Source organism: Streptomyces sp. ST2-7A (genome assembly GCF_021390475.1).
Taxonomy (GTDB): domain Bacteria; phylum Actinomycetota; class Actinomycetes; order Streptomycetales; family Streptomycetaceae; genus Streptomyces.
In genome coordinates this window covers 1-91,607 of the sequence record NZ_JAJUWS010000028.1, presented here as the reverse complement: position 1 = coordinate 91,607, position 91,607 = coordinate 1, and the positions used below count along the sequence as shown (strand labels likewise).

General features: G+C 72.8%; 75 protein-coding genes, 3 tRNA genes, 1 pseudogene, 1 CRISPR repeat array and 1 riboswitch. Of the genes and pseudogenes, 48 read left to right on the top strand and 31 right to left on the bottom strand.

All coding sequences use genetic code 11. The annotated features are described in order from the left end of the window. Positions 1-293: 293 nt before the first annotated feature. On the bottom strand, positions 294-2,507 hold the full coding sequence (locus tag LZF96_RS17670) for a transglycosylase domain-containing protein (protein ID WP_233873168.1): 2,214 nt from the start codon (positions 2,505-2,507) through the stop codon (positions 294-296). Between the two features lie 1,184 nt (positions 2,508-3,691). Between LZF96_RS17670 and LZF96_RS17665 the strand changes: the two genes are divergently transcribed. The 3 genes from LZF96_RS17665 to LZF96_RS17655 all read left to right on the top strand — a co-directional run bounded on the left by LZF96_RS17665 (position 3,692) and on the right by LZF96_RS17655 (position 6,403). Next, positions 3,692-5,104, top strand: coding sequence for a DUF445 domain-containing protein (locus LZF96_RS17665; RefSeq protein ID WP_374203265.1), 1,413 nt, complete (start codon positions 3,692-3,694; stop codon positions 5,102-5,104). Positions 5,105-5,603: 499 nt separating this feature from the next. Further along, positions 5,604-5,687 (top strand) — tRNA-Leu (locus tag LZF96_RS17660). Between the two features lie 287 nt (positions 5,688-5,974). Beyond that, the gene (locus LZF96_RS17655) at positions 5,975-6,403 is read left to right on the top strand and encodes an OsmC family protein (protein ID WP_233873162.1); all 429 of its coding nucleotides are present in this window, start codon (positions 5,975-5,977) and stop codon (positions 6,401-6,403) included. 184 nt (positions 6,404-6,587) lie between these two features. Here LZF96_RS17655 and LZF96_RS17650 read toward each other — a convergent pair whose 3' ends face one another. Further along, positions 6,588-7,733: a methyltransferase domain-containing protein gene (locus tag LZF96_RS17650; protein ID WP_233873159.1), complete on the bottom strand. Its 1,146-nt coding sequence runs from the start codon at positions 7,731-7,733 to the stop codon at positions 6,588-6,590. Between the two features lie 345 nt (positions 7,734-8,078). Between LZF96_RS17650 and LZF96_RS17645 the strand changes: the two genes are divergently transcribed. Continuing rightward, positions 8,079-8,480: an antibiotic biosynthesis monooxygenase gene (locus tag LZF96_RS17645; RefSeq protein ID WP_233873156.1), complete on the top strand. Its 402-nt coding sequence runs from the start codon at positions 8,079-8,081 to the stop codon at positions 8,478-8,480. Between the two features lie 140 nt (positions 8,481-8,620). On the opposite strand, the gene LZF96_RS17640 is transcribed toward LZF96_RS17645, so the two are convergent. From LZF96_RS17640 to ehuB, 6 genes are all read right to left on the bottom strand, one after another. Next, positions 8,621-8,694, bottom strand: a tRNA-Lys gene (locus tag LZF96_RS17640). 152 nt (positions 8,695-8,846) lie between these two features. Continuing rightward, complete coding sequence (locus LZF96_RS17635) at positions 8,847-9,605, bottom strand: IclR family transcriptional regulator C-terminal domain-containing protein (RefSeq protein WP_233873153.1); 759 nt, start codon at positions 9,603-9,605, stop codon at positions 8,847-8,849. Positions 9,606-9,819: 214 nt separating this feature from the next. After that, entirely contained in the window at positions 9,820-10,575 is a 756-nt protein-coding gene (ehuA, locus tag LZF96_RS17630) for an ectoine/hydroxyectoine ABC transporter ATP-binding protein EhuA (RefSeq protein ID WP_233873197.1), read from the bottom strand. 217 nt (positions 10,576-10,792) lie between these two features. After that, positions 10,793-11,443: an ectoine/hydroxyectoine ABC transporter permease subunit EhuD gene (gene ehuD / locus LZF96_RS17625; protein WP_233873150.1), complete on the bottom strand. Its 651-nt coding sequence runs from the start codon at positions 11,441-11,443 to the stop codon at positions 10,793-10,795. Beyond that, positions 11,440-12,180, bottom strand: coding sequence for an ectoine/hydroxyectoine ABC transporter permease subunit EhuC (gene ehuC / locus LZF96_RS17620; RefSeq protein WP_233873147.1), 741 nt, complete (start codon positions 12,178-12,180; stop codon positions 11,440-11,442). Before ehuC ends, ehuD begins: the two co-directional genes overlap by 4 nt. Next, positions 12,177-13,064: an ectoine/hydroxyectoine ABC transporter substrate-binding protein EhuB gene (gene ehuB / locus LZF96_RS17615; RefSeq protein ID WP_233873145.1), complete on the bottom strand. Its 888-nt coding sequence runs from the start codon at positions 13,062-13,064 to the stop codon at positions 12,177-12,179. Before ehuB ends, ehuC begins: the two co-directional genes overlap by 4 nt. Before the next feature lie 306 nt (positions 13,065-13,370). Here ehuB and LZF96_RS17610 point away from each other — a divergent pair, with 306 nt between their 5' ends. Next, positions 13,371-13,919 carry a DUF3830 family protein gene (locus LZF96_RS17610; protein WP_233873142.1) on the top strand — a complete coding sequence of 183 codons (549 nt, stop codon included), beginning with the start codon at positions 13,371-13,373 and terminating at the stop codon, positions 13,917-13,919. Positions 13,920-14,245: 326 nt separating this feature from the next. On the opposite strand, the gene LZF96_RS17605 is transcribed toward LZF96_RS17610, so the two are convergent. Together LZF96_RS17605 and LZF96_RS17600 are read right to left on the bottom strand one after the other, a co-directional pair. Further along, the gene (locus LZF96_RS17605) at positions 14,246-15,736 is read right to left on the bottom strand and encodes an amidase (protein ID WP_233873138.1); all 1,491 of its coding nucleotides are present in this window, start codon (positions 15,734-15,736) and stop codon (positions 14,246-14,248) included. A gap of 219 nt (positions 15,737-15,955) precedes the next feature. Beyond that, positions 15,956-16,891, bottom strand: coding sequence for a D-2-hydroxyacid dehydrogenase (locus LZF96_RS17600; protein ID WP_233873194.1), 936 nt, complete (start codon positions 16,889-16,891; stop codon positions 15,956-15,958). Positions 16,892-17,508: 617 nt separating this feature from the next. Here LZF96_RS17600 and LZF96_RS17595 point away from each other — a divergent pair. The 3 genes from LZF96_RS17595 (at position 17,509) to LZF96_RS17585 (ending at position 21,392) form a co-directional block, all read left to right on the top strand. Further along, a complete protein-coding gene (locus tag LZF96_RS17595; protein ID WP_233873135.1) occupies positions 17,509-18,450 on the top strand; it encodes a decarboxylase in 942 nt (313 codons plus the stop codon). 234 nt (positions 18,451-18,684) lie between these two features. Beyond that, complete coding sequence (locus tag LZF96_RS17590) at positions 18,685-19,407, top strand: decarboxylase (protein ID WP_374203264.1); 723 nt, start codon at positions 18,685-18,687, stop codon at positions 19,405-19,407. A gap of 752 nt (positions 19,408-20,159) precedes the next feature. Beyond that, complete coding sequence (locus LZF96_RS17585; protein WP_233873132.1) at positions 20,160-21,392, top strand: M6 family metalloprotease domain-containing protein; 1,233 nt, start codon at positions 20,160-20,162, stop codon at positions 21,390-21,392. Between the two features lie 70 nt (positions 21,393-21,462). Here the strand turns inward: LZF96_RS17585 and LZF96_RS17580 are convergent. Further along, positions 21,463-21,536, bottom strand: a tRNA-Lys gene (locus LZF96_RS17580). A gap of 163 nt (positions 21,537-21,699) precedes the next feature. Next, positions 21,700-22,137, bottom strand: a complete 438-nt coding sequence (locus LZF96_RS17575; RefSeq protein ID WP_233873129.1) for a hypothetical protein — start codon at positions 22,135-22,137, stop codon at positions 21,700-21,702. 228 nt (positions 22,138-22,365) lie between these two features. Here LZF96_RS17575 and LZF96_RS17570 point away from each other — a divergent pair, with 228 nt between their 5' ends. Then, complete coding sequence (locus LZF96_RS17570; protein ID WP_233873126.1) at positions 22,366-22,962, top strand: histidine phosphatase family protein; 597 nt, start codon at positions 22,366-22,368, stop codon at positions 22,960-22,962. A gap of 68 nt (positions 22,963-23,030) precedes the next feature. On the opposite strand, the gene LZF96_RS17565 is transcribed toward LZF96_RS17570, so the two are convergent. Next, positions 23,031-24,494, bottom strand: a complete 1,464-nt coding sequence (locus LZF96_RS17565) for a hypothetical protein (protein WP_233873124.1) — start codon at positions 24,492-24,494, stop codon at positions 23,031-23,033. Positions 24,495-24,811: 317 nt separating this feature from the next. Here LZF96_RS17565 and LZF96_RS17560 point away from each other — a divergent pair, with 317 nt between their 5' ends. Both LZF96_RS17560 and LZF96_RS17555 read left to right on the top strand, forming a co-directional pair. Beyond that, positions 24,812-25,180, top strand: coding sequence for a hypothetical protein (locus LZF96_RS17560; protein WP_233873121.1), 369 nt, complete (start codon positions 24,812-24,814; stop codon positions 25,178-25,180). Between the two features lie 268 nt (positions 25,181-25,448). Next, entirely contained in the window at positions 25,449-26,375 is a 927-nt protein-coding gene (locus LZF96_RS17555; RefSeq protein WP_233873118.1) for a spermidine synthase, read from the top strand. A 33-nt stretch (positions 26,376-26,408) separates the two neighbouring features. Here the strand turns inward: LZF96_RS17555 and LZF96_RS17550 are convergent, their stop codons facing one another. Beyond that, complete coding sequence (locus LZF96_RS17550; protein ID WP_233873115.1) at positions 26,409-27,041, bottom strand: hypothetical protein; 633 nt, start codon at positions 27,039-27,041, stop codon at positions 26,409-26,411. 32 nt (positions 27,042-27,073) lie between these two features. On the opposite strand from LZF96_RS17550, the gene LZF96_RS17545 reads away from it, so the two are divergent. Beyond that, positions 27,074-27,820: a response regulator transcription factor gene (locus LZF96_RS17545; protein WP_233873112.1), complete on the top strand. Its 747-nt coding sequence runs from the start codon at positions 27,074-27,076 to the stop codon at positions 27,818-27,820. Further along, on the top strand, positions 27,817-29,205 hold the full coding sequence (locus tag LZF96_RS17540) for a HAMP domain-containing sensor histidine kinase (protein ID WP_233873109.1): 1,389 nt from the start codon (positions 27,817-27,819) through the stop codon (positions 29,203-29,205). The genes LZF96_RS17545 and LZF96_RS17540 overlap by 4 nt, the downstream gene beginning before the upstream one ends. A 465-nt stretch (positions 29,206-29,670) precedes the next feature. Here the strand turns inward: LZF96_RS17540 and LZF96_RS17535 are convergent, their stop codons facing one another. From LZF96_RS17535 to LZF96_RS17520, 4 genes are all read right to left on the bottom strand, one after another. Beyond that, positions 29,671-31,089, bottom strand: a complete 1,419-nt coding sequence (locus LZF96_RS17535) for a GH1 family beta-glucosidase (RefSeq protein WP_233873106.1) — start codon at positions 31,087-31,089, stop codon at positions 29,671-29,673. Positions 31,090-31,296: 207 nt separating this feature from the next. Beyond that, complete coding sequence (locus tag LZF96_RS17530; protein ID WP_374203263.1) at positions 31,297-32,235, bottom strand: carbohydrate ABC transporter permease; 939 nt, start codon at positions 32,233-32,235, stop codon at positions 31,297-31,299. Between the two features lie 3 nt (positions 32,236-32,238). Then, the gene (locus LZF96_RS17525) at positions 32,239-33,261 is read right to left on the bottom strand and encodes a carbohydrate ABC transporter permease (protein ID WP_233873103.1); all 1,023 of its coding nucleotides are present in this window, start codon (positions 33,259-33,261) and stop codon (positions 32,239-32,241) included. Positions 33,262-33,283: 22 nt separating this feature from the next. Next, positions 33,284-34,639, bottom strand: coding sequence for an extracellular solute-binding protein (locus LZF96_RS17520; RefSeq protein WP_267941042.1), 1,356 nt, complete (start codon positions 34,637-34,639; stop codon positions 33,284-33,286). Between the two features lie 237 nt (positions 34,640-34,876). On the opposite strand from LZF96_RS17520, the gene LZF96_RS17515 reads away from it, so the two are divergent. The 11 genes from LZF96_RS17515 to LZF96_RS17465 all read left to right on the top strand — a co-directional run bounded on the left by LZF96_RS17515 (position 34,877) and on the right by LZF96_RS17465 (position 48,063). Next, a complete protein-coding gene (locus LZF96_RS17515; RefSeq protein ID WP_233873101.1) occupies positions 34,877-35,914 on the top strand; it encodes a LacI family DNA-binding transcriptional regulator in 1,038 nt (345 codons plus the stop codon). Between the two features lie 1,139 nt (positions 35,915-37,053). Next, a complete protein-coding gene (gene cas3 / locus LZF96_RS17510) occupies positions 37,054-40,185 on the top strand; it encodes a CRISPR-associated helicase Cas3' (protein WP_233873098.1) in 3,132 nt (1,043 codons plus the stop codon). Further along, positions 40,175-42,043, top strand: a complete 1,869-nt coding sequence (gene casA / locus LZF96_RS17505; protein WP_233873095.1) for a type I-E CRISPR-associated protein Cse1/CasA — start codon at positions 40,175-40,177, stop codon at positions 42,041-42,043. The genes cas3 and casA overlap by 11 nt, the downstream gene beginning before the upstream one ends. After that, positions 42,040-42,780: a type I-E CRISPR-associated protein Cse2/CasB gene (gene casB, locus LZF96_RS17500; RefSeq protein WP_308294226.1), complete on the top strand. Its 741-nt coding sequence runs from the start codon at positions 42,040-42,042 to the stop codon at positions 42,778-42,780. Before casA ends, casB begins: the two co-directional genes overlap by 4 nt. Before the next feature lie 121 nt (positions 42,781-42,901). Next, positions 42,902-44,104: a type I-E CRISPR-associated protein Cas7/Cse4/CasC gene (gene cas7e, locus LZF96_RS17495; protein ID WP_233873092.1), complete on the top strand. Its 1,203-nt coding sequence runs from the start codon at positions 42,902-42,904 to the stop codon at positions 44,102-44,104. Next, on the top strand, positions 44,101-44,898 hold the full coding sequence (gene cas5e, locus LZF96_RS17490; protein WP_233873089.1) for a type I-E CRISPR-associated protein Cas5/CasD: 798 nt from the start codon (positions 44,101-44,103) through the stop codon (positions 44,896-44,898). The genes cas7e and cas5e overlap by 4 nt, the downstream gene beginning before the upstream one ends. Beyond that, complete coding sequence (locus LZF96_RS17485; protein ID WP_233873086.1) at positions 44,898-45,779, top strand: type I-E CRISPR-associated protein Cas6/Cse3/CasE; 882 nt, start codon at positions 44,898-44,900, stop codon at positions 45,777-45,779. The genes cas5e and LZF96_RS17485 overlap by 1 nt, the downstream gene beginning before the upstream one ends. After that, positions 45,776-46,885, top strand: a complete 1,110-nt coding sequence (cas1e, locus tag LZF96_RS17480; RefSeq protein WP_233873083.1) for a type I-E CRISPR-associated endonuclease Cas1e — start codon at positions 45,776-45,778, stop codon at positions 46,883-46,885. Before LZF96_RS17485 ends, cas1e begins: the two co-directional genes overlap by 4 nt. Then, a complete protein-coding gene (gene cas2e / locus LZF96_RS17475) occupies positions 46,882-47,229 on the top strand; it encodes a type I-E CRISPR-associated endoribonuclease Cas2e (protein ID WP_233873080.1) in 348 nt (115 codons plus the stop codon). Before cas1e ends, cas2e begins: the two co-directional genes overlap by 4 nt. Before the next feature lie 187 nt (positions 47,230-47,416). Beyond that, positions 47,417-47,671, top strand: a complete 255-nt coding sequence (locus LZF96_RS17470; protein ID WP_233873077.1) for a hypothetical protein — start codon at positions 47,417-47,419, stop codon at positions 47,669-47,671. After that, positions 47,668-48,063 carry a type II toxin-antitoxin system VapC family toxin gene (locus LZF96_RS17465; protein ID WP_233873074.1) on the top strand — a complete coding sequence of 132 codons (396 nt, stop codon included), beginning with the start codon at positions 47,668-47,670 and terminating at the stop codon, positions 48,061-48,063. The genes LZF96_RS17470 and LZF96_RS17465 overlap by 4 nt, the downstream gene beginning before the upstream one ends. 113 nt (positions 48,064-48,176) lie before the next feature. Further along, positions 48,177-48,755: a CRISPR direct-repeat array (repeat unit 29 nt; unit sequence CTGCTCCCCGCGCACGCGGGGATGGTCCC). Positions 48,756-48,780: 25 nt separating this feature from the next. On the opposite strand, the gene LZF96_RS17460 is transcribed toward LZF96_RS17465, so the two are convergent. Next, positions 48,781-50,001, bottom strand: a complete 1,221-nt coding sequence (locus LZF96_RS17460) for a tetratricopeptide repeat protein (protein WP_233873071.1) — start codon at positions 49,999-50,001, stop codon at positions 48,781-48,783. Positions 50,002-50,153: 152 nt separating this feature from the next. On the opposite strand from LZF96_RS17460, the gene LZF96_RS17455 reads away from it, so the two are divergent. The 3 genes from LZF96_RS17455 (at position 50,154) to LZF96_RS17445 (ending at position 51,962) form a co-directional block, all read left to right on the top strand. Continuing rightward, positions 50,154-50,402, top strand: coding sequence for a hypothetical protein (locus tag LZF96_RS17455; protein ID WP_233873068.1), 249 nt, complete (start codon positions 50,154-50,156; stop codon positions 50,400-50,402). A 360-nt stretch (positions 50,403-50,762) separates the two neighbouring features. Next, positions 50,763-50,900 (top strand): hypothetical protein, encoded by a 138-nt coding sequence (locus LZF96_RS17450; RefSeq protein WP_233873065.1) that lies wholly within the window; start codon positions 50,763-50,765, stop codon positions 50,898-50,900. A 3-nt stretch (positions 50,901-50,903) separates the two neighbouring features. Continuing rightward, a complete protein-coding gene (locus LZF96_RS17445; RefSeq protein WP_308294225.1) occupies positions 50,904-51,962 on the top strand; it encodes a methyltransferase domain-containing protein in 1,059 nt (352 codons plus the stop codon). 40 nt (positions 51,963-52,002) lie between these two features. Here LZF96_RS17445 and LZF96_RS17440 read toward each other — a convergent pair whose 3' ends face one another. Then, positions 52,003-53,100 carry a hypothetical protein gene (locus LZF96_RS17440; RefSeq protein ID WP_233873062.1) on the bottom strand — a complete coding sequence of 366 codons (1,098 nt, stop codon included), beginning with the start codon at positions 53,098-53,100 and terminating at the stop codon, positions 52,003-52,005. A 110-nt stretch (positions 53,101-53,210) separates the two neighbouring features. Then, complete coding sequence (locus LZF96_RS17435) at positions 53,211-53,939, bottom strand: hypothetical protein (protein ID WP_233873059.1); 729 nt, start codon at positions 53,937-53,939, stop codon at positions 53,211-53,213. 172 nt (positions 53,940-54,111) lie between these two features. On the opposite strand from LZF96_RS17435, the gene LZF96_RS17430 reads away from it, so the two are divergent. Beyond that, positions 54,112-54,627 carry a hypothetical protein gene (locus LZF96_RS17430; protein ID WP_233873056.1) on the top strand — a complete coding sequence of 172 codons (516 nt, stop codon included), beginning with the start codon at positions 54,112-54,114 and terminating at the stop codon, positions 54,625-54,627. Between the two features lie 67 nt (positions 54,628-54,694). Here the strand turns inward: LZF96_RS17430 and LZF96_RS17425 are convergent, their stop codons facing one another. Both LZF96_RS17425 and LZF96_RS17420 read right to left on the bottom strand, forming a co-directional pair. After that, the gene (locus LZF96_RS17425; RefSeq protein WP_233873053.1) at positions 54,695-55,309 is read right to left on the bottom strand and encodes a hypothetical protein; all 615 of its coding nucleotides are present in this window, start codon (positions 55,307-55,309) and stop codon (positions 54,695-54,697) included. A 142-nt stretch (positions 55,310-55,451) separates the two neighbouring features. Next, positions 55,452-56,375: a S1 family peptidase gene (locus tag LZF96_RS17420; protein ID WP_233873050.1), complete on the bottom strand. Its 924-nt coding sequence runs from the start codon at positions 56,373-56,375 to the stop codon at positions 55,452-55,454. Positions 56,376-56,875: 500 nt separating this feature from the next. On the opposite strand from LZF96_RS17420, the gene LZF96_RS17415 reads away from it, so the two are divergent. After that, on the top strand, positions 56,876-57,151 hold the full coding sequence (locus LZF96_RS17415; RefSeq protein ID WP_233873047.1) for a hypothetical protein: 276 nt from the start codon (positions 56,876-56,878) through the stop codon (positions 57,149-57,151). 166 nt (positions 57,152-57,317) lie between these two features. After that, the gene (locus tag LZF96_RS17410; RefSeq protein ID WP_233873044.1) at positions 57,318-57,608 is read left to right on the top strand and encodes a hypothetical protein; all 291 of its coding nucleotides are present in this window, start codon (positions 57,318-57,320) and stop codon (positions 57,606-57,608) included. Positions 57,609-58,160: 552 nt separating this feature from the next. On the opposite strand, the gene helR is transcribed toward LZF96_RS17410, so the two are convergent. From helR to LZF96_RS17395, 3 genes are all read right to left on the bottom strand, one after another. Continuing rightward, on the bottom strand, positions 58,161-60,317 hold the full coding sequence (gene helR, locus LZF96_RS17405) for an RNA polymerase recycling motor ATPase HelR (protein ID WP_233873041.1): 2,157 nt from the start codon (positions 60,315-60,317) through the stop codon (positions 58,161-58,163). Between the two features lie 368 nt (positions 60,318-60,685). Further along, on the bottom strand, positions 60,686-61,618 hold the full coding sequence (locus LZF96_RS17400) for a PASTA domain-containing protein (RefSeq protein ID WP_233873037.1): 933 nt from the start codon (positions 61,616-61,618) through the stop codon (positions 60,686-60,688). A 216-nt stretch (positions 61,619-61,834) separates the two neighbouring features. Further along, a complete protein-coding gene (locus LZF96_RS17395; protein WP_233873034.1) occupies positions 61,835-62,431 on the bottom strand; it encodes a DinB family protein in 597 nt (198 codons plus the stop codon). Between the two features lie 110 nt (positions 62,432-62,541). Between LZF96_RS17395 and LZF96_RS17390 the strand changes: the two genes are divergently transcribed. The 3 genes from LZF96_RS17390 to LZF96_RS17380 all read left to right on the top strand — a co-directional run bounded on the left by LZF96_RS17390 (position 62,542) and on the right by LZF96_RS17380 (position 64,214). Beyond that, on the top strand, positions 62,542-63,549 hold the full coding sequence (locus tag LZF96_RS17390; protein WP_233873031.1) for a YafY family protein: 1,008 nt from the start codon (positions 62,542-62,544) through the stop codon (positions 63,547-63,549). 102 nt (positions 63,550-63,651) lie between these two features. Continuing rightward, positions 63,652-63,888 carry a hypothetical protein gene (locus LZF96_RS17385; RefSeq protein ID WP_233873028.1) on the top strand — a complete coding sequence of 79 codons (237 nt, stop codon included), beginning with the start codon at positions 63,652-63,654 and terminating at the stop codon, positions 63,886-63,888. Then, positions 63,882-64,214 (top strand): type II toxin-antitoxin system PemK/MazF family toxin, encoded by a 333-nt coding sequence (locus tag LZF96_RS17380; protein WP_267941031.1) that lies wholly within the window; start codon positions 63,882-63,884, stop codon positions 64,212-64,214. The genes LZF96_RS17385 and LZF96_RS17380 overlap by 7 nt, the downstream gene beginning before the upstream one ends. 187 nt (positions 64,215-64,401) lie before the next feature. Here LZF96_RS17380 and LZF96_RS17375 read toward each other — a convergent pair whose 3' ends face one another. Continuing rightward, the gene (locus LZF96_RS17375; protein WP_233873022.1) at positions 64,402-66,240 is read right to left on the bottom strand and encodes a glycoside hydrolase family 6 protein; all 1,839 of its coding nucleotides are present in this window, start codon (positions 66,238-66,240) and stop codon (positions 64,402-64,404) included. A 329-nt stretch (positions 66,241-66,569) separates the two neighbouring features. Between LZF96_RS17375 and LZF96_RS17370 the strand changes: the two genes are divergently transcribed. The 9 genes and pseudogenes from LZF96_RS17370 to LZF96_RS17330 all read left to right on the top strand — a co-directional run bounded on the left by LZF96_RS17370 (position 66,570) and on the right by LZF96_RS17330 (position 77,795). Beyond that, positions 66,570-69,263: a glycoside hydrolase family 48 protein gene (locus LZF96_RS17370; protein WP_233873019.1), complete on the top strand. Its 2,694-nt coding sequence runs from the start codon at positions 66,570-66,572 to the stop codon at positions 69,261-69,263. Positions 69,264-69,711: 448 nt separating this feature from the next. Beyond that, positions 69,712-70,557 carry an SOS response-associated peptidase gene (locus LZF96_RS17365; RefSeq protein ID WP_233873016.1) on the top strand — a complete coding sequence of 282 codons (846 nt, stop codon included), beginning with the start codon at positions 69,712-69,714 and terminating at the stop codon, positions 70,555-70,557. Further along, the gene (locus LZF96_RS17360; protein WP_233873013.1) at positions 70,557-71,348 is read left to right on the top strand and encodes an alpha/beta family hydrolase; all 792 of its coding nucleotides are present in this window, start codon (positions 70,557-70,559) and stop codon (positions 71,346-71,348) included. Before LZF96_RS17365 ends, LZF96_RS17360 begins: the two co-directional genes overlap by 1 nt. A gap of 637 nt (positions 71,349-71,985) precedes the next feature. Then, positions 71,986-72,834, top strand: a complete 849-nt coding sequence (locus LZF96_RS17355) for a sigma-70 family RNA polymerase sigma factor (protein ID WP_267941030.1) — start codon at positions 71,986-71,988, stop codon at positions 72,832-72,834. After that, a pseudogene (gene rsrA / locus LZF96_RS17350) lies at positions 72,831-73,130 on the top strand (mycothiol system anti-sigma-R factor); the annotation flags it as partial. The gene LZF96_RS17355 and the pseudogene rsrA, both read left to right, overlap by 4 nt. 676 nt (positions 73,131-73,806) lie before the next feature. Beyond that, positions 73,807-74,802, top strand: a complete 996-nt coding sequence (locus tag LZF96_RS17345; protein ID WP_233873007.1) for a hypothetical protein — start codon at positions 73,807-73,809, stop codon at positions 74,800-74,802. Between the two features lie 118 nt (positions 74,803-74,920). After that, complete coding sequence (gene def, locus LZF96_RS17340; RefSeq protein WP_233873004.1) at positions 74,921-75,550, top strand: peptide deformylase; 630 nt, start codon at positions 74,921-74,923, stop codon at positions 75,548-75,550. Positions 75,551-75,776: 226 nt separating this feature from the next. Continuing rightward, positions 75,777-76,616 carry a D-Ala-D-Ala carboxypeptidase family metallohydrolase gene (locus LZF96_RS17335; protein WP_233873001.1) on the top strand — a complete coding sequence of 280 codons (840 nt, stop codon included), beginning with the start codon at positions 75,777-75,779 and terminating at the stop codon, positions 76,614-76,616. Between the two features lie 141 nt (positions 76,617-76,757). Further along, on the top strand, positions 76,758-77,795 hold the full coding sequence (locus LZF96_RS17330) for a hypothetical protein (protein ID WP_233872998.1): 1,038 nt from the start codon (positions 76,758-76,760) through the stop codon (positions 77,793-77,795). Between the two features lie 150 nt (positions 77,796-77,945). Here LZF96_RS17330 and LZF96_RS17325 read toward each other — a convergent pair whose 3' ends face one another. The 3 genes from LZF96_RS17325 to LZF96_RS17315 form a co-directional block, all read right to left on the bottom strand. Further along, positions 77,946-78,902 carry a ribonucleotide-diphosphate reductase subunit beta gene (locus LZF96_RS17325; RefSeq protein ID WP_233872995.1) on the bottom strand — a complete coding sequence of 319 codons (957 nt, stop codon included), beginning with the start codon at positions 78,900-78,902 and terminating at the stop codon, positions 77,946-77,948. A gap of 258 nt (positions 78,903-79,160) precedes the next feature. Beyond that, positions 79,161-81,710 carry a ribonucleoside-diphosphate reductase subunit alpha gene (locus tag LZF96_RS17320; RefSeq protein WP_233872992.1) on the bottom strand — a complete coding sequence of 850 codons (2,550 nt, stop codon included), beginning with the start codon at positions 81,708-81,710 and terminating at the stop codon, positions 79,161-79,163. Between the two features lie 93 nt (positions 81,711-81,803). Then, a riboswitch (cobalamin riboswitch) is annotated at positions 81,804-81,946 on the bottom strand. Between the two features lie 418 nt (positions 81,947-82,364). Beyond that, complete coding sequence (locus tag LZF96_RS17315; protein ID WP_233872989.1) at positions 82,365-82,937, bottom strand: GNAT family N-acetyltransferase; 573 nt, start codon at positions 82,935-82,937, stop codon at positions 82,365-82,367. Between the two features lie 438 nt (positions 82,938-83,375). Between LZF96_RS17315 and LZF96_RS17310 the strand changes: the two genes are divergently transcribed. The 5 genes from LZF96_RS17310 (at position 83,376) to LZF96_RS17290 (ending at position 88,750) form a co-directional block, all read left to right on the top strand. Beyond that, a complete protein-coding gene (locus LZF96_RS17310) occupies positions 83,376-84,140 on the top strand; it encodes a DeoR/GlpR family DNA-binding transcription regulator (protein ID WP_233872986.1) in 765 nt (254 codons plus the stop codon). A gap of 302 nt (positions 84,141-84,442) precedes the next feature. Beyond that, the gene (locus LZF96_RS17305; protein WP_233873176.1) at positions 84,443-85,780 is read left to right on the top strand and encodes a sugar ABC transporter substrate-binding protein; all 1,338 of its coding nucleotides are present in this window, start codon (positions 84,443-84,445) and stop codon (positions 85,778-85,780) included. After that, on the top strand, positions 85,777-86,793 hold the full coding sequence (locus LZF96_RS17300; RefSeq protein ID WP_233872983.1) for a carbohydrate ABC transporter permease: 1,017 nt from the start codon (positions 85,777-85,779) through the stop codon (positions 86,791-86,793). Before LZF96_RS17305 ends, LZF96_RS17300 begins: the two co-directional genes overlap by 4 nt. 122 nt (positions 86,794-86,915) lie before the next feature. Then, positions 86,916-87,758 carry a carbohydrate ABC transporter permease gene (locus LZF96_RS17295; protein ID WP_233873173.1) on the top strand — a complete coding sequence of 281 codons (843 nt, stop codon included), beginning with the start codon at positions 86,916-86,918 and terminating at the stop codon, positions 87,756-87,758. After that, positions 87,755-88,750 (top strand): zinc-dependent alcohol dehydrogenase family protein, encoded by a 996-nt coding sequence (locus LZF96_RS17290; RefSeq protein WP_233872980.1) that lies wholly within the window; start codon positions 87,755-87,757, stop codon positions 88,748-88,750. Before LZF96_RS17295 ends, LZF96_RS17290 begins: the two co-directional genes overlap by 4 nt. A 486-nt stretch (positions 88,751-89,236) precedes the next feature. Here the strand turns inward: LZF96_RS17290 and LZF96_RS17285 are convergent, their stop codons facing one another. After that, the gene (locus LZF96_RS17285) at positions 89,237-90,022 is read right to left on the bottom strand and encodes a GntR family transcriptional regulator (RefSeq protein WP_233873170.1); all 786 of its coding nucleotides are present in this window, start codon (positions 90,020-90,022) and stop codon (positions 89,237-89,239) included. Positions 90,023-90,292: 270 nt separating this feature from the next. Between LZF96_RS17285 and LZF96_RS17280 the strand changes: the two genes are divergently transcribed. Beyond that, entirely contained in the window at positions 90,293-91,573 is a 1,281-nt protein-coding gene (locus tag LZF96_RS17280) for an extracellular solute-binding protein (RefSeq protein WP_233872977.1), read from the top strand. Positions 91,574-91,607 lie beyond the last annotated feature (34 nt).

Genomic DNA, 91,607 nt, shown 5'->3' with positions numbered 1-91,607 from the left:
CGGTCAAGCGGTGCCCCGAGACCCGGCGGCAACACCCCCCAGGTCATCCCTTCGACAGGGGGCAAACAGCCATACCGGGCCCGGGGGCCAGGCGCCCCGTTTCGGGGCCACGAGAAAGGTAACGGGGCGGGCGGTTCCGCGACGGCGCCACGGTAGGCGCGGAGGCATCGCCCCGGGCCGGACGGGGTCACTTCGGCGCCGCGAGGGCGGTCGGCCGGGCCCGGGCGACGGCGGCGCATCCTCGCCACCGTCGCGGCGCCGGGGCCGGGCGGGACACCCGGCGCCGTCCGGCCTCAGCCGGCGGGCTCGTCGGCGGCGGGGGAGGGGTCGGCCCTTTCCCCGCCGCCGGTCAGCGGCGGCAACAGGTCCGTGAGCCCTCCCCGGTCCGGGGCCGGCTGCGGCTCCTCCTCCGGCTCCGCCGACGGCGGCCCGGGCGGGGCCGCCGGGTCCGTGCCGGGCGGGCTCTCCCCGACCTCCTCCGGCGCGTCCTGCACGGGCTCCTCCCCGTCATCCCCGTCCGGTCCGCCGTCGGACTCCTCCTCCCGAGCCTCCTCGTCCTCCCGGGGGCCGCCGTCCGCCGGGACGGCCGGCGCGCTCTCGCGCGGGCCGACATCGGCCCGTCCGGTCTCCGGCTCGAAGTCCCGTACCGGCTGCCCGGCGAGCGCCGATTCCGTGTACCGGGCCCAGATCCGGGCCGGTACACCGCCACCGCTGATCCGTTCCTCGCCCAGCGCCCCGTACATCGGCACCTGCGCCCCGCTGACCGGGTCCTGGCCCAACACCCCGACCACCGTCGCCAATTCGGGGGTGTACCCGGCGAACCACGCCGCCTTGTCCTGTTCCGCCGTGCCGGTCTTGCCCGCCGCCGGACGCCCGGCGGCCAGCGCGGCGGTGCCGGTACCGCTCTCCACCACACCGCGCAGGATCGCCGTCGTCGAGTCCGCCGCCGCCCGGCTCACCGCCCGTTCCGACCGGGAGCGGGGCAGCCCCACCGGCCGGCCGTCCCGGGTGACCGAGTCCACCAGTACCATCGGCCGCCGCTCACCCCGGGCCGCCAACGTGGCGTAGGCGCCCGCCAGGTCCAGCGCGCTCGGTGTGGCCGTCCCCAGGGAGATCGAGCCCTCGGCCTCGGCCAGGCCGGGCGTCTCCTCCGGCAGTCCCAGCGCGATCGCGGTGTCGCGGACCAGCTCGGGACCCACGTCCACGCCCAGTTGGGCGAAGACGGAGTTCACCGAGAGGTCCATCGCCCGACCGACCGTCACCGTGCCGTGGTCGGTGTCCCGCTCGTTGGCCGGCGCCCACCCCGTGTGAACCCCGTCCCGGCCCACCACCGGACGCCCACTGGTGCCGTCGTAGGGGGTGTACGGTCCGATCGGCACGCCGGCACGGGTCACCGCGCCGTGCTCGCGGGCCGCCGCGTACACGAACGGCTTGAAGGTGGAGGCGGCCTGGTAGTCCCGCCGGGTGGCGTTGTTCAGGTACTGGACGGTGTAGTCCACGCCCCCGTACATGGCCACCACCCGACCGGTGTCCGGCTCCACCGAGGCCGCGCCCGCCCGCAGCGTCGCGTCCTGCGGGCGGTCCGGGCTCAGCCGTTCCAACAGCTCCTCGGCCACGGCCTCGACCAGCGCCTCCTGCTTGTCGGGCTCGAAGGTGGTGGTGATCCGGAAGCCACCGGCGGCCAGCCGCTGTTCGTCCAGCGTCCCGCTCGCCAGCAGGTGGGCGCGGGCCGCCTCCACCAGATAGCCGCGCTGCCCGGACAGCCCGGACGGTGCGGGCGGCACCCCCGGCTCGGGGAAGGTGATCGCGGCCCGCTCCGAGGCGGTCAGCCACCCCCGGGAGACCATGCCGTCCAGCACGTATCCCCAACGGGCCAGGGCCCGGTCCCGCCGCTCGGGGGCGACCCGCACGTCGTACAGGCTCGGGGCGTTCAACAGGGCGGCCAGGTAGGCACCCTCACCGACGCCCAACTCCTCCACGTCCTTGTCGTAGTACGCCCGCGCGGCGGCCTGGATGCCGTAGGCCCCGCGCCCGAAGTAACTGGTGTTCAGGTAACCGGCCAGGATCTCGTCCTTGGACACCTCGCGGTCCAGCTTCACCGAGATGAAGAACTCCCGGCTCTTGCGGGAGAGGGTCTGCCGCTGGTCCAGGTAGTAGTTCTTCACGTACTGCTGGGTGATCGTGGAGCCCGACTGCCGGGCCTCGCCGCGCAGCATCCGCCAACCGGCGCGGACCACGCCCTTGGGGTCGATCGCGGAGGTGGTGTAGAAGTCGCGGTCCTCGGCGGCCAGTACGGCCCACCGCACGTGCTCGGGCACCCGCTCCAGGGAGACGTTCTCCCGGTTCACCTCGCCGGTGCGGGCCAGCGGCGAACCGTCCGCGTACAACCAGACGTTGGCCTGGGCCGCCGCCGCCTCCCGGGGGCGGGGGATGTCGACCAGCAGGTAGCCGGCGACCAACACCCCGCCGACGGCGACCACCAGTGCCGCCACCGAACCCAGCAGCACCCGCCGCCATCGGCTCCGGCGGGCCGGCGGCACCCGGCCGGGGCGCGGCTCCCACCCGTCCTGTCGGCCGGGTCGCCGGCCCGCCGGCGGGGGTTCCCCACCGGCCCCGCCCCGGCCGCCGCCCCGGAGCGCGGGGAGATCGGGGGCCTTCGACCGCACGGCCGTGGCGGGGGAACGCCCCCGCCCGCCGCCGGTCGGGCCGGCCCGATCACCCCGGCCGCCTCGTTCCCGTCGCCCGACCCGCTCGTCTCGTCTCGCCATAACCGCCGCATCCCGCCGCCGGACCACACCCCGAACCGGGGTACCCCCTGCGCCGGGGGCCTCGTTACACCCCGACAACGGCCCACGGGGCGGGATGGGCACGGGGAGGGTTGTCTTTCGGCCGGCGGGGTGACGAGGACCGGCCGGCCCCGGGGCGGTCCCCGGGCGGCCGGTCGGGGACCCGGAAGGGGGCGGTCACCCGCTCCGAGCGGGATTCTCACGGGGTCGGTCCGGGTCGTGAGCCGGGCCCCGGAGCCGCCACCCCGGTGGGGCCGACCGGCCGGCGCGTCCCCACCGATACCGGTGCCCGCCGTCCCGGGGCCGGCTCCGCCGTCCGCGGGGGTGCCGGTGCCCGCTGTGCCGGTGCCCGCTGTGCCGGTGCCCGCCGGGATGTTCCGGGGGCGTGCCCGGCCGATACCGGCGGATCAGAGCGGGCCACCCACCGAGGGGCACAGGACGTCGCATACGGCGCGGTCGGCCGGACTCCCGGGGGCGTCGGCGGGGGCGGTGGCCCGGGCCGACGACTCCGGGAGGCCCGCCGAACCCACCCCGACGGTGGAGCGGAGCCCCCGGCCCCGCCCCGCCATTCTCCCCGGCGATCCACCGTCCGGCACGTCGATTCCCGCCGGAGCGGCGGTGCCCGAACGGGTGGACACGCCGTTGATGCCGCTTCCATCATGATCCGTCACTTTTCCCACCGTCGCCTCCCCCGTCCACCCGACCACATCGACCGATCCGTCCCCTTCCCACCCACATGATGCTGTGGGGACCCCTTCGCGTTGCGCACAATGCACAGGGACCAACCGAACGGGTGGGAGCGGATGAACCAGGACGCGGAACGGGCCGGACAGGCCGACGACGACGGACATCGGGCGGGACCTCCCGCCGTGACGGGTGCGGACGGCGCGGAGGGGCCGCCGCGGATGCCGTCGGAAGAACGACACGGGGGCGGGCCGCCCCCCGGCGTGGACGCGCCCCCGGGGCCGGTACCGGAGCCGGTGCCCGAACCCGCCGACGCGCCGGGCCCCGGCACCCGCCCCGCCCCGGCCGACGCCCTGCTCCCCGGCAAACTCACCGACGGCTTCACCGAGATGGACCTGGAGAAGCAGCGCGGTCTGCGCCGGATGAAGGTGGTCGCCACCGGCCTGCTGGTCTTCGTCGCGGTGGTCTACGTGCTGGCCACCTGGGCCGAGGCCCGCGGCGCCGGCCCCTGGGCCGGGTACGTGGCGGCGGCGGCCGAGGCGGGGATGGTCGGTGCGCTCGCCGACTGGTTCGCCGTCACCGCCCTGTTCCGCCACCCGCTCGGTCTGCCGATCCCGCACACCGCGATCATCCCGAGCAAGAAGGACCAGCTGGGCGAGTCGCTGGGTGACTTCGTGGGGGAGAACTTCCTCTCCGAACAGGTGGTTCGGGAGAAGATCGCCGCGGTGGACCTCGGCGGGCGGGTGGGGGCCTGGCTGGCGCAGCCGGACAACGCCGACCGGGTCACCTCCGAACTGGCCAACGCCCTGCGCGGCGGCCTGGCGGTCCTGCGGGACTCCGACGTCCAGGCGATCCTCGGGGAGGCCATCACCCGGCGCGCCGAGGCGGCCGAGGTCTCCCCGGCGCTGGGCAGGCTGCTGGGCCGCACGGTCGAGGACGGGGGACACCATCGCCTGGTGGACCTGTTCTGCGCCAAGGCGCACGACTGGCTGGTGGAGCACCGCGACGCCGTCATGACGGCGGTGGAGGGCGGCGCGCCGGGCTGGACACCCCGCTTCGTGGACCGTCGGGTCGGCGACCGCGTCTACCGCGAACTGCTGCGCTTCGTCACCGAGATGCGGGACAGTCCCGACCACCCCGCGCGCGGGGCCGTGGACCGCTTCCTGGCCGACCTCGCGGTACAGCTCCGGGAGGACCCGGCCACCCGCGAGCGGGTGGAGCGGGCGAAGTCCGAACTGCTGAACCGGCCCGAGGTGCAGGACGTCATCGCCTCCGCCTGGACGGCTGTGCGGGAGATGGTGCTCGCGGCGGCCGAGGACGAGCGCAGCGCGCTGCGGCTGCGGGCCCGCACCTCCGTGCTCTCCCTGGGGGCCCGACTGGAGGCGGATCCGCGCCTGCGCGGCAAGCTGGACACCTGGGTCACCAACGCAGCCGTGCACGTGGTCACCGGCTACCGCCACGAGATCACCTCGCTGATCAGCGACACCGTGGCGAGCTGGGACGCCCGCCACACCTCCCGCAAGATCGAGCTGCACATCGGACGCGACCTGCAGTTCATCCGGCTCAACGGGACGATCATCGGCGCGCTGGCGGGGTTGGTGATCCACACCGCGACCCGGGCCCTGGGCGGCTGACGCCCGCCCGCACGCCCGGGTGGCCGTCCCGGCCCGGGCCGGGACGGCCACCCGGCGGAGCGGGCCGGGCGGGCCCGTCGGCCTCCCCACCGTCCCGGGACGGGGCTGCCGCCCTTCCGGGCCCGTCCGGCTGCCGACCCCGGGGAACGGAGGACCGGGGGCGTTCCCGGAACCCGGTGGCGTCGTCGGAGACCCCGACGAGGGCACCGACCGCCATCCGTCCCGGCACGATGCCGACGCCGACGCCGGGTGCGCATCCGAGGGTCATCGGGGAGAGCGGTGGGTTCCGGGATGGGACCCCGTCGGCGGGGACGTGCCCGGGAGTGGGGGCCGGCCCGGGGTCGGTCCGTTCCCGTCGGTCGTGGTCCGGCCGGGTCCGCGCCCGTTCGGGCACCGGGGGTGGTGGCACGGTTCACGCACCCGTCGGTCACCCGGGTCCCGGACCGACCGGTGCCACCGGGGTGGGCGGCTCGCGGCGGCGGATAGGATGCCGGATGTCGCGGCCGTGGCGGAATGGCGAGACGCGCTGGGTTTAGGTCCCAGTGGGCGCAAGCCCGTGAGGGTTCGAATCCCTCCGGCCGCACCGTGGCGCGTCGCGGGGCCCGCCCCGGACCGGCCGGCATCGGCCGACCGGGCGGGGTGCCCGTTCACCCGGTCCGCCCGTTCCCTCTCCGGCCCTCCCACGGCCGGAGACCGCGGTTTCCGGCCGTGGTCCGGCACCGTCGCGGACACGCCGCCCGCCCGGGGACGCCCCACCCCCGCGCGGGGGTTAGCGTGGGGCTGAACGGACCGCCCCGCCACCATCCGCCCCGGCGGCCGGGGCGCGGGCGATCCGCCGTCGAAACATCCGTCACGGAGGATGGAAAGCACATGGCAACCACGCGCACGGCGACCACCCAGTGGCAGGGCCCGCTCATGGGCGGCGCGGGCACCGTCGCCCTCGAGTCGTCCGGCCTGGGCACCTACGACGTCACCTGGCCCTCCCGGGCCGAGGAGCCCAACGGCCGCACCAGCCCGGAGGAGTTGATCGCGGCGGCCCACTCCTCCTGTTACTCCATGGCGTTCTCGCACGGCCTGGCCGGTGCCGGCACGCCGCCGGAGTCGGTGGAGACCCGGGCGGACGTCACCTTCCAGCCCGGCGAGGGCATCACCGGCATCAGGCTCACCGTCAAGGCGCGGGTGCCGGGCCTCTCGGAGGACGACTTCCGTAAGGCAGCCGAGGGAGCCAAGGAGAACTGCCCGGTCAGCAAGGCCCTCGGCGGGGTGGACATCACCCTCGAGGCCGAACTGCTCTCCTGAACCGGGCGTCCCGGGCTCCCCCCGGGGCGCCCGGGCGCGGGTTCATCCGGTTCCGGGCCCCGTCCCGGTCGTCCGCCGTCGCGGCGGCGACCGGGACGGGGCCCGGACCGCGAGCCGCCCGATGCCGCTCCCACCGCGGACCCGACAGCCCGAAGGCGGCGCCGGGGTCGGCCCACGGCAGGGCTCAGCCGTGCCGTACGGCGTCCACCGGTTCGCCCAGGGTGTGGCCGGGTCCGTCCGGGGAGTCGATCCACAACCACTGCCGCCGGCCCTCCACGGTCACCCCGAACCGTTCCGGGCCCGGCCGGTCCCGCTCGTCCCACACCCGGTACAGCCGTTCCACCTCCGACCACAGCCGGCGCGGCCCGCCCTCCGTCACCCTGCCGTCCCGCCCCAGGCGCGCGGTGGAGCCGTCCGCCCCGCGCAGGGCCACCGCCCCCGGCCCGGAACCCGGTTCGGGGTCCGTCCGCCACTCCACGCCCGGCTCGCACAGGTCCGCCCAGAAGCGGAAGTCCGGGTCGGTCGCCGCCCGGGGCGTCACCTCCGCCGGCCGGCCGGGATCGTCGGCGTCGGGCTCCACGGCCGGGGCCTCCGGCCGGCCGCGGTTGGTGCGCAGTGGCATGAACCAGGCGCCGCCCCGGAAGCGACCCTCCGCCCGGTCCGGCCCGGTGCGGCGCAGTTGGATCACCGCGTACCCCAGCGGCGCGACCAGCACGCCGTCCACCATGAGCTGACGCAGCCAGGACAACGGCACCGAGTCGATCCGACAGGTCGCGATGATCCGGTCGTAGGGTGCGCCGGTCGGCCACCCCATGGAACCGTCGGCGGTGACCACCCTCGGCCGACGCCCGGCGGCGGCCAGATGGGCCCGCGCGGCGCCGGTCAGCTCCGCGTCCAGGTCCACGCTGGTCACCAGGTGATCCCCCACCCGATGCGCCATCAGAGCGGCGTTCCAGCCGGTGCCGGTGCCGATCTCCAGGATCCGGGAACCGTCGCGCACCTCCAGGTCGTGCAACATGCTCGCCATCAACGAGGGCTGGGAGCTGGAGGAGACCGGCTCGCCGCCGCGCCGGTGGGTGACCAGGGCCCGGTCCTCGTGCACGCCGCGCAGCCACAGGTCGGGATGATCGTGGCGGTCGATCCGCAGCCCCGAGGGGTCGTAGTAGCGCGGCACGAACAAGTGCCGGGGCACCTCCTCGAAGGCGGTCCGCCAGGCGGGGTCGGGGAGGGCCCCGGCCGCGACGAGGGCGTTCACCAGGTCGTGTCGGAGCCGGGTGGCCTCCCGATCGATGTCGCGCTCGCCCCGGCCCTCGCCGATGGGTCCACCCATGGTCGCCCTCACCCTTTCCCGCGGTGTCTCTCCCGGCTTTTCGGCCGGTTGTTCCGACCATCCGGCGTTCCGGGCGGCCGTTCCGTGCGGTGGGTCGCCCGGAGCCCTCCGTCGATCCGGACGTCCCGTCGGGGCGCCCGCCCTCCGACGTGCCCCGTACCGCCGACCGGAGCCCCGACTTTCCCGGGCCCCTTTTCGAACCGTCCCACGAGCCGGCCGGGAACGCCGGCGGACGCGGCGGCCGGCGGCCCCGCCGTCACGCCGGGGGGTGAACCCGGGGCCGGCCGGGAGAGACTTCCGGCCCGTCCGCCCGGTCGAACGGCCCCGGGGTGAAGAATGGGGCGCATGAGTGTCGTGAAGATCAACGTGATCGAGGTTCCGGCGGAGCGGCGCGAGGAGTTGGAGCGGCGCTTCGCCTCCCGTGCCGGGCTGGTGGAGAACTCCGACGGCTTCGAGTGGTTCGAGTTGCTGCGCCCGGTGGAGGGCACCGACCGCTACCTCGTCTACACCCGGTGGCGCAGCGAGGCGGACTTCGAGGCCTGGATGAACGGTTCGATGCGGCAGGCGCACACCGGTGGCGGCTCCGGCGGCCCCGGTGGTGGGGGAGCCGGACAGGGCGGTGGTGACGGTGCCGGCGGGCAGCGGCCGGCGGCCACGGGGGCGACCCTGTGGTCCTTCGAGGTGGTGCAGCAGGCGGCCCCGGGCGGTTCGGCCGAGGATTCGGAGGCCACGAACGGCGAGGGCTGAGCCCGATCGCGACGGTCCGGGACGGGGAGCGTCCCCGCGCCGGACCGTCGCGGCCGGCGTTCCGGGACACGCCGGCGTTCCGGGACACGAAAGAGGCGGGTCCCGTGACACCCGAGGTGTCACGGGACCCGCCTTGTCGGTGCGCCGCCAGGGACTCGAACCCCGGACCCGCTGATTAAGAGTCAGCTGCTCTAACCAACTGAGCTAGCGGCGCCGACGCGGCCGTTCGTCCGGCCGACATCCACCATCCTACCCCGGTCCGGAGGTGCTACCGACCACGACGGGCCCGCCGTCCGACCGGTGCCCGGCCCCCGCCGATCCCGTCCCGGGGTCCTCCCCGGGCCCCGGGGCACGCCGCCGGACGGGTCACAGGACCAGGCTGAGCAGGGTCGGCGCGGCCTGCCGGTTCAGGGTCTCGGCGGCCTCCCGCAACCGGTATCCCTGGCGCAGCGGGAGGGAGAGCGCCAGACAGCCCACCGAGGCCCCGGCGGTCAGCGGCACCGCCGCGCAGACGGTGCCCACCGCGTATTCCTGGAGGTCCAGCATGGGCATGCTCGCCGGATGGTGGTCCAGGGTGGTGAGCAGGGCCCGGCGGTCGGTGATGGTCCGGGAGGTGAGGCGGGCGGCCCGGTGCCGGGAGATGTGGTCCCGGCGACCGTCGTGGTCGAGCTGGCCCAGCAGGCACTTGCCGATCGCGGTGGCGTGCGCGGCGGCTCGGAACTCCACCCACTGGTTGACCGCGGGCATCTCGGGCGTGGAGCTGACGTGCGGCACGATCATCTCGCCGTCGGCGTACCGGCCGATGTAGACGGCGGCGCCGACCTCGCGGCGCAGCCGGTCCAGGGACTGCCGGAGCTTCTCCTCCCGGGCGCGCCGGCGGTCACCACCGGAGTTGAGCAGGACCATGGCCTCACCGCTGGTCCAGCTGCCGTCCCGCAGTCGGTGGACGTATCCCTCCTGCTGGAGGAGGCGCAGCAGTTCCCCCAGACGGCCCGGCGGCAGTCCCGTGCGTCGGCCCAGTTCGGCCTCCAGCGCCCCCTCGGAACTCTCCGCGATCGTCTCCAGCAGGCGCAGCGCGTACCGGACGGAATGGAAGGGGGCGGCCACCCCGGACCTGAGCGCCACAGCGTCCTCCCTGGGGACTCGCGGTTATCCGCCGTGCCGATGACTGTCCACCAGATTAGCGGGCGATCGGTGTCCGGGGCACACCATTGGCACGGCTCACCGACACACGGGCCGGCGCGTCCGCCCGCCGGGGGCCGTGGTCCCCGGCGGGCGGACGCGGGGAAATCCCGCGTCGACGGGAGGCCGGCGGGAGATCGGGGGCGTCGACGCGGCGCTACTGCACGCTGCGCAGGAAGTCCCGGGTCCGCTGGTGGCCCGGATCGCCGAACAACTGCTCGGGCGGGGCGGCCTCCACGATCTTGCCCTTGTCGAACATCATGACGCAGTCCGAGATGTCCCGGGCGAAGGACATCTCGTGCGTCACGCACAGCATGGTGATGTCGGTGGTGTGCGCGATGTCCCGCAGCACGTCCAGCACACCCGCCACCAGCTCCGGGTCCAGGGCGGAGGTCACCTCGTCCAGCAGCAGCACCTTCGGCCGCATCGCGAGCGCGCGGGCGATGGCCACCCGCTGCTGCTGCCCGCCGGAGAGCTGGGTGGGGTACTTGTCCAGGTGCTCGGTCAGGCCCACCAACTCGATCAGGTCCCGACCCCGGGCCTCCGCCTCGTCCTTGGACATCCCCAGCACGTGCACCGGCGCCTCGGTGACGTTGCGCAGCACCTTCATGTTGGGGAAGAGGTTGAACTGCTGGAAGACCATGCCGATCTTCTTGCGGACCTCACGGGTGTGCTTCTCCCCGGCGGGCACCAGCTTCCCGCCGCGCTCCTCGTGGGTGAGGTGATCGCCGTCCACCGTGATGGTGCCCTCGTCGGGCTTCACCAGCGTCATCAGCAGCCGCAGGATCGTCGTCTTGCCCGACCCGGAGGGGCCGATCAGGGTGACGTGCTTGCGCGGGTACACCGAGAAGCACAGATCGTCCAGGACGGTCAGCTCCCCGAACCGCTTGGTGACGTCCTGGAAGCGGATCAGCTCCGGCCCGTCCTCGCGTCGGCCGTCACCCGCGTCCGGCGCGGCGACGGTCTTCGAGGTGTCGGTCCTCGTGGTGTCGACCTCCGGCCGGGCGGGGTCGTCCTGTGGGGTGCTCTGCGGGGTGTCCACCGTGGTCTCCGTGGTCGATCTCGGGTCCGTGGTCGTGCTCGGCCGGCTCGGCGGCGTCGTCGGGTCGGTGGGTGGCTCGGTCGGCGGCTCAGTGGGTGGCAAGACGGCGCTCCAGGGCTCGGATCAGCAACGAGGCCGGATAGGCGACCAGGACGAAGGCGATACCGACCACCGTGTACGGCTCCATGAAACGGAAGGTCTCGGTACCGAAGGTGCGCGCCTCCCCGAGCATCTCCATCAGACCGATGGTCGCGATCAGCGGGGTCTCCTTGAGCATGGCGATCACGTAGTTGCCCAGCGCCGGCACGCTGCGTCGGAACGCCTGCGGCAGGATCACCGACTGCCAGGTGCGGCGCGGCGACATGCTCAGCGCGTGCGCCGCCTCCCACTGGCCGACCGGCACCGCCTCGATGCCGGCCCGGTAGACCTCCATCGTGTAGGTCGAGTAGTGCAGACCCAGGCCGACGGCCCCGGCCACCATGACGGGAACGGTCGGACCCCACTCGGGCAGCACGAAGAACAGGAAGAACAGCTGCACCAGCAACGGAGTGTTGCGGATGAACTCGGTGAAGGCCAGCACCGGCCAGCGCACGAACGCCGGTCCGCGCACCGCGAGGGCCCACACCAGGCCCAGCGAGAAGGCGATCAGGGTGCCCCAGACCAGTGCCTGGAGGGTGGTCAGCAGACCACTCCGGAAGTAGGGCATGAAGTCGGCGACGACTCCCCAGTCCCAGTTCACGCGTTCACACCCCCCATCGCCCGGGTGTCACCGGCGGCACCGGGCGAACCCGCCCCGCGCTTGCGGAACAGCGGTACCCGTTCGGGCTCCTGTCCCACACCCTTCTTGGCCTGCCGCTCCACCACCCGCATCCCGCGGGTGATGGCGAAAGCCAGGATGAAGTACATGACCAGTAGCAGCGTGTAGACCGGCGCGTTGTCACCGGTGGAGAGTCGGATCACATTCCCCGCGAAGGCGAGGTCGGAGACCGAGATCACGGAGACCAACGCGGTGCCCTTCATCAACTCGATGGTCAGCGCGTTGAGCGGGGCCACCATCTCCGGCCACGCCTGCGGGAACTCCACCCGGCGAAGGCGCTGCATCGGGGTGAAGCTCAACGCGATACCGGCCTCCCGCTGGGCGACCGGCACGGAGGCCAGCGCCCCGCGCACGATCTCCGAGCCGTAGGCCCCGTAGGTCAGGCCGAGCGCCAGTACACCCGCCCACATCGCCACCAACTCGTAGCCGAACATCAGGGGGAAGGCGAAGGCGAACCAGAACAGCATCACCAGGGCGGAGGTGCCCCGGAAGATCTCGAAGTAGGTACCGGACAGGAAGCGCACGATCCACAGCCGGGAGGTGCGCAGCGTGCCGATGGCCAGGGCCACGGCGAAGGCCAGGGCGGCGCTGAAGATCGTGACCTGCACGGTCACCCACAGCCCCGGCAGAATCCAGCTGGTGAACAGACCCCACGTCATTCCGAGCACAGCTCCTCTGCGGTGAGATCCGTCATGTCCTCCTCGGTGAAGCCGTAGGGCTCCACGAGCTCCAGCAGTCGACCGGTCTCCTTGAGGTCGTGCAGCTCGGCGTTGAACGCGTCGCGCAGCGCCGTCTCGTCGGGGCGGAACGCGAAGCCTCCGGCGCCGAGCTGCTCCTCGCCGTCCACCACCGGCACGAACGGCTCGGTGGCCTCCACACCGCTGTCCTCACGGACGGCGGCGGTCATGGTCGGGGCGGTGCCGAAGAAGGCGTCGATCCGGCCGTGCCGCACGGCGTTGAGGCCGGCCAGCTGGTCCGGGTAGGTGCCGATGCTGCCCGGGTCCACACCGTTGCCGATCGCGTAGTCGCGCTGGAACCAGCCGGGGCCGGTGGCGGAGGTCGCGCCGCTCTCGGCGAGCGAGGCGTAGTCGGTGATGCCCAGCGGGTTTCCCTCGGCGACGATGAAGGCGTCCTTGGCGACGTAGTCGGGGTCGGAGAAGATCACCTGTTGGCAGCGCTCGGGGCTGATCCACATCCCGGCGGCCACCACGTCGAACTGGCGGGCCCGCAGACCGGGGATGAGCGAGCCGAACTCGGTGAGGACCGGCTGGAAGCGCTCGATGCCCAGCCGGCCGAAGATCTCCCGGGCGATGGCCGGGGACTGCCCGGTGAGCGAGCCGTCCTTGGCGTCGATGTAGGAGTACGGGATCTCGCTGGCGATGCCCAGCCGCACCACGCCCTGCGCGCGCAGCCGTTCCAGCGGATCACCGCCCTCGGGGTCGATCCGGGCGCACCCGGCGGCGCCGGTGATGCCGAGGAGGCCGAGCGCGGCGGCCCCGGAGAGCAGGGTGCGGCGGCTCGGCCCGGCCGGATCGGGGGACATCGGGGACGGTGGCGGCCCGGCGGCGTCGGTCGGTGGACCCGACAGCGGACCGAAAAAGGGTCGGCGTCTGCGTCGTGAACGAACCATGGGCCGCCGGTTACCCGATTTTCGGACTGTCATGCGGATCGATTTCGGTCCGAGACCCAAGAGAACCGGAAGCGAATCATCCGGGTGGCCCGGGGACGCGCGCGGCGCTCCCGGGTCACCATGGGCGTGCCGGACGATCACGGGGGCCCCGCGCGCCCCCGACGACCGACCGGCCGACCCGGCCCGTTCAGGGCCCCATCACCCCGTCCCGGGAGGAACATGTCGAGCGCGACCCCCCACCCGACATCCCAGCACCCGACCCCCGAACCCGCCGAGCGGTTCGTCACCGTGTCCCTGGACCGCCGCGGCGTCAGCTGCACGGCCCGGCTGCTGACCGAGAAGGCGCCGCTGACCTGCGCCGCCGTATGGGAGGCGCTGCCGCTGTCGGGAGACGTCTACCACGCCAAATACGCCCGCAACGAGATCTACGCGCTGCTCTCCCCCTTCGCCGGGGAGGAGCCCCCGCTGGAGAACCCCACGGTCACCCCGATCCCCGGCGACCTGTGCTACTTCACCTTCAGCGAGACCCAACTCAACACCGGGTCCTACGGCTACGAGAGCCGTGCCGGCCACCGGGGACGGCCCACCGTGGTGGACCTCGCGCTGTTCTACGAACGGAACAACCTGCTGATCAACGGTGATCAGGGATGGGTGCCGGGCATCGTCTGGGGCGCGGTGGTGGACGGGCTGGACCGGATGGCCGACGCCTGTCAGGACCTGTGGCGTTCCGGGGCCCGGGGGGAGACCCTCTCCTTCGCCCGGGCCTGAGTCGGCTCCCGCCGGGGCGGGGGCCGGATCGGGATCGCCGGGGCGGGGGAGTCCTCTCCGGCCCCGGACCGACGCGCGGCGGTGCCGGCCCGGGCCGGGGTGACTCCGGCGGTGCGATCCGGCACCCGGCGGTGCCGGGGCCCCGGGCAAGGGGGCTCCAAGGGGGCGATCCGGTGGCCTCGATCCGGCCCCGGCCCCGGCCCGGTGGTGCCGCGTCGGTGGTGTCCACACGGCGGTGACGGCCCCGTCCCGGCGGCCCCGCCCGGGCGGGGCCGTTTCGGTGGCATCCGTCCGGGGGGCCGGTACCCGACCCCGGCCGGCTCCGATCAGGCTGTACGAATCCGACCGGCGGGGCCACCGGTGCCGTCCGCCGTCGGCGGTGCCGGCGGCGGGATCCGGGGCGTGCCGGCGAGCTCCATCGCGTGCGCGATCCGCAGCACCGACGCGTCCTCGTGTCGCGCCGCCACCAACTGCACCCCGATCGGCAACCCCTCTTCGTCGGTACCGAACGGCAGGCTCGCGGCGGGCTGTTGGGTCATGTTGAACGGATAGGTGAACGGCGTCCACTCCGTCCAGCGCCGCAGTCCCGAACCCTCCGGCACCTCCCGCCCGAGGCCGAAGGCGGTGATCGGCAGCGTCGGGCACAACAACAGGTCGTACCGCTCGTGGAAGCGGCCCATCTCCCGGCCCAGCGCCATCCGCACGTCCACCGCCGCCAGATAGTCCAGGGCCGAGTACCGGGCGCCCTCCGCGCAGATCTCGCGCAACCCCGGGTCCATCCGCTCCCGGGCCGTGCCCCGGATCGGTCCGGTGGCCCGGGCCGCCCCGCTGAACCACAGTGTCTCGAAGGCCGCCAGCACCTCGTCCACCGGTCCCAACGGCGGGTCGGCCTCCTCCACGTCGGCGCCCAACTCCGCCAGCAGGTCGGCCGCGCCGCGCACCGCCGCGGCGACCGCCGAAGCGACCGGCGGGCCGTCGCCGGGGCCGGAGAGGGTGGGGGAGACGGCGACCCGCAACCCGGCCAGCGGGTGCGAGGGGGTGGTGTCGGCGGGCGGCTCGAGGGCCGCCCGGTAGCCGGCGGGCGGCGGTCCCAGATGCGACCAGTCCCGGGTGTCCGGCCGGCCGATGACGTCCAACAACGCGGCGGCGTCGGCGGCGCTGCGGGTCATCGGGCCCACGTGCGCCAACGTCCCGAAGGCGCTCGCCGGATACAGCGGGACCCGGCCGTAGGTGGGCTTGAGGGCGAAGACGCCGCAGAAGGAGGCCGGGATGCGGACCGAGCCGCCGCCGTCGGTGCCCAGGGCCATCGGTCCGGCACCGAACGCCACCGCGGCGGCGGCCCCGCCGCTGGAACCCCCGGCGGTGCGATCGGGGGCGTACGGGTTGCCGGTGGCGCCGTGCGGTGGACAGTCGGTGACGCCCTTCCAACCGAACTCCGGGGTGGTGGTCTTGCCGAACAGCACGCAGCCGGCCTCGCGCAACCGCGCCACCGAGGGGGCGTCCTCGGCGAACGGTCCGGTGGGTTCGATGGCGGCCGAGCCGCGCAGGGTGGGATGGCCGCGCTGCAGCAGGATGTCCTTGACGCTCGCCGGCACGCCGTCCAGCGGGCCGAGCGGTGAGCCCGCCGCCCAGCGCGCGGCCGACTCCCCGGCGGCGTCCAGGGCCCCGTCGGCGTCGATCAGGACGAAGGCGTTCACCACCGCGTCGATCGCGGCGGCGCGCTCCAGGACGGCCAGGGTGACGTCCACGGGGCTGAGGTCACCGGCGGCGTAGCCGGCGGTCAGCTCGCCGGCGCCGAGAAAGGTCGGGTCGGTCACGCGGGGGTTCTCCGTTCGATGGGGACGGGGTGGAGCCGGGAGAGGGGCGGGGGATGTGGTGTCGGGGGCGGGGTCCGACGGCGATGTCGGGACCGGGACGTTCGGGGACGGTGGCGGAGGACCGGGGGAGGGCCGGAGCACCGGAGCCCCCGGGTGGGAGCCGGTCCTCGGGCCGCTGTCCCCGCCCCCGCCCCGACCGCCCGGCGGCCCGACGCCGGGTCACCCCCCGGAGGGGTACCCGAGCCGCTTGTCCACCGTGTTCGGCGGCTCCCCGCCCGCCGCCCACACTTCGAAGGCGTCCTGGAACCGGTCGGCGAGATCGTCGTGCCAACCGAGGGTGTCACCGCTCATGTGCGGGGAGACCAGCAGCCCCGGCGCGTCCCACAGCGGACTGTCGGGCGGCAGCGGCTCCTCGGCGAAGACGTCCAGCGCCGCCGCGGCCGGCCGACCCGCCCGCAACGCCTCGAGCAGGTCCTTCTCCATCACGTGTCCGCCGCGCCCGATGTTGACGAAGCAGGAATTGGGCCGCATCCGGGCGAAGGCGTCGGCGTCGAACATCCCCCGGGTGGCGTCGGTGAGCGGCGCCGCGCAGATCACCCAGTCGGCCCCGGGCAGCAACCCGGGCAGCGCTTCGGCCGGATGGATCCGGCCCACCTCCGGGTCGTCCTCGCGCCCGCGTCGCCCCACCACCTCGGCACGCACGTCGAGTGCGCCGAGGACCCGCGCGATGCGCCGCCCGATGGGCCCCGAGCCGACCACGACCGCCCGGGTACCGGCGACCTTGCGGGTCTCCCGGTGCTCCCAGCGGTGTTCGCGCTGGCGCCGCCAACTGCCGGGCAGATCCTTGGCGACCGCGAGCACGAGCCCCGCCACGTACTCGGCGATCGGCCCGTCGAAGACACCCCGGGCGTTGGTCACCACGGTGTCCGACTCGACCAATTCGGGGAAGAGCAACCGGTCCACGCCGGCGCTGGCGGTGTGCACCCAACCGGGACGGGGGCCGGGACCGGGCCAGCAACGCCGCACGGCGTCGGAGGTGAAGTCCCAGACCAGCAGCACGTCGGCGGCGGGCAGGGCGTCGGGGAGTCCGGCGGCCTCCACCCGGGTGATGGTGGCGCGATCCGCGAGGCGGTCCAGGCGGGGCGCGGCCGACATGCCGGGCCCCTCCAACACGACCAGTCGCGGGAGTCGTTCGGAGGCGGGTGCGGCGGCCGGTGCGTTCCTCACCCGGGTGGGGGAATCGGTGGAGGGGGAAAGTGGCGCGGAAGCGGGTGACGACTCGCTTGACATGGTGGGGAAACCGTTTCGCAATCGCTGGCTGTTTCACTGACGGGAACACCGGCCGGAAGATCATTCGTGATCGTCGATCCTCCGTGCCGAGCGGGTCGAATGTGCGGATCGTGCGGCGGACTCGTACCGGTGTTCCGGCTGGGCGGAAAACCGCCCGTTCGCCGGTGGATTCCGGGATTGACCACGGTAGGGACCGGAAACTACCGTCGTCAATGAAGGCATCCTTCACGGCGTTCCGGTTCGGTACTCCGGTAGTCGGCCGCGTTTTCGTATCACCCCGTACCCCTTCTCGCGGCACCGATCGTCCCGGCACGCCCCACCCCGACCCCTCACCCGGCATCGCGACACATCGTTTCGTATCGCCCCGCCGTTTCTCACCCTCGCCACACTCCGGCCTCGCCATCGCTTTTCGAATTCCCTCCGGCCGGAACGGCTCGCCCCGTTCCGAGCCACCCCTACGTTCCCAACCCGGGGGTCCCACCATGGATGTTTCCTTCGTCGGTGGTCCGTCACGACAGCGCGGGGTGGGCGTCGTCGCCCCGTTCGACTTCGCCCTGGACCGGGAGTTGTGGCGTTGGGTGCCCGACGACGTGTCCCTTCATCTGACCCGCACCCCGTTCGTGCCGGTCGAGGTGAGCCTGGACCTCGCCCGTCTGGTCAGCGAGCACCGCACGCTCTCCGACGCGGTCCAGGCCCTGAGCGCGGTCGGCCCCGAGGTCGTCGCCTACGCCTGCACCTCGGGCAGCTTCGTCGGCGGCACGTTCGGCGAGCGCGCCATGGTCGCCGCGATGGCGCAGGCCGGGGCGATGCCGGCGGTCACCACCTCGGGCGCGCTGCTGATGGCGTTGGAGGAGTTGGGGGTGCGCCGGGTCGCCGTGGTGACCCCGTACACCAAGTCGGTCACCGACTCGCTGGAGACGTATCTCGGCGAGGGCGGCATCATCGTCAGCGGACGCAGCTACCTCGGCCTGACCAGGGAGATCTGGCGGGTCGGCTACCGCTCGGTGGTGGACATGGCCCGCGAGGCGACCCTCGAGCGGCCGGACGCGCTGTTCATCAGCTGCACGAACCTGCCCACCTTCGACGTCATCCCGCAGTTGGAGGCCGAGCTGCGGATGCCGGTGCTCTCCGCCAACCAGGTGACCGTCTGGGCCGCGCTGCGCCGCATCGGCAAGGAGGCGGTGGGACCGTACCAATCGCTGCTGGATCCGGTGGCGAGACGGGCGGTGGCGGCGATGGCGGCGGCACCGCCCCCACTGCCCCCCGTGACGCGCCCCGGGGACTCCCGACCGGGCGTTCCCGGGGTCGCGGCGGCGATGGCCGGGACACCGATCCCCTCACCCGCCGAGGAGGGGGCGATCGGGGAGCAGTCGGTCGAACCCCTCTTCCCGGAGGAACCCGGCGGGGGTCCGGGGGCCCTCTGACCGGCCGGAGCCGGGGCGGCGACCTCGGGGGCGCCCCACCCCGGACGGGGCGAACGAGCGAACCACAGTGCGCCGGGGCGGACACCGTCCCGGCGCCACGTCACGAGCAGGAGGACATCACGCATGGAGTCGGTCATCCGGGACGGGACCGCGTCCACCACACCCGCCGGGGCCTCCCCGGTCGCCCCCGGGGCGGCCGTCGAGACGCCGGTGGAGGTCGTGCCGCCGGACGAGGTGGGAAGCGTCGGCTTCCTCTACCCCGGTTACTCGGCCGAGGACGACGTCCCCCGCATGGAACGGTTGCTGAACGAGGCCGGCGGCAACGTCGCCCTGCCGCTGGAGCACACCGACATCGGCACCGACGCGCACCGGGTGGACGCCCTCCTCGAGATGGGCGCCGCGCACCGGCTGCGGGACGGCGCGGAGGTGCTCCGCGAGCGCGGCGCGCGGGCGGTCATGTGGGCCTGCACCAGCGCCAGTTTCGTCTTCGGCTGGGAGGGCGCGCGGACCCAGGCCGGGGAGCTGTCGCGGATGGCCGGGCTGCCCGCCTCCAGCACCTCCTTCGCGTTCGCGCACGCCGCCCGGCACATCGGCGTGGAGCGGGTGGCGATCGCCGCCACCTACCCGGAGGACGTGGCGCTGCTGTTCGGGGAGTTCCTGAACGCGGCGGGCATCGAGGTCACCCGGGTGACGCCGGCCGGGATCATCACCGCCGCCGAGGTCGGCACCTGGGGCCGGGCACAGGTAACCGAGTTGGCGCACAAGGGCGACGATTCCGACGCGCAGGCCGTCCTGCTGCCGGACACCGCCCTGCACACCGTCTCCTGGCTGCCGCAGCTGGAGGACGAATTGGGTAAACCGGTGCTCACCGCCCACCAGGTCACGGCCTGGGAGGGACTGCGGCTGATCGGGCGGACGGTGCGCTGCCCGCGCCTGGGCGGCCTCTTCGCGGGTTGATCCGGGGACGGGCACCGACCGGGGACCGGTACGGGGCTGTCGGGCCGGGGCGTCACCGTGCGCCCCGGCCCGACGAGCCCGTACCCGCGCCGGGATGCCGGGGCGCGGTGGTCGGGGTCCGGTCCTCCCGGTCGTGCCGGCAGTGCCGGCGGGAGGGGGTGTCTCCGTCGTGTGCCGGCCGCGCCGTGCCCTCGGGGGCCGGTGTCCGGACGGCTCCCGTCGGTCGGGGTTCCCGCCGGGTGTCGGGTGCGCCGTGCTGTCGCCGTCGCCGGGGCGATGACGGCACGGCCGGGGCGGGCGGTCGTCCCCGTGCGGTGACCGCTCGGAAGGGACGGTCGTCCTTCCGGGGAGCGTGCCGTGCCGTCGGGGTGCCATCCCCGTAGCCGGTGCCGGCCGTCCCGCTCGGGGCGGGCGCCGTACCGCCGGCGGCAGGACGCCCGCCCCGGTTCGCGGCGGGCCGGGGCGTACCGGCTGTCGGCCCGCCCGGTGGGTTCGTCGGGCGGACCGTTGCGCCGAACGGGGCGGCCGGCGACCCGAGCGGACCACGCCGGCGGGGCACCGCCCCGGCTCCGGGCGCAGGGTGGGAACACCCGATCCCCGGCCCGCGGGAGGTGAACCCCGTGCGCTCCCGTGCACGCCCGGGCGTGAGCCCCGCCCGCCCGGGCCCGGCGGGACCTCCGTCCGCCACCCCGCGTTCCCCGACTCCCCGACCGGCCCGTCCCCCCGGCCGCACCCGTCGCAGGGTGGCGACGGTGGCGCTCATCACGACCGTCCTGCTCGCACTCACCGGCCTGGCGGGCCGCCCCGCCGCCGACCCCGGCGCGGCGGGTTGCGCGCTGCCCCGCCACCCCGTGCACCACTCCCTCGGCGTCTCCTCGGGCGACGGCCCCGACCGCTCCGACCATCCGGCGGCGGTGGGGGAACCGGAGGCCGCGATGGTCTTCCTGTCCTTCCCGGATTCCGAGCCCCGCTCGGCCCCCGAGCGGATCGCCGCCTCGTACTTCCCCGTCACCGCCGACTTCCTGCACCGGGCCTCACACGGCCGTTTCCGGCTCGCTCCGGAGATCGACGACGCGTGGCTGCCCATGCCGAAGCCCTCCACGGCCTACGACATCGGCCGGGACTGGACGCCCCGGGGACGGGAGGCGTACGTGGGCGACGCCCTGGACCTGGTCGCCGACCACCGCCCCCACCTGGCCGGGGCGGACATCCTCTACCTGGTCGCGGACCCGAACGCGCCGGGGGTGGACGCGGACGCCACCAAGGTGGTCAACCTGAAGCACTCCATCACCGTGGCGGGCCACGAACTGCGGCGGGTGGTCACTCTCTTCGAGAGGGATCCGCCGGATCGTCTCGTCCTGGCCCACGAGACCGGCCACGTCCTGGGGCTGCCGGACCTCTACCACCGCCCGGATCGGCCCGGCGGGAACTGGGACCGGTACGTGGGCGACTGGGACCTCATGGGCAGCCAGTTCGGCCTGGCGCCCGAACTCTTCGGCTGGCACCGCTGGAAGCTCGGCTGGTTGGACGACCACCAGGTGGACTGCCCGCCCGTCGGTGGGGTCACCCGACACGCGCTGCGCCCGCTCGCCGCCCCGCCGGAGCCCGACGGCACGGGTGGGCCCGGGGCGGGGACCGGGGCATCGGGCACGGGGGACACCCGGATGGTGGTGGTGCGGACCGGCCCCTCCGAGGCGCTGGTCGCCGAGGCCCGGCTGCCGATCGGCAACGACCGGGACCTGTGCGTGCCGGGCGTGCTGCTGTACCGGGTGCGCTCCGACGTCGCCTCCACCCGGGGGCCGATCGAGGTGATCGACGGCCGGCCCGACAGCGCGGCCTGTCACGGCCGGTCGGTGCGGCCCGAGCTGGCGGACGCACCCCTGGACACCGGGATGACCCATCGGGACCCGGTCTCGGGGGTGCGGTTCGAGGTGGGGGAGCGGGAGCCGGGCGGCGGCTGGTGGCTGCGGGTGATCCGACCGTGAGGGCCCCGGAACGCGGGGAGCGGGAACGCCCGAGGGGCCCCGCCGTACGGCGGGGCCCCTCGATGTCGCGTGCGCCGCCAGGGACTCGAACCCCGGACCCGCTGATTAAGAGTCAGCTGCTCTAACCAACTGAGCTAGCGGCGCCTGGTGACAGGGAAGACTGTAGCACCCGGGGCGCGCGGGGCGAAAATCGATTCCGCCGCACAGGGCTGTGACCTGCGTCGCGACCCGGCCGCCGCCGCATGGCGCGGCGGTACGGGGGTGCGGGACGTCGGGGTGCGGGGAGGCCCCGATCCGCCCGGCGCGGTCACTCCTCCTCGTCCGGGTCGCCCCGCTCGAGCCGCCGACCGAAGTCCACCATCCGTCGCGCGTAGTCCTCGGTCCACTCCGCCCGTTCGGCCAGCGCCGCGTCGGTGAGCCGGTCGAAGCGGCGCGGATCGGTCAGCCGGGCCGCCGCCATCGCCTGGTACTCCACGGCCCGGTCGGCGGCCTCCCGAAAGGCGATCGCCAGGTCCGTCGCCCGTGCCAGCAGTTCCTCCGGGTCGGCGAGGGACTCCAGGCCGAAGAAGTGCTCGGCGTCCACGGACGCCATCGGGGGCTCGAAGGTCAGCGACGCCGGTTTGCGGAACCGGGGCCGTGTCGGTCGGGGCGTGGAACTCTCCGCCCTCTCACCGGGCTGGGTCACGGTGCGATCCGCCTCCTCACGGGGCTGCTGCGGTACGACCGCGCGGCGCCGCGTGGCCATCGGCCCGGGCCCCTCCGACCGGGGCCCGACATCGCAGTCTACGGCTCGCCCCCCGGCCGGCGGGAGTGCCGGATTCCGGTTCCCGGCGGGGCGGCGGGGCGGGGAACCCCCTCGTGCCCGCGCCTCCGCCATGGGTGATGATGATCGGAACGGCCCATCCGGTCGGCGGGCCCGGCGCGCCGGCCGGACGGGATCGGGGAACCGGGACGCGACGGACGGGAAGAAGCGATGACGGCACGCATCCTGCTGGTGCGACACGGACGGACCGCCTGGTCCGTGGCCGGGCGGCACACCGGCCGCACGGACGTCCCCCTCCTGGACGCGGGCCGTGCCGACGCCGAACGGCTGGGTGAACGGTTGCGTCGCCCCCCGTGGAACGGCCTGTCCGACACCGAGGTGTGGACCAGCCCTCTCTCCCGGGCCCGGGAGACCTGCGAACTGGCGGGCTTCGGAACCGGGGCCCGCCCCGTGGACGACCTGATGGAGTGGGACTACGGGGCCGAGGAGGGCCTGACCCCGGACGAGATCCGGGACCGGCGCGGCGCGGACTGGCTGATCTGGCGGGACGGCGTCACCGACGGTGAGACCCTCGCGAACATGGCCGAGCGGGCCGATCGGGTGGTCGAGGCGGCCCGGGACGGCGGGCGGGACGTGCTGCTCTTCGCGCACGGCCACATCCTGCGCACGCTGGGGGCGCGCTGGTTGGGCATGGACCCCGCCTTCGCGGCGCACATCCGTCTCGACCCGGCCTCCCTGTCGGTGCTGGGGTGGGCCTACGGGGCCCCCGCCATCGAGCGCTGGAACGACACCGGTCACCTTGGCTGACCCGCCCGGCCCCCGGCCCGACCGCGGGCGACCCCGGTGGTCGGGCTCCGGTGGTCGGGCCGGGTCGGTCAGGCCGGAGCGGTCCGGGGGGCCGGCGGTCGCAGGGTCCGGTACCGCTCGAGCAGCAGGGCCGGTTCCGGCAGTGAGCGGTGCGGCTCCAGCACCTCCACGGTGCGTCCGACGATCTCCCGGACCCGGGCCGAATGGACCCGCCCCAGCGAATCCACCGCGTCCAGTGCCGTGAGCGCCGCCTCGCGCGGCTCGCCGGCCCGCGCCAACTGCTCGGCGAGGGTGGCCGAGAACAGGGCGATGTTCCGGACGAAGTGCGGGTCCTGGAGTTCCACCGCCTGCCGGGCGGATTCCGCCGCGCGCTTCGGCTCCCCGAGCGCCGCCCAGCACTGCGCGCGCAGCCCGGCGAACTCGGCGTCGCCGAAGAAGGACATCCACTCCGGGTCCCCGTCCGTGCGGTCGGCACCCGGGTGCGCGGCCTCGGCGCCGGCGAGCGCCTCCTCGCAGGCACGACGGTCGCCCAGTCGGGCCCATCCCCCGGCCTCCCGGAGCAGGAGCAGGGCGCGCAGCCGTGGGGAGCACACCCGGCGGGCGGCCTGTTGCCCCGCCCGGGCGGCGCGAACCGCCTCGCGCGGTCGGTTCGCGTCCCTGGCCAGGAAGGCCAGATTGCAGAAGGCGTGCGCCTCCAGCGCGGCGTCGCCGGACCACCGGGCGCAGGCCAGCGCCTCGTCGTAGTGTTCGCGGGCCGTGCCGAGCCGGCCGGAGTCGTGGGCCAGCCAGCCGACCGAGATCGCCAGCTCGCCGGTGCCGGAGCGCAGCCGCTCGTCCACCGCCGGGTCCCGGGCGCCGGAGTCCACGAGTTCCCAGGCCAGGCGCAGCTGCTCGGCGGCCCGGCCGAGCAGGTCGCCGGCCCCCTGCCGGTCGTCCAGCAGACGGATCTCCCGCACGGCCCTCTCCACGGCGGCGGCGTCCGAACCCCCGACGCCGGCGGGGCCGGCCGCGGTCGCCCGGGCACCGAGTCCGACGACCCCCAGTGGGGCCAGGGACGCCACGGCGACCGGGCCACCGGTCATGAACGCACGACGCAGCACGTCGCTCCTCCCGTCCTCTCGCGGGTCCCCGGCGACTTCCCGGGAACCCGGTGGTTCCTCCGGTCCCGCCGGTGGCGGGCCGGGGGCGTCCCACCCGCGGTCCCGGTCCCGGGAGGCCCGGCCCCGCACCGACGCACGGGGTGAGAACCCCAGGTCGGTCAGATCCCGGCCGGGGAACATGTGCGCGAAGACCCGCTCGTAGGCATAGTTGGGGCAGCGGATCTCCCCGGACTCCACCCGTCCGATGTAGCGGGCGTCGCAGGAGACGTGCTCGCCGATCCGCCGGGCGGCCCGGCGAACCTCCGAGGCGAACTCCCCCGGTGAGCGGCCGCCGCGCAACGCGCGGAAGACGGTGTTCGGTACGGGCGCCCTTCCGGCGGCACCGACGGAAGCTCTCCGTGATTCCCCGGTTGCGGATGGTTTCGACGCCATGCCCGGACGGTACCGTCCGGGCGGAGCGGGGAGGAGTCTGTTTTACTGCCAAATTTGGTGACAAGGCGGACATCCGACTCGTAATTCGCCATGAAGCGCCACCCTTTACGGGGTCTTCGAGCCGTAGCCCTTGACGCCGGCCCGCGTTGTACGGGGTGAAACGGGCGCCCGGGCCGTGGGCGCCCGGACGGCGCGAGGAGGCCCCCATGCTCGATCACCGTCCGGCCGGTACGGCAGCCGGTCACCGTCCTTCCGGGACCGTGCTCCGACACCCGTCAGACCCGCCCGCGGAACCGTGCCCCGGGCACGGCGCCGCCGTGTCCGGCACACGGTTCCGCCACGCCCCGGCGGCCGACCACGACCTGGTCACCGTCCCCACCCGCACCGGTCTGGAGGCGGTGGACCTGCTCAGGCTCGGCGAGGAACTGGGGCCCGTCCTGTACGACGCGACGGGCGGGACCCTCGGTTTCCTCGTTCCCCCGGGCACCGCCGAGCGATGGGAACTGCCGGGCAGTGCCTGCGCCCCGGCCCCGGTCCCGGGAGCCGACCGGCTACCGGCCACCGGCACCGGCTGGTTGATCGCGCCGGAGGGCGCCGGCTCGGGAGCCACCTGCCCGGACCGCCTCCGGGAGGCCCTGCGCCGGGCCACCCGCACCCTGGACGCCCTGGACCGCTGCCGGCACTGACCGTCGGCACCGCGCGTTCCGTGTACCGGCGCGCCTCCCCGGGTTCCGGTGCGTCCCCGCGCCGTTCCCCCGGCCGCACGCCCGGGGCACGCCCCGGCCCCGCGCGGTCGGCGCCACCCGCTCCGCCTCCCCACCCCGAGACCCGGCCGGCCGCGGCGACGGTCCGGGACCCGGCGCGCCGTTCGTCCCCGACGACCCGGCGCCCCGGTCCCGACCGTCGCCGCGGCCGGCCGGACACACCGCCGCGCGGCACCCGCATACTGGTCCGATGGCAGCACGACGCGGCGGAACCGGCGGCCGACGCCGGCGGGGGAGCGCCCCCGGTGGATCGACCGGCCCGGCCGAGGCGGGCACCGCGACCGGCACCCCGCCCGACGGCGCCCCCGTGGCCGGCGGCCTCGCCGTCCTGGTCCCGGACCCCGACCGCCCCCGCGCCCGGGAACTGCGGGTGGACGGCGCCCCGCAGTCCCACGTCGATCCCGACGACCCGCACCGCCTGGTCTTCTCCTATCAGCGCCGACTCGGCCACGTCATAGACCTCGCGGCACCGCCCGGCCGGCCCCTGGACGCCGTGCACCTGGGCGGCGGCGCCCTCACCCTGCCCCGCTACCTGGCCGCCACCCGCCCCCGATCCACCCAGCAGGTGGCCGAACCGGACGTGCGACTGACCGAGTTCGTCCGCGAACACCTGCCCCTGCCCCGGGGCGCGCGGATCCGGGTCCGCGCGCTGGACGCCAGGGAGTTGCTGGAACGGCTCCCGGAGAACTCCGCGGACCTCGTCGTCGCCGACGTCTTCGACGGCGCCCGCACCCCCGCCCACTGCACCGGAGTGGAGTTCGTCGACGCCGTTCGCCGGGTGCTGCGCCCGACCGGGACCCTGGCCGTCAACCTCACCGACGGCCCGCCGTTGACCCACCTGCGGGCCCGGGTGGCGGCGGTGACCGCCCGGTTCGCCGAGGTCTGCCTGGCCGCCGAACCGGCGGTGCTGCGCGGCCGGCGGTTCGGCAACGCCGTGCTGGCGGCGGCCGACGTCCCGCTGCCCGTGGCCGAGTTGTCCCGACGCAACGCCGCCGGGCCGACCGCCGGGCGGGTGCTGTCCGGAGCGGATCTGCGGGACTTCCTGGCCGGGGCCCGCCCGCTGACCGACGCGGACGCCGCCGCCTCGCCGGCCCCGCCGCCGGGCACCTTCGGCTGACCGCCCGAACCGGTCGGCGTCCGGAGCGGCGGGTCACTCCTCGTGCAGGTCGATCCGGGGCGGGTGACCGTTCCAGACACAGAACACCGACAGCGAGCGGGAGGAGGTGGAGAAGGTCACCCGGATCCACACCTCGTGCGACCAGGTCTGCATCTCCCACCCCGGCTCGGGGGTGGCGGAGACCAACTCGCAGGTGGCGGGGTGCAGGTCGAAGACGACCCGGCCGCCGTCGGTCTTCACCGAGCGCACCGAGCCGTGGTCCGCTCGCTCGACCCCGTCGTCATCGGTGCCGGAGGCGCCGTCGTCCTCCCCGTCGCCGGAGGAGCGCCCGTTGTGCGAGGCCCCGGTCGCACCGGTACCCCCGGTTCCCCCCGAATCCCGCCCCTCATCGTCACCGGGGCTTTCGTCCTCCCCGGGATCTCCCCCCTCGCCATCATCCGACGGATCCGGTGAGGCATCGGCGGAGGGTTTGGGGCGATGGGTCGAGGAGGCGTCGGGATGGTCGTCACCGGCCTCCTGCCAGCGCGGTGGATCGGTCACCCGGGCCGCCTGCGGCGGATCGTAGACCGTCCCCCGGAGCACGGAACCCACCCCCCACCACGTGAGGGTCACGGCCAGGGCCGTGCTGACCACCCACGCGGCGGTGTGCACCAGATGACGTTGCATCCACATCACTCTAATGGCGTACGGTGCCGCGCATGGCACATGTGCTTGTGGTCGAGGACGATCCCTTCGTCCGCTCCGCTCTCATCCGGCATCTGACCGATGCCTCCCACACCGTCCGCAGCGTCGGCACCGCCCTCGAGGCGTTGCGCGAGGTGGCCCAACTCGACTTCGATCTGGTGATCCTGGACCTGGGGCTCCCCGACCTCGACGGGTCCGAGGCGTTGAAGATGCTGCGCGGGCTCACGAACATCCCTGTCATCATCGCCACCGCCCGGGACGACGAGACCGAGATCATCCGGTTGCTCAACGCCGGCGCCGACGACTACCTGGTCAAACCGTTCTCCGTGGACCACCTCTCCGCCCGCATGGCGGCGGTGCTGCGGCGCGCCGGGGCCGGTGGGCCGGCCGTCCCCCGCGACGGGGTGGTCCGGGTGGGCGGCCTGGTGGTCGACCCGCAACGTCGCCGGGCCCAGCTGGACGGAACACAACTGGACCTGACCCGACGCGAGTTCGACCTGCTGGCCTTCCTCGCCCAACGCCCCGGCGTGGTGGTCTCCCGCAAGGAACTCCTCTCCGAGGTCTGGCGCCAGTCCTACGGTGACGACCAGACCATCGACGTCCACCTCTCCTGGCTGCGCCGCAAGCTCGGCGAGACCGCGGCCCGTCCCCGTTACCTGCACACCCTGCGCGGGGTCGGGGTCAAGCTCGAGCCACCGGCGGGCACCGGACCCGGTGCCGAACCCGCCGCGCCGCCCCCCGACCGGGGTCGCTCCGCATGAGATGGGCCCTGGTGCGCATCGCCCTCGCCGTCACCTCCATGGTCGTGGTGGCGTTCGCGGTGCCGCTCGGCATGGTTATCCAACAGATGGCCAACGACCGGGCGTTGAGCAACGCCGAACGCCAGGCCGCCGCCATCGGTCCGGCGCTGGCCATCACCTCCGACCGGGACCAGCTCGAACGCGCGGTGGCCAGCACCGAGGCGGGGGCCGGGCAGCGCATCGCCCTGCACCTGCCGGAGGAGTGGTCGGAGAACCCCGGCATCATCGGCGGCTCGCGGGTCACGGGGGCCGACATCGCCGCCACGGTTCGCGACGGCCGCGCGGTGTCCCTCTCGGTGGACGGCGGTGTCGCCCTGCTCCAGCCGATCGCGGTGGAGGGCGGCATGATCGCGGTCGTCGAGGTGTTCGTCCCCAACGGTGAACTCTCCGCCGGCGTGGGCACCGCCTGGCTGGTCCTGGCCGCCGTCGGTCTGGCGTTGATCATCGGCTCGGTGGCCGTCGCCGACCGCCTCGGCCGCCGCATGGTGCGACCCGCCGAGGACCTGGCCGCCGCCGCCCGCCGGCTGGGGGAGGGCCGGCTGGGGGTACGCGTCCCCGAACAGGGGCCGGACGAACTGAGGCTGGCCGCCTCCGCCTTCAACGCCATGGCCCGTCAGGTCGCCGGACTCCTCGCCGGGGAACGGGAGATGGCCGCCGACCTCTCGCACCGCCTGCGCACCCCGCTGACCGTGCTGCGGCTCAACGCCGCCTCCCTCGGTGAGGGAACCGCCGCCGACCAGACCCGGCAGGCCGTCGACAAACTCGAACGCGAGGTCGACGTCATCATCGAGACCGCCCGCGAACACCGCACCGCGCTGCCGGAGGGCCGGGGCACCGTCCCGGTGGAGGACACCGACGTCGCCGAGATGATCCGCGAGCGCATGGACTTCTGGTCGGCGCTGGCCGAGGACGAGGGCCGGGAGGTCCGCACGGCGGGTCTGGACGGGTCGGCCCGGGTGCCGGTCCCCCGCACCGAACTGGTCGCGGCCATCGACGCGATGCTCGGCAACATCTTCCGACACACCCCCGAGGGCACCGCGTTCGCGGTGGACGTGCACAGCGGCGACGGCAGCAACGCGGTGATCGTGCTGGTCTCCGACGCCGGCCCCGGCATCCCGGACCCCGACGCGGCGCTGGCCCGGGGGCACGGGGACGGCGGACCCGGCTCCACCGGGCTCGGCCTGGACATCGTGCGCCGGGTCGCGGAGTCCACCGGCGGAGACGTGAGGGTCGGGCAGTCGGTGCTCGGCGGCGCGGAGATCCGGGTGTGGCTCTCCCGTGACGGGCGGGCCACCGGCCGGGACGGCGGACGGCACCGAGCCGTTCGTCGCCGCGCCAGAGCCTGACGACGCCTGACCGCCGTCGGGCGGTGTCGGTCGGCCGCGCGCCGTGGGGTGTCGCCACCGGTGCCCGATCCCGGCGGGCCCGCGACGCCCGCCCCCGCTGGGGAGCGTGGTCGCGGGCCGGATGCCGGCCGGTCCCGCCCGCTGCTCCCGCGCCGGGCCCCGGCGGGAGCCCGGCCCGGTCGTGGCCCGGCCCCCGCGATCCGACGCCGGGTCGCTTCCGAGACCCGCCGGACCTGCCCGGACCTGCCCGGACCCGCCGGACCGGACCGCCGATCCGACGGCACCGTCCCGGACGTGTCGAGGGCCCGCCCGCACCCTCCGGCGGGCGCGACCGGGCCATCGACATGTCCGGGCGCGCCTCGGCGTCACCCCGGATCGACACGACCGGCACGGCGCGGGATCGGGGAGGACCCCGCGCCGCACCCGTCGGGCCCGTGAGCGTTCACGGGACCACCCGGCCGCGGATCACTCCGGGGCCGGCAGCTCCCCGGTGGCGATCGCCTTCGCGTACCAGCGGGCACTGGACTTGGGCGTGCGCTGCAGCGTGTCGAAGTCCACGTGCACCATGCCGAACCGCTTGCTGTACCCGTAGGCCCACTCGAAGTTGTCCAGCAGCGACCACAGGAAGTAGCCGCGGACGTCGGCGCCCTGCTCCATCGCCGAGTGCACGGCCGTCAGGTGGTCGTGCAGGTACTCGATGCGGTCGGGGTCGTGGACCGCTCCCGAGGCGTCCGGCTTGTCGTCGAACGCGGCGCCGTTCTCGGTGATGTACAGCGGCACGCCCGGCGCCTCGCGGTGGAAGCGCAGCAGCAGCTCGGTCAGTCCGGTGGCGTCGATCGGCCACCCCATCTCGGTCTTCTTGCCGGGCTGTTCGAGGAACTCCACGTCCTCGGAGCCCACCCACGGGGAGTGCGTGGAGACGCCGTGACCGTCGTTCTTCGCGTTGGCCGAGCCCGGCTGGGAGGCGGAGACCAGCACCGGGTTGTAGTAGTTGATGCCGATGAAGTCCAGCGGCTGGTTGATGGTCGCCTCGTCGCCGTCGCGCACGAAGGACCAGTCGCTGACCCGGGCGGTGTCCCGGCGCAGGTCCTCGGGGTACGCGCCGTCCAGGAGCGGGCCGGTGAAGATGCGGTTCTGCAGGGCGTCGATGCGGCGGGCCGCGTCGAGGTCGGCCTCCGAGTCGCTCGCGGAGCGCACCACCGCCGGGTTGAGGGTGATGGAGCACTGGGCGTCGCGCGGCAGGACGTCGCGCAGCGCCTGCACGGCGAGGCCGTGGCCGAGGTTGAGGTGGTGCGCGGCGCGCAGCACGGACTCCGGCTCGGTGCGCCCCGGGGCGTGCACGCCGGAGCCGTAACCCAGGTACGCGCTGCACCAGGGCTCGTTGAGGGTGGTCCACATGCCCACCCGGTCGCCCAGCGCCTCACCGGCCAAGCGGGCGTACTCGGCGAACCGCTCGGCGGTCTCCCGGGCGGGCCAGCCACCGGCGTCCTCCAACTCCTGCGGGAGGTCCCAGTGGTAGAGGGTCGCCACCGGCGTGATGCCGCGCTCCAGCAGACCGTCGACCAGGCGTCGGTAGAAGTCCAGGCCGGCCTGGACGGCGGGGCCGCGACCGGTGGGCTGGACCCGGGTCCAGGCGATCGAGAAGCGGTAGGCGCCCAGGCCCAGCTCGCTCATCAGCTCGATGTCCTCCTGCCACCGGTGGTAGTGGTCGCAGGCCACGTCGCCGGTGTCGCCGGCGAGGACCCTACCGGGGGTGTGGCTGAAGGTGTCCCAGATGGAGGCGGTCCGGCCGCCCTCCCGGGCGCCGCCCTCGATCTGGTAGGAGGCGGTCGCCGAACCCCAGACGAAGCCGTCCGGGAAGGAGATTCGGTTACTCTCGGTCATGGAAGCGCTCCCATGCGTCGTATGCGAAGGATGTGGTGGTGCGGGTTGGTGCACGGGATCCACCCGGCCCGGTCGATCCCCCTCCGACCGGGCGCGCGGCTCGTGCGGGTGGGGTCGCGAGGGGCCGGCCCGGGCCCCGGCGCCGTCGCGCCGGGGACCCCGGTACCGGGGCCGGAGGGGGGCCGGGAGGCACCCGGCCCCCGGTGGTCAGCCCTTGATCGCGCCGTGCATGATGCCGCCCACGATCTGCTTGCCGAAGATGGCGAAGACGATCAGCAGTGGCAGCGTTCCCAGCAGGGCCCCCGCCATGATCACGCCCTGGTCCGGCACGTAGCCGCGTCCCAGGCCGGTGAGGGCCACCTGAACCGTCGGGTTCTGTTGGGTCAGTGCGATGATCGGCCAGAAGAACTCGTTCCAGGCCATCACGAAGGTCAGCATCCCCAGCACCGCCATGGCGGGGCGGGCGATGGGGAAGACCACGTGCCAGACGACCCGCAGGCTGTTCGCGCCGTCCACCCGGGCGGCCTCGACCAGTTCGGTGGGCAGCGCCTGCACCAGGTACTGCCGCATGAAGAACACGCCGAAGGCGCTGACCATCATCGGCAGGATGACCGCCTGGAGACGGTCGGTCCACTGCAACTCGGCGATCGCCATGTACAGCGGGACGACACTCAGCTGCGGCGGCACCATCATGGTCCCGATCACCAGCATGAGCAGCACGTTCTGCGCCCGGAACCGCAGCTTGGCGAAGGCGAAGCCGGCCAGGGTGGCGAACAGCACGGTGCTGACCGTGATGGTCCCCGCGACGAAGACCGTGTTGATCAGCGCGGTGCCCATGTTGGCGGTGTTCCACGCCTGGTCCAGGTTGTTCCACAGGTCTTCGCCGAACCAGAAGGGCGGCGGTGTCTGCGCGAGCCTGGTGTTGGTGGAGGACGCCGCGAACATCGTCCACACCAGGGGGAACAACGACCCGAGGGTGAAGACGATCAGGATGACGTAGGTGAGCCAACCGGCGTGCATGTGCCGGCCGGCGCCCCCGGCCCTGAGCCGTTTGCGACGGTGCGGAGCGCCCCCACCGGGGACGTCCGGCCGGGCGGCCGGGGCGGAACCGGGCGGTCGGGTGGCCGCTTCGGAGGAGATGGTCATGGCTCACGCCCCCTTGCTGCCGGTCGATCGGCCGATCAACCGGGCGAAGAACCAGTACACCAAGCCGATGATGATCAGGAGGATGAACATCGACCAGGCGATCGCCGAGGCGCGTCCGAGGTTGAAGTTCGTCCAACCCATCTCGTACAGGTACAGGCCCAGGGTCTGGTACTGGTTGTCGGCACCGCCGCTGGTTCCGCTGCCGAAGAGCAGAGGTTCACCGAACAGCTGGGTGGCGCCGATGGTGGAGACCACGACGGTGAAGAGGATCGTGGGGCGCAGCGACGGGATGGTGACGTGGAGGAACTGCTGCCACCGGGAGGCCCCGTCCAGGGACGCGGACTCGTAGAGATCCTTCGGCACGGCCTGCATGGCGGCCAGGTAGATCAGGGTGTTGTACCCGGTCCACCGCCAGATGACGATGGTGGACACCGCGATCTTGGCGGTCCAGGAGCCGGCCTCCCACTCGATGTTGTCCACACCGAACAGGCCCAGGAACCAGTTGATCATGCCGTAGTCGCGACCGTAGAGCATCGCGAACACCAGCGTCGCCGCAGCCACCGAGGTGGCGTACGGCGTGAGCATGGCCACCCGGAACATCATGCTGTTGCGCAGCTTGTAGTTCAGCAGATGGGCCAGGCCCAGGGCCATGAGCAGCTGGGGAACGGTGGCGATCACCCCGATGACGAAGGTGTTCGACAGCGCGTTCCAGAAGAACTCGTCGGTCAGCAGACGGCTGAAGTTGTAGAACCCCACCCACTCCATGTCCGTCGGCGAGTGCAGCGAGACGCGGTGCAGCGAGGCCCAGCCGGTGAACAGCAGGGGGAAGAGGCCGAAGGCCGCGAAGAACAGGAAGAACGGCGCGATGAAGCCGTAGGGGCTGAACTTGGTGTCCAGCCGGTAGCGCAGCGACCGGCGGCGGAGCTTCTTCTCCTCCGGCGTGAGCGGGGGCCCACCGCCGCGCTGCGGGCGCGGGGCCGCGCCCCCCTTGGTGGGGGGCGCGGCGCTGTGCTGTTCCGTTGCCATGGATGACTTTCCGGATTCGGGGTCAGTCCGCGAGGGCGTTGTCGACGGCCCGGACGGTGGCGTCCCACGCCTCGTCGGCGTCGGTGCCCTGCTCCACCCGCAGCACACCGTTGGAGAAGCCCTCCTGGATCACCTGGTCACGCGGACCGACGATCAGGGTCGGGATGTCGGCCGCGGCGGCGGTGAACAGCTCACCGATCGGGGCGTCCCCGAAGTAGCTGTTGGTGGCGTTCTGCACCACCTCCGACTCCTGGGCCTCGGCGGAGCTGGGGAAGCTGCCCCGCTCCGCGAAGAGCTTGGCCTGCTGCTCCGGCGCGGTCAACCAGGTGATCAGCTTGACGGCCTCCTCCTTGTTCTCGGAGGCCTCGGTCACACCGAGGAAGGAACCGCCCCAGTTGGCCGGACGCGGCGCGGCGGCCACGTCCCAGGCGCCCTCGCCCTCGCCGCCGGACTTGTCCTCGATGTAGCCGAGCATCCAGGCCGGGCAGGAGAGGGTGGCGAAGTCACCGTTGGCCATGCCCTGGTCCCACTCGGTGGTGAACAGGTCGTGGCGGGCGGTCAGGCCCTCTTCGGCGGCCTGGACGGCCATGTCCCAGGCGGTCCGCACGGCCTCGCTGTCCTCGTAGATCGTCTCGCCGGCCTCGTTGTAGTACCGCTCGGGGTAGCTGTTGGCGATGGCGCTGAACATGCCGGAGCCGGAGTCCACCCACTTGGCGTCAGCGGTGGAGTTCTCCTGGAACTCCTTGCCGGCGTCGATGTAGGCCTGCCAGTCGCCCTCCCACAGGGCGCCGACCTCGTCGCGGTCGGTCGGCAGGCCGGCCTCCTCGAACAGGTCCTTGCGGTAGCAGATGCTCATCGGGCCGATGTCGGTGCCCAGGCCCACCACGCGGCCGTCCTCGCCGGTGGCCTGGTCGACCTTCCAGGGCAGGAAGTGCCCGAGGTCCACGCCCTCGGCCTCGCTCAGGTCCACGAAGTAGCGACCGAGATCGTTGGCGATCTCGTTGATGTTCGCGACCTCGATGGCCTGGATGTCGCTCAGGCCACTGCCGGTGGGCAGACGGGTCAGCAGCGCGGGGTAGTAGTCCTCACTGCGCTGGGTGGAGTTCTGCTCGATGGTGACGTGCGGGTTGGCCTCCATGTACTCGTCGTACAGGCCGGCCTCCTCCAGACCGAACTGGCCGAAGACACCGATCGAGAGGGTGACCTCGCTCGGCTCGCCGTCGGCGTTGTCCCCGCCGCCGCCGGTGCCGTTGTCGTCGTCACCGTTACCGCCGCAGGCGGCCAGCAGGCCGACCCCGAGGGTGACGGCGAGACAGGTGCGCAGGGCCCTGCCCGTGGTACCGCGGGTGACACGCGGCGTTCTGGCGGTGTGGCGCATGTGGTCGTCCTCCTGGCGCACTGACGTTGCCTCTCCCGGTCGCTCTGCGGCGCGTGGGGGTGAACGGACCCGGGGCTCGGAACGTATGGGTTGTGTAGGGTTTCAGGTGGATGGGAGCGCTCCCAAACTTGATGAAGTGAAGAGTTCCCGGTCTGCGGGCGAGTGTCAAGGCATCCGGCTGGACGGAGTCGATTCCGTGATGTAGTTGGATCCCGGGGCGACAACAGGAGGAATCCGATGGCAGTCGGAAGACGTGGATTGGGAAGAGATGGAAGACCGACACTGGAACAAGTGGCGGTCCGGGCCGGAGTGGGGCGCGGCACCGTCTCGCGGGTGATCAACGGATCACCCCGGGTCAGTGACCGCACCCGCGCCGCCGTCGAGGCGGCCATCGCCGACCTCGGCTACGTGCCGCACCGCGCGGCCCGCGCGCTCGCGGCCAACCGCACCGACGCCATCGCGCTGGTGGTGCCCGAACCGGAGGCCCGGCTCTTCGCGGAGCCCTACTTCTCCGCGATCATCCGCGGGGTGAGCGCCGAACTGGCCGATACCGACTACCAGTTGCTGCTCACCCTCAGCCGCACCTCCAAGGAGCGGCAGCGCTTCGCCCAGTACGCGGCGGGCAACCGGGTGGACGGCGTGCTGCTGGTCTCCGTGCACGGCGAGGATCCGCTGCCCGAACTCCTCGGACAGCTCGGCATCCCCGCCGTGATGAACGGCCGCCGGTCCGCCGACGAGCCCTTCCCGCACGTGGACTGCGACAACGTCGGTGGCGCACAGCTCGCCGTCGAGCACCTGCTGGGACGCGGTCGGCGGGTGGTGGCCACCCTCACCGGCCCGCTCGACATGTACGCCGCCTGGTGCCGGCTGGTCGGCTACCGCGACGCGCTGGAGGCCGCCGGGCTGGAGTGCGACGAGACGCTGATCTGGCGCGGTGACTTCACCGAGGAGAGCGGCTACCTGGGGATGCGTGAGCTGCTGGACCGCCGCCCGGACATCGACGCGGTCTTCTGCGCCTCCGACCTCATGGCCGCCGGTGCCCGCCGCGCGCTGCGCGAGGCGGGGCGCTCGGTTCCCGACGACGTGGCGCTGGTCGGCTTCGACGACTCGGCCATAGCGCGTCACATGGATCCGCCGCTCAGCAGTGTCCGCCAGCCCATCGAGGGCATGGGGCGGGCGATGGCCCGCGCCCTGCTCGCGGAGATCAACGACGGTATGCCGATCCATCCGCAGCAGGTGCTGCCCACCGAACTGGTGCGGCGCGGCTCCTCCTGACGGGTGGCCGCCGGCCGGGACGGTCGGTGGTCGGATGTCCGTCGCCGGTCCGCTCCTCCGCAGGTGAACCGCCCTCGGCCGCGCTCCCGCCGTGCGGCACGGGTGGTACGGGCGATACGACGGCGCGGACGGCCGTGGTGCCCCGAGTGTTCCGACCTCGGCGGCCGGTGCTTCGGTACCCGGGTACCGGCTTGTGTGGGTCCCGGAGGAACGCCCCGACCGGGGGTGGACCGGAGCCGGAGGGTGCGCCACGCCCGTCACATCCGGCCGCGCCCGGGAGCGCTCCCGGGCGCGGCCGGGGTGGGCGGGAGGTCCGGTGCGGTGTCCCGCGCCGGACCTCCCACCGGGGTCCTCGTCGCCGCACGGCCGGCCGCCCGGCCGCGCCGTTTCCCGGGGTGCTCCCGTCCCACCCGCACCTGCTGCTTCTTCCGTACCGGTGGCGCTCGCGCGGCTCCTCCCATCTGCGCCGATCGTACGGTCCGGGGTGCCCGTGCCGTTCGGGGAGCCCGGCCGGGTTCCCGCGCCGGGCCCCGGGTGCCGGGACCGGCGTCTCCCGGTCGTGATGGGCCCCCGGCCCCGCTCCCCGGGCCCATCACGGCCCCGCCGGGCCCCGGGAGCACGCCGCCCGCCTGCCGGGGCCCGGCGCGGTTCCGCTCACCCGTCCGCCGCCGACCGGCCACCTCGGAAGCGCGTGGCGTGCCACTCGGCGACGGAGCGGATCGGGGCGACCGGAGGGGTCGGGGCCGACCGCCCGACGGGCCGGCGTCGGGCGGTCGGACCCGGCACCGACACCCCCGGGGCGACCCAATGCCCCACCCGGTGAAAAGAAACCGCGATAACCGCCTCGCGCGGAACTCCGGGTGATCTTCGAAAAGGATCCGCAGGAGTCCTCCGGAGCGGTCTCCTTTGCGTCGTTCCGACGGTCTTAACTGTCCGCTTCCGTGAGATTTTCTCTCTTTGTGACAGGCCCTCCGCGCGCCCCGGTGCGCACGGATGGTTTCAAGAAGTGAACACACGGTGCTCCGGCGCCTCCCTCGCGCCTTCGGTTCCGGATCGCATCGTCACCGCGTGTGGTGTAACAGTGGCGAATTATTCGATTCACGTCCTGTTGTCCATCGGTAACCGGTTGGATGCCGTTCATGGATCACCGGACACCGGGGCCCCGCCTCGGCCGAGCCCTCTCGGAAGCCGCGTACGCGGTCTGGGGGAAACACGACAAGGACACCGACGGATGGCTGCCGCTGTGGCGACACATGGCGGACAGCGGAGCCGTGGCCGGGCTGCTCTGGGACCACTGGGTTCCCGAGCAGGTACGGCGCCGGGTGGCCGAAACCCTTCCCGCCGGGGCCGACGACGCCCGTCCGCTGACCGTCTGGCTGGCGACCGTGCACGACATCGGCAAGGCCACCCCGGCCTTCGCCTGCCAGGTGGAGTCCATGGCCGATCGGATGCGCGCCCGGGGCCTGGCCACGCCCTCGCGCCCCGAGCTCGGCCGTGAACGCCGCCTCGCCCCTCACGCCACGGCCGGCCACCACCTGCTGGCCGAGTGGCTGACCCGGCACCACGGGTGGGAGCCCGACGCCGCCCACGCCCCGGCCGTGGTCGTCGGCGGCCACCACGGGGTCCCGCCCACCTACCACGACCTGCTCGAACTGAACCGCCATCCCCGCCTGCTGCGCACCCCCGGAGCGGAGGAGGTGTGGACGGCCGTGCAGCGCGAACTGCTGGACGCCGCCGCCCGGGACACCGGCGTCGAGCCCCGGCTCGCGGCCTGGAGGTCGCTCGCACTGCCCCAGGCGGTGCAGGTGGCGCTGACCGCCATCGTGATCGTCGCCGACTGGATCGCCAGCGACAGCGACCGTTTCCCGCTCTTTCCCGACGGGGGACGCTCATCGGCGGAGCGGATCGCCACCGGTTGGCGGGACATCTCGCTGCCCCCGCCCTGGCGGGTGGCCGCGCCGCCCCGGGCGGCGGGGAAGCTCTTCGCCGACCGTTTCGCCCTCCCGCCCGGCGCCGCGATCCGCCCCGTCCAGGAGGCCGCCGTCCGGCTCGCCCACGACCTGCCGGAGGCCGGACTGCTGGTGATCGAGGCGCCGATGGGGGAGGGCAAGACCGAGGCCGCGCTCGCCGCCGTCGAGATCCTCGCCGCCGGCTCCGGAGCGGGCGGTTGTCTCATCGCCCTGCCCACGATGGCGACGGGGAACGCGATGTTCCCCCGGATGACGGCATGGCTCGACCGTCTCCCCGATGATCGCGACGGTGCCGTCGGGACGCGCTCCGTCTTCCTCGCGCACTCCAAGGCGGCCCTCAACCCCGAGTGGGCCCGGCTGCCGAGCCGGACACCGGATGTCCCTGACGACTCGGACGACTCGGACGACTCGGGCGACCGCCGGAGGAGACCCGCAGACCCCGGCCCCGCGCCGGAACCCGGGACGGCCGATGCCGTCGACGGGCCCCGCGGAACCACCGGGCCCATCGTGCCGCGCGGGGTGGAACCGGACGGTGACCCCGACCGGCTCGGTTCGCGCCCCGCCGATCGCGCCGCCTCCGCCCGCCTCGTCGCCCACCACTGGCTCCGGGGTCGCAAGAAGGGCCTGCTCTCCTCCTTCTGCGTGGGAACGATCGACCAACTCCTCTTCGCCGGGCTGCGCGGCCGGCACCTGGTGCTGCGCCACCTCGCCGTCGCCGGGAAGGTGGTGGTCATCGACGAGGTCCACGCCTACGACGCCCACATGAACACCTACCTGGACCGGGTGCTGTCATGGTTGGGCACCCACCGGGTGCCGGTGGTGATGCTCTCCGCGACCCTGCCGCCCGAGCGGCGTCGGGAACTCGTTGCGGCCTACGCCGGGGGCGGCGCCGTCGGACCACCGCGTCCCCGCCTCGCACGCGCCGCTCGCCGCGCCCGGGCCGAAGCCCCACAGCCCTTCGCGGCCGTGGCGGAGGAGACCGCCCACCCGCTGCTGACCGCCGTCCTGCCCGGTGGAACCGAGGCCCGGGTGGAACGTCCGGCACCCTCCGGGCGCACCACCACGATCCGCGTCGAGCACTTGGCGGACGACCACGGGGCCCTCACCGACCGACTGGTGGAACTGCTGGCCGGTGGCGGGTGCGCGCTGGTGGTCCACAACACCGTCCGGCGGGTGCTGGCCACGGCCGACGCCCTCATCGCCCGATTCGGCGCGGACGCGGTCACCGTCGCGCACGCCCGTTTCGTGGACCTCCACCGGGCGGCCAACGACGCCGACCTGCTCGCCCGCTTCGGCCCGCCCGATCGTTCCCCGGCCGCCGAACGCCCCACCGGTCCGCACATCGTGGTGGCCAGTCAGGTGGCCGAGCAGTCCCTGGACATCGACTTCGACCTGCTGGTCACCGACCTCGCCCCGGTGGACCTGCTCCTCCAGCGGATGGGGCGGCTGCACCGTCACGAGCGCGGTGGCCCCGGACAGGCCGACCGCCCGGCCGCGTTGCGCGCCGCCCGGTGTCTGATCACCGGCGCGGACGGACTGTGCGATCCGACCGCCGCTCCCGAGCCACCGCGCGGTTCGGTGCTGGTCTACGGAAGGCACGCGCTGCTGCGTTCGGCCGCCGCGCTGTGGCCGCACCTGGTGGCACCGGACGGGGGCGGGGCACCGGCACCGATCCGGCTGCCCGCCGACATCGCGCCGCTGGTGCGGGCCGCCTACGGGGACGGGCCGCTCGGTCCGCCGGCCCGGGCGAAGGCGATGGACGAGGCCCGGGTGAAGCACCTCGCCCGTCTCCACGAACGCCGGGAACGGGCGAGGTCCTTCCTGCTGGCCGATGTGGCGTCCGACGGCACGCCGCTGATCGGTTGGGTGGACGCCGGAGTGGGGGACGCCGACGAGACCACGACCGGCCGCGCGCAGGTCAGGGACGGCGCGGAGTCCCTGGAGGTGCTGGTGGTGAGACGTCTCGCGGACGGCACCCTCGCCACCCTGCCCGGGGTGGGCTCGGACTCCCCGTCCGGGGTGCCGTTGCCGGAACACACCGCTCCCGACCGCGATCTCGCTTCCTCGATCGCCTCCTGCGGCCTCCGACTGCCACTCGAACTGACGAACCAATCGTCAATCGATCGAGTGATCTCCGAGTTGGAGGAAGCCTGCGTTCCGGCTTGGCAGACCCCTGAATGCCCCCTTTTGTTCGGGGAACTCCTATTGATCCTCGGCGAGGACTGTCGGACCAGCCTGTCAGATTTCGATCTCAGCTACTCCCGATCCCGTGGCCTCGAGGTGACCCCCCATGCCCAGTGACACCGCGGCGGCCGTCCCGGTCGCCACCCCGGCTCCCGCGTCCTCCCCACCCCCGCGCACCTCCTTCGACCTCCTCACCGAGCCCTGGATCCCGGTCCAACTCCTCTCCGACGGCACCCAACCGGAGCTTTCCCTGCCGGAGGTGCTGGAGCGCGCCCACGAGCTGCGCCGCCTGGTCGGCGATGTCCCCACCCAGGAATTCGCCCTGCTGCGCCTGCTCCTCGCCGTGCTCCACGACGCCGTCGACGGCCCCGGGGACCTCGCCCACTGGACCGAGCTGTGGAAGGCCGACACCCTGCCGCTCGACGACCTCCTCGACTACCTGCAGGAGCACCGCGAGCGCTTCGACCTCCTCCACCCGACCACCCCCTTCCTCCAGGTCGCCGACCTGCGCACCGCCGGGGACGAGGTCTCCCGCCTGGACCGGATCGTCGCCGACATCCCCAACAACGACCGCTTCTTCACCATGCGGGCCCTCGGTGCCGACCGCCTCGGATACGCCGAGGCCGCCCGCTGGCTGATCCACGCCCACGCCTTCGACCCCGCCGGTATCAAGTCCGGAGCCGTCGGCGACCCCCGCGTCAAGGGCGGCAAGGTCTACCCGCAGGGCATCGGCTGGACCGGAAACCTGGGCGGCGTCCACATCGAGGGCGGAGACCTGCGCCGTACCCTCCTGCTCAACCTCGTGGCCGCCGACACCACCAACCTCCGGATCAACCCGCCAGGCGAGCCGAACGAGGACCGCCCCGCCTGGCGCCGACCGCCCTGCGGCCCCGGCGCCGCCGACCCCGTCGAACTCTCGACCCGCCCCACCGGCGTCCGCGACCTGTACACCTGGCAGTCCCGTCGCGTCCGGCTGCGTCACGACGGCCGGGCCGTCACCGGCGTCGTCCTCGGCTACGGCGACCCCCTGACCGCCCACAACCGCTACGACCGCGAGCCGATGACCGCCTGGCGGCGCAGCCCCGCCCAGGAGAAGAAGCTCGGCCGGGAGGTCGTCTACCTGCCCCGCGTCCCCGACCCGACCCGTGCCGCCTGGCGCGGCGTGGACGCCCTGGTGACCGGGCAGACCCCGGGCGCCGAGCAGCGCGGCGAGGCCGCCCGCGTCGTGCGCCCCCGGATCCTGGACTGGGTGGCCCGGCTCGCCGTCCGCGGCCCGCTGCCCCCCGACCTGCTGGTGCGCACCCGCACCGTCGGGCTCGTCTACGGCACCCAGCAGTCCGTCGTCGACGAGGTCGTCGACGACGCCGTTCCCCTCCCCGTGGTCCTGCTGAACGAACCGTCCGACGAGGACGACGGCGTCCCGGCGCTCGGCCCCACCGCCGTGGACGCGGTCCGCCGCGCCGAGGCGGCCGTCACCGCCCTGGGCGACCTGGCCGCCGACCTCGCCGAGGCCGCCGGCGCGATCCCCGACGGCCCGAAGGCCACCGCCCGCGACCTCGGATTCGGTGAGGTGGGCCCCCACTACCTGCTCTGGATCGCGGCCCTGCGCCCCGGCGACGACCCCGGGGAGCGGTACGCGGCCTGGCAGCACACCGCCGCCCGGGTCCTGCGGGAGTTGGGTGACGACCTGTTGGCCGGGGCGGGCTCCGCCGCCCGTGAGGGCCGGGTGGTCACCAGCCGCGCCGGCACCGACGTGTGGCTGTGCGCCGACGCCGCCCACCTGCGGTTCCGCCGTCGCCTGCGCCGGGAACTGCCGCTCGCGTTCCCCCGGGACACCGATACCGCCCCCGATCCCGATCCCGACACCGGGGCCGGGGGCGAGGAGCTCGATCCGGGCCTCGATCCCGCCGGCCCCGGAAACACCCCGACCGCACCCGCCCACCCGAACCCGTCGAATGCCGAGGCCCCCGCATGACCGCGACCACCACACCGCCCCCGACACCCCCCGCCACCGCACCCCCGCCCGCCGACAAGCCGGCACGCCCCACCCGGTTCAAGTCGCTCGGGCCGGTCGGCCTCTTCGTGGAGGAGCGCGTCACGGACCTCCAGAAGGGCTACCTCGCCGACCGCGCCACCGCCGTCGCGCACCTCGCCCGACTGCGCCGGGGCGCCGGGAAGCTGCCCGAGGACGTCCCCGACCTGTGGGGCTTCTCCGGCGACCACCGGCTGTACCGGGCCCACCCCGCCGGTGACCCGGCCGGCGAGAGGGCGAGCGAAGCCGCCGAGAACGCCGCGCACCTCGCCCTCACCCTGTACGCCCTCCACCAGCAGTCCCACCGCGCCGATCGGATGCACCGGATCGACATCGAACTGGGGGAAGCGGTCCGTCGGCTGATGCCGTCCGACGGGATCGACGAGCCGATCCGACGCCGCTTCGTGCAGGTCGGCTCCTCCCGGAACGAGAAGGACCTCGCCTTCCGGCTGCGGGAGATCGTCTCCCTGCTGCGCCGGGAGGGCGTCCCCCTGGACTACGCCCTCCTCGCCGACCAACTGGAGGCGTGGCACTTCCCCCCGAGGCGGGCGAGGGTCCGGCAGGAGTGGGGCCGCTCCTTCCACGCCTGGCGTCCCCGCCGGGCGGAGGATTCCGGGGCCGGCGAGCCAGGGGACACCGCCCCCGACCTCCCCGCCCAGCCATCCGCCCCCGACCACTGAGTTCGCCACCCCTCACCGGGATCGGACACCTCCCCGTCCCACCTTGACCGATCCCCGGGGCCCGATCCCCGACCGGCCCCGCACCGGTGCCGGACACCGACGAGTAAGGACCACCACGACCGTGAAGCGCACCATCCTCGACCTGCACGTCCTCCAGAGCGTGCCGCCCAGCAACCTCAACCGCGACGACACCGGAGCTCCCAAGACCGCCGTCTACGGCGGCGTCCGCCGCGCCCGGGTCTCCAGCCAGGCATGGAAGCGAGCCACCCGCAAGGCGTTCACCGACACCCTCGACCCCGCCGAGCTGGGAGTGCGCACCAAGCGCGTCGCCGAACTGATCGGCGGACGCATCCGGGCCCTGAGCCCCGCCATCGGCGAGGACGACTCCCACCGCCTCGCGGCCGAGACCGTCTCCGCCGCCACCGGCACGAAGATCGAGCCGCCCAAGCGCAAGGCCGACAAGGCCAAGAAGGACGGCGCGCCCCCGCCCCCGCCCGAGTCCTCCTACCTGATGTTCCTCTCCGACCGGCAGATCGAGGGCCTGGCCGCCCTCGCGGTCGAGAGCGTCGCGGCCGGCACCGACATCAAGACCTTCCTCAAGGACAGGGAGGTCAAGGCCCGCGCCAAGAACATCGCCGACACCCGCCACTCCGTGGACATCGCCCTCTTCGGCCGCATGGTCGCCGACGGCGCCGACATCAACGTGGACGCCGCCGCCCAGGTCGCCCACGCCATCGGCGTGCACCCGGTCGAGATCGAGTCCGACTACTACACGGCCGTGGACGACGAGAGCCCCGACGACGAATCCGGCGCCGGCATGATCGGCACCGTCGAGTTCGACTCCGCCACCCTCTACCGGTACGCCGCCGTCGACATCGACCTGCTGCGCCGCAACCTCGGCGCGGGCCTCCGCCCCGAGGAGCCGGCCGGCGAACCGGTCAGGCGGGCCGTCGAGGCGTTCGTCCGGGGTTTCGTCACCTCGCTGCCCACCGGAAAGATGAACACCTTCGCCAACCAGACCCTCCCCGACGCGGTCATCGTCAAGCTCCGCGCCGACCGGCCGATCAGCTTCGTCGGCGCCTTCGAGGAGGCCGTCACCGACACCGAGGGGCGGGGCCACCTCGGCGAGGCCGCCGGTCGCCTCGCCTCCTACATCCCCGAGGTCGAGCACGCCTACGGTGCCGAGGAGGACACCGAGACCTGGGTCCTGCGCGTGGGCACGAACACGGCCAAGCTCTCCGGCCTCGGCACGGAGGTGACCCTCCCGGAGCTGGTCACCGCTGTCGGCGAGGCCGTCGCGACCCGCATGGGGCCCGACGCATGAGCGTGCTCCTCCTGCAACTGGCCGGGCCCCTCCAATCCTGGGGCGCCACGGCCCGGTTCGCCCGCCGCACCACCGAGAACGCCCCCACCAAGAGCGGCGTCCTCGGCCTCCTCGCCGCGGCACAGGGCCGCGACCGCACCGCCGACCTCACCGACCTGGCCGCCCTCCGCTTCGGCGTGCGGGTCGACCAGCCCGGCACCCGGCTGCGCGACTACCAGACCGCCCAACACGCCGACACCGGGAAGTCGATGCCGGTCTCCGAGTGCTTCTATCTCGCCGACGCCGTCTTCGTCGCCGCGCTGGAGGGCGACCACGAGCTGTTGAGCGAACTGCACCGGGCCCTGCGCCGACCCGTCTACACCCCCTACCTGGGACGGCGCTCCTGCCCACCGGCCCGCCCCGTCGAACTGGGCCTGCACACCGACCGCGACCTGGCACAGGCTCTCGCCCGGGAGCCCTGGCACGCCTCGAAGTGGTACCTCCGGCGGCTGGCCCGCCGGACCGACGTGCGGCTCACCACCCTGGTCGAGGCCGCCGGCCCGCCCGCCCGGACGGACGCCCTGCGCGACGTCCCGCTCTCCTTCGACCCCCGACACCGCCGGTACGCGCTGCGCGGTGTGGTCACCGGATCGGTTCCCGCCCCGGCGGCGGACCGCGACATCGAGCCGGGCCGGTTCCCCGCCGACCCCGGCCCGGGGCCGACCGGGGATTCCCCCGCGAGCTCCTTCATCCCGACGGTCCCCGACCCGCGCGTGTCCCACCACGACCCGATGCCCCCGCTGCGAGGCGACTGATGTATCTCACCCGCTTCCGCTTCAACACCCGCCGGACCGGCGCCCGCCGTGTCCTCTCCTCGCCCCGGGTGCTGCACGCCTGCGTCATGTCCTCCTACGCCGACGCCCTCCCGAGCGACGCCGACGGCCCCCGGGTGCTGTGGAGGGTGGACCGCCCGGCTCCCGCCGAGGTCTTCCTCTACGTCGTCGGCCCCGACCGCCCCGACCTCACCCACCTCGTGGAACAGGCCGGCTGGCCGGAGACCCCGCGATGGGAGACCCGCGAGTACGCCCCGTTCCTCGATCGCCTGACCGCCGGGGACACCTGGGCGTTCCGGCTCACCGCCAACCCGGTGCACCACATCCGCCGCAAGGACGGTGAACCCACCAAGCCCACCGCCCACCGCGTCCCGGCCCACCAACTGCGCTGGCTCACCGAGCGCCAGGAGGCCGCCGGGTTCCGCGTCCTGCCCCGCGCCCCCCACCGCCGCCCCGAACCCCCCGCCGGCCTCGACGACCCCGCTCTCGACGAGAAGACGCGCCGGGACCTCCGCGCCCGGTACGCCCTGCGGGCCCTGGAGGTCGTCGTGCACGACCGCCGCGACCACCGCTTCGACAAGCCCCGCCGTGCCGACGACCGCCGCGACGGGACCGGTGGCGAACGGGACGGGGACGCCGCCGCCCATGACCCCTTCCTCTCCCTCACCGACCCCGCCCCCGGCGGGGAGACGGCGGACGGGAGGAAGCCGGGCCCCGTCACCATGGTCACCGCCACCTTCGACGGGCGACTGGAGGTCACCGACCCGGACGCCCTGCGTCGCACCCTCACCCTCGGCCTGGGCCGGGGGCGGGCCTACGGCTGCGGACTGATGACCCTCGCGCCGACGGGAGCGCCCCGATGACCGTCACCCCCACCGGCGAGCCCGGCGCGGCCCCGGTCGGAAGGCCCCGCGCCCGACCCGGGCGGGGCGTCGCCTCCCGGCGGGTCTCCTCGCCGCGCGAGTTGACCCGCGTCGGTGACCGTGTCTCCTTCGTCTACCTCGAACACTGCGTCATCCACCGTGAGGCCAACGCCCTCACCGCCGACGACGGCGAGGGCACCACCCACATCCCCTCGGCGACCATCGGCACGCTGCTCCTCGGTCCCGGTACCCGGGTCACCCACCAGGCGATGAGCCTGCTGGGGGAGTGCGGCGCGGGCGTGGTCTGGGTCGGTGAACGCGGCGTGCGGTACTACTCCGGCGGCCGGGCCCTCACCCGCTCGGCCTCCCTCGTCCAGGCCCAGGCCACGGCATGGGCCAACCCCCGCTCCCGGCTCGACGTGGCGCGCGCCATGTACCGCAAGCGCTTCCCCGACGAGGACCCGGCCGGTCACACCCGCCGCGAACTTCTCGGCATGGAGGGCCGACGGGTCCGCGAGTGCTACGCCGCACAGGCCAAACGGGTGGGCATCACCTGGAAGGGCAGGCACTACGTCCCCGGTGACTTCACCGCCGGGGATCCGCCCAACCAGGCCGTCACGGCGGCCGGCCAGGTCATGTACGGCGTCGCCCAGTCCGTGATCGCCGCCCTCGGCTGTTCGCCGGGCCTCGGCTTCGTCCATTCCGGTCACGAACTCGCCTTCGCCCTGGACATCGCCGATCTCTACAAAGTCGAGATCGGTATCCCGGTGGCCTTCGAGGCCGCAGCCGAGGCGATCGAGGCGGCGCAGGAGACGGAGGAGACGGAGGAGACGGAGAACGCGAACGGACCCGAGGACGTGGGGGCCCGCACCCGCCGGGCCCTGCGCGACCGCATCCACGAAACCCGCCTGTTGGAACGCTGCGTCGAGGACGTCAAGGAACTCCTCCTTCCGCACGGCCCCGCCGGGGCGGACGGCACGGTCGATGGGGACCTCGGGGACGAGACCGCCGCCCCCGACCGGGTCACCCTCCTCGGGGACGGCGAGGAGATCGACTCCGGATACAACCTGGCCCACTACGACCCGTCCGACGGGATGATCTGGTGACCGTCATCGTTCTCACCAAGTGCCCCACCGGATTACGCGGGTTCCTGACCCGATGGCTGACGGAGGTATCGCCGGGCGTCTTCATCGGCCACCCCTCCGCCCGCATCCGCGAGATCCTCTGGAACGAGGTGCGCGAATACGCGAACCAGGGGCGAGCCCTCCTCGCGTACGGCACCAACACCGAACAGGGCTTCGCCTTCGAGACCCACGACCACCACTGGCACCCCGTGGACCACGAGGGTCTGACCCTGTTGCGGCGACCGGACAAGCCACCAACGGCCACGACCACCCCCACCAAGGGCTGGAGCAAGGCGTCCAAACGCCGCCGCTTCGGACGCCGCTGACCCAGCCGTCCCGTTCGGACCGACCGCCCACCCGTCTCGTGCAAGCACCGTGCTTGCGCGGCGCGGGCCCGGGCGCCCGAACGGGACGGGTCACCGACCCTTCCCGGTCACCCCACCCACTCGCCCCGGGGGCTCCGCCCCACTTCACCGACCATCCGAGCCCCTTCACGGAAAGCACCGTGCTTGCATGGCCATCCTGCATCTCCGCGAACTCCCCGAGGAGACCGCCGACATCCTGAAAATCAGGGCCGCGCGGGCCGGACAATCGCTCCAGGAGTACGTGCGCCGCATCCTGGAACGAGAAGCCTCCCTGCTCACGGGGGAGGAAGCCGCCGAACGGGCCTCCGCCATCGCGGCCCGTTCCGCCCTCGCCAACCATCGGGTGGTCAACGCGGTCGCCGAGGTCCGCGAACCCCGCGAGCGGGAACGGACACGGCTGTGATCGTCACGGACACCTCGGCGCTGGTCGGATTCCTGGTGGGCGGGGACATCGCTGCCGAACGCCTCCGAGCTCTGCTCACCAGGGAGATCCCGGCCGTCGTGCGGGGCATCGAACTCGACTGCGCCTCGGTACTGAGTGCCCTGACGCGCCGGCACCACCTCCCGCCGACCAGCGCGGACCGTGCCCTCACGCTCCTTTCCCGCCTCAACCTCCGTTGCTACGACCCGGCTCCGCTCCTCCCACGGATCAGGGAACTCGACCCGCACCTGGCCCCGCCGGACGCCTGCCACATCGCCCTGGCCGAGACGCTGGGAGTCCCCCTGCTCACCATGGACCGCCGACTCGTCAACATCCCGGGCGTCCGCTGCCCCACCCGCCTCATACGTCGCTGAAACGACCCCACTGCCGGGAGGGAGACCCCGTGACCCATCAGGTCGAAATGTCCGAATCTCCACTCCTTGCAAAAATGGCCCACTCCGCCGGGTAAACTCCCAGGTCAGTTACTCTGCTCCCCGCGCACGCGGGGATGGTCCCAACATGAGGCGTGCACACTTCCTCTCCGTAGTCTGCTCCCCGCGCACGCGGGGATGGTCCCGGCGTCGCGGAGGCTCTGTGGCCGGTGCCCGCCTGCTCCCCGCGCACGCGGGGATGGTCCCGCGGACGTGCGCAACTACTGCGAGAAGTCCCGCTGCTCCCCGCGCACGCGGGGATGGTCCCGCGGATTCCGCACCCACCACGGCCACTCCACCGCTGCTCCCCGCGCACGCGGGGATGGTCCCCGCAACAACGCCGCTGCGGCGGTGCGATCCCTCTGCTCCCCGCGCACGCGGGGATGGTCCCAAGTCCGGCACGGCCATGTTCAAGGTGCGGACCTGCTCCCCGCGCACGCGGGGATGGTCCCGCCTATGACCGGACCAACGCGCCGACCGAGGTCTGCTCCCCGCGCACGCGGGGATGGTCCCCCGACGCGAGGCTGTCCGCGGCCGGGCGGACGCTGCTCCCCGCGCACGCGGGGATGGTCCCTGCGGCCCGACGTACCTGCGTTCGCCGGTGAGCTGCTCCCCGCGCACGCGGGGATGGTCCCGAGGGGATGATCTGGTCCGGGCCGGTCAGAGGACGTAGGGGTCCTCGCCGAGGGCATCGGCGACACGATCCAGTGATTCCCGGAGCGCCGGGGGAGCGCCCGGAACGGCCCTTCCCCGCCGAACGGTGGCCTCCAGCAAGCTCAGGGTGATGGTGGAGGCCGTCTCCCCGGTGGCGGGGGCGAGGAAGTTCGCGACCTCCTCCGCCTCACGCCACGCCCTCAATTCGAGGAAGCAGGCAAGCAGTCGAACAGCGGCGACGTTCCGGTAACCCACCGGCTCGCCGCTCGGTTCGTGGGTGGCGCGTTGCAGAAGGGGAACGGCTTTTTCCCACCGTCCCGATTCCTGAAGAGAACGACCCTCCTGCCGGTCGAGTTCGTCCTCCGAGATCCACCATGACCAGGGTGGGGCCACGTCGGGGGGATCGTCCTGCAGCAGCGAACGGGCCCGCAGAAAGTTTCGAACGGCTTCCTCGTGGCGTCCCGTCCCCGCCAGGCCCTGGCCTTCCCTGGCCCGGAAGATCGCCTCCACCCGTGGGGGCAACTCGCGGGACTCCAACACGGAACGAGCGATGGCCAGTTCCTCGCGGTGACGTCCCACCCACCCCGAGACCATGCCCATGTTCTGGAGGATGAGGAGTTCGATCGAACCATCCCCGGCCAGTCGCGCGAGGAACAACGCTTCCTGGTTGAACCGACGGGCGGCGGCGAGGTTCTCCGCGTTGAACAGGGCCCATCCCGCGATCTCCGCCAACTCGGCGGCGGCCGAGCGGATATCCCGTTCGTGCCGTGCTTCGTAGTCGCCCTGCCCGAGGCGTCGATGGACCGCTTTGAAGGCGCGGGTGGCCATGTCGGCGATGGGGAGGCCGTTGAGTTCGTTGTCCAGGAGGACCAACCGACGCGAGGTCTCCCGGATCGCGCGGACGTAATCATCCCCGACGGGAGTGTCGTCCGTTCCCGTCAACCGTGGCAGGGAGGAGGGCCGGGCTCCCGGGCTCGTCTCCGAGGCTGTCCCCGTCTCCCAGGGGCGAGGGGCGAGCCGCAGCATGTGGCCGGGAATGCGTAGGACGTCGGCGATGTGTTCGATCTTCGACAGTGTTGAGATCGTCCCTTCTCCGCGTGCCAGTTGGCAGACGCGGGAGGATTTGATGTCGCACGCCTCCGCAATCTGGTTGAAGCTGACGCCCGCCCACTTGCGGAGGAGGAAGAACAGCCTCCCGAAATCCTGCGTGGCAATGGCTTCCCGCACGTCATCCCGTTTCAACAGGTGTGGAGGGACGGCGGCCGATGTTCTCACGTCACTTCCCCCGAGGTCATCGCGCTTCACTCGTTCGGTTTACCCACCATGGGTGACCCATGGTGGGGTAACGCTCGAAATTCCGGTACGGCACCCTCGTCGTCATGATTACTCGCCGTACTGAAAAGGATACGCTTCTCTTTCCCGCCCCGGGGACGATCGTCCATGACGTCCGCCGGAAGCGGGTGGGGATCGTCATGGGGCACGTGGGGCCGTACGTGCAGCTCCGGCCGGAAGGTGGCGGGCGGGAGTGGGACGCGCGGCCGGAGGACGTTCGCCCGCCGGCGTCGGTGCCCCCGGTCCCCGTCGCTCACCACTCCACCGGAGACATGACGGGTGGCTGCCATGGATGAGCCCGGGTACCGAACCCGGGTGCCGTACGCGTTCGATCCCCGGCCCCGACGGCCGAGCCCGGCCCCCGCCGGTCACCGGCTGACCTTTCCGGCGAGGGCCGGAGGACGGCCCGGCCCCGCCCATGCCGCGCCCCCGGGCAGGCGGACCCTTCGGATGGTCGGGCAACTGCGAGGAGTCCTCCTCGCCCGGCTGGGTCAACCACTCGCTCTCACCGTCGGCTTCGGTATGGGCTTCCTGCTCGCGACGGCCTGGCTCATCGCCCGGTGACAGGCGCACGACCCAGAACCGGTCGGTCACCACCGCCCCGGACCGATCACCCCGCATCCCGAAAAGCACCCCTCGGCACAAGGAGTTCCGACATGAACCCGCAGTGGATCACCCCCAAGACCGACGGCAACCCGCAGGACGACAGCGACAGTGGCAACAAGCACGGTGGCGGTGGTTCCGACGAGGGCGGCAACACCAACGACGGTCAGGGCCCGGCGGACGGTCGCTGATCGATGGAGACGACGACGCACGACGCGGAGGCCGGTCACCGGTGGCTGGCCTCCGCCCTCATCGACAAGGGGGCGCTGACCCCCGAGTGGGTTCCCGCCTACGACGCGGTGCCCCGGCATCTCTTCGTCCCCGACGTCATCTGGCCGGGGCGTGCGGGGATGAACCGGCCGCGCCGGCGCGTGATCCGCTCCGAGGAGCCGGAGGCGTGGTGGGAGGCCGTCCACCGCGACGCCCCCATCGCCACCCAGTGGGACGACGGCACCTACACCGGGCCGGGGAAGGGACGCACCCCCTCCTGCTCGAACTCCATGCCGACCATGGTGTTCACCATGTTGGCAGCCCTCGAACCGCTCGACGGCGAAAGGGCGTTGGAGATCGGGACGGGCACGGGGTGGAACGCCGCGCTGCTCTCCGCCCGCCTCGGTTCCGGCAACGTGGTGACCGTCGAGGTGGACGAGGAGACCGCCGTGGACGCCCGGCAACGTCTCCACGCCGCCGGCCACACCCCGACGACCGTCGTCGGCGACGGCGCCGAGGGGTACCCGCCCGGCGCCCCGTACGACAGGGTGATCGCCACCTGCTCGGCCGGCCGGGTGCCGCCGGCCTGGCTGCGCCAGACCCGACCGGGCGGGGTGATCGTCACCCCGTGGGGGCCGACGTACGGGGGCGAGGCCGTGGTCCGGCTCGCGGTGGCGGGGGACGGATCGGCCTCCGGACGCTTCGTCGGATCGTCGGCGTTCATGCGGCTGCGTGACCAACGCCGGAACCTGCCGCCCCCCGACGCCTTCCCCGGTGCCCCGGGAGAGGGGGAGCGGGGCACGACCGCGCTCTCCCCGGAGGAGGTGGGCGGCTGGCTCCACATGTTCGTCATCGGCGTCCGGGTGCCGGACCTGTTCTGCCGCATCGAGCGGACGGGTGCCGGAACCTACCGGCTGTGGCTGTACGACACCGGTGCCACGAGCCGGGCCGTGATCGGTTACGACGAACCCGCCGCCGGGTACCCCATCGTGCAGTACGGCCCGCGACGGTTGTGGGACGAACTGGAGGGCGCGTGGCGGTAGTGGGACCACCGGGGCCGCCCCGGCTTCGACCGCTTCGGGCTCACCGTCTCGGCGGACGGGTCGCACACCGTGTGGCTCGACGACCCCGACCACCGGGTCTCCCCGGCGAGGGGGTGACCTCTTCCCGGCGACGGCCGGCCGGGTACCGAGAGGGCCGGGAGGCGGGACGGCTCACCGCCTCCCGACTTCGGTCGGCCCCGCCCCGATCGGTGGGCCGGGATCCGTTACCGGACGACGGCTTGGACCTCCTGCACGGTGACCGGCAGTGTGCCCCGGACCGTGGCGGCGGGGAGCTCCCGGGGTTCGGGGGTTCGGGGGTTCCGGTGCCGGTCCAGGTGACCGTCCAGGTGAGCGAGGCGTCGAGTTCGTAGTCTCCCGAGCGCAGGTAGGTGGCACCGCACGGCGGTTCCTCACCGGTCCGGCCGGGGGTGTAGGGGACGCCGAGCGTGTCGGCGGTGCCGGTGGTGCACCGGCCGTTGGCCGGGTGGGTGACCGCGTCCGTCGTTCCCGGATCGACGGACAGCGAGGAGGGCACCGCCGTGACCGTCACCTGCCAGGCCGGTGACTCCAACGTGGCGGTCACCGACACGGTGCCGGTTTCCGCCGTCTCCTGCCACAGCCAGGTGGGCAGGTTGACCACCTGCGGGCCGTCGGGATTCAGCACGGGGTCGGTGTCGGGCAGCGGCAGCCGGTCGTAGGCGGTCTCGGCCATGATCTCCGGGGTGAGGGTCAGGGCCTCCGACGACTCCTCGCCGGCGGCGACCCAGAAGGGGCGGGCGTGACAGCCGCCTTCCCCGGCGCTGCCGACCCGGTCGGGGTTCCAGGCGGAGAAGTAGAAGTAGCCGTCCTCCTCGGCCAGTTCCTCGATCGCCCACGGCTCTCCGTCGAAGTAGCGGGCGCGATGGTCGGCCCCGGTGCCGTTGGGGTCCGATCCCCGTTGCTGCCAGTGGCGCCGAAGACCTTGTGCCCACTCCAACGCGTAGTCGTGGGGCACGGGTTCGTACCAGCACACCGGGGGCGACCACGCACCGCCTCCCCCGGCGGCGGGGGTCACCGAGGTCTCACCGCCGTCACGGGTGGCGCTGTAGGTGATGCGGCTGGTCAGCTCGTTGTTCCCGCTGCCCGCAGACTCCTCCACACGGTGGTTCTGATCTCCGCCCGCACCCCAATCCGCCGACGCCGCGGCGGCGGACACCAGGAGCCACCCCAGAACACCACACGTCATCACGGCGTATCGGCTTGACCCGGTCATCGCTGGCACCGGGCATCCTCCTCCGTGTCCGGTTCAGCCATTCCGGCCACCTGCCATACACCGGCGTGGCTCTCACTCTCCCGCACCCACACGCGTGCACGTCGTTGGGAGCCGACGTGCTGGGAGCCGTCCTCCGCGGTCAAGAGTTCCCCGGTGGCCAGATCCTTGGTGTGCGAGTCGGTGCGGTCGCTGCAGTACTCCACCATCGGGTCACCCCGGTCGGGGATGGTCACCTCGAAGTCGTAGTAAATGACCGTGCCCGCCCACGTGCGGCCCTCTTCCCCACTGGTGGAGGCCGAACGGACATACTCCTCCGCCGCCTCCCAGGCGTCCCCGTATGAGTAGAACGAGATGGCTTCGTGGTAGGGGTCGCCGAGAGAAACAGCCATGTCAACGGAATTGGTTCGACGCTGGAGGTCCGCGAGGATGGCGTCCTTTTCGGGGTCGCCGGTCTCGGTGTCCTCGAAGATGTTGACCATGTCGTCGGGCAGGACGATCTCGGGGCGCTCGATGCCGTCCTCGTCCTCGGTGGTGGTGGCCTCCGGGGCATCGGCTTCCTCGGCCTTGTCGTCGGTCTCGGTGTCCGGGGTGTCGGCGCCCCGGATGGGGCCGGCGTTGTCATCGGTTCCGTGGTCACCACCGGCGCTTCCCCCGCATGCCGTGAGCAGGGCCAGGGCGGTGAGGATCGGGACCATCAGGGCGGCACGTGCGCGGCGGTGACTCATGAGGTGGTCTCTCCCGTGGACATGGGAAGCGGGCTGTTGCACACCCGTAACTCTATGTGTCCCGAGCAGGTGTGCGGCATCGGCCCCTACTCATCGCGACGAGCACGGGCTTCGCCGGACCCTGCCGAGAATTCACCGGCGTGGTCCGGTGGGAAGCGAGGAGTATGGCCCCATGTGTGGGAACGGGGAGACGGCGTTCGTCCTGCCGCGAGGAGCCACCGGCTTCTTCCGGCCCGGGGACGGCCCCCTGCCCGAAATCGATCGTCGTCTCTTCCGCACCGGCCTGTACGAGGCCGCGCGCCTGGCCGAGGGCACGGTGGGGGAGGTGGAGGAGCGGACGTACCCCTGTACGTTCCACATCGCGTCGGTCCTGCACGATCGGGAGGAGAGCGTCGTTCTGTGCCATGCCCACCACCCCTGGATCGCCTTCGTCCGGGAGCGCGGGCTGTGGTTCGACACCGGGTTCATCGATCCGCCGTGGTGGGCCCGGGCGTTCTCGTGGGTGGGGTTCGAGGTTCTCGACCGATTGTTGCTGACCACACCTCTGGAAGAAGTGGACACCTCGGGCCTCTCCCGGGAGGAGCGAAGCGCCTGCCGGCTCTACGAGAACACCACTCTCGGCGGACTGCTCTTCAACGCTCGGGATCACGGGCCGGGCTGTGCCCCCGATGAACCGGATGCGGGGTGAAGCCCCTCGGGGGAGGTATCTCGAGGCGAAAGGGACGAGCCGGTGGCATGGCCCGGCACCTCTGCGGTCACAACCAATCGGGGGCCTGCGCCGGATGTTCCGGGTGGGTCAGTTCGATGGCCTCTCCCACCGGGGTGTATCCGGTTTCCGTGGAGCGGGCCGCCCGAACACGGACCCGGTCTCCCGGGAGAAGGACGACCAGGGCGAGGCGGGAGGACAACGGGCGGTGTCGAGGGGCAGCCCCGCCCCTGGTCCGGACACCGAGGGAATCGGCTTCCGTCGGCACGAGAAGCTCCACGACGCGCACCAACTCGTAGCCCTCGTCCCCGGAATCACGCCCGGTGTAGATCAGGGATTCGGAGTCCGTGCTGATCGCCGGCGCGCGGGTCGTGAAGCTCTCTTCATCCGCCGGCGGGTCCATCGGATCGAACCCCCACATGAACGCGCCGCCGCCGAGATGGTCGCAGTCGGGCCATTCGTTGCCGGGGCCGCCGTCGGGGTCGCGCAGGGAGTGGTAGATCTCATCGGCGAGGTGGCCGTCGTCCCTGCGGTGCAGGATGAGCACGAACCCGAGGTCGCCCTCGACGCACACATCCGCGACGACCGGCCCCTCGTCGAAGCCCGCTCCCGGCGATGCCGTCGGGAGGGTGCCTTCGAGGGCCCGACGTGCGATCTCGGCCATCGGTTGTCTCGGGCGCCCGTTCTTCATCGTTCCATCTCTCCGAGATTCCGGATCGTGGGTTTTTTCCGTACGACGACTGTGGGCTGGGAGCGGTGCCACCCCGACCCGGAGCGGCACCGTCCCCATCGGTGGATGTCGGAGATCAGGGGATGGTGAGGCCGTGGTTGCTCAGCGCCCGGCCGATGGGCTCGTAGAAGGTGGTGCCGCCGAAGGTGCAGTCGCCGGAGCCGCCCGAGAGGATGCCGACGGCGGAGCTGCCGGTCCACAACGGGCCGCCGCTGTCGCCGGGCTGGGCGCAGACGTTGGTGCGGATCATGCCGTGAACGATGTCGCCGCCGCCATAGTTCACGGTGAAGTTCAGTCCTGTGACCGAGCCGGAGCGGCAGCCGGTGGTGCTGCCGGAGCGGGTGACGGGCATACCCACGTAGGCATTGGAGGTGCCGGTGATATTGACGATCGAGCCGCCGCAGATGACTTGGCTCGGGTTGGCGGAGGAACCACCTTGGAGGGCGATGTAGCCGTAGTCGGCGCCGGGGAAGTTCGAGTAGACGGTGGGAGCAAGGTACTTGACAGAGCCGTTGCTCATGTACCAGTCGGGGTACCCTCGCGTGCAGTGGCCGGCGGTCAGGCCGTACGCGCCGCCGTGGACGTTGAAGCCGAGGGTGCACCGCCGGCCGTCAGTGGAGAGGATGGGGTCACCGCCGCGGAGCAGGGGGGAGAGGGTGCCGGGTACCTCCTCGACCTCCAGGGTCCCGTTGTCGGTGCCGGCGCTGCGCATGATGCGGCGCAACTCCTTGTCCGAAACGGTTTCGTCGACCAGCACCGTGACGGTGCCGTTCTCCTCGTCCACCGCCCAGGCGGTGCCGCCGACGTTCGTCGTCGCCACGGCCTCGGCCATGGCGTGGAGCCGGTCGGCGGTGATCTCTCCGCCGGTTTCGGCGGCGGCCGGGCCCGGCAGGACGAGTGCCAGGGCCGCCGCGAGGCCGAGCGGGATGGTCGCGAGTCGTCCGAGGGGCGTCCGCCGATGCCGCGTACGGGACGTCTTGTCGGTGCGCTTGATTCTCACACGTCCTCCTGTGGGAGTGAGCGGGCCACGCTCGTGAACGGTGGATCAGGTCATCGCATGGCCCGTTGGTCGAGTGATGAGCGGACCGAAAATCCATGGCTTTCGAAAGCTCGTCACGAAGTGTGAGTATTCAGGGGGGTTACGTGTTCAACAAGAGTGAATATCGGCCTGGTGTGCGTGGAATGAGGAACACCTCGACGGGTGCATGGGGTCGGTGGGTCTCCGGGGTTGGGTGCGGTCGGTCGAGGTGTCGTTTTTCGGCCTCCGGCCTCCGGGGCCCGGGGCCCGGTGGTGCGGTGTTTACTCGTGGTTTCCGGAGGGGGAGGCGTCACTCGGAGCCGTGCCCACGGAAAATGCCATCCACTCATTCGAGTGAGAGAAATGGGTTTCGGCCGTGAGGTGTGGTTATGGTCGGCTCGGCGACCCGTGCGAACCCCGGAACCGTTCGGAGCGGTGGTGCCGGTCGGGAGCCCCCGGGTCGGAAGGAGAGGAGATGTTCGATGCGTGAGAACCGGGATGACTTTCCGCCGCGCGAGGTGATTCGTTTCCGTGCCCGAAAGACGGGGGAACACCCTGTCATCTCGAATGAGTTCATCGATCGCCTGCGCTACGGCACGTCGCTCGGCATGGCCGCGTACATCCTCACCCTCCCCGAGGGGGAGCCGGTGACCTTTGACTCACTCGCGGAGCGGTACCCCGACGACCGCTTCTACCTGAAAGATGCGTTGCGGGAACTGGAGGGAATCGGCTTCCTCGAACGCTTCCCCGAAAACTGAGTGGACGGCCGCCGCCCCTCCGGGCCCTCGAGCCCTCCCGGGCCCGCCCCTGTTCGGACCGTCGAGCCGATCGGAGTGGGGCCGGGCTCATCCGGATGGGTTGTTGGAGGGACCCCGGAGTGGATTACCCCGCTCCGTGTCGGGATCGAACGCGTGAGGAGTGGAGATGACCCGGGAAAAACCCGCCTTCGGGAAACCGGATTCGGCGAACACGGGTGCCCCGCCGGTCTCGGAGAAGGAGCCGGCTTCCCTGACGTTGGAGATGGACGCGGAGAACCGTTCGCACGTCATCAGGGTCACGGACGGGACCGCGATTCCCGCCGAGATCCGGGCCGTCGACAAAGTGGGGCGCACTCTCGCCGTCTACACGGCTGTCGCACGACATACCAGAACCCCGGTGCTCGAGATCGATGACAGCGGGCGCGAGGCGATCCATCACACGAACATCGTGCGGTAGACGGTGGGGTGGCCCCGCCGCCGCCGCCGGCGGTGGAGGCGGCAGGCGGTTCCGAGCCGTCGCGGCGACGGGGACCCACCGCTCGGTTACCCGGCGTCGAGACCCAAGCGGTCCCGTGCGAGCGGCGCCGAGGTGGAATATCCGGATACCCGCTTCCCGGGAAATGGACGACCCGGTCCCCGAACCACGGGCCATACATTCGGCTCCGGGCACGTGCCGGGTGGGCCCGAGGCCTCGGCACGCCCTCGCCAAGGACGTCGGCGTCGAGGGCGATCGGGTCGAGGGCTTCCGCGCGGTGGTCCCACGCCATCGGGCCGACTCCCACGAGGAGGCCGACGGCCGCCGCCAACGGCGGCCGGATCAGCGCCGGGGTCCGGGAGACCGGGGACGGGGCACACCGCGCACTTCACCGACCCCGCCGACTTCCCGTGGAGGACCACCGTCGCATGACCCCCGTTTCCCGCACCTCGTACCCGCGCCCCGACCCGCCGACCCGGGAGCCCCGGAGGGGCGGGCGAATCGGCGGGTTCGGTGGGATCAGGTTCGGGGGGATCAGGGGGTGGTGAGGACGACGAGTTGGCGGGTGGCGCGGGTCATCGAGACGTAGTGGTCGACCGCCCCCTCGACGCCCGTGCCGTAACCCTCCGGGTCGATGAGGACGACCAGGTCGAACTCCAGCCCCTTCACCAGCTCCGGCGTCAGGGAACGGACCCGCGACGACGGTGCCCGGAAGCCGGTGCCGAAGTCGGCGTCGCCGATGACGCAGGCGGTGCCCTCGGTGTGCTCGGCGAGCCAGTCGGCGAGGATCGAATCCAGCTCCCCGACGGAGCCGTGGAGCACGGGGACGCCACCGCGTCGGATGGAGGTGGGCACGTTGGCGTCCGGGAGCACGGCCCGGATGACCGGTTCGGCCTCCGCCATCACCTCCTCCGGCGTGCGGTAGTTGATGCCCAGCGAGGCCACCTCGATCCGGTGGAGCCCGATCCGCTCCAACCGTTCCCGCCAGGTCTCGGTGAAGCCGTGCCGGGCCTGGGCCCGGTCCCCGACGATGGTGAAACTCCGGGACGGACAACGCGGCAGCAGCATCCGCCACTCCGCGTCGGTGAGTTCCTGCGCCTCGTCCACGACGATGTGGGCGAACGGACCGGCGAGGGATTCGGGTTCGAGGTCGGGCAGTTCGCTCTCGTCGATCAGGCTGTCGCGCAGGTCCTGGCCGTGCAGCATCGTCACCGCGCCCTCGCCGTCGTGGTCGGACGCGATGACGTTGTCGATGACGCCGGCCATGCGTTCCCGCTGGGCGGCGAGGGCAGCCTCGCGCCGGCGCCGGTGGCGGGCCGCGTGCGGGTCGCCGAGTCGCTGCCGGGCCGCGTCCAGGAGCGGCAGGTCGGACACGGTCCAGGCGTCGGGAACCTCGCGTCGTAGCCGGCGCGCCTCGTCGGGCGAGAGCCAGGGGGCGCACAGCCGCAGGTAGGCGGGGACCGTCCACAGGTCCCCGACCAGGTCGGTCGCCTCGATCAACGGCCAGGCGCGGCGGAGGGTGTCGGCCGGTTCCCGGTCCTGCCGCAGCGCCCGGGAGAACTGTTCGGGTGGGACGTCGGTGCCACTCCTGTCCATCAGGATCTCGACCAGCGCTTTCCAGATCCGCGCGCGGGCCTCGTTGTGCGGGGTGCCCGGTTCCGGGGCCGCGAACGCCTCGGCCCAGTCGTCGGCGGTCAGCCGGATCCCGGACCAGGGGGTGGTGATGGTCATCCCCTCGGTGGGCGGCTCCTCGTAGATCGCGACGGCCGCCTCGATCGCCCCGACCATCTCCGCGGACGATTTCAGGCGGGCGACCTCCGGGTCGCTCTCGACCACCGCCCCGGCCCCCTGGGGCACGAGGTCCCGCAGGGTGCAGGTGCGCACGCCCTCCTCCCCGAGGCCGGGCAGGATGTCGGCGACATAGGACAGGTAGGGCTGGTGCGGGCCGACGAAGAGCACCCCACCGGCCCGCCGGTGGCCGAGCCGGGGGTCGGAGTAGAGGAGATAGGCGGAACGGTGCAGGGCGACGACGGTCTTGCCCGTGCCCGGCCCGCCGTCCACGACGAGGGCGCCGCGCGATCCCGCCCGGATGACGGCGTCCTGGTCCGCCTGGATGGTGGCGAGCACGTCCCGCATCCGTGACGAGCGGCTGCCGCCCAGTTCGGCGATGAAGGCGGAGTGGTCGTCGAGCGCGGCGTGTCCCTCCAGTCCGTCGGCGGTGAACACCTCGTCCCAGTAGTCACCGATCCGGCCGGCGGTCCAGCGGTACCGGCGGCGGCTCACCAGCCCCATCGGGTTGGCGTGGGTGGCGCCGAAGAACGGCTCGGCGGCGGGGGAGCGCCAGTCGATCAACAGCCGCCGGCCCTCGTCGTCGGTGAGTCCGAGCCGCCCGATGTACAGCGGCTCGGGGTCCTCCGCGCGGACGATGTGTCCGAGGCAGAGGTCCAGGCCGAAGCGGTTCAGGGTGCGCAGACGGGTGTCCAGGCGGTGGACCTCCAGGTCCCGGTCCATCGCAGCCCTGCCGATGCCGCCGGGCGCACGCAGCTCGACGTCGAGGCGGTCGGAGAGTTCGGCGATCGTCCGCTCCAGGGTCTCCGCGATGGCCGCGAAGTGTTGTTCGTCGTCGGAGATCAGCGACGGAGCCGCCTTGGCGGCGAGGCGTCCCGGCAGGTCGAACACGCCGGTGGTCATCGGTTCCACGGTCACCGGCTCCGATCCGGGGTCGCCGCGTCGGCGGGGCCCGGGGGCGCGACCTCCGACCTCGGCTCGACGCGGGTGCACCACCCGTGGGGCGGCAAAGGTGTACGCACTTCGTGGATCTCCCGTTTTCGCAGGTTCCGGCTCAGGTCGGAGATTCTGCGGCATCACCCGGGTCTTGCCGCAAGCCCCCGGGTGCGCTATACGTTGGGAGTGGCGAGGGACACGTGTTCCCTCGCTTTCGTCGTTCCCGCCCGCTTCCGGCGATCGGGCGCCTCCGGCGGGGTTTTCCCGGTACCCCGGTGCGCGGCCCCACCCCGGCGCGGGGGAGCGCACTCCCGGGCGCCGGGGCGGGTGAGTGGTCAGGAGTGCTTCCAGCGCTGACCGTCGTCGCGGATCTCGCAGTGGATCATCCGGCCGTTGGCGTCGTGGGTGGACATGCCCACGTGCGCGTTGGCGCAGAACTGTCCCGCCTTGTAACAGTTGCCCGCCGGGGACATCAGCTCGCACTGCCCGTTCCAGCCTCCTCCATCCGAGCCGTCACTCCCGGTGGAACCGCCGCCCCCACCGGTCGTGCCCCCACCGGTGGTCGTGTTCTCCGGCTTCGGGGGCGGCGGCGGGGTGTAGGAGGGGTCGTTCTTCTCGTCCAGGTAGCCACCGTTCCCGGCCGGGCACGTCGTACCCTCCACCACCGACAGCGTCACCGAGGTGTCCGGTCGGACGTCCTTCCCGGCGGCGGGTGCCTGGAAGCAGACGGTGTAGTCGTCGCCGTTCTCCCTCACCTCGGCGGCGGTGAGGGAGACATCCAGGTAGGCGGATTCCGGCTTCGGCTTCTTCCCCCCGACCCCGCTCAGCTGCTCCACGGCCGCCGTGTAGGTGACGCCGGTGACCTCCGGCAGTTCCGGCCAGAGCACCTCGTCGCCGGGTTTCTTCGGACAGAGCGCGCCGGGCCGCACGGCCCCGTAGGTGACGGAGCCGTACCCGATCTCCTCGAAACAGACCTGCCAGTCGTCGGCGGGGGTGCCGTTCCCCTTGTTGGCGTTTTCGGCGGTGACCTCGTATCCCGCCGCTTCGGCGGCCCGCGTGGCCTTCTCCAGGCTCCGGCCGATCTGTGGATCGACGCTCTTCGGGGCCGCCGTCACGGTCTCGGTCACCGTGACGGTTTCCGTGACGGTGGGCCGCGGTGTCGGAGCCTGTTCGGCGCCGGCTGTCGAGCAGGACGTGAGCAGGAGCATTCCGGCCGCTCCGACGGCCATCCGGCCGGCGAACCGGCGTATGCGGGCACGCTTGATCATCGGGTTCTCCCCCCTGGAGAACTGCGGTCCGCGCCTCGCGGTCGCAGTGTGTGGCGTGAGGGAGCACTCCATCACCGGACGCACCATCAAATACGCGAATACGATGCACCGATTCCGCTTTGTGATGTTCCGGTGTGCCCGGCGGGACGGTTCGGTGGTGCTCCGGGGTCGACCGGGGCCGCCGAACCCGCGTTCCCGGCCGGGACCGCGGAACGGTCAGGCCATGGTCTTCGCGCCGTCGAGGGCCTCGCGGATGATGTCGGCGTGGCCGGCGTGCTGCGCCGTCTCGGCGATGATGTGCAGCAGCACCCGGCGGGCCGACCAGCGGGCACCGGGTTCGAACCACGGGGCCTCGGGCAGCGGGTGATCGGCGTCGAGGTCGGGCAGTTCGGCGACCAGCGCGTCGGTCCGGCGGGCCGTCTCGGCGTGCTCCTCCAGGACCCCGGCCAGGGTCTCGCCCGGCAGCAGCACGAACTCGTTGTTCCGTCGCTCCCGGTCGGCCTCGGTCATCTCGGTGAAGTTCCCCATCGCGTCCGGTCCCTCGGCGATGAAGGACGCCCATTCGCGCTCGGTGGCGGACACGTGCTTGATCAGCCCGCCGATGCACAGCTCGCTCCCGGTGGTGCGCCGCCGTGCCTGCTCGTCGGTGAGGTCGCGGGCGGTGTACCGCAGGAAGTGGCGGTGGGTCGCCAGGGTCTCCAGTAGATCGGCGCGCTCGCGGGCCCCCGGCGCCGGGGTGCTCGTGCCGGTCGTCGAGCCCTCGGTGGGGTTCGCGGTGGTCGTCTCGCGCGTGGTCGTCCCGTATGTGGTCATGGCTCCGCCCTTCGTTGGTGGCGGGTCGTGCGGCCCGCTCCGTCGCTTCGAGATGATCCTGAAATCGATAGAGGCCGGTTTCCGTCCGCAATCGGCACGAGAATCGGGGCATGGCGAACACCAGCACCCGAACGCTGCGTCTGTTGTCCCTCCTCCAGACCCACCGTTACTGGCCCGGCGCCGAACTCGCCGGGCGCTTGGGGGTCTCGCCGCGCACCCTGCGCCGGGACATCGAACGACTGCGTGAGCTGGGCTATCCGGTGGACGCGCAGCGCGGCGTGGACGGCGGCTACCAGCTCGCGGCCGGCGCGGTCCTGCCGCCGCTGGTCATCGACGACGAGGAGGCGGTCGCCCTGGTGGTGGGACTGCAGACCGCCGCCCGGAGCGCGGTGGAGGGCATCTCCGAATCCTCGGTGCGGGTGCTGGCGAAGGTGGTGCAGGTGATGCCCTCCCGGCTGCGGAGCCGGGTGGAGGCCCTGAGCGCGGTGACGGTGCCCGTGGACTGGGGAGGCCCGGAGGCGGCACCGGTCGATCCGGGGGTGCTCACCGTTCTCGCGCCGGCCTGTCGCGCGTCCGAGCGGCTGCGCTTCTCCTACACGACCGCCGACTCCCGGAGCAGCGAGCGGCACGTGGAGCCGTACCGGCTGGTCTGTCCCGGTCGACGCTGGTATCTGATCGCCTACGACCTCGACCGGCACGATTGGCGCAACTTCCGGGTCGACCGGATCAGCGGGCCGGCCGCGACGGGGGAGCGGTTCCGTCCCCGGGAACTGCCGGCCGCCGATGCCGCCGATTTCCTCCGGGGGAAGCTGGACAACCTGCCCCGCCCGTACCGGGTGGAGGCGGTGATCGATGCCCCGGTCGCCGTGGTGCGGGAGCGGATCGGCCCGTGGAGCACGGTCGAGGCGATCGACGCCGAGCGGTGCCGGGTGCGGATGACCGCCGATTCCCTGGAGTGGCCGTTGATGGCGCTGGGCGCGGCGGGGGCGGACTTCCGGGTGGTCGAGCCGCCGGAGCTGTTCGATCTGGTCCGGGAACGGGCGGAGCGGTTCGGCCGCGCCGGCCGGGAATCATCCCCGGTCGGGGAGGTACACGGGGACGTCGGGGACGGGGAGTGAGCCGGTTCCCGACGCGCGGGGGCGCACCACGGGGGACGGAGGGCTCGGGGAACCGCCGCCGCGCGGGATCGGAACCGCCGGCGGGTGGGGAAGCTCGCGCAAGTGCGGTTGAGACCGGATGAGGTGGCGGCTCTGGAGACCGTTCTCGTCACCCTGGAGCCGGCCTCCGTCTCCGATGCTCTCCGGGAGGGATTGCGCAGGCCGGCCCGCGAGGCGGAGGAGATCAAGGCGGCTCGGGAGATCCGCGGTTTTTACGGGGAGGGAGGAGCCCCGCTGCCGGATGGTGTTACCGCGCCCACGGATGAGGAACTGCGTGCGGTGGACGAGATGGAATGGTGAGTTGTGCGGCCCTTCGAGGGGAGGTATGGGCGTGTGCCCTGCCACAACCCATCGGGCCGCATCCGGTGATGGTGCTCACGGTCGATCGTGTGGCCGGCCCTCTCGCTTCCGTCACCGTGGCGGTTGTCACGGGGACCCGGGAGGCCGAGACCACGCACGTGGCGGTGGGGCCGGAGTCCGACCTCAGAAGACACGACGAGTCATATGTGAACTGCTCCGACCTGCACACCGTCGCGAAATCCCGCTTGCGACGCGGGATGGGCTTGTTGGGGGGCGCCGAGATGCGTGCGGTGGAGAAGGCTCTCGCGTTGGTCCTCGGTCTGTAGGCGCACCCGGTCGAGGGCGGGGCTCTCCCGGGCGATGCCCCGTCGCCTCCGCCCCCTGCCCCCGGGCGCGCCGGAGCCCCGGTCCGGGGGGACCGGGGCTCCGACTACCAGGGGGCTGTTCTTCTCACCCGTCACCTGTCGCCGTCGGCGGGCGGGGGCCCGCCGACGGCACCGACCTCGGCGGAGGTCAGTTCACGGGCGGGTACGCGTTGGCCAGCAGCTCCCGGAACTGGGCCGAGAACCAGTGGCCGGCGACCGGGGCGTCCGGCAGGGCGCCGGAGGGGCTGAAGCCGTTACGGGCGTTGCCCTGGTAGGTCGGGTCGCACATCCGGTCGAAGCCCTTGCCCTCGTCGTTCGGGATCTCGCGGCTGGCACCGTCCGACTCCCCCGGGGGCTTGATCCACACGTAGGCGTCGATCCCCGGAGCGGGGGCCGTCGTCGGGCGCTCACCGAGGCCGGCACCGGCCTGGTTGCACCAGTTGCCCTTGTTGAATCGCTGCTCGATCCGGCTGCCGTCGACGTAGGCGTCGACGTTGGTCATCGGGCCCGGGCCGGTGGGACGGTTCGGGCCGCCCCAGCCGTTGCGGGAGGTGTCGATGAGCATGCCGATGCCGCTGTCGAAGCCCTGACGGACCAGCTCCTGACGGAGGGCCTGCGCGAAGCTCTGCTCATCGACGTAGTCGTTCCAGTCGACGAACTCCGCCTGCCGCACGCTGACGCCGTTCACCGTGTCGGTGACCTTGAAGTACGGCTCCACGGTGGGGCTGTAGTTGGAGGTGTTGGTGATGAAGCCGTGGACGTCGGCCGGGGTGGCACCCTCGGCGCCGGCGGCCTCACGGAAGATCTGGGCCGACGGGACGAAGTTGCTGTCCCAGCCGATCCAGCCGTGGTGGGCGGCGTCGATGTAGTTGTAGACGTTGGGGATGGCGCCCAGGGTGGCCAGCGCGTGGCCGACACCGCGGACGTAGCCCCGGTTGGCGAGCATCCGGTCGCACATCTCGGTGGCGCCCTCGCTGTTGCCGACGTTGGTCACCAGGTTCGGCAGCGAGTCGATCTCGATGACGGCCACGATCCGCAGGTCCGAGTACTTCGAATCCGACAGGATGTCCGCGATCGGGGCGATGTACTCGTCCTTGTAGCGGTCGAGCTCCTCCGCCCCGAGCTCACCGTTGGACGCCAGGGCGGCGCAGTCACGGCCGGGCAGGTTGTAGATGACGACCTGGAAGACGAAGTTGTCGTGGTCCTGCGCCTGGACGACCGCCTCGTCGAGGTGCTCGCGCAGGCCCATGGTCCGGTTGCCCGCCTGGCCGGAGCCCTCGATGGCCGCGATGCGGTCCAACCAGACACCGGTCGGGAGGTGGGCGATCGCCGAACCGCCGGGCTCGGAGGCCGCGTTGGCGGACCACTCGGGGTTCACGTAGACGCCGGCGCCCACGTAGGGGTTGTCGACGCGCTCACCGGGGGGCGGGTTGGTCCCGCCGTTCCCGCCGTTCCCGCCGTCGTTTCCGCCGTTCCCGCCGTCGTTTCCGCCGTTGCCCCCGTCGTTCCCGCCGTTCCCGCCGTCACTGCCGCCGGAGCCGCCGTCGTCGGAGCAGTTGACGCCGTTGACCGAGAAGGAGGTCGGGGCGGCGTTGGAGCCGGAGTAGCTGAAGTTGCCGCCGAAGCTCACCGAGGAGCCCGCCGAGATGTTCCGGTTCCAGTCGAGGTTGGAGGCCGTCACGTTCGAACCGGACTGCGACCACTGGGCGTTCCAGCCCTGCTGGAGCCGCTGGTTGCCGCTGTAGGCGTAGGTGAGGGTCCAGCCGTTGATGGCGGCGGAACCACCGTTGTTGATGGTGATGTTGGCGGTGAAGCCGGAGCCCCAGTCATTGGTGGAGTAGTCCACCGAACAACCGAGCGCGTTGGCGGACGCGGTGCCCTGCATGAGGCCGCCTGCCCCGACACCGGCCGCGAGCAGCGCGGTGGCGGAAAGGATGGCGGTGCGCTGCGTGAAGCGCCGCTTGGGTGGGGGGTTGGTGCGGCTCATTGGGGTCCTCTCAGGAGGTGTCTTCTGGTGCGCCGTCCCGGGCGCCTGGCTGGTGGAACCGCTCCCACTGGTTGAAGGGAAGGTAGCCGCAACAACCGCCTCCCGCCAAGGGGTTGTTCGAGAATTGACGGCCCACCAGGGGCTTAACCAGGCCTTTGAGCTGAGGTTGTGTCAAGAGTATTGACGCGTTCGGGGGTTCCCCCGATCCTTGGGAGCGCTCCCACTGGTTTCCATGCTCACGTCAGCCGAGACCGGCCGACGCTCGCTTCCCCAGCACCCGTACATCCCGGGTACACCCCCCCATGAGAGCCGCACGGAAGGGACCGTCCATGCGCTTCCGCAGCACCACCGATCCCACCGGAGGGCCGCCGGACGGCGGACCGGGGCGCAGACGTCGCCCCACCCGACGGATCGCCGTCGCCGCCATCGCCGCGATGGCCATGCCCCTCACCCTCACCACCGCGCTCAACGGCACCGCGCAGGCCAACGAGCTCAGCTGTGACGTCGTCTACAACGTCAACGACTGGGGCTCCGGCTTCACCGCCAACATCACCATCAACAACCTCGGGTCCACCGCCATCAACGGCTGGACCCTCACCTACGACTACAGCGGCAACCAGCGGCTCCAGCAGGGCTGGAACGCCCAGTGGTCGCAGTCCGGCCGCACGGTCACCGCCTCCAACCTCGACTGGAACCGGAGCATCCCGGCCCGCGGCTCCACCGGCTTCGGCGGCAACTTCAGCTACTCCGGCTCCAACGAGGCCCCCACCTCGTTCCGGGTCAACGGCGTGACCTGCGGCGAGGAGGCCACCGCCCCCTCCATCATCGCCACCCCCTCCACCGTCGCCGTCGCCGCGGGCTCCACCGCGACCTTCGGCCTGCGGCTGTCCAACCAGCCCCAGGGCAACGTCTCCGTCTCCGTGGCCCGCAGCTCCGGGGACACCGGTGTGAGCGTCTCCTCCGGCACCTCGTTGACCTTCACCCCGGCCAACTGGAACACCCCGCAGCAGGTGACGGTCTCCGCCGCCGCCTCCGCGAGCGGCTCGGCCGTGGTCACCGCGAGCGCCCCCGGCCTGGACCCGGTGAACGTCACCGTCACCCTGCTGAGCGAGGCCACGGGCGAGTACGAGGAGCGGTTCCTCGAACTGCACGCCATGGTCACCGACCCGGCCAACGGCTACTTCTCCGACGAGGGCATCCCGTACCACGCGGTGGAGACCCTCAACGTCGAGGCGCCCGACCACGGTCACGAGACGACCTCCGAGGCCTACAGCTACCTCATCTGGCTGCAGGCGATGTACGGGAAGATCACCGGTGACTGGGGCCCCTTCAACGAGGCCTGGGGAACCATGGAGCGGTACATGATCCCCGGTACCGCGGACCAGCCCACCAACAGCTTCTACAACCCGTCCAGCCCGGCGACCTACGCCGCCGAGCACCCGGACCCCTCGATGTACCCGTCGGCGCTCCAGTCGAACGTGCCGGTCGGCAGCGACCCGCTGGCCGCCGAACTGTCCTCGACCTACGGCACCAGCGAGATCTACGGCATGCACTGGTTGCAGGACGTGGACAACGTCTACGGCTTCGGCAACGCGCCCGGCGCCCCGTGCGCCGGTGGTCCCGAGACCGAGGGCCCGTCCTTCATCAACACCTTCCAGCGCGGCTCGCAGGAGTCGGTCTGGGAGACCGTCCCGCACCCGTCCTGCGAGGACTTCTCCTTCGGCGGCCCCAACGGCTACCTCGACCTGTACGTGCAGGACGACGCCTACGCCGAGCAGTGGCGCTACACCAACGCCCCCGACGCCGACGCCCGCGCCGTGCAGGCGGCCTTCTGGGCCAAGCGCTGGGCCGAGGAGCAGGGCAACGGCGCCGCCGTCGCCGGTACCGTCGCCAAGGCCGCGCAGATGGGTGACTACCTGCGCTACGCCCTGTTCGACAAGTACTTCAAGCGGATCGGCAACTGCACCAACGCCCAGACCTGCCCCGCCGGCTCCGGCCGCGACAGCGCCCACTACCTGCTGTCCTGGTACTACGCCTGGGGCGGCGCGCTGGACTCCTCCGCCGGCTGGGCCTGGCGCATCGGCGGCAGCCACTCGCACTTCGGCTACCAGAACCCCATGGCCGCCTACGCGCTGAGCACCGACCCCGACCTGATCCCGAACTCGCCGACCGCACGACAGGACTGGGCCAACAGCCTGCAGCGCCAGGTCGAGCTGTACCGCTGGCTGCAGTCCCGCGAGGGCGGTATCGCCGGTGGCGTGACCAACAGCTGGGAGGGCTCCTACGACGCCCCGCCGGCCGGCACCGCCACCTTCTACGGCATGTTCTACGACGAGGCCCCGGTCTACCGGGACCCGCCGTCGAACCAGTGGTTCGGCATGCAGGCCTGGTCGATGCAGCGGGTCGCCGAGCTGTACTGGGAGACCGGCGACGAGATGGCGGGCGAGGTCCTCGACAAGTGGGTCGACTGGGTCCTGGGCGAGATCGAGATCGGCACCAACGGTGACTTCTCCATCCCGTCCACGCTCTCCTGGTCCGGTCAGCCGGACAACTGGAACCCGAACAACCCCGGCGCGAACAACGGCCTGAGCGTGACCGTCACCGGCCACAACCAGGACGTCGGCGTCACCGGCTCGCTCGCCAACGCGCTGCTGTTCTACGCGGCGGCCACCGGCGACACCGCCGCCCGGGACGCGGGCAAGGGCCTGCTGGACGCCCTCTGGGAGCACCGCGACGACATCGGCATCGCCGTCCCGGAGAGCCGTGGCGACTACTCCCGGTTCGACCAGGAGGTCTACGTCCCGCCGGGGTGGAGCGGCACCATGCCCAACGGTGACGTCATCGACTCCGATTCGACCTTCCTCTCCATCCGGTCCTTCTACGAGAACGACCCGGACTGGCCGAAGGTCGAGGCGTACCTCAACGGTGGACCGGAGCCGGTCTTCGAGTACCACCGGTTCTGGGCGCAGGCGGACATCGCCATGGCCCTGGGCACCTACGCCGACCTGTTCGGCGACGAGTGACCCCGCGGTGCCGGCGTTCCCGGGCGGGTGACGTCGGCACCGCGACCCGGTCCCGTCCCCCCTGCCACCGGCGGGGGCGGGACCGGCCGGCGGCCGAGGCGCCGCCGGTCCGCGCGGCGGTCCGGGGAGGACGACCCCCGGACCGCCGCTTCGGCGTGCCCGCCCGGCGCCCGGCGGGGCACCGGGCGTGCCGGGCTTTCGGGCGCGCCGTTGATGGGTGGCACCCGGGCGGGTGGGGGCGATCCGTCGGTCGGTGGGGGAGGGCACGGCACGACACGGCCGTCCCGCACGATGTGTGCCGTCCCGAGCACCGCCCGGGGCGCGCCGGGGAGCCGGGGTGGGAGCCCCGCCGGTCGGAGTCGGTGGGACCCGTTCGGTTGCCCCGACACCGGGGACGGCGCGGCCCGTTCCGCCGCCGCTGTCGGTGCCCCGACGTAGGCTGGGTCACATGTGCGGACGCTATGCGACCAGCCGCCGGCCGGAGGAGTTGGCGGCGCTCTTCGACATCCGACACCTCGCCGAGGACGCGGCCGACCTCGGCCCGGACTGGAACGTCGCGCCCACCAAACGGGTGCCGGCCGTTCTCGAGCGCGCGCTGAAGGGGGCGGACGGCGGCTCCGGCGACGGTGAGCCGGTGCGTCAGCTGCGCCCGCTGCGCTGGGGGCTGGTCCCCTCCTGGGCCAAGTCACCCGACGTGGGCGTGAAGATGATCAATGCCCGGGCCGAGACCGTGCACGAGAAGCCCTCCTACCGCAAACCCTTCGTCGCCCGCCGCTGCCTGCTGCCGGCGGACGGCTACTACGAGTGGCTCACCTTCCACGAGGAGCGGAAGGAGGAGGAGAAGGGCAAGCGCAAGCGGTCCCGCAAGCAGCCCTGGTACATCACTCCGGCGGACGGCTCGGTGATGGCCCTCGCCGGGCTCTACGGGTTCTGGCGGGACTCCACCCTGCCCGACGACCACCCGGGCGCGTGGTGGGCCACGTGCACGGTCGTCACCACCGAGGCCGAGACCGATCCGCTGCCCGGTGTGGACCCCGCCGAGGTCGGACCGAACCGCCCCGGCAGCCTCTCGGACATCCACCCCCGGATGCCGCTGGCCCTGCCGCCCGAGCGCTGGGACGCCTGGCTGGACCCCGCGTTCACCGACCCCGAGGGGGTGCGCGGCCTGCTGGACCCGCCCCCGCCGGGCACCATGCGCGCGTACCCGGTCGGCGTCGAGGTGAGCAACGTCCGCAACAACGGCCCGGAGTTGACGGAGGCGCTGGCCGCGCCGGAGGAGAGCACGCTCTTCTGATGGCCGCAGCCCGTTCCGCACGCCCCGCCCGGCCCCCCGTGCCCCGGGCCGGCTCCGCCGCGCCCACCGGCGACCGCGCCCGGCCCGCACCGCCGCCGACGCCGTCCCCCGGCGCGGTCCACGAGGTGGACACCCCCGCCGGCCCCGCCCGGATCACCTGGCACCCGGCCGGGCGTCCCCGGCTGACCCTCGCCCTCGGCCACGGAGCCGGCGGCGGCATCGGCGCGCCCGACCTGGTGGCCCTCGCCGCCGCGCTGCCGGCACGCGGGGTGACCATCGCACTGGTGGAACAGCCCTGGCGCGTCGCCGGGAAGCGGCTGGCGCCCGCGCCCCGCACCCTGGACACCGCCTGGCGGGCGCTGTGGCCGGCGCTGGCCGACCCGGCGGACGACGCGGCGGGAACCACCACCGCCGGAACCGTGCCGCCGGTGGTCGCCGGCGGGCGCAGCGCCGGTGCCCGGGTGGCCTGCCGTACCGCCGGGGAGACCGGTGCGATCGGTGTCCTCGCCCTGGCCTTCCCACTGCACCCACCGGGCCGCGCGGAGCGATCCCGGGCGGGGGAGTTGACGGCGGTCACCGGCGCCGGGCTGCCACTGCTGGTGGTGCAGGGCGCGCGTGACCCGTTCGGCCGTCCGCAGGAGTTCCCGGAGGGGATCGACCCGGTGACCGTGCCGGCGGCCGACCACGCGTTCGCCGTCGGCGCCCGTTCCGGAGTGGACCCGGCGGAAACGACGGCGACCATCGTCGCGGCGGTCGCCGACTGGACCCTCGCCCTGCCCGCCGCGACCTGAGGCCCCCGGTCGGGGAAGGCGGTCCCGGCGGGGCGGTCCCCGGTCCCCGAACACCGGGCGGGATATTCGACGGGATGGTCGGACGACCCGCTCGGGGCCGGTCCCGGAGGGCCCGGTGGGACGGCCGCACGGATGGTTCGGGGTGGTGTCCCGGGCCCGTGCCGGGAGGGGGCGGGGTTCGGGGCCCCGGTCGGCGGGTGCCTCCGGCGGGTTCGCCGGCGCCCGGTCGGACGCGGGCGATCCCGCCCGGTGACCGGCGGTGGCCGGGCCCGGGTGCCCTCGTGTCCCCGGGGAGGAAGTCGGCCGGGAAGGTCGGGGTGGTGTCCCGGGCCCGTGCCGGGAGGGGGCGGGGTTCGGGGCCCCGGTCGGCGGGTGCCTCGGCCGGTTCGCCGGCGCCGGCCGGCTGATCGGGTGAGAGGTGCCGCCCGGGGCGTTCACCGCCGCCCGGGGCGGGGGACACATCCCCCGAAACGCCCGGGAATGCCCGGGCGTCCGGGGGTGTTGAGGCAGATGCGGGAGGTGGACCCGACCGGGTCCGTGCCCCGCCGGACGCGCGGCGTCGGGAGCCCCGCTCCCGACACGCCCGGGCCGGAAGCCGTTCGCCACTCGTTCGTACCGCAGTGAGGAGAGCGACCCCATGGGATCGACCGCATGCCCGCCCCGCCGGAGCCGGGAGACCGCCGCGACGGTCGATTGGGCGACGCTGCGGCTCGCGGCCGAGGGCCCCGCTCGAGGGGCGCCCGCCCCCGGTCGTCGTCTATTCTCCGAGACAAGTGTGGCCGCCACGGAGTCGGCCACCCCGGTGAAGGAGGTGGGTCCGGTCACCACGACCGACGGCGAGAGCGGCGACGGGGAGAACACCGGCGTGCCGACCGACGGATCGGACGGGCGGTCGGAGACCCCCGAGGAGCGCAACGCCCGCTTCGAGCGGGACGCGCTGGAGTACCTCGACCAGATGTACTCCGCCGCGCTGCGGATGACCCGCAATCCGGCGGACGCCGAGGACCTGGTGCAGGAGACCTACGCCAAGGCGTACGCCTCCTTCCACCAGTTCCGCGCGGGCACCAACCTCAAGGCGTGGATGTACCGCATCCTCACCAACACGTTCATCAACTCCTACCGCAAGAAGCAGCGCGAACCGCAGCGCAGCGCGGCCGAGGAGATCGAGGACTGGCAACTCGCGCGGGCCGAGTCGCACATGTCCAACGGCCTGCAGACGGCCGAGTCGCAGGCGCTGGACCGTCTGCCCGACACGGACGTCAAGCGGGCCCTGCAGACCATTCCCGAGGACTTCCGGATCGCGGTCTACCTCGCCGATGTCGAGGGATTCGCGTACAAGGAGATCGCCGACATCATGGGGACCCCCATCGGTACGGTGATGTCCCGCCTGCACCGCGGGCGTCGTCAGTTGCGTGATCTGCTCGGCGACTACGCGCGCGAGCGCGGCCTGGTCGGTTCGGGCGCGGGGAAGGGTTCGGGCTCATGAGTTGCGGACAACCGCACGAGACGGACTGCGCGGAGATCCTCGATCACCTCTACGAGTACCTGGACAGTGAGATGTCCGACGAAGAACGGGCCAAGTTCGGCCGGCACCTGGACGAGTGTTCACCCTGCCTGGAGAAGTACGGGCTGGAGCAGTCGGTGAAGAAGCTGGTCAAGCGGTGTTGTGGGCACGATGACGTGCCCGGCGACCTGAGGTCGAAGGTGATGCGGCGGATCGAGGGGATCCGTGCCGGGGAGGTCACTCCGAGCGAGACGGCGCCGGGCACACCGCCCCCGTCGCCCGCGGCCTTCCCCATCGAGCCGCCCCTGGCCTCGCCGGACGCGACACCGGCCCCCGCGTCGGCCCCGGCGCGGACGGAGACCTCCGGCGAGGGGTGAGCCCCGCCGGCACCGCCGGTCGGCGTCCGCTCCGGGCGGGCGCGAACCGGGGGATCGCGCGTTCGAAATCGCCGGGCTCGGGTCCGCTCCGGCCGGCGCGATCCCGGCGACGCGGCTCGCGTCACACGACCCGTGCCGCGCGACCCGCCTCATCCGGTCGGCGTCACATGATCCGGATGGAATCGTTCATCCGCTCGGCATCTCCTCCGCGGCGCGTTTCCCCGGCACCGCTCGTTTCCGGCCGTTCCCACCCGCGGGGAACCCCCGGCGGCCAGGCCCGGCCCTCCCGGCGTCGCCGTCGGGCCGCCGACCGGCGCGTTTCCCGGAGGGCGGCCGGTCCCGGCCCGAACCGCTCGGATCGGGCCGGCGGGACACCCGCCGGGATGCGGGAAAGGCCCCCGGGGCAATATCGTCTCGCGCGGTGCCCCGGGCGGGGCCATGCTGTGAGCACGACCGCCCGGGGAGGATTGGGCGGGCGCCGACGCGGACAGGAGACAGTGGGCACACCGGAAGTGGACGTGGCGACACATCGGCACCTCGACACGCCGGCTACGAGGCGGGAACCGGGCAGGTCATCGTGAGGATCTTCGGCAGGGTTCGGCAGCGGCCGTCCACCGACTGGCGGCTGGCCACCCATCGGGCGTTCACCCTCATCGACGACGGCCGGTACGAGGACGCGGGAGAGCTGCTCACCCGGGCGGCCGACCTGGAGCCGTGGCTGTCTGAGTCCTGGTTCAACCTCGCACTGCTGCACAAGTTCCGCCACGACTGGGAGCGCTCGCGCGCCGCCGGCCTGCGGGCCGTGGCACTGCTGGAGCGTCACGCGGGCGCCCCCGACTGGTGGAACGTCGGCATCGCCGCCACCGCGTTGCAGGATTGGCCGCTGGCCCGCCGGGCCTGGCAGGCGTACGGGCTGGACGTCCCCCAACGACAGGGCGCCTCCGACGAGCCGCTGGGCATGGCGCTGGGCGGCGCTGCGGTGCGGCTCTCCCCCGAGGGGGAGTCCGAGGTGGTCTGGGGTCGCCGCCTGGACCCGGCCCGCATGGTGATCCGCAACATCCCGTTGCCGTCCTCCGGGCGGCGCTGGGGCGAGGTCGTGCTCCACGACGGGGTGCCCAATGGTGAGCGGACCATCATCGGCCCCGATGGGCACACCACCGTGCACCCGGTCTTCGACGAGATCGAGCTGTGGGCCCCGTCGTCGGTCCCCACCTGGGTGGTCCTCCTGGAAGCGGCCGAGGAGTCCGACCGGGACGCCCTGGAGCGGCTGGCGGCCGAGGCCGGGTACGCGGCGGAGGACTGGTCCTCCTCGGTGCGGCTGCTGTGCCGGGCGTGCTCCGAGAGCCGGATGCCCAGCGAGCAGGGCGACGGGCTGGCGCAGCACGATCCGCACGACCACAGCGTGCCGGGCCGACCGGGGCCGCTGGGGCACACCGGGGCCGGGATGCTGTGGTCGCCCGAACGCGAGTGCGGACTGGCTGCGCCGGCCTCGTTGGTCAAGGGCCTGCTCGACGGCTGGGTGGCCGACTCCCCGGACACCCGTGAGTGGCGGGACCTGGAAGAGGTCTGCTGACCCCGCGCCCGCCCCGGGCCCCGCGCCCGCCGGGACGGGGGACGGCCCGTGCACCGTAAGCTGTATGCGGCCCCGGGGGCCGTTACAGCTGCGGAGCGAGGAAGGCGGGCTGCGGACCATGGCGCGGCAGGAGACCGATCAGCGGGTCGAGGACGAGTTCATCGACGACACCCGGGACTGCGAGCAGCGCGAGCGCGCCCATCGGGAGCGCGGCACCGCCCGCCCCATCACGGTGGTGGGCAACCCGGTCCTGCACCGGGAGTGCCGGGAGGTGACCGCGTTCGACGAGTCGCTGGCCGCGCTGGTGGACGACATGTTCGCCAGCCAGCGGGCCGCCGAGGGCGTCGGGCTGGCCGCCAACCAGATCGGTGTGGACCTCAAGGTCTTCGTCTACGACTGCGCCGACGACGAGGGTGTGCGGCACGTGGGTGTGGTCTGCAACCCCGTCCTGGAGGACCTGCCGGCCGACCGGCGGGTGCTGGACGACAACAACGAGGGCTGCCTGTCGGTGCCCACCGCCTACGCGGAACTGGCCCGTCCCGACTACGCCGTGGTGCGGGGGCAGGATCTCGAGGGCAACCCGATCCGGGTGGAGGGCACCGGCTACTTCGCGCGCTGCCTCCAGCACGAGACCGATCACCTCTACGGGCGCCTGTACATCGACCGACTCTCCAAGCGGGAGCGGAAGAGCGCGCTGAAAATGATGGAGGAGAACACCCCCCGGTACGAAACCGTGCCGAACGGCTGACGGCGCTTCACCCGCTCCCAGCGGGGAGAACGCCGAACGGGGCGGGCCTTTTCAAAGGCCCGCCCTTTGGCATGTCCGGGGTGGGGTTGACGCGGGTAGACCCCGGGCGTCACTCTCCAAGGGCTCGTGCGCACCACCCTCCGACGCCCGTTCGGTCACGGACCCGTCCGCGGTCCGCGACCCCGGTTCCCCCACCCTTCCCCCACCTCCGTCGGGAGGCACTCGCATGTCCGCATCCGGCCCGTGGCCCCTCGCCCGTCGCGGCGCGCGCCCGGTTCTCGTCCTGTTGTTGATCTGCGCCGCCGGTCTGCTCGGCGGTCCCACCGCCGCCGCGACCACCACCACGACCACCACCACCGCCGAGAGCACCGACCCCGCCGCCGACCCCGCCACCGTCACGACGGAGTCCGGTGACATCGGCACCCTCGACGCCTGCTACACCTTCCCCCGCACGCTGCGGCAGGGCATGTCCGGCGCCGACGTCACCCAGCTGCAGATCCGGGTCGCCGGTTACCCCGGATACGGCCAGGTCCTGTCCCTCGACGGCCAATTCGGCCCGCACACCGAGCAGGCGGTGCGCCGCTTCCAGCAGGCGTACGGCCTGTCCGTGGACGGTGTCGCCGGCCCGCAGACCCTCAACCGCATCTACGCGTTGCAGAGTTCGGACTGCTCCACCGCCAACTTCACCTTCGCCGAGATGAACCGCTGCAACTCCAACTGGTCCGGGGGCGCGGTCACCGCCGCCACCGCCCGGGAGAACGCCCGCCGCACCATGTGGAAGCTCCAGGCCATGCGCCGCGCGATGGGCGACCGGCCCATCAACATCAGCAGCGGCTTCCGCTCGGTGTCCTGCAACAACGCGGTCGGCGGCGCGAGCAACAGTCGGCACCTGTACGGGGACGCGGCCGACCTGGTCGGTACGCACTCCTTCTGCGCACTCGCCCAGCAGGCCCGCAACCACGGCTTCAACGGCATCCTCGGCCCCGGCTACCCGGGCCACAACGACCACACCCACGTCGACACCCGCGCCTCCCGCTTCTGGTCGGCGCCCAACTGCGGCATCTGAGCCGCCCCCGGACGGGCCCGCCCGCCACCCGGTACCCGGTGCCGGGCGGGCCCCACCATCCCGTGAACCACCACCCCGTGCCCCCACCTCACCCCGGCCGGTAACGGTGACGCCGCCCGGCCCGCGATACGGAGTGATCCGGTGACGCCCTCCACCCGCCGCCGCGCGCGCCGCGGTGCCGCCCTGCCGCTCCTGCTCGTTCTCGCCCTCGGTTCCTCCACCGCGTGTTCGGCATCCGGGGCCGGTTCCGACGGCGGCGAATCCGACACCGACGCGGCGGTCGACACCGCCGACACCGCCGACACCGCCGATACCGACACCACCGCCCCCGGCGGATCACCGAGCGCCGAAGCGGTCTTCCCCCTCGACACCATCGGTATCGACGACGCCGACCAGGCCCTGCTGGAGGAGGCGCGGGACGCCGTGGTCACCTCCTGCATGGCGCGCCACGGCCTGGAGTACGCCGCGGCCGACCGCCCCCCGCGCCCCTCGGTGCACCGCCACACCCACCTCTACGGCGTGGACGACCCCGTGCACGCGGCCGAGCACGGTTACCTGCACCCCATCGACCTCGACCCCCACACCTACGCGCCCGTGCACGCCGAGGAGCTGACCCCCGAACAGGAACTCGCCCTGTACGGCGACCCGGCGGTGGACCCGCTCGACCTCCCCGACACGCTGGAGGAGGCACGCGAACGCCCCGGCCCCGAGGTCGGCGGCGTGCCCGTCCCGGCCACCGGCTGTCACGGCGAGGCGACCCTGCTGATCAACCGCCCCGACGACCGGTGGATCGACCCCACCTTCCTGATGGAACTGGCCGACGAGGCCGGACACGAGGCCGACGCGGACGAGCGGGTGCGCGACCTGCTGGCCGACTGGTCCGCCTGCATGGCCGACCGGGGCCGGCCCGCCGACAGCCCGCTGACCGTCACCGAGGAACTCGGGCTCGCCGGCGACGTCTCCGGGGAGGAGGCGATCGCGGTGGCGCTGCTGGACGTGGCCTGCAAGGAGGAGACCGACCTGGTGGCCCGGTGGGTGGCGGTGGACGCCGAGCACCAGGAACACGTCATCGCCGAACACACCGACCTGCTCGCCGAGTACGCCGAGCAGCACGTGGAGCGCATGGAACGGGCCCGGGCGATCCTCGCCGACGGGCCGTCCGCCGTCGACGGGGCCTGACCGCCCCCGGTCGACGCCGACCGGGGGCGCCGGCCCGCCCGGGGCCCGCGGCCCGGGCGGGCCGGTGGACCGGTCCGCCCGGGGTCGGTCGGGCCCCGGGCGGGCCGGGGAGCCCCCGTCGTGGTGGGCCCGGTCGCGGCCGGGCCCGGCTCAGAACTCCTCGTCCAGCGAGACGGATCCCTCGACCGCCACCTGATAGGCGGTGGGGCGCCGCTCGAAGAAGTTGGTCAGCTCCTGCACGTCCTGCAGTTCCATGAACGCGAACGGGTTCTCCGAGCCGTACACCGGGTCCAGGCCCAGTCGCACCAGTCGCCGGTCGGCCACGCACTCCAGGTAGGCCCGCATGGATTCGGTGTTCATGCCCGGCAGCCCCTCCCCGCAGAGGTCGCGGGCGAACCGCAGCTCGGCCCCCACGGCCTCCCGGATCATGGTGGTGACCCGCTCGCCCAGCTCCGCGTCGAACAACTCCGGCTCCTCCTCGCGGACGGTGTCCACCACCGCGAAGGCGAAGTCCATGTGGCAGCTCTCGTCCCGGAACACCCAGTTGGTGCCGGTGGCCAGGCCGTGCAGCAGACCGCGCGAGCGGAGCCAGTACACGTAGGCGAAGGCGCCGTAGAAGAAGAGCCCCTCGATGCAGGCGGCGAAGCAGATCAGGTTGAGCAGGAAACGCCGGCGGTCCTCCCGGCTCTCCAGCCGGTCCATGTCCTCCACCGAGTCCATCCAGCGGAAGCAGAAGTCGGCCTTCTCACGGATGGAGGGGATGGACTCCACGGCGGCGAAGGCGTCGGCCCGCTGCTCGGGGTCGGGCAGGTAGGTGTCCAGCAGGGTCAGGTAGAACTGGACGTGCACCGCCTCCTCGAAGAGCTGCCGCGACAGGTACAGCCGCGCCTCCGGGGAGTTGATGTGCTTGTAGAGGGTGAGCACCAGGTTGTTGGCGACGATCGAGTCACCGGTGGCGAAGAACGCCACCAGGCGGCCGATGAGGTGCTGCTCACCGGGGGAGAGCCGCGCCAGGTCGCTCACGTCGGAGTGCAGGTCCACCTCCTCCACGGTCCAGGTGTTGCGGATGGCGGCCCGGTAGCGCTCGTAGAAGTCGGGGTAGCGCATCGGGCGCAGCGTCAGCTCGAAACCCGGGTCGAGCAGGTTGCGGGGACGGGACCCGCGAGGCGCGGCGGTGGGGGTCCCGGGCGCGGCGGGCTCGACCGGGGTGTCCGGGTGGGTGGTGATGGCGTGCTCCTCGGGATGCGGGTGGGTGGCACGGGGGCGACCGGTACCGGGATCGTCGGCGCGGGGGGTGGGGGCGCGGTCGGAGGACGGAGCCGGGTGTTCCTCCCGTCCCGTCGCCGGCGCGGGACGGGAGGGGCGTCACTGGCACGCCTCGCAGCTCTCCGGGTTCTCCAGCGAGCAGGCGTCGGCGGCCGACACGGGGGCCTCCGGGGTGGTCGTCGGCGCCGGAAGCGTCGGCCCGGCGGTCTCCCCGGCCCCGGCGCCGCGTGCCGCGCGGGCGATCCGGGTCGCCGGCCGCGAGCGCAGGTAGTAGGTGGTCTTCAACCCGCTGCGCCAGGCGTGGACGTACATCGAGCTGAGCCGGCCGATGGTCGGGGACTCCACGAAGAGGTTCAGCGACTGGCTCTGGTCCAGGTACGGGGTACGGGCGGCGGCCGTGTCGATCAGCGCCCGCTGCGGCAGTTCCCAGGCCGTGCGGTACAGGGCGCGGAGCCGGTCGGGCAGGTCCGGCAGCGCGGCGACCGACCCGTTGGCCTCCCGCAGCGCCTCCCGGGTCGCCGCGTCCCACCGGCCCAGCCGCTTCAACTCGGCCACCAGATACGCGTTGACCTGGAGGAACTCCCCGCTGAGCGTCTCGCGCTTGAAGAGGTTGGAGACCTGCGGTTCCACGCACTCGTACACCCCGGCGATCGAGGCGATGGTGGCGGTGGGCGCGATCGCGACCAGCAGCGAGTTGCGCATCCCGGTCCGGGCGATCCGGGTCCGCAGCGCCGCCCACCGATCCGGCCAGGCGTGCTCGATGTCCTTCCAGTGGTCCGGGTGCAGCACCCCCCGCGCGGTCCGGGTCTCCGACCAGGCGGGCAGCGGACCGTGGCGTTCGGCGAGGTCGGCGGAGGCCGCGTAGGCGGCGAGCATGATCCGCTCGGAGATCCGGGTGGACAGCTCACGGGCGGTCGGCGAGTCGAAGGGCAGGCCGAGCCGGAAGAAGACGTCCTGCAACCCCATCAGGCCCAGGCCCACCGGGCGCCATCGGGCGTTGGAACGGGCCGCCGGGGCGGTGGGGTAGCGGTTGATGTCCACCACCCGGTCCAGGAACAGGACGGCGGTCGCGGTGCTCGCGTCCAGCCGCTCCCAGTCCACCGCGTCCATCGGGTCGATCTCCCGCGCCGCGCGCTCCGGGTCCGCCGGCAGGTCCTCGCGCAGGTGCGCGGCGAGGTTGAGCGAGCCCAGGTTGCACACCGCCGTCTCGCCGTCGTCGGTGACCTCGAGGATCTCGGTGCACAGGTTGGAGGAGTGCACGACCCGGCCGGGCAGCGCGGTCTGGTTGGCGGTGCGGTTGGCGGCGTCCTTGAACGTCATCCACCCGTTGCCGGTCTGGGCCAGGGTCCGCATCATGCGGCCGTACAGCTCGCGGGCGGGCAGCGTGCGGCGGGCGAGGCCGTCCGCCTCGGCGCGGCGGTAGGCGGCGTCGAACTCCGCGCCCCACAGGTCCACCAACTCCGGCACGTCCGAGGGGGAGAACAGCGACCAGTCGGTGTCGTCCGCGACCCGCCGCATGAACTCGTCGGGGATCCAGTGCGCCAGGTTCAGGTTGTGGGTGCGGCGGGCCTCCTCGCCGGTGTTGTCCCGCAGTTCCAGGAACTCCTCGATGTCCGCGTGCCAGGTCTCCAGGTAGACGCAGGCCGCGCCCTTGCGCCGGCCGCCCTGGTTGACCGCCGCCACCGAGGCGTCCAGGGTCCGCAGGAAGGGCACGATGCCGTTGGAGTGGCCGTTGGTGCCCCGGATCAGGGAGCCGCGTGCCCGCACCCGGGTCCACGGGACGCCGATCCCGCCGGCGTGCTTGGACAGTCGCGCCACCTGGTGGTACCGCTCGTAGATGGAGTCCAGTTCGTCGAGCGGGGAGTCCAGCAGGTAGCAGGAGGACATCTGCGGGTAGCGGGTGCCGGAGTTGAAGAGGGTGGGGGAGGAGGGCAGGTAGGCCAGCGAGGACATCAGCCGGTACAACTCGGTGACCTCGGCGAGGTGATCGCGGTCCCGGGCGTCCGGATTCCCGCCGGCCGGTTCGCCGCCGCCCGGGTCCCCGCCGGCGAGGCCGCAGGCGACCCGCAGCAGGAAGTACTGCGGGGTCTCCAGGACCTGCCGGGTGGTGGGGTGGCGCAGCAGGTACCGGGAGTGCACGGTGCGCAGGCCGAAGTACTCGAAGCGGTCGTCCGCGCCCTCGGTGACGGCCCGCTCCACCAGCGCGTCGAGTTCCCGGCCGTGTCGGGTGACGAAGGCGGCGGTGCGTTCGGAGATCAGCCCCTCGCGGGCACCCACCGCGACCGAGGCGGTGAAGGAGTCGGCGCCCTGTCCGGCCGCCTCGTCCCGGATGGCGAGGGTCAGCAGACGGGCGGCGAGCCGCGAGTGGGCGGGGTCCTCGGCGATCAACCCGGCGGCGGCGTCCACGGCCGCCTCCCGCAGCCGGTCGGCGTCGTCGCCGGGGGCGCGACCGCGCAGGACGGCGGCGGCGACCCGGCCGGGGTCGGCGTCCGGGAGGTCCCCGGCCAGATCGGTGAGCAGCCGCAGCAGGGCGGTGCGGGGCGGGTCCCGGTCCGGCTCGGTGTCGGGGGCGGGCGCCCCTTCACCGAGGGGAGGACGGACGGTGCCGGTCCCCGTCGTGGGCGGGGACGCTGCGGGCGCGGTGGTCATGCGACTCCCTCGTGGCCGATGGCCCCCGGAGAGGGAGGTGGGCGCACGCGGGCGGGCCGCGGGGGCGTCCACCGGCCCAATCCACGAGGCCCGGACTTCCAACGAACCGTCGGCAGGTGATCGGACTCGCCGCGCGCCGTCCGGGGGGACGGGGACGCGGCACACCGTTGCGGGACAGTCCCGGATTCCCACCGGGTTCCCCTGCTACGACAGCGGCCACGATCATACATGTGGGATCGCCCCGCGCCGGAACCCCAAGATGTTGTGCGGGGTGGCGTGGTGGAAGTCGGTGAGCGACCCGCCGCCGGGTCCGGGCGCCGGCCGACGGGAACGGTCCCCACCGGTCAAGGCCCACGGGGGCGGGTGCGATGGGGCGGTCCACCGGGGCCCGTCGCCACGCCGCGTCGGGGTCGCGGGAGGGGCTCCCGGGGGAGTCCCGGTTCGGTCGTCCACCCGGTGCGCCGGCCGTCGACGCGGGTGGCGGGGGCCGGGGTGGCCGGGCGCGGTGGGGAGTCGATGGGGGTGGTGCCCGCCGGCCCGGAGCCGGACGGGGTCGTCCCCGGCCGGAGAGGCGGGTGGGCACGGGGCGCCGACGGGTGGTGTGGACCGGCGGGACGGCTCGGGGCCGGACCCGTCCGGGCCGGAGGGACGGGGCTATCGGGTTCCTCCGGCCGTCAGCGGCAGGGCGAGCACGCGCAGGGTGAGGCCGGGGATCGGTTGCCAGTCCCGACCCGGTTCGGGGCGGAAGCCCATCCGCCGGTACAGTCGCGCGCCGCGCTCGTTGTCGTCGGCGATGGAGAGGACCAGGGCGCGTCGGCCCAGCCCGGCGGCCCGTTCGGCGCAGTGTCGCACCAGGGCCTCGCCGATGCCGCGACCACGTGCCCGCGTGGCCACGGCGAGCATCCGGAACTCGGCCTCGTCGGGTCGGGCCACCTGCGCGAAGGGGCCGTCGGCGGCGAAGGTGACCGTGCCCAACACCTCCGCCGCCCGCCCGGGCGCGGTCCCGGTCGCGTCCGGGCCCGGGTGGTTTCCGGCCTCTCCGGCCTCCCGGTGGACGGCGATCAGCAGATCGGCCGTGGCCGCCCGCCCGGCGGCGTCGCGCAGCAGGTCGAGGTAGGGGTCCTCGGTGCCGTGGAGGAGCAGTCCGTCGGCCAGGTAGGCGCGGGCCGACACCTCCCCGGCGGCGGTGTGCTCCACCGGGAGGGCGGGGCGGATGGTGATGTCCATGTGCACAGCATGGCCCCCTCCCCGGCCCTCCCCGGTCAACCGGGTGGATCCGGTCACCCGGCGGTGTCCGGTGGTGCCCGCTCCTGCCCGTCCGGAGGGTCGGGACCGGTGAAAACCGTCATTCGATGATCATTTTCGCCTCCTTGGGAACCCGAACGGGCGCCGAACGGGCATCCGCGATGGCCGAGCGGGCACGGGCCGCGCCCACCGCAAGGGTTTTCCCGCCGGTGCGAGCGGGCGCGAGCCCGAGGGAAACGGGCAGAAGCGGTCACTATCGATTCGGTTGCGTCCCTGGTGGCCCGCTTGTCGGGCAGGTAGAAACTCATGCATCGGCCCGAACGGGCACGGAATCGGCCACCGACGGACCGATCGGCGGACACGCACCGCCGGAAGGGCCCGGCGAAGCCCGGAAGACCTCGAAGGGGAGGTGATCGCGCCGTGAAGGCGGAGGAGCGGCAGCGGGAGATCCTCACCGCCGCCCGCAGCGCGGGCTCGGTGGATGTGGCCGGTTTGGCCGACAGCCTCGGGGTCGCCCGTGAGACCATCCGCCGCGACCTCCGACTGCTCGAGGACCATGGTCTGATGCGCCGCACCCACGGTGGCGCCTACCCGGTGGAGAGTGCGGGTTTCGAGACGACCCTCGCCTTCCGCACCACCATGCAGGTTCCCGAGAAGCGGCGGATCGCGACCGCCGCGGCCGACCTCCTCGGCGACGCCGAGACGGTCTTCGTCGACGAGGGCTTCACCCCCCAGTTGGTGGCCGAGGCGCTGCCCGCCGACCGGCCCCTGACCATCGTCACCGCCTCCCTGGCCACCGCCGGGGCGCTCGCCGATCGCGACGACCGGTTCACCGTGCTGCTGCTCGGCGGCCGGGTGCGCGGCGGCACCCTCGCCACCGTCGATCACTGGGCGGTGCGGATGCTCTCCGGGCTGGTCATCGACCTCGCCTACATCGGGGCCAACGGCATCTCCCGCGAGTACGGCCTCACCACCCCCAACCCGGGGGTGGGTGAGGTCAAGGCGCAGGCCGTGCGCTCCTCCCGCCGTCGCGTCTTCATCGGTGTGCACACCAAGTTCGCGGCGGTCAGCTTCTCCCGCTTCGCGGAGGTCTCGGACTTCGAGACGATCGTGACCACCAGTGGTCTGCCCGCCGCGGAGGCCCACCGCTACTCGCTCCTGGGGCCGCAGGTGCTCCGCGTCTGATCGTTCATCGGCGTGCCCGCGTCCCCCGGTCCCCGGCGCTCCACCACGCCCCGCGCGGCGTCGTGGCCCCGCATCGCCGTACAACACCCCATATGGGCGGGTTGATCCCCTTCGCCGCCCGCCCCGGTCCCGCCCCCTCCATCACGACACGTCCCGATTCGTGATGGTTCCCGGGTCGGCACCGGACACCACCACACCCGCACGACCCACCGAACCGGAGTCCCGCCATGAGCAGAATCAGAACCCGGCAGATCGGCGCCGCCGCCGGCCGTGCCGTTCCCGGCACCGGCCGCACCCGCCCGATGATCGCCCTGACCGTCACCGGCGGCCTCCTGATCACCGGCTGCGCCGGGGCCGGCGGTTCCTCCGGCGGTTCCTCCGGGGACGGGGAGAGCATCAACGTCCTCATGGTGAACAACCCGCCGATGGTCGAGCTGCAGAAGCTCACCGCCGAGCACTTCACCGCCGAGACCGGCATCGAGGTGAACTTCACCGTCATGCCGGAGAACGAGGTCCGCGACCGCATCAGCCAGGACTTCGCCAACCAGGCCGGCCAGTACGACGTCGCCACCATCAGCAACTACGAGACGCCGATCTACGCCCGCAACGGCTGGCTCCACGAACTCGACCCGTACCTGGCCGAGGACACCGACTACGACGTCGAGGACGTCCTGGAGCCGATGCGCGACTCTCTCCTGGGTGAGGACGGCAAGACCTACGCCCAGCCCTTCTACGGTGAGTCCTCCTTCCTCATGTACCGGCAGGACGTCTTCGAGGAGCTCGGCCTGACCATGCCCGAGCAGCCCACCTGGGACGAGGTCGCCGAGCTGGCCGCCGAGGTGGACGAGCGGCGCGACGACATGAAGGGCATCTGCCTGCGCGGTCTCGCCGGCTGGGGCGAGGTCATGGCCCCGCTCACCACCGTGGTCAACACCTTCGGCGGCACCTGGTTCGACGCCGACTGGGAGGCCCGCCTCAACGCCCCCGAGTTCGTCGAGGCCACCGAGTTCTACGTGAACCTGGTCCGGGAGCACGGTCAGTCCGGCGCCGCCCAGTCCGGCTACGCCGAGTGCCTGAACAACATGACCCAGGGCAACACCGCCATGTGGTACGACGCCACCGCCGGCGCGGGCTCCCTGGAGGCCGACGACTCCCCGGTCAAGGGGAACATCGGTTACGTCCCCGCCCCGGTCGAGGAGACCGACGGTTCCGGCTGGCTCTACACCTGGGCCTGGGGTGTCCAGAAGGCATCCTCCAACACCGACGCCGCGTGGGAGTTCATCTCCTGGGCCTCGGGCAAGGAGTACGAGGAGCTGGTCGGCGAGGAGATCGGCTGGGCCAACGTCCCCGCCGGCAAGCGCGCCTCGCTCTACGAGAACCCCGGTTACCAGGAGGCCGCCTCCGCCTTCTACGAGGTGACCCGGCAGGCGATCGGCCAGGCCGACCCGCTCAACCCCGGTGTCCAGGAGCGTCCGGCCGCCGGCATCCAGTTCGTCGGCATCCCCGAGTTCACCGACCTGGGCACCCGGGTCGCGCAGGAGATCAGCTCCGCCATCGCCGGTCAACAGACGGTCCGGGAGGCCCTGGACAAGTCCCAGGAGATGGCCGAGCGGGTCGCCGAGGGGTACCGCGACCGATGAGTGACACATCCGTCACCCCGAGCCCGGCGGACGGATCCTCCCCGTCCGCCGGGGCCCGGTCCGCCCCGGCATCGCGCCGCCCCCGGTCCACCGGACCGGGGGCGGCCGGCCCGGGACCCCGGGCACGCGCGTGGGCCTCCCGCGCCCCCCTCCTGCCCGCCCTGGTCTTCATGATCGTGGTCACCCAGCTGCCGTTCGTCGGCACCCTGGTGATCTCGTTCTTCAGCTGGAACTCGCTCAACCCCGACGCCCGCGCCTTCAACGGCTTCGGGAACTACGGCACCGTCCTGTCCGACAGCGCCCTGCGCTCCTCGGTCATCACCACGATCGTGCTCACCACGACCGTGGTGCTGGTCAGCCTGCTCCTGGGGTTGCTGCTGGCGCTGCTGCTGGACCGTCGCTTCCCCGGCCGCGGCGCGGTGCGCACCATGCTCATCACGCCGTTCCTGCTGGTCCCGGTGGCCGCCGCGCTGCTGTGGAAGCACGTGCTGTTCAACCCCGAGTACGGCCTGTTCAACGGCCTGCTCAACAGTGTCGGCGGTTTCCTCGGCTTCGACCGTCCGATCCAGCCCGACTGGATCTCCGACATGCCGCTGTTCGCGATCGAGGCCGCGCTCATCTGGCAGTGGACGCCGTTCATGATGCTGATCCTGCTGGCCGGCCTGCAGAGCCGCCCGCTGGACGCCATCGAGGCGGCCCGCATCGACGGCGCCGGGGACTGGCAGATCTTCCGCTACATCACCCTGCCCCACCTGCGCCGCTACCTGGAACTGGGTGGCCTGCTGGGCTCGATCTACATCGTCCAGAACTTCGACGCGGTCTTCACCATCACCGGCGGGGCGCTGGGCACGGCCAACCTGCCCTTCACCATCTACCAGACGTTCTACCGGGCCCACGAGTACGGCCTGGCCTCGGCCGCGGGCGTGCTGGTCGTGATCGGCACGATCATCCTGGCCACCTTCGCCCTGCGCGTCGTGTCGTCCCTGTTCAGTGAGGAGGGGGGTCGCTCGTGACCACCGCCGATCCCACCGCCGCGCCCGCCGGCACCCCCGGGGCCACCGGCCCCGGCGGCGCCGAGGACCCGGCCGCTCCCGGCGGACCGGGCCGCACCGGCGCCCGGGGCGGCACCACCCCGATCGCCGTCGGCCGCCCCGGCGGCCGGGGGCGCGGCGCCCTGCTCTCGGTGCTCGCCTGGGTCTGCGGCCTGGTGTTCGTGCTGCCGGTCGTCTGGATGGCGCTGATCTCCTTCCGTTCCGAACCGGACGCCGCCACCAACCCGCCGATGCTGTTGGCGCCGTTCACCCTGGACGGCTACCGCGAGTTCTTCGGCCTGGACGGCGGCGCCAGCCCCTGGCCGCCACTGATCAACTCGGCCATGGCCTCGACGTTCTCCACCCTGCTCGTCCTGGTGCTGGCGCTGCCCGCCGCGTACGCGCTGTCGATCAAGCCGGTGAAGCGGTGGAAGGACGTCATGTTCTTCTTCCTGTCCACCAAGATGCTGCCGCTGGTCGCCGGCCTGCTGCCGATCTACCTGATCGCCCGCGGCATCGGCATGCTCGACAACATCTGGCTGCTGGTCATCCTCTTCACCGCGATGAACCTCCCGATCGCGGTGTGGATGATGCAGTCCTTCCTCTCCGAGGTCCCCCGGTCGCTGATCGAGGCCGCGCAGATCGACGGCGCCCGCCTACCGATGGTGCTGCTGCGCGTCGTCGCCCCGATCGCCGCCCCGGGCATCGCCGCCACCGCGCTGATCTGCTTCATCTTCAGCTGGAACGAGATGCTCTTCGCCCGGGTCCTCACCGGCGTGACGGCGGAGACCGCCCCCGTCTTCCTGACCGGGTTCGTCACCAGCCAGGGCCTCTTCCTGGCACAGGTGTCCGCCGCGTCCATCGTGATCTCCCTGCCGGTGCTCGCCGCCGGCTACGCCGCCCAGGACAAGCTGGTCCAGGGCCTGTCGCTAGGAGCCGTCAAGTGAAAGCCGCCCTGATCGAGGAGCCCGGCAAGGTCCTGGTCACCACCGTCCCGGACCCGACCCCCGGCCCCCGCGACGTGGTGGTGAAGGTCTCCGCGTGCGGTCTGTGCGGCACCGACCTGCACATCCTGCAGGGGGAGTTCGCCCCCACCCTGCCGGTGGTCCCCGGTCACGAGTTCGCCGGAACCGTCGCCGCCGTGGGCCGCGAGGTCACCGGGCTGCGGGAGGGCGACCGGGTCGCCGTGGATCCCTCGCTGTACTGCCACGAGTGCCGCTACTGCCGCGAGGGCCACGCCAACCTCTGCGAGCGCTGGGCCGCGATCGGCGTGTCGGTGGCCGGCGGCGCCGCCGAGTACGCCGTGGCGCCGGTCGCCAACTGCGTCAAGCTCCCCGACCACGTGAGCACCGAGGACGCCGCGCTCATCGAGCCGCTGTCCTGCGCGGTGCGCGGCTACGACGTGCTCTCCGCCCGCATGGGCGCCCGGGTGCTGATCTACGGCTCCGGAACCATGGGGCTGATGATGCTGGAGCTGGCCAAGCGCACCGGCGCGGCCTCCGTCGACGTCGTGGACATCAACCCCGACCGGCTGGCCACCGCCGTCTCGCTGGGCGTCTCCGGCTCCGCCGCCAACCCCGACGAGCTGGACCGTCCGCGCGGCTGGGACGTGGTCATCGACGCCACCGGCAACGCCAAGGCCATCCAGGACGGCGTCAACCGGGTCGCCAAGGCCGGCACCTTCCTCCAGTTCGGTGTCTCCGACTACGCCACCAAGGTGGTGATCGAGCCCTACCGGATCTACAACGAGGAGATCACCATCACCGGCTCGATGGCGGTGCTGCACAGCTACGAGCGGGCCGCCGACCTCTTCGCCACCGGTGTCATCGACCCGAAGGTCTTCATCAGCGACCGGATGCCGTTGGACGAGTACCCGGCGGCGCTGGACCGGTTCGCCGCCGGACAGGGTCGCAAGATCGTCGTCCTGCCCGGGGCCTGACACCCGCCGGCCCCCGCCCTCCCGGAGGGGAGGGGCGGGCCCCGACCCCGGGCCCCGGCGCGGTGTCCGTGCCTCCCCGCCGTCCGTCGTCCGCCCCGCCGCACCGGGTGGGGCGGGGCGGACGACGGGCACCGCGCCGGGACCCGGTTCCCCGCCGCCCGGGGCTCCCGTCGCAAGTGCGCCACGTGCCGGTGGCAGGCGTCCTGCCCGGTCGGCCCGGCGGGGTACCACCACGGCCGACACCGGCGCGAGTGGGCTTCCACGGCCGGTCACGGGGGCGATCCGGCCCGATCGGACCCGTCGGTCGCGGGGTCGACGGTGCCCTCCTCCCGCCTTCCGGCGGTCGGCAGTGCCCCGCCGGCTCCCGATCGGCGGCGCGAACCACCCCGCGGCCTCCGGCCGACCTCCGCGGACCTCCGGTCGGCCCGGAGCCCCGGCAGCCGGCTCCCGGCCGATCGGGGCTCCCGCCGCTCCACCCGAGGGGCCTCAGCCCCGGGGGCGCTGGAGGTTGGCGACGAATTTGTACCGGTCGCCCCGGTAGACCGAGCGCACCCATTCCACCGGTTCCCCGGAAGTGTCCCGTGAGTGGCGGGAGAGCAGCAGCATGGGCAGCCCCACATCGGTGCCGAGCAGCCCGGCCTCGCGGGGGGTGGCCAGCGAGGTCTCGATGGTCTCCTCGGCGCTCGCCGGATGCACCCCGTACACCTCGGCCAGCGCGGTGTAGAGGGAGGTGTACTTCACCAGGCTGCGGCGCAGGGCCGGGAAGCGCTCCTGGGACAGGTGGGTGGTCTCTATGGCCATCGGCTCCCCGCTGGCCAGTCGGAGCCGTTCGATGCGCAGCACCCGGCCGTCGACCGGGATGTCGAGCAGGCCGGCGAGGCGCTCGTCGGCGTTGATGTAGCCGATCTCCAGCAACTGCGAGGTCGGCTCCAGCCCTTGGGCGCGCATGTCCTCGGTGTAGGAGGTGAGCTGGAGGACCTGCGCGACCTTCGGCTTGGCGACGAAGGTGCCCTTGCCCTGGATGCGCTCCAGTCGCCCCTCGACCACCAGCTCCTGAAGCGCCTGGCGCACGGTGGTGCGGGAGGTGTCGAACTCGGTGGCCAGCGAGCGCTCCGGCGGCACGGGGGTGCCGGGCGGCAGGGTTTCCGTCATCTCCTGGAGGTGGCGTTTGAGACGGTAGTACTTCGGCACCCGCGCGGTGCGGGTGCGGTCGGTGGTTTCCGCCGTCCGGGTGGTACCGGCCGGGCCGGCGGCCCCCGGGGCCGCGTCCATCGCCCGGCCGGTCCCGACCACCTGGTTCTCTTCTGTCGTCACCGGCTCCTCCGTGGCTCGCGGATCACATGGTGGCACGGGCCGAACGGGGGTTCCCGACGACCCGGATGTCAGTCCGGTAACGGACAGCCTGCCCTTCCGGTACGGCCCTTGACACCCTTACTGGTCTAGTCCAGAGTTCATCGCAACTGGTCTAAACCTCTTGACTACACCACTAAAGGCCGTCCCGTGACCAGGCGCAAGGGGGTCCGGCCTCCCCGGGAGGGTGACGTGAAGCGCAAGCTGATGGCGGCCATCGGTGTGGCGACGCTGGCGGTCGGAGCGACCGCCTGCGGCACCGACGACAGCGGTAACGGTGGAAGCGGTGGCAGTGGTTCCGGCGGCGACGCCGACTCCATCACCGTCTGGCTCATGGACGGCTCCGCCCCCGAGGCGTGGCTCGACGAGCTGAACGCGGCCTTCGAGGAGGAGCACGGGGTCTCGGTCGACGTCGAGCTCCAGGAGTGGAACGGCATCCAGGAGAGGCTCACCACCGCGCTGTCCGAGGACGGCACCGTGGACGTCCTGGAGATCGGCAACACCCAGACCGTCGGTTTCGCGGCCACCGGCGGCCTCGCCGACCTCGGCGAGTTCGAGGGCGAGGCGTGGAACGCCACCATGCTGGAGTCCGCCACCGTCGAGGACACCCTCTACGCCCTGCCCTGGTACGGCGCCAACCGCGTCGTCGTCTACGACAAGGGCATCTGGGACGAGGCCGGCGCCGAGGTCCCCACCACCCGTGAGGAGTGGATCGAGGCCCTCGAACTGATCGAGGAGAACACCGACGCCGAGCCGATCTACCTGCCCGGCCAGAGCTACTACGTCATGGGCGGCTTCGTCGCCGACGAGGGCGGCGCCTTCGCGGTCCAGGAGGGCGACGAGTGGGTCGGCGCGCTGGACACCCCCGAGGCCGAGGCCGGCATGGAGTTCTACGCGCGGCTCCAGGAGTTCTCCAACTCCCCGACCGACAACGACGAGGCCAGCCCTCAGCAGTCCACCGAGGTCGTCCCGCAGGGTGACGTCGCCTCCTGGATCGGTCTGGGCTGGGAGGTCGGCGGCGCCATCGACGCCATCGAGAGCCAGGGCGACGAGGCCGACTTCGGCTACTTCCCGGTCCCCGGCAAGACCGCCGACCAGCCCGGTCACGTCTTCCTCGGCGGCTCCAACCTGGCCGTCTCCGAGCGCGCCGGCGACCAGGACATGGCCAGGGAGTGGCTGCGGATGGCCACCTCGCAGGAGTGGGCGCAGAAGTACGTCGACGAGAACAACGGCGGCGTCGTGCCCAACCGCACCGACGTGACCGCCTCCCCGGAGGAGGACACCTTCGCCGAGGCCATGGTGCAGTCCGCCGAGGTCGGCTACCTGCCCCCGCTGACCACCGGATGGGCCAACGTCGAGGTCGTCCCCAACCCCATCAAGGACCTCATGACCAAGGTCCTGAACGGTGAGGAGTACACCGCCGCGGCCGAGGAGGCCGACGCGGAGATCACCACGCGCATCAACCGCGACTGATACACCTGACGGGCGGGGGGGGGGGGGGGGGGGG

Coding starts and splice junctions, on each gene's coding strand:
- LZF96_RS17570 (WP_233873126.1), top strand. CDS start 22,366: ATGACGGCACGCATCCTGCTGGTGCGACACGGACGGACCGCCTGGTCC.
- LZF96_RS17445 (WP_308294225.1), top strand. CDS start 50,904: ATGGAGACGACGACGCACGACGCGGAGGCCGGTCACCGGTGGCTGGCC.
- LZF96_RS17425 (WP_233873053.1), bottom strand. CDS start 55,309: ATGGCCGAGATCGCACGTCGGGCCCTCGAAGGCACCCTCCCGACGGCA.
- LZF96_RS17390 (WP_233873031.1), top strand. CDS start 62,542: ATGGCGAACACCAGCACCCGAACGCTGCGTCTGTTGTCCCTCCTCCAG.
- LZF96_RS17435 (WP_233873059.1), bottom strand. CDS start 53,939: ATGAGTCACCGCCGCGCACGTGCCGCCCTGATGGTCCCGATCCTCACC.
- LZF96_RS17650 (WP_233873159.1), bottom strand. CDS start 7,733: ATGGGTGGACCCATCGGCGAGGGCCGGGGCGAGCGCGACATCGATCGG.
- LZF96_RS17450 (WP_233873065.1), top strand. CDS start 50,763: ATGAACCCGCAGTGGATCACCCCCAAGACCGACGGCAACCCGCAGGAC.
- LZF96_RS17375 (WP_233873022.1), bottom strand. CDS start 66,240: ATGAGCCGCACCAACCCCCCACCCAAGCGGCGCTTCACGCAGCGCACC.
- LZF96_RS17540 (WP_233873109.1), top strand. CDS start 27,817: ATGAGATGGGCCCTGGTGCGCATCGCCCTCGCCGTCACCTCCATGGTC.
- LZF96_RS17315 (WP_233872989.1), bottom strand. CDS start 82,937: ATGGACATCACCATCCGCCCCGCCCTCCCGGTGGAGCACACCGCCGCC.
- LZF96_RS17665 (WP_374203265.1), top strand. CDS start 3,692: ATGCCGTCGGAAGAACGACACGGGGGCGGGCCGCCCCCCGGCGTGGAC.
- cas3 (WP_233873098.1), top strand. CDS start 37,054: ATGGATCACCGGACACCGGGGCCCCGCCTCGGCCGAGCCCTCTCGGAA.
- LZF96_RS17555 (WP_233873118.1), top strand. CDS start 25,449: ATGGCAGCACGACGCGGCGGAACCGGCGGCCGACGCCGGCGGGGGAGC.
- LZF96_RS17525 (WP_233873103.1), bottom strand. CDS start 33,261: ATGGCAACGGAACAGCACAGCGCCGCGCCCCCCACCAAGGGGGGCGCG.
- LZF96_RS17575 (WP_233873129.1), bottom strand. CDS start 22,137: ATGGCCACGCGGCGCCGCGCGGTCGTACCGCAGCAGCCCCGTGAGGAG.
- LZF96_RS17470 (WP_233873077.1), top strand. CDS start 47,417: ATGGCCATCCTGCATCTCCGCGAACTCCCCGAGGAGACCGCCGACATC.
- LZF96_RS17545 (WP_233873112.1), top strand. CDS start 27,074: ATGGCACATGTGCTTGTGGTCGAGGACGATCCCTTCGTCCGCTCCGCT.
- LZF96_RS17395 (WP_233873034.1), bottom strand. CDS start 62,431: ATGACCACATACGGGACGACCACGCGCGAGACGACCACCGCGAACCCC.
- LZF96_RS17485 (WP_233873086.1), top strand. CDS start 44,898: ATGTATCTCACCCGCTTCCGCTTCAACACCCGCCGGACCGGCGCCCGC.
- LZF96_RS17610 (WP_233873142.1), top strand. CDS start 13,371: ATGTCGAGCGCGACCCCCCACCCGACATCCCAGCACCCGACCCCCGAA.
- LZF96_RS17515 (WP_233873101.1), top strand. CDS start 34,877: ATGGCAGTCGGAAGACGTGGATTGGGAAGAGATGGAAGACCGACACTG.
- LZF96_RS17455 (WP_233873068.1), top strand. CDS start 50,154: ATGATTACTCGCCGTACTGAAAAGGATACGCTTCTCTTTCCCGCCCCG.
- LZF96_RS17410 (WP_233873044.1), top strand. CDS start 57,318: ATGACCCGGGAAAAACCCGCCTTCGGGAAACCGGATTCGGCGAACACG.
- cas1e (WP_233873083.1), top strand. CDS start 45,776: ATGACCGTCACCCCCACCGGCGAGCCCGGCGCGGCCCCGGTCGGAAGG.
- LZF96_RS17370 (WP_233873019.1), top strand. CDS start 66,570: ATGCGCTTCCGCAGCACCACCGATCCCACCGGAGGGCCGCCGGACGGC.
- LZF96_RS17520 (WP_267941042.1), bottom strand. CDS start 34,639: ATGCGCCACACCGCCAGAACGCCGCGTGTCACCCGCGGTACCACGGGC.
- LZF96_RS17600 (WP_233873194.1), bottom strand. CDS start 16,891: ATGTCGGCCGCGCCCCGCCTGGACCGCCTCGCGGATCGCGCCACCATC.
- LZF96_RS17355 (WP_267941030.1), top strand. CDS start 71,986: ATGGGATCGACCGCATGCCCGCCCCGCCGGAGCCGGGAGACCGCCGCG.
- LZF96_RS17415 (WP_233873047.1), top strand. CDS start 56,876: ATGCGTGAGAACCGGGATGACTTTCCGCCGCGCGAGGTGATTCGTTTC.
- cas5e (WP_233873089.1), top strand. CDS start 44,101: ATGAGCGTGCTCCTCCTGCAACTGGCCGGGCCCCTCCAATCCTGGGGC.
- LZF96_RS17655 (WP_233873162.1), top strand. CDS start 5,975: ATGGCAACCACGCGCACGGCGACCACCCAGTGGCAGGGCCCGCTCATG.
- LZF96_RS17285 (WP_233873170.1), bottom strand. CDS start 90,022: ATGGACGCGGCCCCGGGGGCCGCCGGCCCGGCCGGTACCACCCGGACG.
- LZF96_RS17325 (WP_233872995.1), bottom strand. CDS start 78,902: ATGCGCTACCCCGACTTCTACGAGCGCTACCGGGCCGCCATCCGCAAC.
- LZF96_RS17645 (WP_233873156.1), top strand. CDS start 8,079: ATGAGTGTCGTGAAGATCAACGTGATCGAGGTTCCGGCGGAGCGGCGC.
- LZF96_RS17365 (WP_233873016.1), top strand. CDS start 69,712: ATGTGCGGACGCTATGCGACCAGCCGCCGGCCGGAGGAGTTGGCGGCG.
- helR (WP_233873041.1), bottom strand. CDS start 60,317: ATGACCACCGGCGTGTTCGACCTGCCGGGACGCCTCGCCGCCAAGGCG.
- LZF96_RS17565 (WP_233873124.1), bottom strand. CDS start 24,494: ATGGCGTCGAAACCATCCGCAACCGGGGAATCACGGAGAGCTTCCGTC.
- LZF96_RS17305 (WP_233873176.1), top strand. CDS start 84,443: ATGATCGCCCTGACCGTCACCGGCGGCCTCCTGATCACCGGCTGCGCC.
- LZF96_RS17380 (WP_267941031.1), top strand. CDS start 63,882: ATGGTGAGTTGTGCGGCCCTTCGAGGGGAGGTATGGGCGTGTGCCCTG.
- LZF96_RS17530 (WP_374203263.1), bottom strand. CDS start 32,235: ATGACCATCTCCTCCGAAGCGGCCACCCGACCGCCCGGTTCCGCCCCG.
- LZF96_RS17300 (WP_233872983.1), top strand. CDS start 85,777: ATGAGTGACACATCCGTCACCCCGAGCCCGGCGGACGGATCCTCCCCG.
- ehuB (WP_233873145.1), bottom strand. CDS start 13,064: ATGTCCCCCGATCCGGCCGGGCCGAGCCGCCGCACCCTGCTCTCCGGG.
- LZF96_RS17595 (WP_233873135.1), top strand. CDS start 17,509: ATGGATGTTTCCTTCGTCGGTGGTCCGTCACGACAGCGCGGGGTGGGC.
- LZF96_RS17550 (WP_233873115.1), bottom strand. CDS start 27,041: ATGCAACGTCATCTGGTGCACACCGCCGCGTGGGTGGTCAGCACGGCC.
- def (WP_233873004.1), top strand. CDS start 74,921: ATGGCGCGGCAGGAGACCGATCAGCGGGTCGAGGACGAGTTCATCGAC.
- LZF96_RS17320 (WP_233872992.1), bottom strand. CDS start 81,710: ATGACCACCGCGCCCGCAGCGTCCCCGCCCACGACGGGGACCGGCACC.
- LZF96_RS17535 (WP_233873106.1), bottom strand. CDS start 31,089: ATGACCGAGAGTAACCGAATCTCCTTCCCGGACGGCTTCGTCTGGGGT.
- LZF96_RS17335 (WP_233873001.1), top strand. CDS start 75,777: ATGTCCGCATCCGGCCCGTGGCCCCTCGCCCGTCGCGGCGCGCGCCCG.
- casA (WP_233873095.1), top strand. CDS start 40,175: ATGCCCAGTGACACCGCGGCGGCCGTCCCGGTCGCCACCCCGGCTCCC.
- ehuC (WP_233873147.1), bottom strand. CDS start 12,180: ATGACGTGGGGTCTGTTCACCAGCTGGATTCTGCCGGGGCTGTGGGTG.
- LZF96_RS17360 (WP_233873013.1), top strand. CDS start 70,557: ATGGCCGCAGCCCGTTCCGCACGCCCCGCCCGGCCCCCCGTGCCCCGG.
- casB (WP_308294226.1), top strand. CDS start 42,040: ATGACCGCGACCACCACACCGCCCCCGACACCCCCCGCCACCGCACCC.
- LZF96_RS17430 (WP_233873056.1), top strand. CDS start 54,112: ATGTGTGGGAACGGGGAGACGGCGTTCGTCCTGCCGCGAGGAGCCACC.
- LZF96_RS17400 (WP_233873037.1), bottom strand. CDS start 61,618: ATGATCAAGCGTGCCCGCATACGCCGGTTCGCCGGCCGGATGGCCGTC.